Origin of the sequence: Halorhodospira sp. 9622 (genome assembly GCF_022228025.1) — a bacterium.
GTDB lineage: Bacteria > Pseudomonadota > Gammaproteobacteria > Nitrococcales > Halorhodospiraceae > Halorhodospira > Halorhodospira halophila_A.
Map to the genome: position 1 here is coordinate 1 of NZ_JAJNRE010000001.1, position 113,686 is coordinate 113,686.

General features: G+C 67.2%; 105 protein-coding genes and 2 tRNA genes (1 of these 107 cut by a window edge). 29 read left to right on the forward strand and 78 right to left on the reverse strand.

Going from position 1 to position 113,686, the window contains the following annotated elements; translation table 11 throughout:
• Window positions 1-377 precede the first annotated feature (377 nt).
• The 12 genes from pufC to LRG07_RS00060 all read right to left on the reverse strand — a co-directional run bounded on the left by pufC (window position 378) and on the right by LRG07_RS00060 (window position 11,241).
• The gene (gene pufC / locus LRG07_RS00005; RefSeq protein WP_201242205.1) at window positions 378-1,466 is read right to left on the reverse strand and encodes a photosynthetic reaction center cytochrome PufC; all 1,089 of its coding nucleotides are present in this window, start codon (window positions 1,464-1,466) and stop codon (window positions 378-380) included.
• Window positions 1,466-2,437: a photosynthetic reaction center subunit M gene (gene pufM / locus LRG07_RS00010; protein WP_201242204.1), complete on the reverse strand. Its 972-nt coding sequence runs from the start codon at window positions 2,435-2,437 to the stop codon at window positions 1,466-1,468. The genes pufC and pufM overlap by 1 nt, the downstream gene beginning before the upstream one ends.
• Window positions 2,438-2,443: 6 nt before the next feature.
• On the reverse strand, window positions 2,444-3,274 hold the full coding sequence (gene pufL / locus LRG07_RS00015; RefSeq protein WP_201242203.1) for a photosynthetic reaction center subunit L: 831 nt from the start codon (window positions 3,272-3,274) through the stop codon (window positions 2,444-2,446).
• 122 nt (window positions 3,275-3,396) lie between these two features.
• Complete coding sequence (pufA, locus tag LRG07_RS00020; protein ID WP_201170958.1) at window positions 3,397-3,600, reverse strand: light-harvesting antenna LH1, alpha subunit; 204 nt, start codon at window positions 3,598-3,600, stop codon at window positions 3,397-3,399.
• 12 nt (window positions 3,601-3,612) lie between these two features.
• Window positions 3,613-3,837, reverse strand: coding sequence for a light-harvesting antenna LH1, beta subunit (gene pufB / locus LRG07_RS00025; protein WP_201170961.1), 225 nt, complete (start codon window positions 3,835-3,837; stop codon window positions 3,613-3,615).
• A 168-nt stretch (window positions 3,838-4,005) separates the two neighbouring features.
• Entirely contained in the window at window positions 4,006-4,239 is a 234-nt protein-coding gene (locus LRG07_RS00030; protein WP_238632474.1) for a hypothetical protein, read from the reverse strand.
• A gap of 112 nt (window positions 4,240-4,351) precedes the next feature.
• Window positions 4,352-5,881: a chlorophyllide a reductase subunit Z gene (gene bchZ, locus LRG07_RS00035; protein WP_201242202.1), complete on the reverse strand. Its 1,530-nt coding sequence runs from the start codon at window positions 5,879-5,881 to the stop codon at window positions 4,352-4,354.
• Window positions 5,881-7,248 (reverse strand): chlorophyllide a reductase subunit Y, encoded by a 1,368-nt coding sequence (bchY, locus tag LRG07_RS00040; protein WP_201170984.1) that lies wholly within the window; start codon window positions 7,246-7,248, stop codon window positions 5,881-5,883. The genes bchZ and bchY overlap by 1 nt, the downstream gene beginning before the upstream one ends.
• Before the next feature lie 22 nt (window positions 7,249-7,270).
• The gene (locus tag LRG07_RS00045; RefSeq protein WP_238641540.1) at window positions 7,271-8,197 is read right to left on the reverse strand and encodes a chlorophyllide a reductase iron protein subunit X; all 927 of its coding nucleotides are present in this window, start codon (window positions 8,195-8,197) and stop codon (window positions 7,271-7,273) included.
• Entirely contained in the window at window positions 8,197-9,180 is a 984-nt protein-coding gene (gene bchC / locus LRG07_RS00050; protein WP_238641541.1) for a chlorophyll synthesis pathway protein BchC, read from the reverse strand. The genes LRG07_RS00045 and bchC overlap by 1 nt, the downstream gene beginning before the upstream one ends.
• 43 nt (window positions 9,181-9,223) lie before the next feature.
• Entirely contained in the window at window positions 9,224-10,369 is a 1,146-nt protein-coding gene (locus tag LRG07_RS00055; protein WP_238634398.1) for an acetylserotonin O-methyltransferase, read from the reverse strand.
• Window positions 10,366-11,241 carry a polyprenyl synthetase family protein gene (locus LRG07_RS00060; protein ID WP_238632477.1) on the reverse strand — a complete coding sequence of 292 codons (876 nt, stop codon included), beginning with the start codon at window positions 11,239-11,241 and terminating at the stop codon, window positions 10,366-10,368. Before LRG07_RS00060 ends, LRG07_RS00055 begins: the two co-directional genes overlap by 4 nt.
• Window positions 11,242-11,325: 84 nt before the next feature.
• Here LRG07_RS00060 and crtD point away from each other — a divergent pair, with 84 nt between their 5' ends.
• Both crtD and LRG07_RS00070 read left to right on the forward strand, forming a co-directional pair.
• Window positions 11,326-12,888: a 1-hydroxycarotenoid 3,4-desaturase CrtD gene (gene crtD / locus LRG07_RS00065; RefSeq protein ID WP_201242198.1), complete on the forward strand. Its 1,563-nt coding sequence runs from the start codon at window positions 11,326-11,328 to the stop codon at window positions 12,886-12,888.
• Between the two features lie 155 nt (window positions 12,889-13,043).
• Window positions 13,044-13,763 carry a carotenoid 1,2-hydratase gene (locus LRG07_RS00070; protein ID WP_238634401.1) on the forward strand — a complete coding sequence of 240 codons (720 nt, stop codon included), beginning with the start codon at window positions 13,044-13,046 and terminating at the stop codon, window positions 13,761-13,763.
• A gap of 55 nt (window positions 13,764-13,818) precedes the next feature.
• Here LRG07_RS00070 and LRG07_RS00075 read toward each other — a convergent pair whose 3' ends face one another.
• The 7 genes from LRG07_RS00075 to idi form a co-directional block, all read right to left on the reverse strand.
• Entirely contained in the window at window positions 13,819-13,965 is a 147-nt protein-coding gene (locus LRG07_RS00075) for a hypothetical protein (protein ID WP_201171005.1), read from the reverse strand.
• 33 nt (window positions 13,966-13,998) lie between these two features.
• Window positions 13,999-15,093 (reverse strand): phytoene/squalene synthase family protein, encoded by a 1,095-nt coding sequence (locus tag LRG07_RS00080; protein ID WP_238634402.1) that lies wholly within the window; start codon window positions 15,091-15,093, stop codon window positions 13,999-14,001.
• Window positions 15,074-16,600, reverse strand: a complete 1,527-nt coding sequence (locus LRG07_RS00085; RefSeq protein WP_201242196.1) for a phytoene desaturase — start codon at window positions 16,598-16,600, stop codon at window positions 15,074-15,076. Before LRG07_RS00085 ends, LRG07_RS00080 begins: the two co-directional genes overlap by 20 nt.
• 31 nt (window positions 16,601-16,631) lie before the next feature.
• The gene (gene bchO, locus LRG07_RS00090) at window positions 16,632-17,543 is read right to left on the reverse strand and encodes an alpha/beta fold hydrolase BchO (protein WP_238641542.1); all 912 of its coding nucleotides are present in this window, start codon (window positions 17,541-17,543) and stop codon (window positions 16,632-16,634) included.
• Window positions 17,544-17,559: 16 nt separating this feature from the next.
• Entirely contained in the window at window positions 17,560-19,443 is a 1,884-nt protein-coding gene (locus tag LRG07_RS00095) for a VWA domain-containing protein (protein ID WP_201171013.1), read from the reverse strand.
• Window positions 19,440-20,468, reverse strand: a complete 1,029-nt coding sequence (gene bchI, locus LRG07_RS00100) for a magnesium chelatase ATPase subunit I (protein WP_201242195.1) — start codon at window positions 20,466-20,468, stop codon at window positions 19,440-19,442. Before bchI ends, LRG07_RS00095 begins: the two co-directional genes overlap by 4 nt.
• A 96-nt stretch (window positions 20,469-20,564) precedes the next feature.
• Window positions 20,565-21,092, reverse strand: a complete 528-nt coding sequence (idi, locus tag LRG07_RS00105; RefSeq protein WP_238634404.1) for an isopentenyl-diphosphate Delta-isomerase — start codon at window positions 21,090-21,092, stop codon at window positions 20,565-20,567.
• A gap of 218 nt (window positions 21,093-21,310) precedes the next feature.
• Between idi and LRG07_RS00110 the strand changes: the two genes are divergently transcribed.
• The 3 genes from LRG07_RS00110 (at window position 21,311) to bchJ (ending at window position 24,277) form a co-directional block, all read left to right on the forward strand.
• Window positions 21,311-21,739, forward strand: a complete 429-nt coding sequence (locus LRG07_RS00110; protein ID WP_201171020.1) for a high-potential iron-sulfur protein — start codon at window positions 21,311-21,313, stop codon at window positions 21,737-21,739.
• A 242-nt stretch (window positions 21,740-21,981) separates the two neighbouring features.
• Window positions 21,982-23,658 (forward strand): magnesium-protoporphyrin IX monomethyl ester anaerobic oxidative cyclase, encoded by a 1,677-nt coding sequence (gene bchE / locus LRG07_RS00115; protein ID WP_201171021.1) that lies wholly within the window; start codon window positions 21,982-21,984, stop codon window positions 23,656-23,658.
• Window positions 23,659-23,668: 10 nt separating this feature from the next.
• Window positions 23,669-24,277: a bacteriochlorophyll 4-vinyl reductase gene (bchJ, locus tag LRG07_RS00120; protein ID WP_201171023.1), complete on the forward strand. Its 609-nt coding sequence runs from the start codon at window positions 23,669-23,671 to the stop codon at window positions 24,275-24,277.
• Window positions 24,278-24,299: 22 nt separating this feature from the next.
• Here the strand turns inward: bchJ and LRG07_RS00125 are convergent, their stop codons facing one another.
• The 12 genes from LRG07_RS00125 to bchF all read right to left on the reverse strand — a co-directional run bounded on the left by LRG07_RS00125 (window position 24,300) and on the right by bchF (window position 38,954).
• Window positions 24,300-25,880, reverse strand: coding sequence for an alpha/beta hydrolase (locus LRG07_RS00125; protein ID WP_238634406.1), 1,581 nt, complete (start codon window positions 25,878-25,880; stop codon window positions 24,300-24,302).
• Window positions 25,881-25,889: 9 nt separating this feature from the next.
• A complete protein-coding gene (gene puhE, locus LRG07_RS00130) occupies window positions 25,890-26,711 on the reverse strand; it encodes a putative photosynthetic complex assembly protein PuhE (RefSeq protein ID WP_201242191.1) in 822 nt (273 codons plus the stop codon).
• Complete coding sequence (puhC, locus tag LRG07_RS00135; protein ID WP_201242190.1) at window positions 26,711-27,196, reverse strand: photosynthetic complex assembly protein PuhC; 486 nt, start codon at window positions 27,194-27,196, stop codon at window positions 26,711-26,713. The genes puhE and puhC overlap by 1 nt, the downstream gene beginning before the upstream one ends.
• Window positions 27,197-27,236: 40 nt before the next feature.
• Window positions 27,237-27,875, reverse strand: coding sequence for a photosynthetic complex putative assembly protein PuhB (gene puhB, locus LRG07_RS00140; RefSeq protein WP_201242189.1), 639 nt, complete (start codon window positions 27,873-27,875; stop codon window positions 27,237-27,239).
• Entirely contained in the window at window positions 27,872-28,708 is an 837-nt protein-coding gene (gene puhA / locus LRG07_RS00145; RefSeq protein ID WP_238632486.1) for a photosynthetic reaction center subunit H, read from the reverse strand. The genes puhB and puhA overlap by 4 nt, the downstream gene beginning before the upstream one ends.
• A gap of 121 nt (window positions 28,709-28,829) precedes the next feature.
• Complete coding sequence (locus LRG07_RS00150) at window positions 28,830-30,257, reverse strand: BCD family MFS transporter (protein WP_201242187.1); 1,428 nt, start codon at window positions 30,255-30,257, stop codon at window positions 28,830-28,832.
• Window positions 30,254-30,958 carry a magnesium protoporphyrin IX methyltransferase gene (bchM, locus tag LRG07_RS00155; RefSeq protein WP_201171040.1) on the reverse strand — a complete coding sequence of 235 codons (705 nt, stop codon included), beginning with the start codon at window positions 30,956-30,958 and terminating at the stop codon, window positions 30,254-30,256. Before bchM ends, LRG07_RS00150 begins: the two co-directional genes overlap by 4 nt.
• Window positions 30,958-31,863 (reverse strand): ferredoxin:protochlorophyllide reductase (ATP-dependent) iron-sulfur ATP-binding protein, encoded by a 906-nt coding sequence (bchL, locus tag LRG07_RS00160; protein ID WP_201171042.1) that lies wholly within the window; start codon window positions 31,861-31,863, stop codon window positions 30,958-30,960. The genes bchM and bchL overlap by 1 nt, the downstream gene beginning before the upstream one ends.
• Complete coding sequence (locus LRG07_RS00165) at window positions 31,860-35,612, reverse strand: magnesium chelatase subunit H (protein ID WP_201171051.1); 3,753 nt, start codon at window positions 35,610-35,612, stop codon at window positions 31,860-31,862. Before LRG07_RS00165 ends, bchL begins: the two co-directional genes overlap by 4 nt.
• Entirely contained in the window at window positions 35,587-37,167 is a 1,581-nt protein-coding gene (gene bchB / locus LRG07_RS00170) for a ferredoxin:protochlorophyllide reductase (ATP-dependent) subunit B (protein WP_201171054.1), read from the reverse strand. The genes LRG07_RS00165 and bchB overlap by 26 nt, the downstream gene beginning before the upstream one ends.
• 3 nt (window positions 37,168-37,170) lie before the next feature.
• A complete protein-coding gene (locus LRG07_RS00175) occupies window positions 37,171-38,445 on the reverse strand; it encodes a ferredoxin:protochlorophyllide reductase (ATP-dependent) subunit N (RefSeq protein ID WP_201171057.1) in 1,275 nt (424 codons plus the stop codon).
• Window positions 38,442-38,954: a 2-vinyl bacteriochlorophyllide hydratase gene (gene bchF, locus LRG07_RS00180; protein ID WP_201171060.1), complete on the reverse strand. Its 513-nt coding sequence runs from the start codon at window positions 38,952-38,954 to the stop codon at window positions 38,442-38,444. Before bchF ends, LRG07_RS00175 begins: the two co-directional genes overlap by 4 nt.
• Window positions 38,955-39,254: 300 nt before the next feature.
• On the opposite strand from bchF, the gene LRG07_RS00185 reads away from it, so the two are divergent.
• The gene (locus tag LRG07_RS00185; protein WP_238632491.1) at window positions 39,255-39,866 is read left to right on the forward strand and encodes a helix-turn-helix domain-containing protein; all 612 of its coding nucleotides are present in this window, start codon (window positions 39,255-39,257) and stop codon (window positions 39,864-39,866) included.
• A gap of 85 nt (window positions 39,867-39,951) precedes the next feature.
• Window positions 39,952-41,214, forward strand: coding sequence for a coenzyme F420 hydrogenase/dehydrogenase beta subunit N-terminal domain-containing protein (locus LRG07_RS00190; protein WP_201171069.1), 1,263 nt, complete (start codon window positions 39,952-39,954; stop codon window positions 41,212-41,214).
• Here LRG07_RS00190 and LRG07_RS00195 read toward each other — a convergent pair.
• On the reverse strand, window positions 41,197-41,649 hold the full coding sequence (locus LRG07_RS00195) for a hypothetical protein (protein ID WP_201171072.1): 453 nt from the start codon (window positions 41,647-41,649) through the stop codon (window positions 41,197-41,199). The two genes, LRG07_RS00190 and LRG07_RS00195, sit on opposite strands and share 18 nt — an antisense overlap.
• Before the next feature lie 41 nt (window positions 41,650-41,690).
• Window positions 41,691-43,055, reverse strand: a complete 1,365-nt coding sequence (locus LRG07_RS00200; RefSeq protein WP_201171074.1) for a TrpB-like pyridoxal phosphate-dependent enzyme — start codon at window positions 43,053-43,055, stop codon at window positions 41,691-41,693.
• Between the two features lie 176 nt (window positions 43,056-43,231).
• Between LRG07_RS00200 and LRG07_RS00205 the strand changes: the two genes are divergently transcribed.
• Window positions 43,232-45,136: an ATP-binding protein gene (locus LRG07_RS00205; protein ID WP_238641543.1), complete on the forward strand. Its 1,905-nt coding sequence runs from the start codon at window positions 43,232-43,234 to the stop codon at window positions 45,134-45,136.
• Window positions 45,137-45,170: 34 nt separating this feature from the next.
• Here LRG07_RS00205 and LRG07_RS00210 read toward each other — a convergent pair whose 3' ends face one another.
• On the reverse strand, window positions 45,171-45,737 hold the full coding sequence (locus tag LRG07_RS00210) for a lipocalin family protein (RefSeq protein ID WP_238641544.1): 567 nt from the start codon (window positions 45,735-45,737) through the stop codon (window positions 45,171-45,173).
• Window positions 45,738-45,863: 126 nt separating this feature from the next.
• Here LRG07_RS00210 and LRG07_RS00215 point away from each other — a divergent pair, with 126 nt between their 5' ends.
• Entirely contained in the window at window positions 45,864-47,375 is a 1,512-nt protein-coding gene (locus LRG07_RS00215) for an SDR family oxidoreductase (RefSeq protein ID WP_238641545.1), read from the forward strand.
• Here LRG07_RS00215 and LRG07_RS00220 read toward each other — a convergent pair.
• Window positions 47,273-48,208: a DMT family transporter gene (locus LRG07_RS00220; RefSeq protein WP_238636856.1), complete on the reverse strand. Its 936-nt coding sequence runs from the start codon at window positions 48,206-48,208 to the stop codon at window positions 47,273-47,275. The genes LRG07_RS00215 and LRG07_RS00220 overlap by 103 nt on opposite strands.
• 145 nt (window positions 48,209-48,353) lie before the next feature.
• Between LRG07_RS00220 and LRG07_RS00225 the strand changes: the two genes are divergently transcribed.
• Window positions 48,354-49,223, forward strand: a complete 870-nt coding sequence (locus LRG07_RS00225) for a LysR substrate-binding domain-containing protein (RefSeq protein WP_201171089.1) — start codon at window positions 48,354-48,356, stop codon at window positions 49,221-49,223.
• 170 nt (window positions 49,224-49,393) lie between these two features.
• Window positions 49,394-49,954: a hypothetical protein gene (locus LRG07_RS00230; RefSeq protein ID WP_238632499.1), complete on the forward strand. Its 561-nt coding sequence runs from the start codon at window positions 49,394-49,396 to the stop codon at window positions 49,952-49,954.
• 65 nt (window positions 49,955-50,019) lie between these two features.
• Here LRG07_RS00230 and LRG07_RS00235 read toward each other — a convergent pair whose 3' ends face one another.
• Window positions 50,020-51,948, reverse strand: coding sequence for an ABC-F family ATP-binding cassette domain-containing protein (locus LRG07_RS00235; protein WP_238641592.1), 1,929 nt, complete (start codon window positions 51,946-51,948; stop codon window positions 50,020-50,022).
• Window positions 51,949-52,011: 63 nt separating this feature from the next.
• On the opposite strand from LRG07_RS00235, the gene LRG07_RS00240 reads away from it, so the two are divergent.
• Window positions 52,012-52,893 carry an ATP-binding protein gene (locus LRG07_RS00240; protein WP_201242179.1) on the forward strand — a complete coding sequence of 294 codons (882 nt, stop codon included), beginning with the start codon at window positions 52,012-52,014 and terminating at the stop codon, window positions 52,891-52,893.
• Window positions 52,894-52,931: 38 nt separating this feature from the next.
• Here LRG07_RS00240 and LRG07_RS00245 read toward each other — a convergent pair.
• The 8 genes from LRG07_RS00245 to LRG07_RS00280 form a co-directional block, all read right to left on the reverse strand.
• Window positions 52,932-53,008 (reverse strand) — tRNA-Arg (locus LRG07_RS00245).
• Between the two features lie 51 nt (window positions 53,009-53,059).
• Window positions 53,060-53,149: transfer RNA gene (locus tag LRG07_RS00250), tRNA-Ser, on the reverse strand.
• A 49-nt stretch (window positions 53,150-53,198) separates the two neighbouring features.
• A complete protein-coding gene (gene csrA / locus LRG07_RS00255; RefSeq protein WP_201171118.1) occupies window positions 53,199-53,414 on the reverse strand; it encodes a carbon storage regulator CsrA in 216 nt (71 codons plus the stop codon).
• Window positions 53,415-53,537: 123 nt separating this feature from the next.
• Window positions 53,538-54,788 carry an aspartate kinase gene (locus LRG07_RS00260; RefSeq protein ID WP_201171121.1) on the reverse strand — a complete coding sequence of 417 codons (1,251 nt, stop codon included), beginning with the start codon at window positions 54,786-54,788 and terminating at the stop codon, window positions 53,538-53,540.
• Window positions 54,789-54,859: 71 nt separating this feature from the next.
• Window positions 54,860-57,451 (reverse strand): alanine--tRNA ligase, encoded by a 2,592-nt coding sequence (gene alaS / locus LRG07_RS00265; protein WP_201242223.1) that lies wholly within the window; start codon window positions 57,449-57,451, stop codon window positions 54,860-54,862.
• A 4-nt stretch (window positions 57,452-57,455) separates the two neighbouring features.
• A complete protein-coding gene (gene recX / locus LRG07_RS00270; protein ID WP_201171124.1) occupies window positions 57,456-57,941 on the reverse strand; it encodes a recombination regulator RecX in 486 nt (161 codons plus the stop codon).
• Window positions 57,938-59,002 carry a recombinase RecA gene (recA, locus tag LRG07_RS00275; RefSeq protein WP_201171181.1) on the reverse strand — a complete coding sequence of 355 codons (1,065 nt, stop codon included), beginning with the start codon at window positions 59,000-59,002 and terminating at the stop codon, window positions 57,938-57,940. The genes recX and recA overlap by 4 nt, the downstream gene beginning before the upstream one ends.
• 264 nt (window positions 59,003-59,266) lie before the next feature.
• Entirely contained in the window at window positions 59,267-59,767 is a 501-nt protein-coding gene (locus tag LRG07_RS00280; RefSeq protein ID WP_201171127.1) for a CinA family protein, read from the reverse strand.
• Between the two features lie 37 nt (window positions 59,768-59,804).
• Between LRG07_RS00280 and mutS the strand changes: the two genes are divergently transcribed.
• Both mutS and fdxA read left to right on the forward strand, forming a co-directional pair.
• Window positions 59,805-62,414, forward strand: coding sequence for a DNA mismatch repair protein MutS (mutS, locus tag LRG07_RS00285; protein ID WP_238641546.1), 2,610 nt, complete (start codon window positions 59,805-59,807; stop codon window positions 62,412-62,414).
• Between the two features lie 105 nt (window positions 62,415-62,519).
• Entirely contained in the window at window positions 62,520-62,843 is a 324-nt protein-coding gene (fdxA, locus tag LRG07_RS00290; protein ID WP_011814444.1) for a ferredoxin FdxA, read from the forward strand.
• A gap of 14 nt (window positions 62,844-62,857) precedes the next feature.
• Here the strand turns inward: fdxA and xerD are convergent, their stop codons facing one another.
• Together xerD and LRG07_RS00300 are read right to left on the reverse strand one after the other, a co-directional pair.
• Window positions 62,858-63,733 carry a site-specific tyrosine recombinase XerD gene (xerD, locus tag LRG07_RS00295; protein ID WP_238641593.1) on the reverse strand — a complete coding sequence of 292 codons (876 nt, stop codon included), beginning with the start codon at window positions 63,731-63,733 and terminating at the stop codon, window positions 62,858-62,860.
• Between the two features lie 89 nt (window positions 63,734-63,822).
• Complete coding sequence (locus tag LRG07_RS00300; protein ID WP_201171132.1) at window positions 63,823-64,632, reverse strand: slipin family protein; 810 nt, start codon at window positions 64,630-64,632, stop codon at window positions 63,823-63,825.
• An 84-nt stretch (window positions 64,633-64,716) separates the two neighbouring features.
• On the opposite strand from LRG07_RS00300, the gene rlmM reads away from it, so the two are divergent.
• The 6 genes from rlmM (at window position 64,717) to LRG07_RS00330 (ending at window position 69,485) form a co-directional block, all read left to right on the forward strand.
• Window positions 64,717-65,739, forward strand: coding sequence for a 23S rRNA (cytidine(2498)-2'-O)-methyltransferase RlmM (rlmM, locus tag LRG07_RS00305; RefSeq protein WP_201242176.1), 1,023 nt, complete (start codon window positions 64,717-64,719; stop codon window positions 65,737-65,739).
• Between the two features lie 84 nt (window positions 65,740-65,823).
• Window positions 65,824-66,240, forward strand: a complete 417-nt coding sequence (locus LRG07_RS00310) for a SufE family protein (RefSeq protein ID WP_201171135.1) — start codon at window positions 65,824-65,826, stop codon at window positions 66,238-66,240.
• A 74-nt stretch (window positions 66,241-66,314) separates the two neighbouring features.
• Complete coding sequence (locus LRG07_RS00315; protein ID WP_238641547.1) at window positions 66,315-66,473, forward strand: hypothetical protein; 159 nt, start codon at window positions 66,315-66,317, stop codon at window positions 66,471-66,473.
• Between the two features lie 19 nt (window positions 66,474-66,492).
• Entirely contained in the window at window positions 66,493-67,518 is a 1,026-nt protein-coding gene (locus LRG07_RS00320) for an alpha/beta hydrolase (protein ID WP_201242175.1), read from the forward strand.
• Window positions 67,519-67,698: 180 nt separating this feature from the next.
• Entirely contained in the window at window positions 67,699-69,084 is a 1,386-nt protein-coding gene (locus LRG07_RS00325; RefSeq protein WP_201242174.1) for an NAD(P)/FAD-dependent oxidoreductase, read from the forward strand.
• A gap of 29 nt (window positions 69,085-69,113) precedes the next feature.
• Complete coding sequence (locus LRG07_RS00330; protein ID WP_238632504.1) at window positions 69,114-69,485, forward strand: hypothetical protein; 372 nt, start codon at window positions 69,114-69,116, stop codon at window positions 69,483-69,485.
• 103 nt (window positions 69,486-69,588) lie between these two features.
• Here LRG07_RS00330 and LRG07_RS00335 read toward each other — a convergent pair whose 3' ends face one another.
• The gene (locus LRG07_RS00335) at window positions 69,589-70,035 is read right to left on the reverse strand and encodes a host attachment protein (protein ID WP_201171150.1); all 447 of its coding nucleotides are present in this window, start codon (window positions 70,033-70,035) and stop codon (window positions 69,589-69,591) included.
• Between the two features lie 89 nt (window positions 70,036-70,124).
• On the opposite strand from LRG07_RS00335, the gene LRG07_RS00340 reads away from it, so the two are divergent.
• From LRG07_RS00340 to LRG07_RS00355, 4 genes are read left to right on the forward strand one after another with little or no spacing between them, the layout of a single operon-like run.
• On the forward strand, window positions 70,125-71,018 hold the full coding sequence (locus LRG07_RS00340; RefSeq protein WP_201171153.1) for a deoxyribonuclease IV: 894 nt from the start codon (window positions 70,125-70,127) through the stop codon (window positions 71,016-71,018).
• A gap of 19 nt (window positions 71,019-71,037) precedes the next feature.
• On the forward strand, window positions 71,038-72,099 hold the full coding sequence (locus LRG07_RS00345) for an FAD-binding oxidoreductase (RefSeq protein ID WP_201242172.1): 1,062 nt from the start codon (window positions 71,038-71,040) through the stop codon (window positions 72,097-72,099).
• A complete protein-coding gene (locus LRG07_RS00350; RefSeq protein ID WP_201242171.1) occupies window positions 72,096-72,677 on the forward strand; it encodes a class I SAM-dependent methyltransferase in 582 nt (193 codons plus the stop codon). The genes LRG07_RS00345 and LRG07_RS00350 overlap by 4 nt, the downstream gene beginning before the upstream one ends.
• An 11-nt stretch (window positions 72,678-72,688) precedes the next feature.
• Window positions 72,689-73,360: an SDR family oxidoreductase gene (locus tag LRG07_RS00355; protein WP_238641548.1), complete on the forward strand. Its 672-nt coding sequence runs from the start codon at window positions 72,689-72,691 to the stop codon at window positions 73,358-73,360.
• On the opposite strand, the gene LRG07_RS00360 is transcribed toward LRG07_RS00355, so the two are convergent.
• Window positions 73,335-73,661, reverse strand: a complete 327-nt coding sequence (locus LRG07_RS00360) for a HigA family addiction module antitoxin (protein WP_201171163.1) — start codon at window positions 73,659-73,661, stop codon at window positions 73,335-73,337. The genes LRG07_RS00355 and LRG07_RS00360 overlap by 26 nt on opposite strands.
• A gap of 141 nt (window positions 73,662-73,802) precedes the next feature.
• On the opposite strand from LRG07_RS00360, the gene LRG07_RS00365 reads away from it, so the two are divergent.
• A complete protein-coding gene (locus tag LRG07_RS00365) occupies window positions 73,803-75,581 on the forward strand; it encodes a phosphoenolpyruvate carboxykinase (GTP) (RefSeq protein WP_201171165.1) in 1,779 nt (592 codons plus the stop codon).
• A 96-nt stretch (window positions 75,582-75,677) separates the two neighbouring features.
• Here LRG07_RS00365 and metF read toward each other — a convergent pair whose 3' ends face one another.
• The 9 genes from metF to guaB all read right to left on the reverse strand — a co-directional run bounded on the left by metF (window position 75,678) and on the right by guaB (window position 86,754).
• Window positions 75,678-76,592 carry a methylenetetrahydrofolate reductase [NAD(P)H] gene (metF, locus tag LRG07_RS00370; protein WP_201171167.1) on the reverse strand — a complete coding sequence of 305 codons (915 nt, stop codon included), beginning with the start codon at window positions 76,590-76,592 and terminating at the stop codon, window positions 75,678-75,680.
• Window positions 76,593-76,815: 223 nt separating this feature from the next.
• Window positions 76,816-78,108 (reverse strand): adenosylhomocysteinase, encoded by a 1,293-nt coding sequence (gene ahcY, locus LRG07_RS00375; protein WP_201242169.1) that lies wholly within the window; start codon window positions 78,106-78,108, stop codon window positions 76,816-76,818.
• Window positions 78,109-78,136: 28 nt separating this feature from the next.
• On the reverse strand, window positions 78,137-79,303 hold the full coding sequence (gene metK / locus LRG07_RS00380; RefSeq protein ID WP_238641549.1) for a methionine adenosyltransferase: 1,167 nt from the start codon (window positions 79,301-79,303) through the stop codon (window positions 78,137-78,139).
• 96 nt (window positions 79,304-79,399) lie between these two features.
• Window positions 79,400-80,236, reverse strand: a complete 837-nt coding sequence (locus LRG07_RS00385) for a sarcosine/dimethylglycine N-methyltransferase (protein WP_201171173.1) — start codon at window positions 80,234-80,236, stop codon at window positions 79,400-79,402.
• Between the two features lie 4 nt (window positions 80,237-80,240).
• Window positions 80,241-81,047, reverse strand: a complete 807-nt coding sequence (locus LRG07_RS00390; RefSeq protein WP_201171175.1) for a glycine/sarcosine N-methyltransferase — start codon at window positions 81,045-81,047, stop codon at window positions 80,241-80,243.
• A 349-nt stretch (window positions 81,048-81,396) separates the two neighbouring features.
• Window positions 81,397-83,172 (reverse strand): hypothetical protein, encoded by a 1,776-nt coding sequence (locus LRG07_RS00395; RefSeq protein ID WP_238641550.1) that lies wholly within the window; start codon window positions 83,170-83,172, stop codon window positions 81,397-81,399.
• 51 nt (window positions 83,173-83,223) lie between these two features.
• Window positions 83,224-83,682, reverse strand: a complete 459-nt coding sequence (gene tadA, locus LRG07_RS00400) for a tRNA adenosine(34) deaminase TadA (protein WP_304118174.1) — start codon at window positions 83,680-83,682, stop codon at window positions 83,224-83,226.
• Window positions 83,679-85,268: a glutamine-hydrolyzing GMP synthase gene (guaA, locus tag LRG07_RS00405; protein WP_201171202.1), complete on the reverse strand. Its 1,590-nt coding sequence runs from the start codon at window positions 85,266-85,268 to the stop codon at window positions 83,679-83,681. The genes tadA and guaA overlap by 4 nt, the downstream gene beginning before the upstream one ends.
• 19 nt (window positions 85,269-85,287) lie before the next feature.
• Window positions 85,288-86,754, reverse strand: coding sequence for an IMP dehydrogenase (gene guaB / locus LRG07_RS00410; RefSeq protein WP_201171214.1), 1,467 nt, complete (start codon window positions 86,752-86,754; stop codon window positions 85,288-85,290).
• Window positions 86,755-86,904: 150 nt separating this feature from the next.
• On the opposite strand from guaB, the gene xseA reads away from it, so the two are divergent.
• From xseA to LRG07_RS00425, 3 genes are read left to right on the forward strand one after another with little or no spacing between them, the layout of a single operon-like run.
• The gene (gene xseA, locus LRG07_RS00415) at window positions 86,905-88,281 is read left to right on the forward strand and encodes an exodeoxyribonuclease VII large subunit (RefSeq protein ID WP_201242946.1); all 1,377 of its coding nucleotides are present in this window, start codon (window positions 86,905-86,907) and stop codon (window positions 88,279-88,281) included.
• A complete protein-coding gene (locus LRG07_RS00420) occupies window positions 88,271-89,104 on the forward strand; it encodes a peptidoglycan DD-metalloendopeptidase family protein (RefSeq protein WP_238641551.1) in 834 nt (277 codons plus the stop codon). The genes xseA and LRG07_RS00420 overlap by 11 nt, the downstream gene beginning before the upstream one ends.
• Before the next feature lie 28 nt (window positions 89,105-89,132).
• A complete protein-coding gene (locus tag LRG07_RS00425; protein WP_238634428.1) occupies window positions 89,133-90,317 on the forward strand; it encodes an acetyl-CoA C-acetyltransferase in 1,185 nt (394 codons plus the stop codon).
• Window positions 90,318-90,436: 119 nt separating this feature from the next.
• Here the strand turns inward: LRG07_RS00425 and LRG07_RS00430 are convergent, their stop codons facing one another.
• From LRG07_RS00430 to LRG07_RS00440, 3 genes are all read right to left on the reverse strand, one after another.
• Window positions 90,437-91,390: a glutathione S-transferase family protein gene (locus LRG07_RS00430; protein ID WP_238632510.1), complete on the reverse strand. Its 954-nt coding sequence runs from the start codon at window positions 91,388-91,390 to the stop codon at window positions 90,437-90,439.
• A gap of 101 nt (window positions 91,391-91,491) precedes the next feature.
• Window positions 91,492-92,073 (reverse strand): hypothetical protein, encoded by a 582-nt coding sequence (locus tag LRG07_RS00435; protein WP_238641552.1) that lies wholly within the window; start codon window positions 92,071-92,073, stop codon window positions 91,492-91,494.
• A 108-nt stretch (window positions 92,074-92,181) separates the two neighbouring features.
• A complete protein-coding gene (locus LRG07_RS00440; protein WP_238634435.1) occupies window positions 92,182-92,766 on the reverse strand; it encodes a DUF4175 domain-containing protein in 585 nt (194 codons plus the stop codon).
• A 269-nt stretch (window positions 92,767-93,035) separates the two neighbouring features.
• Between LRG07_RS00440 and LRG07_RS00445 the strand changes: the two genes are divergently transcribed.
• Window positions 93,036-93,782 carry a glutathione peroxidase gene (locus LRG07_RS00445; protein ID WP_201171231.1) on the forward strand — a complete coding sequence of 249 codons (747 nt, stop codon included), beginning with the start codon at window positions 93,036-93,038 and terminating at the stop codon, window positions 93,780-93,782.
• A gap of 75 nt (window positions 93,783-93,857) precedes the next feature.
• On the opposite strand, the gene LRG07_RS00450 is transcribed toward LRG07_RS00445, so the two are convergent.
• The 18 genes from LRG07_RS00450 to LRG07_RS00535 form a co-directional block, all read right to left on the reverse strand.
• Window positions 93,858-94,547, reverse strand: coding sequence for a TIGR04219 family outer membrane beta-barrel protein (locus LRG07_RS00450; RefSeq protein WP_238641553.1), 690 nt, complete (start codon window positions 94,545-94,547; stop codon window positions 93,858-93,860).
• Window positions 94,548-94,627: 80 nt separating this feature from the next.
• Window positions 94,628-96,187 carry a SpoVR family protein gene (locus tag LRG07_RS00455; protein ID WP_238636836.1) on the reverse strand — a complete coding sequence of 520 codons (1,560 nt, stop codon included), beginning with the start codon at window positions 96,185-96,187 and terminating at the stop codon, window positions 94,628-94,630.
• A 55-nt stretch (window positions 96,188-96,242) separates the two neighbouring features.
• The gene (locus tag LRG07_RS00460) at window positions 96,243-97,523 is read right to left on the reverse strand and encodes a YeaH/YhbH family protein (protein WP_201171240.1); all 1,281 of its coding nucleotides are present in this window, start codon (window positions 97,521-97,523) and stop codon (window positions 96,243-96,245) included.
• Window positions 97,524-97,547: 24 nt separating this feature from the next.
• Window positions 97,548-99,494, reverse strand: a complete 1,947-nt coding sequence (locus LRG07_RS00465) for a PrkA family serine protein kinase (protein ID WP_201242955.1) — start codon at window positions 99,492-99,494, stop codon at window positions 97,548-97,550.
• Between the two features lie 192 nt (window positions 99,495-99,686).
• Window positions 99,687-100,658, reverse strand: coding sequence for a cysteine synthase A (locus LRG07_RS00470; protein WP_238641554.1), 972 nt, complete (start codon window positions 100,656-100,658; stop codon window positions 99,687-99,689).
• 142 nt (window positions 100,659-100,800) lie between these two features.
• The gene (secF, locus tag LRG07_RS00475) at window positions 100,801-101,763 is read right to left on the reverse strand and encodes a protein translocase subunit SecF (RefSeq protein WP_201242956.1); all 963 of its coding nucleotides are present in this window, start codon (window positions 101,761-101,763) and stop codon (window positions 100,801-100,803) included.
• Between the two features lie 2 nt (window positions 101,764-101,765).
• Window positions 101,766-103,622, reverse strand: coding sequence for a protein translocase subunit SecD (secD, locus tag LRG07_RS00480; protein WP_201242957.1), 1,857 nt, complete (start codon window positions 103,620-103,622; stop codon window positions 101,766-101,768).
• A gap of 3 nt (window positions 103,623-103,625) precedes the next feature.
• On the reverse strand, window positions 103,626-103,967 hold the full coding sequence (gene yajC / locus LRG07_RS00485; RefSeq protein ID WP_201171261.1) for a preprotein translocase subunit YajC: 342 nt from the start codon (window positions 103,965-103,967) through the stop codon (window positions 103,626-103,628).
• Window positions 103,968-103,983: 16 nt separating this feature from the next.
• Complete coding sequence (gene yajC, locus LRG07_RS00490; protein ID WP_201242969.1) at window positions 103,984-104,349, reverse strand: preprotein translocase subunit YajC; 366 nt, start codon at window positions 104,347-104,349, stop codon at window positions 103,984-103,986.
• 83 nt (window positions 104,350-104,432) lie between these two features.
• Window positions 104,433-105,545: a tRNA guanosine(34) transglycosylase Tgt gene (gene tgt, locus LRG07_RS00495; RefSeq protein ID WP_238634654.1), complete on the reverse strand. Its 1,113-nt coding sequence runs from the start codon at window positions 105,543-105,545 to the stop codon at window positions 104,433-104,435.
• 116 nt (window positions 105,546-105,661) lie between these two features.
• Complete coding sequence (locus LRG07_RS00500) at window positions 105,662-106,309, reverse strand: carbonic anhydrase (protein WP_201171251.1); 648 nt, start codon at window positions 106,307-106,309, stop codon at window positions 105,662-105,664.
• An 86-nt stretch (window positions 106,310-106,395) separates the two neighbouring features.
• Window positions 106,396-107,058, reverse strand: coding sequence for an MOSC domain-containing protein (locus tag LRG07_RS00505; protein ID WP_201171253.1), 663 nt, complete (start codon window positions 107,056-107,058; stop codon window positions 106,396-106,398).
• Entirely contained in the window at window positions 107,055-107,933 is an 879-nt protein-coding gene (locus tag LRG07_RS00510; protein WP_238634439.1) for a ribonuclease H-like domain-containing protein, read from the reverse strand. Before LRG07_RS00510 ends, LRG07_RS00505 begins: the two co-directional genes overlap by 4 nt.
• A gap of 22 nt (window positions 107,934-107,955) precedes the next feature.
• Entirely contained in the window at window positions 107,956-108,777 is an 822-nt protein-coding gene (locus tag LRG07_RS00515; protein ID WP_238641555.1) for a TlpA disulfide reductase family protein, read from the reverse strand.
• The gene (locus LRG07_RS00520) at window positions 108,774-109,397 is read right to left on the reverse strand and encodes a gamma-glutamylcyclotransferase (protein WP_238632517.1); all 624 of its coding nucleotides are present in this window, start codon (window positions 109,395-109,397) and stop codon (window positions 108,774-108,776) included. The genes LRG07_RS00515 and LRG07_RS00520 overlap by 4 nt, the downstream gene beginning before the upstream one ends.
• A gap of 19 nt (window positions 109,398-109,416) precedes the next feature.
• The gene (locus tag LRG07_RS00525) at window positions 109,417-111,390 is read right to left on the reverse strand and encodes a bifunctional diguanylate cyclase/phosphodiesterase (RefSeq protein WP_238641556.1); all 1,974 of its coding nucleotides are present in this window, start codon (window positions 111,388-111,390) and stop codon (window positions 109,417-109,419) included.
• 176 nt (window positions 111,391-111,566) lie between these two features.
• Window positions 111,567-112,298, reverse strand: coding sequence for a sulfite exporter TauE/SafE family protein (locus tag LRG07_RS00530; protein ID WP_201242961.1), 732 nt, complete (start codon window positions 112,296-112,298; stop codon window positions 111,567-111,569).
• A gap of 75 nt (window positions 112,299-112,373) precedes the next feature.
• Window positions 112,374-113,686, reverse strand: the 3' portion of a protein-coding gene (locus LRG07_RS00535) for a coniferyl aldehyde dehydrogenase (RefSeq protein WP_238641557.1). Its footprint extends 121 nt past the window's final position; only the last 1,313 of its 1,434 coding nucleotides appear in the window; its start codon lies beyond the right edge, outside the window — the gene reads right to left on this strand; it ends in the stop codon at window positions 112,374-112,376.

A 113,686-nucleotide genomic window follows, 5' to 3' on the forward strand; every position in this document is an offset into this window, starting at 1 on the left:
CGCTCCGCTCCTACCTCCGCCCCCGGACCCGACCCTCTACCGTGGCTCGCCGCAGTTCTGACTCAGCCAATACGCCGTACGCGACGGACACTTCGCCCACTTATCCTTGCACCGACTTCTAGTTGTCGGGCCAATGCTTTGCCTTCGGCTTCCTTCAGGTTACACCTCACGATGGACACCCTTGCCGTTCGGCTAACCTTCCTCTTGCCGGGCCGGTAGAAGACTCGCACCTCCAAGTCATCCGGCAACCACCACAGTTCCCCGAATAGAGCCAGCCAAGGCGCTGGCGCACCACAAAAAGAAAAACGGCGCCTTAAGGCGCCGTTTTCTTCAGGACGGGCCCGGAGGCCGAGGCCCCCGGGATCGCTTCCTGCCTCTTACTCGGCGTTGCGGTCGCGCAGACCGTCGGTACCGAGATCGCCAAACTGCAGGAAGTCGAAGTCCGCGTCCTCCTCGCCCATCAGGCCCGGATAGTCATCGACCATCTTGGCCCCGTCCAGAGGCAGCTGCTCACCGTAGTGGCAAGTGGCGCACTGGACCTTGGCGATGTCACCGGTCGGCCCCAGGCGAACCTCGGGTTGACCAGCCTCCAGCGGCTCAATCCAGTTGGCGTTGATATCACGCGTCATCCGGATGCCGTGCCAGGAGATCTCCCGCTCCTCCGGGCTCTCGTCCCACTGCCCCAGCCGGCCGGTGTTGTGGCAGGTGGTGCAGTTGGAGCCGGTTGCAGCGGACATGTGCATCATGAGGCTGTAGGAAGCCTCGGTGTCCTGGAGCGAGACGTCCCACTCATCGAGGTGGGGCAGGATCGTGTCGCCCTCGACCCGCAGATCGTCGTGCCCGAGCAGGTACCGCTCGAACGCATTCCGCGGAAGCGAGGTGTACTCGGTCTTCTCGCTGGCCAGGTTCTGCATCATGGTGTTGCCGAGGCCGGCCATGTTCACATCCGGAGTCGGCTCGGCGAACCAGCTCTCCTCCGGCAGGTTCTCGCCACGGTGACACGTGTAGCAGGTCACACCCGTGTCATCCATGTGGCTGTCCCAGTTGGCGTTCACATACCGGTTCATCTCGATCATCTGACGAGAGACCTGGTACGTGTACAGCTCCTCGCTGGCGAAATCGTTGCCATCGTGGCAGTAGGTGCAACCCTCGTCCGGCGACACCCAGTCGGTCATGCTCTGCATGAGCCGGGTGAACTCCGCCACGCTCAGGTCGTCGAGCACCTCCACGTTCTGGTAGATCTCGCCGGCGCGGGGCCCTTCAGCCGAGACCGGATCCGCGGCCTCCGGCGCCAGATGGAGGTCATCGTCCCGCAGCCGCGGGTTGTTGACCTCCTCCATGCCGGTGCCACGGTAGCCCTTCTGCTCGGTATCTACCGGCGGACGCTCACACCCGACGACGACTGCGAGACCGGCGGACAGGGCACCAACTGCCAAGGATCGGTTCAGATACATTTTACTGCTCATCACTCCGTCCCCCCTGCTGCCGGATCCACTGCCGGTGTGAAGAACTCCGGATACTCGGGGGCGATGCCGTGGTGGACACCCCAGAGGTACCAGTTCTCGACCACGGTGCCGGTCAGCAGGATACCGATGCCACCCGTAATCACGCAGAGGATGGCGAACCAGTAACCCCACCGGTGGATGGACTCCATCGTAGCGTTGAAGCCCATGGTCCAGCGCCAGAACAGCGCCGAACGCTCCGCAGCGGTACCGCGGTCGGTGATCTGCTCGATCTCGCGCTCCGCGTTGTAGCGACCCGCCGCCAGGATGGTGGCGCCGTGCATCGCGAACAGCAGAGCCGAACCGAACAGGAACACGATCGACAGCATGTGGAACGGGTTGTAGTACAGGTTGCCGTACCGCAGCGAGAACGCCGTGGTCCAGTCCAGGTGCGGGAAGATGCCGAACGGCACACTCTTCGCCCAGCTGCCCATCAGCACCGGCCAGATGAAGCCGATCGCCAGGAACAGGAAGATCGCTGCAGCGAAGGCCCAGGCCACGTGGGTGCCGAGCCCGAGCGCCCGTGCCCGGTTGTAGGTCCGCGCGAACCAGAGCAGGACCGACAGGGTCAGCGTGAACCCGGCGATCAGCCACCACCCGCCATCATTGAGCGGCGGGAGGCTCAGGCCGTACTCCGGCGGCGGCGGCTCCAGGGCCACCCAGAAGAACTGACGGATGAACTCGAGCGGGCTCCAGTCCACCGACGCCAGCATGTTCATGCCGATGATGACGATGGACACGATGCCGAAGAGGATCGACATCACACCGGTCGTGCCGAGGTAGATCGGACCGACCTGGGCGTCGCCGATCTTCCCGAGCAGCCAAGAGTGCGTCGCTCCCTTGGTCCGGGGCCAATCCGCGGCTGGGAGCTCGACGCCCGGATCCGTCGGGCCCCGGACCTGAACGCGGGTAAAGATGTTCTGATACTCAGCCATTTCTGATTACCCCCCCCAGGACCAGATCGGGACGTTGAGCCACCAGTTCCACCACTCGGGCCAACCGCGGGTCCAGAACGGGCCGCTGATGATGATGCACACCGCGCTCCAGAAGCCCGCATTCAGGGCCAGGAACAGGCCGAGGCGGTGGATGCCCAGGCTGCCGATGGAGTAGCCGATGACGTCACGGAAGAAGGTGTTCTCATGCTCCGCGGTCTTAACCGGCTCACCCTTCTTGGGGTTGGTGACCGAGAGGATCAGGCCACCGTGCAGCGCCAGGGCCAGGGTGGTCGTGAAGAAGAACGTGACGGCCAGCATGTGGGCCGGGTTGTAGTGGAAGTGGAGGTATTGATACCCCACGTTCGACACCCAATCCAGGTGGCTCAGGATCCCGTACGGGAACCCGTGGCCCCAGGCGCCCATCAGCAGCGGCCGGAAGACCACCAGCGTCGCGTAGGCGAGGATCGCGACCGCGAACGCCACCGGCACGTGATACCCCATGCCGAGCTTCTTGGAGATCTCCGCCTGCCGCAGGGCCCAGGTGATGAACGCGCCCAGAGCGCAGACGGTGATGATCTGCCAGAGGCCGCCCTCCATCATGGGCGCAAGGGCCAGCCCGTAGCTAAGGTCGGGCGGGGCGATCGAGATCTGCCACAGATTGAAGGTGTCTTGGGAAGCACCGTAGATAATCAGGACGGTGCCAAGGACCGCGAAGATCGCCGTAAGCACCCCGAAGATGCCCACGTAGAACGGCCCAATCCAAAAGTCAAACAAGTCCCCTCCGAGGAGTGTACCTCCTCGGACACGATATTTTTTTTCAAAGTCGAGCATCGCCATGGCTGGGTCCTCACATCACGGGCAACACGGCGCCTCAGGGATCCCGAAGCCTTCGGCGAGCGACCGCCCCGGGTGTGAAGCACACCGGGGCGGTCCTCCCGAAGAGCCGGGGGCTCGGGTGCTTAGACCTCCCGCTGCTGCGGCATGACCGCAGCATCGGCGACCTCGGCAGCCGACTCGGCGTCGCCGTAGGGGTTACCCTGGAGCCAGTTGAAGTTCTCCGTGCTCAGGAGGATGAAGTGAATAAGCAGAGCCAGGACGGCCATGCCCACGTGGGCCAGAACCACCGTACGGCGATAGTCGAGGATCTTCCACATTCTCCACATGATTACGTCTCCTTAAGCAGCGATGGGCGCGATGGACTGAACAGCGGCGGTGACGGCGTTGGCACCCTCGATCAGAGCGGCACCGAAGCCCTCGTCACCCGGGATCCACGGACGCCAGGCCCAGGCCAGGATGTGCGCCACAACGGCAACACCGATGTAGACGGTGAAGGCCTGAGAGAACATCGCGTGAAACTCTTTGGCTTCCTCGTCGCTAACGTTCCGCATCTCGTCAGCCATAATTACTTCCTCCGTTCGACTTTTCGCCTGCGCCGCGCGCCCCCGCGCGGCTCGGGTTGGTCACCACGCTTTGGTGGTGCTTTTTTCCCGACCGAGGATGGATCCTCGATCAGAAAAATCGGTTATTCGTTCTCTCTTCCCCTGCGAGCTGCGGCCCAATGCCGCGCATCAGCTCATGAAGGCAAAGGGGACCGAGGTCTGCGCCGCCGCGCGTGCCTCGGCGATTACCGACTGCCGCTCGCCCTTTTGCTGCGCAGCACGCCAGCGTGCCGGGACGAGACGGGCCAGAAGAGCGCCGACCAGAAAGACCGCGAAGCTGACGGCCATCAGCAGGCGGTACTGCGCCTCTTCCTTGCGGCGGGCTCGCGCTGAGTTCGGCCGTGCTTTGACTGCGTGTGCCATCGGAGTGCCTCCTCTCGTCGAACTCTCCGCTGCGCCTCTACCCGTCTATAACAAAGCACAACGCGTAAGGCTTCAACGGGATAGCGCGCTTTCGCCGCGCCCTTTTCGTGCTTTAGTTGCCGCGCCCCGGACCCGACCCTGGCAGCACGTCGCTGCAGCTCTTGACCCGGGCTGCGGTGACTCGAGTCTCGCCGGCCTCCTTGGCCCGCTGTTCCGCTGCATCGCGCAACCGCTTGGTGGCCGAGATGCGGACCAGCATCGGTTGCTCCTGAACCCAGCGGTCAAGTATCGCTCGAGCCTCTTCGTCCCAGGTCAGGGTCTCGGAGGCCTCGGCCGGGGCGGCTTCGGATTCGGCTGCGACATTCTGCGCCGTTTTTTCCGGTTGCACGCCGCGGGCCAGAGTGGCCTCCACCTGATCCATTTCCGTGCCCAACGGCAGGATATGGAACAGGGCGTCGAAGAGCGCGTTACAAACCTCCTGCACGATGTAACAGGATCCACCGTACCCCATGAACGGGGTCCCCGTGTGGCGGCGTATGACCGCACCGGGGAAGGAGGCGGGGATATATCTGGCGTGTCCTCCTACTTCCGCAAGATACATCCGCTCGTTGTAGCTTCCGAAAAGCACGAGTGGCGGATTGCCGCGGATCGCGGCACGAATGGCGTCGTTATCGATCTTGACGCCGGGCGCCCGAGAGAAGGCGAAATTGCAGGGCATCCCCAGGTCATTTTCAAGAAATTTCCGAATGCCCAGCGAATGGGTTTGTGCTGCAACGATCCCGAAACTGGCCGTGGCGTAAAAATCCTGTGTGACAGAACGCCACAAATCCCAGAGCGGTTTTAGTGTGGTGTGTTTCTCTTTTTCGATAAACGGCTCCGGATCGAGCCCGAGCTGCTCGCCGAGGGCGTGCAGGAATCGCGTCGTACTGTGCAGGCCGACCGGCGCCTGCAGATAGGGCCGTCCGAGCGCCTCGCAGAGCCCGCGCCCATACTCCCGGTACATGCAGATGTTGACGTCAGCATCCACCAGCCGCGGGATCTGATCCACGTGGCAACCAAGAGGAAAGACCAGATTGACTTCCGCGCCGATGCCCTCGACCAGCCGGCGGATCTCGGCCAGGTCCGAGGGCATATTGAACATCCCGTAGGCCGGGCCGATGATGTTGACCCGCGGCGGCGCGCCGGCCTCCCGTTCGCGCGGACGCGGCGCGCGCCCGCGGCGCATGCCGAACTGCTCCCAGAGCCAGCGCAGCGCCCGATCCGAGGCCTGCCACTGATCCTCGTCGATGGTTCTCGGCAGGAAACGGCGTATCCCGGTGCCTTCAGGCGTCACGCCGCCGCCGATCATCTCGGCAATGGAACCGGTTACGACGACAGTCGGCTGCTGGGGATCGAGGGTGCCGTGGGCCCGCTTCATGGCGCCCTCGGTGCCCTCTCGGTTGAGCTCTTCCTCGGAGAGGCCGGTGACGACCACCGGGAGTTCTTCCGGCGGCAGGGCGTCGGTGTAGTGCAAAACGGCGGTCACCGGCAGGTTCTCGCACCCGACCGGGCCATCGATGATCACCTGCAGGCCCTTGACGGCCGTGAACGCGTACACCGCCCCCCAGTATCCGCCAGCACGATCAAGATCGGGGATGAGCATCAGCGTCCCTCCCCACAACGCCCGACGCCGCCCGCCTTGATCTCAACCCGCGGCGGGATCTGCGGCGATTCGCTCCACACGCCGCCGGTCTCGCCCGTACCCACGCCCGCGAAGAATGCGTTCATGGCGTCAAAGCGCTCCTTGTTCCCGATCGCGGCGTTGATAACCTGAGCCAGCGCCCCTGGCCCCGACGGCCCCATCAACGGTCGCGCAGAGATCAGATTGGTGAAGTACAGGCCGGGAATGGCCTGCTCCTTGGCGTGCTGGACCACGGGTGTGGTGCCGATGGCCAAATCGGGCTGGTGCTCGTCCACCGCCGCGGTATCGTCCTCCAGCGTCGCCCGGAAACGCACTGGGATCCCTCGCGCCTCGAGCCACTCGCGATCCGGATCCGACCACCGCGTCTGACCCACGGCCGTGCCCACGTAGCGCACGTCCGCGCCACATTCGACGAGCAGCCGGGCAACCAGCAGCTCGGAGCCCTCGTATCCGGAGACCGTAATCCGGCCGTGCACCGGCGCAGCCGCGATGGCCTCTTCGATGGCGGGAAGCGCAGCCGATTTCGCCGTGTCGATCTCGGCACGCCCGACGTCGCAGGCCGCTCCGACCGCCTCGAGCCAGGCTGCGGTGCCATCCCGTCCGACGGGGGCCGAGGGCACCAGCGCCCGCCCCGCTGCTTCGAACTCCGCCAGCGACGCCGTATAGAACGGGTGGATTGCGGCAGCCGCGCGGCAATCGAGGGCCGCGTAAAGCTCGCGCCACTCGCGCGTCGGCACCACCTGCCCCGCCGCCAGGCCCATGGGCTCGAGCAAACGGCTGATACTGACCGGATCGCCCGGGAACATCTCGCCGAGCAGCGCCACCGTGGGCAGATCGCCCCGGCCACTTCGCGGCGCCGCCACAGGGCCCTGTTCGGCCTCCTGCCGGGCGTAACGCAGCATGGCGGCCGCCAGCTTGTCCTTGGCCTCGGCATGAGTGGGCACGCCGAAACCGGGCACCTCCAGCGGCACCACGCGGACACCGTTGATCGCCTCGGGCAACAGCCGCAGGGGCACGCCGGAGGCCGTCGGCACGCAGAGGTTGATGACCACGATGGCGTCGTAGCGCGCCGGGTCGGCAAGGTCGTACACCGCCTGGTGGACGTCTTCGAACAGCCCCCCGGTCACCAGCGACTCGGAGTCGAAGGGCACGTAGCCAACGCTGCGCCGGGCACCATAGAAGTGCGAAGTGAAGGTCAGCCCGTAGACGCAGCAAGCCGAACCCGCCACCACGGTGGCGGTGCGGCGCATGCGCAGCCCCACGCGCAACGACCCGAAGGCCGGGCACATGGTCTGGGGTTGATCATGGGGTCCCGCTCGATCGTTCATGGCCCTTACTCCGGGGTCTGGCTCAGGTATCGTCGTAGACGATCTCCAGGGATGGCTTCCTGGTCGCCCCCTGCGGGCACATGTCCTCCGGAGTGGCCGGCACGAGTTCGACCTCGCCGCCGACCTCGTCACTCTTGAACAGCCCGAGCAGTTGGTCGTGACTCAGGGGTTGAGGCATGACCGGCGGGGCACCGGCGATGTTCTGCGCCAGCTGCCCGAACAGGTCTCCCCAGGGACCACCCGGGTAGCCGATGATCTCGTAGTTGGCGCTCTTGCGCCGGATCTCGTCGTCCGCGGGGATGCTCGAGAGCACCGGTATCCCAGCCTGCTCGGCGAGTGCCTGCGCCTCGCCGGTACCGTCATCCTTGTTCACCACCAGCCCGGCGACGCCGACACTCCCGCCCAGGCGGCTGAAATACTCCACCGCCGAGCAGACGTTGTTGACGACGTAGAGCGACTGTAGATCGTTCGCCCCCACCAGGATGACCTTCTGGCACAGGTCACGCGCGATGGGCAGGCCAAACCCGCCACAGACCACGTCGCCGAGGAAATCGAGCAGGACGTAATCGAAGTCCCAGTCGTGGAACCCCAGGTTCTCCAGGATCTCGAACCCGTGGATGATCCCGCGTCCACCACAGCCGCGGCCCACCTCCGGGCCGCCGAGCTCCATGGCGAAGACCCCATCGCGCTTGAAGCAGACGTCGCCGATGCTCAACGTCTCGCCGGCGGCCTTCTTGCGCGAGGAGGTCTCGATGATCGTGGGGCAGGCCCGCCCGCCAAAGAGCAGCGAGGTGGTATCGCTTTTGGGGTCGCAGCCGATGAGCAGGACCTTCTTGCCCTGTTGCGCCATCATGTAGGAGAGGTTGGAGAGCGTGAAGCTCTTGCCGATGCCGCCCTTGCCGTAGATGGCGATGATCTGGGTCTCTTTCGCCGGCTGCTCGCTGCTCATCAGCTGTTTCTCCAGTCGAGGACCATCTTGAGACAGTCGGGATCACCGAAGGCGATCCGGTAGGCTGATGCCGCCTCGGCGGCATCGAGGCAGTGCGTAATCAGACCGTCGAGGCTGAGCGCCCCTGACTCGATCTGCCGCGTTACGGCCTGCAGATCGTCCCGCTGCCACTCGGCCGCCACACGCAGCCGGGCCTCACGCATGAAGGCCGACGGGAACGCGAACGACAGGCGCTCGCTGTAGAAACCGGCCAGCACCACCTCACCTCTGTGCGCCAGCCGCCCGATCAGGGTATCGAGGAGCGCGGCATCGCCACTGACATCGCAGATGCGCGCGTAGTCGTGGCGCTCATCGCTGTCCGGTTCCAGAACCGTGTAGCCGTCGGCACCGGTTCGCCGGTCCTCGTTGGTCTCCCAGACCGTCGGAGGATGGCCGAGCGACACCCCGATGCGCGCTATCAGCCGGCCCAGCACACCGTGACCGATCACCAGATCCGGGGGTGCCTCGGCCACCGCGTGCCACGCCGTAGCGGCCAGGGCCAACAACACGCCACGCTCGCCGAGGCCATCCGGCAACGGGATGACCCGCTCGCCGGAGACCACCAGGCGCGAGGCGGCCCCGCCGAACACCCCGCTGACCTCCCGGTAGCAGCGGGCGCCGGGGACGAACACGGCCTCGCCCTCCTGCCGCCCCGACTCGGCCCCGGCCGCGATGACCCGGCCCACGGACTCGTAGCCGGGAACCAGCGGGTAGGCCAGCCCCGGAAACTGGGGCATGGTGCCCTTCCAGAGCAGGCGCTCGGTGCCGGTGCTGATCCCGCTGAAGTCGATATCGACCACGACGTCCCCCGGCCCGGGGTCCGTCAAGGCCACATCCTGAAGGGCGAGGCGCTCAGGGGCCTCGAAAAGGACCGCACGAGCCGAGTACGGGCCGCCGGACGGCCCACCCGGATCGGCATTCGATACAGGGCTTGGGTCAGACATGGTGTCAGCCTAACTTGACTTCCCCGTGTGTCAAGCTGGTCGATCACCGGGATAGGCTGCGGCTTTTAGCCGCAATTACACGGGCCTGCAGCGGATTGCAGCCTGGCAATAACCGGATCTGCTCAAACCCGGCCCCCTCGAGAAGCCCGCGGTTTTCGGCCACGGTTCGGGGCCGCCCACGCCCCATCGCGAAAAGGTAGATCCCGAAGTAGGCACCGCCCACCCGCTCGGCCCCCGGTGTCCCCGACATCGGCTCGGCCACCAGGACCGTGGTTCCGGGGCGCAGGCTGCGGTGCAGGTTCTTTAGCAGCCGGGCTGCCTCTTCATCGTCGTGATCGTGCAGGATGCGCACGAGCGAGACCACATCCGCATCGGCGGGCAGAGCGTCCCGGAAGAAGTCGGCCCCCGCGGCGGTCAGGCGTTCTTCAAGGCCTGCCTCGGCGATACGGGCACGGGCGCGTTCGGCTACGGCGGGGAGATCGATCACCTGCCCATGCACGTGGGGCCATCGACGGGCAGCGGCGATCAGGAAGGCCCCCTCGCCCCCGCCCACATCCATCAACCTCCGGTGCCGGCGCAGCGGATAGGCATCGAGCACCTCGGTGGCCACCATCGGCTGCGAGGCAGCCATCAGCCCGCTGTAGCCATCCACCTCGCTGCCCGTCAGCGCGTCCGGCGACTGGTTGCCGGCATAGGCCCAATAACGCCCGAGGGCGGTCTCGCCACGCTCGCCCTGCAGCAGCGCCAGCGGATCCTGAAGATCCTCGTAAAGCAGGGCGTGGTGATCGACCATGGCGCGGATGCCCGGCGCGGCCACCAGCACGGCCCCCAGGTCACCGAGACCGTACCGCCCTGCGCTGCGAGACTCTGCCAAGCGCAAGGCCTCGGCTGCCTCGAGCAACCGTTGCCCCGCCATCTCCGGCAGCCCGAGGCGGTTCAGCAGCCGCTCCCGGGGCTGCGCCCCCTCGTTGAGCAGATCCAGCAGGCCGCTGCGCACGCTGGCCAGAACGACCTGCGAGTAGATGAACCCGGCACACAGGTCGAACAGCTCGCTGGAGCGCCGTCGGGCGATTGGCCGGGTCAGCGGGAAGCGTGCCGCCAGCCGATGGAAACGGGGGCTGGCCAGCAGGCGGTCTCGCCAGTCATGCAGGCGATCCCGCCATCGGCTGTCTCGCCAGCTACGGATCACGCCGCGCTGCGGCCCAGCGTCTTGGGCAGGACCCGCTCCATCTCTTCGAGGATACCGGCGCGCAGCTGCTCGGCACCGGCGCAGTCCGGGACCGCGTCGACCGCCTCCTGCACCAGCCGATCCAGACGCTCCTTGGCCCCCTCAAGGCCGTGCTCCGAGACCGCGTTAGCCAGGCCGTGGGACGAGTCCTGGCCGGTGGGCTTGCCGAGTTCATCCTCGGCCCCGACAGCGTCACGCAGGTCATCGGCGACCTGATACGCCTCGCCCAACCGCTCGCCTACCGTCCGCCACCGATCGGCCTGCTCCTCGGCGCCGGCGGCGATGGCTCCGGCAACGGTGGCAGCCGCGAACAGCGAGCCGGTCTTGGCCTGGTGATACTCCGCCACCGGGATTTCCGGCTCGGACTCCCAGGCCTGCCCGGCCGTAATGCCGTAGGGCATACCGGTTGCCCGGGTCACCGTGGCCAGCAGGGCACCGGCCCGCTGCGGGGCCTGGGGCACCTGCAGCGCCAACGTCTCCAACGCGTGGACGATGAGCGCATCGCCGGCCAGTACAGCCAAGCGCTCGCCGTAGGCGGCGTGCACCGACGGCTGCCCGCGACGCGTCGCCGCATCGTCGAAGCACGGCAGATCGTCGTGGACCAGCGAGGCACAGTGCATCAACTCGATAGCGATGGCCGCCGCGTCGGCCAGCTCGGGGTGATCATCGCCACAGGCCGCAGCGACGGTCAGGCACAGGCGCGGCCGGACGCGGGCGCCGCCGGCAAATACGGCATGATGCACGGCATGCGCCAGCTGTGGCGGGGCCGGGGCAGCCGTTGCCCGGGCCACTGCGGCCTCCAGGGCGCTTTCGATTCTTTTGCTTGGTTCCATGTAGCCCCCTCCCGCCGGCGGCGTGTAGGCTTGCGTTCCAGGGAAGACGTGAGTCGTCGAGTACGCTAGTCAGGGACCCACCCCATGTCAACGTCGATGCGAAGCCCAGCCGCAGGAGAACAGAACGCCGTGGTGATCGGCGCCGGTGTCGGCGGGCTCGCCACCGCCATCGACCTGGCCTGCGCCGGACTGCAAGTCACCCTGGTTGAACAGGCACCGACACCGGGAGGGAAACTGCGCCCGGTGCGCATCGGTAACGCCTGGCTGGACGCCGGGCCGACGGTCTTCACCATGCGCGGTGCCTTCGAGGAACTCTTCGCCGACGCGGGGGAACGCCTTGAGGACCATTTGCGACTGCGCCCCGTTGAGCGCTTGGCCCGGCACGCCTGGGTCGAAGGCGGGCAGCTGGATCTGTTTGCCGATCCACGACAATCCGCCGAGGCGATCGGCGAGTTCGCAGGCCCCGCCGAGGCGCGGCGCTTCCGTGCCTTCTGCCGCCGCGCCGCGGAGATCCACGACACGCTGGACAACACGTTCATGCGCGCACAGCGCACTACCCCGCTGGGTCTTTTCCACCGCGTCGGGTACCGCAACCTCGGCGCCATGCTGCGCATCAGTCCGTTCACCACCCTCTGGCAAGCTCTTGGCCGCTACTTCCACGATTCGCGCCTGCGACAACTCTACGGCCGTTACGCAACCTACTGCGGCTCCTCCCCGTTCGAGGCACCAGCCACACTGATGTTGATCGCCCACGTGGAGTCGGAAGGAGTTTGGCAGGTCGAGGGCGGAATGCACCGTCTGGCCACCGCTCTGGCCGGGCTCGCTGAACGGTGCGGGGTCGAACTGCGCTGCGCCACCCGGGCACGGGCCATCCAAACCGCCCGAGGCCGGGTCAGCGGCGTCGAACTGGCCCACGGCGAGTTCCTGCCAGCCGGGACGGTCGTCAGCAACGGCGATGCCGCCGCCCTGGCCAGCGGGCTCTTCGGCGACCACCTGCGCTCGGCGGTGCGCAGACAGCCGCCCCGGACCCGCTCGCAGTCCGCGATCACTTGGAACTGGCGGGCCGAGACCGGGGGGTTCCCGCTTCACCATCACTCGGTCTTCTTCAGCAGCGACTACGCAGACGAGTTCCAGGCCGTCTTCCGCCGCGGCGAGCCGCCCCCGGAACCAACGGTCTATATCTGCGCCCAGGATCGCCACGACCAGCAGTCGGTTGCCGGCCCCGAGCGCCTCCTCTGTCTGATCAACGCGCCGGCCCAAGGCGACCGGAAAAGCTTCAGCGACACGGAGATCCAACAATGCCAGCACCAGACCCTCTCGCTCCTGGAGCGCTGCGGCCTCAGCATCCAGCCCACGGAAGAGACGCCGGTCATCCACACGCCCACGGACTTCGAGGCGCGTTACCCGGCGACGGGCGGGGCGTTGTACGGGATGGCCAGCCACGGGTGGCGGGCCTCGTTTCAGCGTCCAGCGGCGCGCACGCGGGTGCCGGGGCTCTATCTGGCGGGGGGCAGCACGCACCCGGGGGCGGGTCTGCCGATGGCGATGATGTCCGGGCGCCTGGCGGCGGCGCAAGTGCTGGCCGACCTGACTTCCGTCACACGGTCCCTTCGGGGGGCTACGTCTGGTGGTACCTCGACGCCCTGAGCGATGACGGCCGTCACGGGCTGACGGTCATCCTGTTCGTCGGCAGCGTCTTCTCACCCTATTATGCGTGGGCACGGCAGCGCGGGACGCCCATTCCGGAGGACCACTGCGCCTTCAACGTCGCCCTCTACGGCGAGAAGCGCGGACACTGGTGCATGACCGAACGGGACCGACACGCGCTGCGACGCGACCGTGACACCCTGGTCGTCGGCCCCAGCCAGGCGCGGTGGGTGGACGGGGAGCTCCTGCTGGACATCGACGAGCTAACCTTCCCGCGCCCGGCGTACCTGCGCGGCCGCATTCGCCTGACCCCCCGGGTCGCCAACGACCAGGCGCTGGTTCTCGACCCCGCTGGCCGCCACCGCTGGTGTGCCCTGGCCCCCTGCGCCCGGGTCCAGGTCGAGCTGGAGAAGCCGCGGGTCCGCTGGGAGGGCGAGGGCTACCTCGACACCAACGCCGGCGATGAACCGCTGGAGGACGGATTCAGCGGCTGGCACTGGTCGCGCGCCAGCGATGCCGACGGCACCACGGTGCTCTACGACGTCACCCCCCGGCAGGGGGAGGCGTACCGCAAGACGATCCGTTTCGACCGGCAGGGGGCGGTCAGCGAGGCCCCTGCTCCGGCATCGGCCCCCCTGCCAACGGCGCTGTGGGGCATCCGCAGGCGCATCCCGGCCGACGCCCCGGAGCAGGCCCGACTCATCGAGACCCTGGAGGACACGCCGTTCTACGCGCGCTCCCTGGTCGATACGGCGGTGGACGGCCGCCCGTTGCGAGCGGTCCACGAAAGCCTAGACCTCAACCGCTTCGCCAGCGCCTGGGTCAAACCCTTGCTGCCATTCCGGATGCCTCGCCGCGTGACGCGTACCGGCTGAGGTACTGGGCAAGCGGCGACCGTCGCCACGAGCAGCCCCGGCTGCCCGTGGCCTGTCAGCGTCCGGCGCCGTCCCGATCGCGTTCGCGCTCCTCGCGGATCTGCCGCAGGTCGCGGCGCATGATCACGATCTCGCGTACGGCGTAGGCCATGGCCAAAGCCACGAGTGCGAGCTTGAAGATGATGAAACCGGGCAGATCCATCGACCGCCCCTCCGCGCAGCGACGCCGCCCGGACTATCCGGAGACCTGACGCCCGGAACGGGCGGCGTCCATACGCTCCAGGCGCTCCGCGTCCATCCGCTCGAGGCGCTCGAACAGGCCCAGCACCCAGGCGACCTGCCCCTCTAAGCGCCCCGGCGGGCCGACGGCCTCGGGAACCTGCCTGACAGCATCGATCAGGTACTGCCCCTGTGGCAAGGCCGGCGCCGAATCGTCCCGCGGCGCGGCGGCCAGCGTCGAGGCAACCTGAGAGAGGACACGCACTTTGCGCTGCCCGCTGACCACGGCCCGCTGGTTCACCGAGTCACAGCCGCGGCGTTCCAGCTCGCGGCCGATCTCGGCGTAGAGCAGACGTGCTGCGCACAGGCCGGGGCGCACCCGGCGAGGCAGCGCGTGGAATCCCGGCATCGCCCGTTCGTAGTGGCGATCGGCGTCCCGCAGCAGTCGCTGGATGACGCCGCCGAGTTCCGACGAGAACCGCGGCCGGGCGAGGAAGGCGTCCGGGTCGACGCCGGCCTCGCGCATCCACTGCCGCGGCAGATAGAGCCGGCCACGCCGCGCGTCCTCACCCACATCGCGGGCGATGTTGGTCAGCTGCATGCCGATCCCAAGATCGCAGGCCCGAGCCAGGGCGGACGGGCTGCGCACATCCATAAGCAGCGACATCATTACGCCGACGGTCCCGGCAACGCGCACGGCGTACTCGTAGAGTTCCTCGATGGTCTCGTAGCCGCGTCCCTCGGCGTCCCAGCGAAACCCCTCGATCAGGGCCCCCGGCAAGGTTTGCGGGATGTTGTAGTAGTGGGCGACGCAGGCAAAGGCACGGTCCGCCGGGTGCGACTGGGGCCGGCCGGCGTAGGCCGCCTCCAGGCGCTCACGGAGCGCGGCCAGGGCCGCCGCATCACCCGGTCCTTCGTCCACGGCGTCATCCGCTTCGCGACAGAAGGCGTAAAGGGCCGTCGCGGCATCCCGCTGCTCCCGCGGGAGCAGCCAGGAAGCCGCCATGAAGGTCCGCGACCCGGTGCTGAGCAGGGCCCGACAAGCTCGGCGATCGGTATGGAGCAGGTACGGCTCCGGCGCCAGGCTTGGATCAGGCGAAGGTACGAGCATCTGGGACTACCTCGTCGAGGATTTTGGCGGATGAGACTACACCGGGCAGGCCGGCGCCGGGGTGCGTACCGGCACCGACCAGGAAAAGGTTCTGGACGTCTTCGCTGCGGTTGTGCGGGCGGAACCAGGCGCTCTGCTGGAGCACCGGCTCCAGGCTGAAGCCGGTGCCGAGCCACGACTTCAGCCGGTGGCGGAAATCAAGCGGCGTGGCCACCAGGGAGGTCACAAGCTCTTCCTCCAGCCCGGGCAGGACCGTCTCGCTGAGGTACTGCGAGATCGCCTGCCGGTAGGGCTCGGCCTGCGCCTCCCAGTCCACGTCCCCACCGAGGTGGGGCACCGGCGAGAGCACATAGAACGCGTCACACCCCTCCGGCGCCAGGGACGGATCGGTGGCCGTCGGCCGATGCAGGTACAGGCTGAAGTCTTCCGCCAGCACCTTGCGCTCGAAGATGTCTCGGATCAGCTCCTTGTACCGTGGCCCCATGAGGATGGTGTGATGCGGCACGTCGTGGTATTGGCGGCGGGTACCGAAGTACCAGACGTAGAGACCCATGGAGTAGCGCGCCCGGTCCAGGCGGCGATCGCTCCAGCGGCGGCGGGCACTGGCCGGCACCAGCTTGCGGTAGGTCCAGGCGGCATCGGCATTGGATACAACGACATCGGCCGCGATGCGCTCGCCGCTGCTCAGCTCCACGCCGGTCGCCCGCCCCTGATCCACGGTGATCGCCTCGACGTCGGCGTTGTAACGGACCTCGCCCCCCTGCCCGGCGATCAGATCGGCCATGCCGCTGGCCAGCCTGCCCGTACCACCCATGACGTAGTGGACCCCCCAGTGCTGCTCAAGGTACTCGATCAGGCAGTAGACCGAGGTCACCGAAAACGGGTTGCCGCCGATGAGCAGCGGGTGGAAGCTGAGCACCTGACGCAGCCGCTCGTCCTTGACGTAGCGCGAAACCAGCCCGTGAACGCTGTAGTAGCTCTGCAGCCGGATCAGGTCCGGGACCACGCGGAGCATGTCGGTAAACCGGTTGAACGGCTTGTAGCTGAGCTCCTCGAAGCCGATCCGGAAGATCTCCTCGCTGGCCGCCATGTAGCGGTGGTAGCCATCGACATCGCCGGGTGCGAAGCGCTCCACCTCGGCCCGCATCCGCTCCGGATCGCCGGTGTAGTCGAAGTGACTGCCGTCATCGAAACGGACCCGGTAGAAGGGGTCCATCAGGCGCAGGTCGATGTCGTCCTCAAAGCGCCGACCCGCCAGCTCCCAGAGTTCCCGGAAGAGAAATGGCGCGGTCACGATGGTCGGCCCGGCATCGAAGGTGAATCCGTCCTGATGATGCACGTAGGCCCGCCCCCCTGGTCCGTCCAGACGGTCCACCACGGTGACCCGGTAGCCACGCGCGCCGAGACGGATGGCCGCCGCCAGCCCGCCGAAGCCGGCCCCGATGACCACGGCGTGGGGAGACTGACCGCCGACAGCGGGTGCAGGAGCATCAGGATTCATTCGCATAGGTTTCACCTTAAGTACGGTCGGGACTATGTCAACGAACATCCGCTTCACCGCGACCTTTTGGCGCGGTCGTGCGGATGGCGGCCAGGACCTGCTCGGCCACCCGATCCGGTGCTTCCTCGTGCGCCAGATGGCCAAGGTCGGAGAGGGTTTCCAGTCGCGCCGACGGCACCCGCAGCCGAACCCGCTCGGCCTGCGCCGGGGGCACGGTGCGATCCCCACTGGCTGCGAACAGGACCAGCGGCACGGTCAGCCGCGGCAGATCCTCCATCAGCGCGTAGAGACCGTCATGGGTGCGGGCCATCATCCCCAGCGCAGCGGCCACATGCCCTGGGTGGGTGGCCAGCCGCTGATAGAGGTCGATACCCGCCTCGTCGATCCGGGATCCGGTGCGCGCCAGCACATCCGCGAGGAAATCCCGGTTGCGGGCACGAAAAGCGAACCAGAAGGGGACCAGCGGGTTGTAAGTCAGGAGACGGGCGGTGGTGGGAAACAGGTGGCCGGCGATGCCGCTGAAGGGCAGAAAGGCGCCGTTGATGCTGATCAGCACATCCGGGCGGATCCGCGCGTCGAGGGCCATGCGCGCCAGCAGCGCTGCGCCCACCGAGTGGCCGATAGCCACCCGTGGACACAGCTCAAGCGCATGGAGGAGTTCGGCGATCCCCTGCCCGGCCCCGCCCAGAGTCTGCAGGCGGCGCGGCGGCGGGGCGCTGAATCCGTGACCCGGCAGGTCCGGCGCGACCACGGTATAGTGCCGAGCCAGCCGCGGGCCGAAATCGCGCCAGGAGTGAACGGAAGCGGCACTGCCATGCAGCAGCAGGGCGGGCGGCCCCTCTCCGTAGACCTGGACGTGCCAGCGCAACCCGCCCGCGTCGACGAAACGGCTCGCCTTGTGGTTCGGCCACCCGGCAGCCTCCCGCTCCCAGGCCAAACCCGCTCCCATGGCCTCCCTCCTAGGTCTAGCGCCCGGTACCGGTCACCGCCTGCACCGCTGAGCTGATCGAAGAGGCATCGGCACGCGGCAGGGGCAGGTATTCGGCGCCCATGGCCTCGGCCAGCTCACGACCCATCGGCCGCGGCCGCGGCGAGGTGTCCACCACCAGAGCCCGGATCCCCATCACCCGGATGGCGCGAGCCGACTCGGTGGCCTCCTGCTGCGCCTTCTCACGACCGCCCACCCCTTCACGGGTGACATTGGCGCGGCCGTCGGTGAGCAGGATCAACACCGGGGTGGCGCCCTTGCGGCGGACCTCGTCGGTGAGCTGTCGGGCGGTATCGATGCCTGCAGCCAACGGCGTGCCGCCTCCCCCGGGCAGCCCGGCAAGCCCCTTCTTGGCGCGGGTCAGCGAGCGCGTCGGCGGCAGCAGCACCTCGGCCCCTCGGCCCCGGAAGGCAACCAGCGCCACCTCGTCCCGACGCACGTAGCATTCGGCCAGCAGCAGCTCCACGGCGCCCTTGGCCTCGGAGAGGCGGTGCATGGCTGATGACCCCGAGGCGTCCACCGCGAAGATGGTCGTCGTCTGACTGCGCTGCTTGAACCGGGTAATACGAAAGTCCTCGGGGCGGACGATCACCCGGCGGCCGGTCTGGTCGTGCTGGCGCCGCAGGGGCTGCCAGGGGGCCGCCGTGCGCAGGGTCTCCACAACATTCAACCGAGCCCCGCCACCGGGACTGCCCGGGCGCACCCCGGCCGGCCGGCCGCGCCCACCGCCCTGCTGAAGGGCACCGGCCCGCCCCGGCGTCTGCGAGCGGTTGCGCTGGGCCAGTTCCCGGATCTTCATCTGCTGCAGCAGGTTGTCAGGCAGTACGGCACGCGCTGCATCGAGCACCACCTCGGCGGGGATCTCCGCCGGCGCCTGCTCTTCGTCGTCCTCCTCGTCCGGCCCTTCCTCGGGCTGGTCCTGCTCGCCGCCGTCATCCTCCGGCCGCTCCTCATCCGTCTCCTGTTCTGGCGGCGGGGGCGGCTCCTCCTGTTCCTGCTGCTCGGCCTCCTGCTGTTCAGGCTCCTGCTGCTCTTCGGGCTGCTCCTGTTCCGGCTGTTGCATCTCCGGAATGCGGGTGGCCCGCGGCACCAGGATCAGGCGGGTGGCCAGGGCAACATCCTCCTGGCTGACCTCGGTCCGCCCATCCAGCGCAGCGGCCGCCCGCGCGGCGCGCAGGGCCTGCAGCGGTGCGCGCAGCGAGCCGATGCCGAGCGCCAGCCCGCCGGCACACAGGGCCTCGGCGAGGTCGTCAGAGCAAGTGACCTGGTCCAGACGCTCGCGGGCCGCAGCGACATCCTCCGCTGTGTACTCGCAGCCGCCAGCGACGTGGACCGGAATCCCGTTAAGCTCGAGATGGCAACCCAGGCGGTCCCGGAGCGGTCCCACCGGCCGCTCGTCCTCCTCTGCCCCCTCGTCCAGGGCGATCACCCCGAAACGACTCGTCATCCGATCGGCCAGGCCGTCCCGCTCCAGTCGGACCTCGCCGTTATCGAGCACGGCCCCCAGCTTGCCGGCCGTGGCCGGCGCAATGCGCTCAGCCATCGCCAGCACGGCCACGCCGCCATCGACCTCGGCCAACACCCCGCGCTCGACCACTGGCCGGCCGGAACGCAGCGTAGCGGTCAGGTCGAGCCCGCCTAGCAGGCGGCTGTCCGAGATATTGATCGGGATGCGGCGCCAGGGCGTACCCGCGGGCAGCAGCTCACGGGCGATCTGCACCCAGCGCTCGCGCACCGGCCCGGGCAGCGAGCGCAGGCATACCCCCCCCACGCCGGGGGGGTCGATCGCCAGCAGCGCCGCGGCGCACGTCGCATCCTCCCAGGCGGACTCGGCGTTGGTGTAATCGAGCGCGGCGCTCATGCAGGCAGGTGCTCCTCCACGGCTCGCTGGACCCGGGTGGTGGACCCGGACTCGTCGAGGGGATCGCGGCGCAGCCGATGGCGCAGCGCCACACTCGCCACTTGGCGCAGGTGCTTGACCTCGACCTGACCCGCCTGCTCGAGGGCAGCGGCAGCGCGGGCGGCACGGATCAGGGTCAGTTCACCGCGGAGCCCGTCGGTGCCCAGGGCGATGCACAGCGTCGACGTGCGCTCAAGGATCTCATCGGTGACCTCGACGTGCGGCAGCTGCTCGCGTCCGCGCTCGATGCGCTCCCGCACCTCGGCGTCATGATCCGCCCACTTGCGCACGAACGCCTTCGGGTCGGACTCGTACTCATCGCGCCGGCGGACCACCTGCATGCGCGTATGCAGGTCTTCCGGCGTGGAGACTTCCACCGACAGCCCGAAACGGTCGAGCAGCTGCGGGCGAAGCTCTCCCTCCTCAGGGTTGCCGCTGCCAATCAGGACGAACTTGGCCGGGTGGCGCACGCTGAGCCCCTCGCGCTCGACCACGTTCTCGCCGCTGGCGGCCACGTCAAGCAGGAGGTCAACAATGTGATCCTCGAGGAGGTTCACCTCGTCGATATAAAGAAAACCGCGGTTGGCGCGTGCCAGAAGCCCCGGCTCGAAGGCCTTTTCCCCCCGCGTCAGCGCCTGCTCAAGGTCGAGGGCACCGACGACACGGTCCTCGGTCACCCCCAGCGGCAGGTCCACCACCGGCACGTTGATCTCTTGCACGTTAAGTTGCTTGCCCGCCTGGGTCTGCTCCCGGCAGTGATCGCAGAGGGTATCGTCGTGATCCGGGTTGCAGTGGTACGGGCAGTCAGACACTGCGCGAATCGTCGGCAGCAGCCCGGCCAGGGCACGGACTACCGTCGACTTGCCGGTGCCGCGGTCGCCAAAGACCAATACACCGCCGATGGAGCCGTCCACCGCGGCAATGGTCATCGCGAGCTTCATCTCGTCTTGCCCGGCGATCGCCGAGAAGGGAAACGCTGGTGCCATGGATTGTGCCGTCCCAGTTTTTGGAGTCAGTGACCTTGCGGAAACGGGCCGCCCGGCCCGCGCGCAGATTAACAGAGGGACACGCCCGGTACAGCCCTACCGGGCCGCCCACTCCGCGACCGGCTGCTCACGAATCAGACGCCGGAACCACGGCGTGTAACGCCGGGGATGCTGCTCGGTATCCGCCTGAATCCGCAACGGGGCCGCCCAGGCCCATGCGCCGATTTCAGCCGAATCCGGGGCGGGCTGATCGTCCAGGGCGCGGCCAATCAGCACATGGGCGTATTCATGTTCGGCGAGCCCGGTATGAGGATCTTCGGCGTGGTAGGTAAACTGCGCAACCGGCTGCAAGCGGGTCGTGAAACCGAACTCTTCGCCCAGGCGGCGCTCGGCCGCCTCGGTGACGCCCTCGCCGGGCCGCGGATGGCCACAGCAGGAGTTCGACCAGAGCCCCGAGAAGTGGTACTTGCTATCGGCGCGACGCTGCAGGAGCAAATGACCGCGCGGACTGAACACGAGCACGCAGAACGCCAGGTGCAGGGTCCCGCCGTCGGCGTGGGCGCGGATCTTCTCTTCGGTGCCGACGCGCTGCCCTTCCGGGTCGACGATCACCACGTGCTCCATCGTGTCCTCCCCGCTAGAGACCTCGGCGCGCATTGGGCAACATCGTCGCGCCCCCCTTGCGCCTGGCGCGATAGTACGACCATTCTCTAAACGCTGGCAAATGCGCCGTTACGTCGCACAGAACCGTATACTGGAAAGATCCATCACCGGCCCCCTGAGTCGGCCGGGGTGGTGCATTGGAAGGTCACCTCGACCCTGACGTGAGAGGAGCCAGAATGATGAGCAAGAAACCGTGTGACCGCTCCCGCCGCAAGTTCCTGCGCCTGGGCCTAATGAGCACGGCGGCGATCCCGGCCGCGAGCCTGTTCGGCTCCAAGGCCATGGCGGATGACAACAACAACGGCAACGACCGGACCTGGGAGATCATCAGCGAGGATGCGCCGGAGGCCAAGGGCATCGGCTACGTGCATAATCAGGCCGACGCCGACATGGACCATCCCCGCTTCGAAAGCCACCAGTTCTGCGCCAACTGCCTGCTCTACGTCCCCCACGAGGAGGACGGAGACCACGGCTACTGCGCCGCCTTCGGCATGGACGAGAAGCGCCTGGTCAATGCCAACGGCTGGTGCTGGGCCTGGGAAGACGCCGGTGATGCCGCCGAGGTGGGTCCCCGCGACGTCCCCGCGGACCAGCTGCGGCGGGGCTGACCCCACCGCTTCAGGTACGGGGTGAACCAGCCGGGCGGGAGCGCCCCGGTTGCTGCGCCAGAGACCGCCGGGCTGCCTGATCCAGGCGCCCGGCGACGTCTTATTGGCGCGGCCGATCACGATATCGGTCAACCATCGAAGATCCAGCGTCAAGGACCCTAGACAGCAGGCGGTCTAGCCGTGCAAGTTACGCGGATAGACCGAATCACGCAGTTACCAAGGCAGTCGCGGAGGCTCGACCCATGCGTATCGTCTTTATCCATCCCAACTACTCTTCGGGCGGTGCGGAAATCGCGGGCAACTGGCCCCCGGCATGGGTCGCCTACCTGGCCGGCCATCTCAAGCGCGCCGGCTACGACAACATTCGGTTCATCGACGCGATGACCAACAACTTCTCCGACGAGTACATCCGCGAGGAACTGGAGAAGGAAAAACCGGACATCGTGGCGACGACAGCGATCACGCCTTCGATCTACGTCGCCGAGCGAAGCCTGGAGATCGCCAAGGAGGTTGACCCCGAGGTCGTCACCCTCATCGGTGGTATCCACCCGACCTTCATGTACAAGCAGGTCCTCAGCGAGGCGCCCTGGATTGACGCCGTGGTCCGTGGCGAGGGTGAGGAGATCATGGTCAACCTCGCTCGCGCGGTTGACGAGGGGCGCTGGCCCGATGAGCGCGAGTCCATCCTCGGGATCGCTTACCGCGACGGCGAGCAGATCGTCGCCACGCCGGCGGCGCCGACCATCAAGGACCTCGACAGCATCGAGCCGGACTGGGGCATCCTGGAGTGGGAGAAGTACACCTACATCCCGCTCAACACCCGAGTCGCCATCCCCAACATGGCGCGGGGCTGCCCGTTCACCTGCTCGTTCTGCTCGCAGTGGAAGTTCTGGCGCGACTACCGGATCCGCGATCCGAAGAAGGTCGTGGACGAGATCGAGAAGCTTGCCGACGAGCACGACGTCGGATTCTTCATCCTTGCCGACGAAGAGCCGACCATCAACCGCAAGAAGTTCATCGAGTTCTGTCAGGAGCTGATCGACCGCGGACTCCCGGAACGCGGCATCCTCTGGGGCATTAACACCCGTGTCACCGACGTGCTGCGCGACGAGGAACTCCTGCCCTTCTACCGCAAGGCCGGCCTGATCCACGTCTCGCTGGGCACAGAGGCAGCCGCGCAGCTCAAGCTGGACCGGTTCAACAAGGAGACCACCGTCGCCCAGAACAAGAAGGCGATCGAACTCCTGCGCAACGCCGGGATCGTGGTCGAGGCTCAGTTCATCGTTGGTCTCGAGAACGAAACCGCCGAGACGCTCGAAGAGACCTACCAGATGGCCCAGGACTGGAAGCCGGACCTGGCCAACTGGGCCATGTACACCCCCTGGCCGTTCTCGGACCTGTTCCGCGAGCTCAAGGACACCGTGGAGGTGTACGACTTCGAGAAGTACAACTTCGTGACGCCGATCATCAAGCCGCAGGCCATGGACCGCGGCGAGCTGCTCGATCGCACGATGAGCAACTACCGGCGCTTCTACATGCGCAAGGCGCTGTTCTCCTACCCGTGGGCGGGGACCGGTGACCGGCGCAAGTATCTCTTCGGCTGCCTCAAGGCCTTCCTCAAGGCTGGCTTCCAGCGCAAGTTCTACGACCTGGGCAAGCATGGCTACTGGGGTCCGCAAACCCGGAAGAAGGTCAGCGAGAACATCGAGAAGAACTTCGACAAATCGCGGACCCTTTCCGAGGCACAGCGGGCGGAGTACGAGGAGCACGCATCCAAGGAAGAAATCAAGGCTGCCCGGTCTCACAAGGCGGGCACGGAGACGGAACGCACCCCGGCGGAAGCCACCGTGCAGGTCCACCGGGACGGAGTCCCCGGCAAGGACAAGCAGCAGAAGGCTGCTGAGACCGACGAAGTCTGAGGGTTCCGGAGTGGACGCAGCGACCGGGCAACATGAAGAGGCCCGCATCGGGCCCAACGCGATCCTTCAGGTTGCGGCGGCGTTGTCCGCCCTCGAAGACGAGGATACCGCCCGGCGGTGCTTTGACGCCGCTGGGCTATCCGACTGGCTCGAGCATCCCCCAGAGGCGATGGTTCCGGAGTCAACGGTCGCCGCACTCCACCAGTGCGTACGACGCGAACTCGGCGCCGACCGGGGCGCGCGGGTGATGCGCGAGGCAGGCGAGCGGACCGGGGAGTACGTCCTGAACAACCGCATCCCCGCCCCTATCCGGGCCCTGCTGCGGTTTCTGCCGCCGGTCCTGGCCGGACCAATGCTGCTCAAGGCCATCTCCCAGCACGCCTGGACGTTTGTCGGCTCCGGACAGCTGACCATTCGCAAGGGTCGACCCTGCTTGCTGGAGCTGGCCCACAACCCGGTCATCGCCGGCGAGCGGGCCGAAGGGCCGGTTTGCCACTGGCATGCCGCCGCCTTTGAGCACCTGTTCCGGTCGCTCGTCCACGGCGACTCCACCATCCGCGAGACCCGTTGCGCGGCCGCTGGTGACGAACGCTGCGTCTTCGAGCTGCGCTACCGCTGACTTCTCTCCGCCCGCCGCGATATCAGCCGGCCGGACCGCCCAACATGGGGAAGGTCACTCCGAGCGCCCAGGCGAACGCCACCGCGTTGGCCAAGCCGGCCACCAGCGGATGCCCCGTGTGCCGGTAGACCCACCGACTGAACAGCCCGTAGACCGCGAAGAAGACCACCACCACCGGGACGATGAGCAGCAGGAAGAACAGCCCTTGCGGATCGAGTGCCACCGCCAGTCCCAGCGAGACCAGGAAGAGCACCTTGGTGGCGGCGTAGGCGCCGCGGCGCATCCCCTGCCCCCGGCTCAGCCACTCATCGGCGAGGAAGTACGGCAGCGTGCCGGCCACCATCGCTAGCATCAGCGGCAGCCGCTCGATGGAGGGATAGAAAACGGTCACGAACTGATCGAGCACCGCACCAAGGATGACCAGGCAGTAGGCGGTGACCGCAGCAGCGCCGAGCAGCCAGCGCCCCCCGGTGCGTCCGGACACGCCGACGGCGGCGGCGATATCCCGCACGCCGGGCCGCCCCGCGGTCCACCACAGCAGGACCGTACTCAGCAGCCCGTAAACCCCGAAATGGATGGCAACGTAGTCGCCGATCACCACCGGCAGGAAGTCGGTAGGCACCGGCGCAAGCACCAGTGGCGTCGCCAGCGCCGGGACACCGGCAACAACGGCCAAACGCCGCCATCCGGCACCCGCTCCCTGCCCGACCACGGCCACCCGCGGCAGCAGGCGCGCAGCCGGCCGCGCCAGGGTGATCACCGCCGCCAGCAGGAGGGCCACCCACGGCCCGCGGGCCGCCACCCAACCGTCGCTGTCGCGCTCGAACGCCTGATCCAGCCAGGCCACCGCCTCCTTCAGGCTGACCTGACTGTACAGCACACCCACGTGCTCGACCCCCGGCGCCACTGCAATGCGCCGCGCAGTGCCGTCGCCGAAGTCGCCGTAGGTCCGCCCGAACTCCACGTCCTCGGGCTCGAGCTCGGCAAAGGCCATCGCCACCACGCGTTGACCCTCCTCCTGCAGACGACGCTCGAACCCCCCAACCACACTCATTACGTTGGCCGGGGTCTCGGCATCCACGGTCGGCGCAAACATGGACACCCCCACCGTGGCCACCACATCGTCCCGCTGCTGCGCGAACCGTACGATGATGTTCGACGCCATGGAGTGGCCAAGGACGGCCATGGGCTCAGCCTCGCCCATCAATTCCGCCCGAGCGTAGTCGGCCACCCGCTCCGTCTGCTCCACCAGCGCCTGAGCTGCGCCATCCTGTGCGGTGATGTCACCGTGCAACGGGCGTGGATTCCGACCGTGGCCGAGGTAGTCAAAACTGACCACGGTATAGCCGTTACCGGCCAGCGTCAGGGCGAAGGGATCCATGAGGGGGCGCGAGCCGGCAAACCCGTGGGAGACAAGCACGACCGGCCCCGGTTGACCGGCTTCCGGCCGATAGATCGTAGCTGGTGTATCAGCGATGGTCAGCACCTCGCGCTCAATGCCGACCTCGTCGCCGAAAAGTTGATGGAGCGCCACGCCGATAGCGATCAGCGCAGCCAGTGCCAGCCCCAGATCCCACCGCGCAGAGCGTCCACTGCCAGCCATCTTCGGCGGTCACCCCGAGGAGGAGGAGGCGTCCGCGTCGGCCGGCTTGGCAGCCACTTCCCGCGTGCCCCGGTTGCGCGCCTTGAGGCCCCAATGCCAAAGGAAGGCGGTGGGCATGGGGATGACCAGGAACCAGTGTTCCAGGATGGCTAGCGCCATCAGAGTCGCCACCAGCGTCAGCCCCACGGCGGTGAACGCATCAACCCCCGGGGCCATAGCGGCCTGAACCAGAAGCACCAGCGCAACGGTAGAGACACTCACCGAAAACGGGAAAAACAGGTTCATCGGGCGCCGCCGCATGAAACCGCGCAGGAACTGCATGTGCTCCGGCACGAACTCCTCGTTGAGATTGCGCACCCCGAGGAATACGTTCACCCGCGCGCTCTCGTGCATCCAGGCCAGCACCAGGAAGGTCCACAGCGCCACCAGATTGCCGTCCCCCCAGGTCAGGATCGCCAGCACGACGCCGAGCACTAGGATGGCCAATTCGTGGTAGACGTTGCTCTGCAGCGCATGACCGAAGTGACGCCAGCCCGAGCAGTCCGGCGGGCAACGGATCTGCCGTGGCCCGGTAAGGTAATTGGTATAGTAACTCAGCTCCACCCACGCCCAGATCAGCAAAGCGCTGGTAAAGGCGATGTAGGCACCGCCAACCGAGGTGTCGGTGCTGCTAATCGCCACCCCGTAGAGCCCCATCCCGAGCCCGACGGTCCCACCGAGCATGCTCCAGCGGAAGGTATGCACCGGGAGGTTGTCCAGATAGATCACCACGCCGGTGCTGAACCACCAGAGAAACAGCGCGAAGAGCGCTGGCAGCAGGTATTCGACCATTACGGCCCCTCGACGCCGTTCTCTTCGTCCTCAGTGTCCAGGAAACGGACGAAGGCGCCGGCGTTGTCCTCACCGAACGCGGCCAGGTCGACCCCCTGCCCGGTGACCGGATCCTCGAGGATGAGCCGTCCGTCCGCGCGCCCCTTGAGGATGAATGGGACCTCGTCACTGCCGCCCGTCCGGACCCGCGACTGGGCGAGCTGCCGAACCGTCTGGCGCATAAAAGACTCCTCGCCCTCGCCAGCCCTCGCCAGCTCCTCGCCGGTGCGGCCATCACGGACGACGATCTCGCCATCCACATCGTGGAACGACAGCGCACGCTCAGCCACCGGGGGCTGAAAATCCGTCCCGGTCGTGCCGAGGACCAACTCGGTGTAAAGCACGTAGACGGTCAGCATCAGGATGAGCCCCAAGGCGGTCACCGGCATAATGACCTTGGAGATCGGTCCTGCCTTAAGATGCTCGTCGTTGTCGGAAGAAGCCATGGTCAGATCGTCTCTCCGGCGAAGGTCAATGCCGCCGCACTCAGGAGTGCGCGGCGGCTTCCTGATCGACCCCGGAGGCGGTCTGCGTACCCTCTTCCCGTGCCCGGTGGGCCTCCAGCGCCTCGGCCAGAATCCGCGCCGCCTCGTCGCCATCCGGGATGACCCGGAGGGTCGGCTCGGGGGGGCTCAGCCGCCAGGGCCGAACGTGGGGCCAAAATAGCAGAAAACGGACCTTCTCGCCCTCATCCAGCCGCAGGGAAACGTCACTCGTGCCGTCCCTGTGCTGGGCCAGGTTCGCTGCCTCGATGCGGTCAAACGGCAGATTGACCGTCGTGGGTAACGACGCCCCGATACGCATCACCACACGCCGGTTGGTGATGGTGTAGAGCGTGGTAGTGCCCATCCACCAAGCCAGTGCCATGAGCAGGCCCACTGCAACCGCACCGATGAGCAGCTGGTTCAGGGCGTAACCGCCCGCGGCCACCGCCCCTTCGCCCTGGAGCAGCGCGTCCGTGGCGAACCACGTGCCGACGATGACGAAGTAGGCGGCAACCTTGCGGACATGAAGCGCCCGCTTGGCGAGCGACCACCAAGCGGGCTTTCCCTGCCACAGGATCTCTTCCCCATCCGGGAGCTCCTCGGGGAGCCCCGGGATGGGTTCGAACTCGTGCGTCCTCAAAGGAACGGCTCCGTGCGGCCAGGCACCGCGTACAGGACACCACCGCCGAAGTACCCGGTGATGAAGTCCTCTTCCTGCGGCGAGATGCGATCCGCTTCACGCAGCCGCGGGACATCGGTGAACTGCTGCCCCGTGATGGCGTTGACGCGCACCTTGCTGTCGTAGCCGACGCGGGCGAAGTTGATCGGCAGCAGGACTCGGTCGCCGCTGGAACCCACGCCGGAGAGGTCCATCTCCAGGTACATCGGGCGCAGCTCGCCACGATCGACCCAGATATCCACGATCTTACCGGCGACCTTGCCGTCGCAACCAAGCACCTGGTAGCCACGCGGGTCAGGATCAATCTCCGGCCAGAAGCGGGCGACATCACGACTCATGCCCACCTCGAACTCGGTGGCAACCCGCAGCGGGCAGATCTTCTGCTTGCCGCCGTGGGTGACCTCCGGCTCGTCCTCACGCTTGGCCCACGCGGCGGGACCAAGGCCATCAACCATCGGGTTGCCGGTCGGCTCCAGGGGCGCACCGTCCCAAGGCGCGGTCGGCTCCGCACGCAGCTGGGTGTTGAGTTCATAGTCGGTCTTCTCGGCGCGCGGCACCTGGATGCTGCGGCCGTCCGCGAGCTTGAAGACCTTGGGACTCGGCGGAGCCGGGAAGCCGAGCTTCTTCTCCGGGGTCCGGTTGCAGTTTTCGTTGGCTTCCGCCTGCAGCGGATACCCCTCGCGCTTGTCCTCCATCCGCAGATAGACGATCAAGCCGGCCAGAAAGAGCCAGAACGCGTAGAGCGTCATCTGAGCTACGTTCATGTAGTCAGTAAGAGCGCCAGTTCCTTCCATAACGAACCTCCACTCGAAAGGGCCTTACCGATTGAACGGCGTGGCCTGTACGAGACGACGATGACGTTTGCCTAACCCTGCCACGCTGGGCGCGCCAAGGGCCCGTGTGCGACCGCAGTCGCTAGTAACCCGACTCGTTGGACGTTGCTGTCGACGGCGATACGCTCCTCCCCCCCTCTCTTGCAAACCGCGCCAGCGGCCACGCCGCGACGACCATGGCGAGCAGCAGCACGATCTCCACCGAGTAGACCACGCTGTACCCTGCCGCCGGGTGCAGATACAACTCCGGCATCCGGCCGGCTTCCGCCAACGCCGGGACCAGATCCGAGATCCCGGCACCAGCAGCCAGTGCGGCACCGAGCACGGTTGCCTGCACTGCACCCCATGCACCGATGGCGATCCCGCTCTGCTCGCGCGTCGCCATCGACATCGTTGCGGCGAGCGTCCCGACGTAGAACAGGGCCCCTCCGACCCCGATCACGACCTGCCCGATCCTGAAGACCGTCGGCGAGTCGAGGGGTGCCGAGACGATCACCAGCGAAAACGCCAGCACGCCAACCAGGGCACCGATGGTCGCCACACCGTAGGCGTTGATCCCGCGCTCAAGGGCCATCTTGGCGAACCAGAAGCCGATGAGCATGCCAATCGCCCACAAGCCGGTCAGCAGCGTGGTACCGGCGACCTCCAGGCCCAGGACTGAGGCCCCGTAGGGCTCGATGATGATGTCCTGCATCCCGAAACCGGCGGCACCGATACCGATGACCACCAGGAGGCGAACCACCGGCCCCCTCTCTACGAAACTTTGCCACGACTCGCTTAACGGTGGACGCGGTCGATCGACGCGGCTGCGCTCGGGATCCCGTGGCTCCTGGCGCCAGAGCGCGAACACATTGAGCGCCCAGACCACCAGAGCGGCCCCCTGGAGCACCTGCACCAGGCGCTCGTGGCTAAAATCAGAGAGCAGCAGATAGAACACACCGGTGGAGATGACCATGCCGAGCAGCAGCATGACGTACATCACGCCGACCACCTGCGGCAGTTTTCCCTCCGGCGCAAGGTCGTTGGTCAGGGCCAGGCCGGTCGTCTGGGTGACGTGGACACCGAGGCCGGCCAGGAAGAACGCCAGCGCCGCACCCAGGGATGCCAAGAAGGGCGCATCGGCGCCGTACTCGGCCTGGACCAGAAGCCCGAACGGCATCACCGCCAGGCCGCCAAACATCAGCAGCGTACCGATCCAGAGGTACGGCACCCGGCGCCACCCCAGCGCCGACCGCCGGTGGTCCGAGCGGTGCCCGATCAGCAGGCGCAAGGGTGCGAACAGGATCGGCAGGGCGATGACCGCGCCGAGCAGGGAGGCTGCAATGCCCAGCTCGTAGATCATCACGCGATTGAGCGTCCCCGTGAACATGACGTAGAGCATGCCCACAGTGACCTGGAATAGGGACAGACGCAGGATCTGCGTCATGGGCAGTTCCCGGGTCCCGACATCGGCGAAGGGGACGGCCAGGCGGCGCAGGCGCGCCTTGAGAAGAGACGCGGTATCCGTCATGGTCGCTGCAGCTCCAACGCCTGAGAAATGTAGAACCCCCGTGCGATCTTGCGTGTCCGACCGACTTGCCAGGCGCTACCCAGGGTCGGCTCGTTGCCAATGGCCTGGCGCAGCCGGCGCTCGGCAACCGGCTCAATCGCCGGAGAGCGATCGCCCCGCGGGAAGAGCTTGCCGACGGCGTGCATGGTCGCCAGAAGCGGCGTGCGGGGCGCGAAGGTGAACACCATCTGCTGTCGTGTACGCCTGGCCAGGCCCGCCAGCGCCGCCACGGCGTCCGCGCAGGGGTAGTGGATGAGCACATCCATCGACACGACCCGATCAAACTCTCCCCAGTCCGGATCGAGCATGTCGCCGACGTGGTACGCCAACCGTCCGGCACCCACGTCATCCGGCATCCGTTGATGGGCGATATCGATCAGGTTTTGCGAGACGTCGACACCAACCACATGGGCGCCCCGGCGCGCGGCCTCGACACTCAGTTCACCGGGGCCGCACCCGGCATCCAGGATGCGTTCACCGGTGAGATCGGCCGGAAGCCAGTCGAGCAGCGTCTGCCGCATCTCGGCCCGACCGGCGCGCACCGTGGCCCGGACACCGCTGACCGGGGCATCCGAGGTCAGCCGCTCCCAGGCCTTGGTGGCCGTTCGGTCGAAGTAGGTGGTGACCCGGCTGCGCCGTTGTTGATACGACTCCGTAGGCATCAGTCGAACCCCAGCAGATCGAAGACCTCGCGATCCTTCAACGGCGCGGGGTTCAACGGATCGACGCCATTCCACAGCGCCGCCGCCAGGCTGAGGTATTCGTCGCGCACCCGGTCGAGTTCATCGGACTGCTCGTCGAGTTCGAACAGCGTGGCCTTGTGAAGACGGCTGCGCCGCACCACGTCGTAGTTCGGCACGTGCGCCAGGGTACGCAGCCCGATGCGCTCGTTGATCCGGTCAATCTGATCGGTCCGCTCGCTGCGATTGGCGATCACCCCGCCGAGGCGCACCTTGTAATTCTTTGCCTTGGCCTGGATGGCACCGGCGATCCGGTTCATGGCGAAGATCGAGTCGAAGTCGTTGGCGGTGACAATCAGCGCCTGGTCCGCGTGCTGTAAAGGCGCCGCGAACCCGCCACAGACCACGTCGCCGAGCACGTCGAAGATGACCACATCGGTCTCTTCCAGCAGGTGGTGCTGCTTGAGCAGCTTGACCGTCTGCCCCACGACGTAACCGCCGCACCCGGTTCCGGCCGGCGGGCCACCGGCCTCCACACAGAGCACGCCGTTGTAGCCTTCGTAGACATAGTCCTCGGGGCGGAGCTCCTCCATGTGGAAGTCCACCTCTTCGAGGCTGTCGATCACCGTTGGCACCAGACGCTTGGTGAGCGTGAAGGTCGAGTCGTGCTTGGGGTCGCAGCCAATCTGCAGCACGCGCTTGCCCAGCTGGCTGAAGGCGACGGCAAGGTTGGAAGAGGTCGTACTCTTGCCGATCCCGCCCTTGCCATAGACAGCGAAGACCTTGGCCCGGTCCATGCCGCCGGTGGATTCCATGTGGACCTGCGAGCTCCCCTCGCCATCGCCTCGGCCTCCGATCCCGGACACCGGCACCGAGCCATTGCTCATGCGGCCTGCTCCTCCTCGTTGACGCCCTCGTAGTAGTCCTCGAGCTCGTCCCCGGCCCGGCGCAGGGCCTCGAGCGTCTCCTCATCGGGGTTCCAGTAGTTGCGCTCGTGGGCCTCCAGCAGCCGGTTCGCCAGCTTGGCCGACGCCGCCGGATTGAGCTGCGCCATGCGCTCGCGCATCTCGTCGTCGAGCATGAAGGTCTGGGTAAACTGCTGATACACCCAGGGCTGTACCTGGCCGGTGGTCGCCGACCAGCCCATGGTGTTGGTCAGGTGGACCTCGATCTGGTGCACCCCCTCATAACCGTGCTCCAGCAGCCCCTCGTACCACTTCGGGTTGAGCATCCGGGTGCGGGTCTCCAACGCCACCTGGTCGGAGAGGGTCCGCACCTTGCCCTCCCCCCGGGTCTGGTCGCCGATGTAGACCGGCACGTGCTCACCTCCGCGGGAGCGCGCGACCGCGCGACTGATGCCCCCGAGGGTGTCGAAGTAGTGATCGACCGTGGTCACGCCGAGTTCCACCGACTCCAGGTTCTGGTAGGTCAGCTCAACCCCGGAGAGCATGCTGCCGAGCAGCTCCTCCTGGCGCTTCGGTTCACCGCTGCGCCCGTACGCGTAGCACTTGCGCCGGGTATAGGTATCCGCCAGTTCGTCCTCGTTTTCCCAGGCGCCCTGGTCGATCATCGAGCCGACATTGGAGCCGTAGGCCCCGTCCGCGTTGGAGAACACCCGCAGCGCGGCGGTTTCGAAATCGCACCCGTGCTGCTCCTGATACGCCAGGGCGTTGCGGCGGATCGGGTTCATCTCCGGCGGCTCGTCCTCGGCGGACGCAGCCAGGTACGCTGCCTCGGCCAGCACCCGGGTCTGCAGGGGCAGCAGGTCGCGGAAGATCCCAGAGAGGGTGATCACCACGTCGATGCGCTTGCGACCTAGCTCCTCGAGCGGGATGAGCTGCGCCCCGGCGAGCTTACCGTAACTGTCGAAACGCGGCCGGGCACCGATCAGGTGGAGGGCCTGACCGATGGGGGCTCCCTCGCTCTTCAGGTTGTCCGTCCCCCAGAGGACCATAGCGATGGAATCGGGCAGCTCCTGGCCCTCCTCGCGGTGCTTCTCGAGCAGCCGCTCGGCCTGCCGTGCGCCGTCCTGGACGGCGAAGGCGCTGGGCAGGCGGTAGGGGTCGAAGCCGTGCATGTTCCGCCCGGTAGGCAGGATCTGCGGGCTACGCAGCAGGTCACCACCCGAGACCGGCGGCACGAACCGGGCATCCAGGGCGTGGACGATGCCCTGCAGCTCCTGGTTATCCCCCAACTTCCGTGCCGTGTCGGCCAGTCCTTCCAGAACCTCTTCGGTGACCTCCGGGTCATCGTTCTCGGCCCGGGCCAGCGCCTCCCGTGGCGAACAGCCGTCAACCAGTGCCTCGACACAGGCCCGCTCCACGGTCACACCGTGGGTGGTCTCCGCCATGGTCACCAGCTGGTCGACCCGGCCCTCGCGGGACGGGGGCTGACCCACCACATGGAGCCCCTCGGGGATGAGGGTGTACTCCATCTCGAGGATGTCCTCGCTGAGCTGCGCAATGCGCCGCTCCGCTTCCTCCTCGGCCCACTCGGGCTCAAGTTCGGCCAGATCCACCTCGGCGGCCTGGGCCTGGATCAGGCGGGCCAGCTCGGTGCGCTCTTCCACGTTGTCCGGCGGCGCAGAGCGGTAGCGCTCCACGGAAGCCTTGAGCTCAAGCAGCCCCTTGTACAGGCCCGCCTTGCCCACCGGCGGGGTCAGATAGCTGATCAGCGTGGCGGCAGAGCGCCGCTTGGCGATGGACCCCTCGGAGGGGTTGTTCGCCGCGTAGAGGTAGTAATTGGGGAGATCGCCGATCAGCCGATCGGGCCAGCAACCTGCGCTCATGCCGCACTGCTTGCCCGGCATGAACTCCAGGGCACCGTGGGTGCCGAAGTGCAGCACCGCGTCCGCCCCAAAATCCTCTCGGATGTACCGGTAGAACGCCGACATGGCGTGGGTCGGTGTCAGCCCCTTCTCGAAGAGCAGCCGCATCGGGTCGCCCTCGTAACCAAAGCCCGGCTGCACGCCCACGAAGACGTTGCCGAACTGCGCGCCGAGGACGTGGATGGATTGTCCGTCACTCTGCGCCTTGCCCGGAGCTGGTCCCCACTGCTCCTCGATCTCCTTGAGATAGGGCTCGCGGGCAACATAGTCGTCCACCGTCACCCGGTGGTGGACGTTGGCGTGGGCCCCATAGCTGCCGGCGTTGCCCTTGATGATGCGATCGCGCAGATCGTCCACGGACTCGGGCAGATCGACCCGATAGCCGGCATCATCGAGTTCCACCAGGGTGTTGTAGAGGGATGCGAATACCGACAGGTATGCCGCCGAGCCCAGGGCGCCGGCCTCCGGCGGGAAGCTGAAGATGACGATGCTCAGCTTGCGGTCGCTGCGTGGGCTACGCCGCAGGCGGATCAGCCGATCGACCCGGGAGGCCAGCATCGCGGCCCGCTCGGGGTGGGCCTCCATGCGGCAGACACCGTCGGCCCCAGGGATCGCCGCACGGCCACCGAAGACCACCGGTCCAGTGGCACCATCAAGCTCGGGGATGGCCACCATCATGGTGGTCTCTACCGGGGTAAGGCCGCGATCGGAACCTTCCCATTGCTCCAGGGACTGGAACTCCAGCGCCTGGGCGTTGAGATACGGCACGTCGAGCTTGCGCAGCAGCCGCTCGGCGGCGCCGGAGTTGTTGTAGGCCGGCCCCCCCACCAACGAGAAACTCGTCAGCGAGATCACCGCATCGACACAGGCGCGGCCGTCCGCCATGAAGAACCGCTCGACAGCCGGACGGTTGTCGAGGCCGCTCGCGAAGGCCGGGATGACCCGATAACCGCGGCTCTCCAGGGCCTCGATGACGCCGTCGTAATGCGCCGAATCACCGGCCAGTACGTACGAGCGCATCAGCAGCAGTCCGACCGTCCCGCGCGAGGCGCCACCCTCCGGCTCCGGAAGATGGGCCGGGCTGTCGCCAATGCGCCGCTCCATGCGCGGGTGGTAGACGCCGACATCGGGATACTCGATGGGATCCTGCACCTCCAGCTTTCCGCGCAGGCCGCTGCGCGGGCCCGCCGCGTACCGATTGACGAGGAAACGGACCATGTTCTCGACGTTCTCGTCGGAACTGGCCAGAAAATACTGCCAGGTCAGGAAGTAGGCCCGGACATCCTGCGCCGTGCCCGGGATGAAGCGCAGGATCCGAGGGATGCGGCGCAGCATCGCAGCCTGCTTCTCCCCCGAGCTGCTGTCGTCGTCGTCATCCTGCTGCTCTGCCTTGCCCTTCTTCCCGCGCAACTTCTTGAGCAGGGACATGGGCCCACGGGAGCTGCCGTCCATGGTGAACTTGCCCATCCGCGTGAGCTTCATCACCTCGCCGGCGGACATGATGCCAACCAGCGCGTCGCAGTCGTCCCGGCGCGCCTCGAGGTCCTCGCGCACGGGCTCGATGTGCTCCTCCATGAACAGCATGGTGGCGACGATGATGTCCGCCGAGGCGATCCGCTCCCGCGCGCGCTCCAGCGCCGCGGGGTTGTTGTTCCAGTCCGAGGCGGCGTGGTAGCTGAGCTCGAGACCCGGGATATCGCGTTGCAGGGCCGGTCGCGCGCGCTCCACGGCGCCCGCCATGTGGCTGTCCAGCGTGATGATGGCGACGCGCACCGGCGTCGGGTCAGCGACTGAAGTGGGCTTTGGCATCGTAAATTGTCTCCACTGTTATTGTCGCAATGCCTCGGTCGGCGGCGAAGCGCTCGGTGTTGCGCCGGGCCTTGCCCCGCACGAAGAACGGGATCTTTTTGAGTTCGGCTTCGGCCTCCGGCGTCCAGCGTATCTCAGCGCCTTGCTCCGACTCGGCGACGGCAGCCGTCGTCTCGGTCTGTCCCTCTTCCCGAGCCGCCCCGCCCGAAGCCGGCGCTGCGCCGGCTTCCAAGTGGGACGGTGCGTCAGCCGTGAACTCGAAGTCTTCCTTGAACATCCCGAGCAGATGCTCTTCCAGGCCCATCATCAGCGGGTGGACCCAGGTGTCAAAGATGACGTTGGCCCCTTCCAGGCCCATGTTCGGCGCATAGCGCGCCGGGAAATCCTGTACGTGCACCGGTGCCGAGATCACCGCGCACGGCAGTCCCAGGCGCTTGGCGATGTGCCGCTCCATCTGCGTGCCGAGCACCAGCTCCGGGCTGGCCTCGGCCGCGGCACGCTCCACCTCCAGGTAGTCGTCGGTGATCAGCGGCTCGACCCCGTAGGCCTTGGCGGCCCGACGCACCTCCCGCGCCTCTTCGCGGGCGTAGGTCCCCAGTCCGACGACCTGAAAGCCGAGCTCCTCGCTGGCGATACGCGCCGCGGCGACGGCGTGCGTACCGTCACCAAAGATAAACACCCGCTTTCCGGTCAGGTAGTTGGAATCGACCGAGCGGCTGTACCAGGCCATGCGCGCATCGGTTTCGGCCAGCACCTCGCTGACGTCCAGGCCGGTCACCCGCCCGACCTCGGCCAGAAAATCGCGGGTAGCGCCCAGGCCAAGGGGCACCGTAGTGACGGTCGGCTGCCCGAAACGGCGCTGCAGCCAGTCGCAGGTCGTGCGCGCCACCTCGGGATAGAGGCAGACGTTGAAATCGGCCTCGGGGATGCGGCGCAGGTCATCTGGGCTAGCCCCGAGCGGAGCAACCACGTTGACCTCGACACCGACCGATTCGAGCAGCCGGGCAACCTCCTGCACGTCATCCCGGCAGCGGAAACCAAGCGACGTGGGACCGAGCAGATTGGCGCGCGGGGCACGCGCCGTATCCGGTTGTGCAGCGGCGCCTCCACTGTCGCCCTCGAGCAGTCCGCGAACCAGCTGGTAGAAGGCCTCGCTGGCGCCGTACCCCTCCTTGCGTGAGTATGCCGACAGCTCCAGCCCGATCACCGGGACCGGCAGGTCCATGCCGCGTGCCAGATCCCCGGGCTGATCCTGCAGCAGCTCCGCCGTGCAGGAATCGCCGACCAACAGCGCTTCCGGCCGATAGCGCCGGTAGGCAGCGGTCACCGTCTCGCGCACCAACTCGGCGGTATCCCGGCCCAGGTGCCGCGCATTGAAGGTGGTATAGCTCACCGGCGGACGCCCGGGGCGGCGCTCGATCATGGTGAATAGCAGATCGGCGTAGGTGTCACCCTGAGGAGCGTGGAGGACGCAGTGGACCCCCTTCATCGACGCCGCGATCCGCATCGCGCCGACGTGGGGAGGGCCTTCATAACTCCAGAGCGTCAGCTGCATCCTCTACACCTTCAGCGTCTCGTGGCGGACCAGCGGGCGGGCGAAGAGCTCGGCGAGATCGCCAGCCTGCTCGAAGCCCTGGATGGGCGAGAAGACCAGCTCGATGGACCATTTCGTGCGCAGGCCTTCCGCCTCCAGCGGGTTCGCCAGCCCCAACCCGCAGACCGTCAGATCGGGACGGTCCTCGCGCAACCGGTCCAGCTGGGCGTCGACATCCTGCCCCTCGACCAAGCGAACCCCCTCTGCGAGAGCATCCCGCTCCCGGCCGTGGAACTCGCGGTCGAAGTACGGCGTGGCTACCTCAACTGGCTGCATGCCGCACTCCACGCTGAGGAATCGCGCCAGCGGCAGTTCCAGCTGCGAGTCCGGCAGGAAGGTGATGCGCTTGTCGCGCAGCACTTCCCGCTGCCGCTCCAGCGCTGCCTGTGCCCGCGCGATGGGCGCTTCGATGACCGTCTCAAGCCGCTCATCGGAGACCCCGAAGGATCGGGCGGCCGCCTGGAGCCAGCTGCGCGTTCCTTCAATCCCCAGAGGGTACGGGGCATCGATCCGCTCTGCGCCGCGGCGAATGAGCGCACGAGTCGCCTCGCCAGTGAACGGCTGAGCCTGCAGGACGCGGGTCCCGGGGCCGACCGGCGGCAGCTCGGCCCCGGTGCGCGGCGGCAGGAAATGAACGGGACCGATTCCCAGCTGATCGAACAGGCGCCGGAACTGGTCCTCGACCACGTCCGCGAGGGTGCCGAGAACGATAAGCGAGGGCGTGTCCTCCTGACTCGGCGGAAGCTCATGCGCCAGCGTGCCCAGGAACTGATCCTCGCCCTGGGTGAACGTTGTCTCGAGCCCGCTGCCCGAATACGGGAGCACGCGGACCCGCCCCTCGTGGGCCGCCGTCAGCCGCTCCGCGGCCTTGTCCAGGTCGAGCTTGATGACTTCCGAGGGGCAAGAGCCGACCAGAAACAGCGTGCGGATCTCCGGACGGCGGGCGAGGAGCTCGTGGACGACCCGATCTAGTTCCTCGTTGCAGTCGGCCATCCCGGCGAGATCGCGCTCGCCGAGCACCGCGGTTGCGAAGCGGGGCTCGGCGAAGATCATCACGCCTGCCGCCGACTGCAGCAGGTGGGCGCAGGTCCGCGACCCGACCACCAGGAAGAAGGCGTCGCGCATCTTCCGGTGCAGCCATACGATGCTCGTCAGGCCACAAAAGACCTGGCGCTGCCCCTCTTCCTGGGCCAGCCCCCCGCAGACCCCGCCGGCATTGCAGCGATCCGCTTGCGTCATTCCGCCCCTCCCTGCCCGGCGGCGCGCATCTGCTCTTCCTGCAGGCGCGCGGCGCGGAGCTTGAGGAGAAACTGCATGGCGTTGACGACGTAGGCCGCGTAGGCGGCCAGCGCGATCCACATTTGCTGGACCGGGGTCAGGAAGTCACCGAACCAGACCACGAGGTACGCGGTGTGCAGGACGATCACCCCCATGCTGACCACGTCCTCCCAGAAGAACGCGGGAGCGAAAAGGTAGTGCCCGAAGACCTCCTTCTCCCAGATCGCCCCGGTGACCATGATCGTGTAGAGGATCAGGGTCTTGATGATGATCGACCAGGCTGCCCACTCGAGCAGTTCGCCGGTGGCGAGATACCACAGAACCAGCCCCAGGCTGGCCAGAAACACGATGAACTGCGTGGGAGCCAGAATCCCCTGGACGAGGGTCCAGGGCGACTCGTCTCGACGGCGGCGCTCTTCGTCGGTGTATAGACCGGCGGGAGGTGATTTCATGGAACCCTGATGCTGCATTGCGCTGCATCCCCACTTTACGGGAGTGACTTCTCGGCGAATCTAAAGCGCCCCCCGGGGTGTGTCAAGCTGGCTGGACGTGCCTCACGATTGACACAACCTTTCAATACAGGGCCTTAGCATTCGGTCGCGCAGGACGACAGATCGTCGCATTCCCGCGTTACGCCCTTGAACTATCCGCGCCGGATGGCGTCAATATTGAGTGCGCAAGTATTCTCGATGAAATCGGTCCGAATTCAACGCCCCGAATCCCCCGAAAAACCCGATCAAAGCCCCAGAGGACGGCCGAAGTTGAAATCGATGAACGCGCCGCAACAGACGCTGGGCGATCTGCCCGCGGAGACGGTCGCCCGGCTGCTCAAGGCCGCCGCGGATATCGCCCTGATCGTGGATGCTGAAGGAACCATCCACGACGTGGCGGTGGGCAGCGATGACCCGGGTGTCCGCGCCGCCGCTGGCTGGCGGGGCCGGCAATGGCGCGAGGTGGTCGGTGCGACGGAGCAGCAGACCGTCGACCGTTTGCTCGTCGACCAGCAGAGCGCAACCCTGCAGCACATCGACGAGCGCGGAAACCCGATCCCGGTGCGCTACCGATTGATCCCGCTCGGCGACGGACGAATCGCCGCGGTGGGCCGGGACCTGCGCCCCTGCGCCGCACTGCGCCAGCAGCCGCGTGAACACAACCGCCTGCGCTCCATCGAGCAGACTACGGCCCTGGTCGGCCAGGTGCCCCTGCGCGATCTGGTCCGCGAAGCGACCGACCTGATCGAGCGCATGTGCATCGAGACGGCCTTGAACATCACCCACGACAACCGGGCCTCGGCAGCGGAACTACTCGGACTCAGCCGCCAGAGCCTCTACTCCAAGCTGCGACGCCACGGCCTGATGACCTCCCACAACGACGCCGACTGACCGGTGCCGCACCTCCCTTGACCCACCCCGCACACCCCTCTAGCTTGAGCTCCTTGTCGTTGGGCGACTGAGCGAGGGCCCTGTCATGGATCCAGCCACTGCGCAGACCCCCCCCCTGGCCGCTGCGGCCCCGCGGGATCTCTGCACCGACTGCGGACTCTCGCGCAGCTCCGAGCCCAAGCGCTGCGGCCGAGCCTGTCAGTTCATCCGTCCGGACTACCCTGGACTGGAGCGCCGGACGCACGGCCGCAGCCGGGATCCTGAGCGCCCGGACGAGCTGCACTTCGGCCCCTTCCGGAGCATGCACCAGGCCGCCCTGCGACGCCCGCGGGCCGGCGCTCAGTGGACCGGCGTCACCACCCGACTGGCGGAACGGCTGCTGGAGAGCGGGCGCGTGGACGCGGTCCTGACCGTCACGGGCAACGCCGACGACCCCTGGCGACCCCGCCCCGTTCTGGTCACCGATCCGGCGCAGCTGACTCAGTGCCGCGGCATGCGCATGGGCTATGCCCCCCTGCTCGCCCTGCTTGAGCCTGCGCTGGCGCAGGGCTACCGACGGCTAGGGGTGATCGCACTGCCCTGCCAGACCTACCCGCTGAGAGCCCTCGAGCGCGAACTCGGCCTGGAACGCCTGGAGATCATCGGCACGCCGTGCTCGGACAACACGTCGACAGAGCACTTCCACCGCTTCCTCGAACTCTTGACCCCTGCACCAGAGGACGTGACCTACCTGGAGTTCCGGGCCGACTACTACGTCGAACTGCGCTTCCGCGACGGCAGCAAACGCGAGATCCCCTTCCTGCAGCTGCCGATCTCCAGGCTGCCCGCCGACTTCTGGCCGCTAACCTGCCGCACCTGCGTCGACTACACCAACGCCCTGGCGGACATCACCGTCGGCTACATGGCCGGGCGGGGCGAGCAGTGGATCATCGTGCGCAATGAACGCGGCGAGGCCATGCTGGAGCTGCTGGGCGACGAAGTGCGCCTGCGCCAGCCAAGCTCCGGGGGCAAGCGCGCTGGCCCGGTGCAGGGTTTCATCGACAATACTGAGCGCGCAGCGGGGGGCATGCCGGCGCGAGGCATGCCGAACTGGCTGCGGCCGATCGTCGGCCGGCTCATGCCGTATGTCGGCCCACGCGGGCTGGAGCTGGCGCGGGCGCGGCTGGAGATGAAGGCCGCCGAGACCCTCATCCACCTCCGACATAAGGCGCCCCGGCGCGCCCGGACCATGGTGCCCGCACACGTCAACCGGCTGGTCGAAGGCTATCGGATCACCACCCCGCAGCAGCACCCCGGGCCCCGGCACACCGAGGCCCGGAGCGGGGCGGATTCAGACCGGATCGATTAGTAGCACATAGCGCAGCGCCTCGGCGTACTCCCGGGCAGTGGCCTTCTCGCCGTTCTTCTCGCGCTCAAGGGCCCGATCCACCTGCGCCTTGGCAATGACGGACAGGCTGCGCAGCCCCATCGGCCCGAGCGCCTCGACGTAGCGGGTGAGGAACTGCCGGGACTGCAGCCGCTCCGTTTCAGCGCTGATGGCCCGGATCCAGAACATCTTGCGCAGACCGACAAGCACGAAGATCGCGGCCGGCAGTGCGATGGCGATGATCATGACCGCCAGCGTCTGCTCCGCACCGGGGAGCAGATCCCGCTGGATACCGATGAGGTAGGCGATCACGCCACCGATCGCCGCCAGCGAGAAGCTGATCCCGGCGGAGAGCCAGGTCGACTTGGTGAGTTCCTGGAGTAACCGTTTCCGCTCCTCGAGGATCTCGTTGGTCATGCTGCGCTCCTTACTCTGAAAGTGGGATGGGCAGGCCGCCGTCAGCGCTCCACCGACGGCAGTCCGGACAGCGCCATGGCCGTCTCGACCTGGCTCCCGCCGAGGTCGCTGAGGTTGCCCGCCAGGTAATCCGTGTAGGCCTGCATGTCGAAATTGCCGTGGCCGCAGAGATTGAACAGGATCGCCTTCGACTCGCCACGCTCGCGGCACCCCTGTGCCTCATCGATCACGGCCTTGACCGCGTGGTTGGCCTCCGGCGCGGGGATGATTCCTTCGGCCCGGGCAAACTGCAGCCCGGCGGCGAAGCAGTCGAGCTGATCGTAGGCCCGCGCGTCGAGGTAGCCGAGGTCCATCAGGTGGCTGATCTGCGGGGCCATACCGTGGTAGCGCAGCCCCCCGGCGTGGAACCCCGGCGGCATGAAACCGGAGCCAAGGGTGTGCATCTTGGTTAGCGGCGTCAACTGCGCCGAATCGCCGTAATCGTAGGCAAACCGGCCCCGCGTCAGGGTCGGACAGGCCAACGGCTCGACGGCAATGGCCTCGATGCTCGGCCCGCCGCGCATGGCCGCCCCCAGGAAGGGGAAGACGATGCCCGCGAAGTTGCTGCCTCCCCCGGTGCAGGCAATGACGGTGTCGGGGTAATCATCGGCCATGGCCAGCTGCTCCATGGCCTCGAGCCCCGTAACGGTCTGGTGCAGCAGCACGTGGTTGAGCACGCTGCCCAGCGCGTACTTCGTGTCGTCGCGCTGCGCGGCCAGCTCGACCGCCTCACCGATGGCGATGCCCAGGCTCCCGGTGCTGTCCGGGTTGTCCGCCAGCACCGAGCGCCCGAAGGCCGTCTCTTGGCTCGGGCTAGCGATGCACCGCGCCCCGAAGCTCTCCATGAAAGCGCGCCGGTACGGCTTCTGCCTGTAACTCACCCCGACCATAAAGACCTCGATATCGAGGCCGAACATGGCACCAGCGAGGGCCAGTGAAGAACCCCACTGACCAGCCCCGGTCTCGGTGGTAATGCGGCGCACACCCTCGGCGTGGTTGTAGAAGGCCTGCGGGAGAGCCGTGTTTGGTTTGTGGCTCCCGGCGGGACTGACGCCCTCGTACTTGTAATAGATCCGTGCCGGCGTATCGAGGGCCCTTTCCAGGCGGCGCGCCCGGTAAAGCGGCGCCGGCCGCCACTGCCGGTACGCGTCACGGACCGGCTCGGGGATCTCGATCTCCCGCTCGGTGCTCAGTTCCTGCTCGATCACGCCACGGGGGAACAGCGGCGCCAGATCCCCCTCAGAGACGGGCTCCCGCGTCGCCGGATGGAGCACCGGTGCCAGCGGGGCAGGTAGGTCGGCACTGATGTTGTACCAGGCGCGCGGTATCCGCGCCTCATCGAGCACATACTTGACGGTCTCACTCATGGTTGGCTCTCGCGCTGGCCCTGATCAGAACGCCGGCTATGGTAGCCGCGCCCGCGCGTCAGGGAAAGCTGACAGGGCGCGACACGCCGCCGCCGGAACAATGAGGGTTGCCACCGGACACCCTTACACGGTATGGATGAGCGACAAGCTGCCGCAGCTAGGGAAGGCTCAACGCCATGGTGACCGATCAGCAAACCCTCCTCGAGGTCGCGCAGGCGACCACCGCGATCGGTGGCTGGATGCTCGACCGCTCCACACAGGTCATCCACCTGTCCATGGAGACCCGACGACTCCTCGAACTGCCCCCGGACCGCCCCCTGAACCTGCGCACCGGACTCGGCCTCTACCCGCCCGAGCATCGGGCCACGGTCACCCGAGCCACCCACGCCGCCCTCCACCATGCCCGCCCCTTCCAGGTCGATGTCGATATCCACACCACCAGCGGCCGCCGGCTCCATGTCCGCAAGCTGGGCAAACCGCTGATGGACGACTACGGCAACATCCTGGGCCTGCGCGGCGCGCTGCAGGATCTGACCGACATCAAGGCCGCCGAACGTCAGGCCCGGCGCCTGTCACAGCGCCTGGAGACCACGCTGGAGAGCATCACCGACGCCTTCTTCCTGGTCGATCCAGCCTGGCGTTTCACCTATCTCAACCGCGAGGCGGAACGCCAACTCAACTGCCGGCGCGAGCAGATCCTCGGCCGCGTGGCCTGGGAGGTCTTCCCCGAAGCGCTGGGCACCGCGTTCGAGGCAAATTACCGCCATGCCATGGCCAAGCGGGATCCAGTGGTCTTCGAGGCCTACTTCGCGCCGGTCGAGACCTGGTTTGAGGCGCGGGCCTACCCCTCCGAAGAGGGGCTGGCGGTCTACTTCCGCGACATCACCCAGCGCAAGCAGGGCGAAGCGGAGATGGCTCAACTGAACGAGGATCTGCGCCAGGCCCGCGAGCGCGCCGAACGAGCCAGCCGGGCCAAATCGGAATTCCTCGCCGCCATGAGCCACGAGCTGCGCACCCCGCTGAACGCCATTACTGGCTTCGCTCAGCTGCTCCACCACACCCCGCCTGAAGCGTCCGCAGACCGGGATCACCACCTTGACCAGATCCTGTCGGCGGGCTGGCACCTGCGCGATCTGATCGGCGACGTCATCGACTTCGCGCAGATCGAGGCGGGTCAACTGGCTGTTCACGCCGAGCCGCTGGCCGTCGATGCTCTCGTGCGCAACAGCTTGGCGATGATCGGCGAGCAGGCGCGGCGCCGCGGGCTCTTCGTGGACTGCCAGGACACTGCCGAACCGGCCCCCTGGGCCCGAGCGGACCCGGTCCGCAGCCGCCAGATCCTGCTCAACCTGCTCTCCAACGCCATCAAGTACAACCGCCCCGGGGGCACGATCAGCGTCTCCTGGTCCGCCGCCGAGCACGGCGTACATATCGATGTCGCGGACACGGGCAGCGGCATCCCCCATGCCCGACGCGAACGCCTGTTCGAGCCGTTCGAGCGGCTCGGACGCGAGGCCGGTTCCATCGAAGGCAGTGGCATTGGTCTATCGCTGTCGCGGCGCCTGGCCCGGATGATGAGCGGCGACCTGAACCTGCTCACCACCGCTCCGGAACGCGGGACCACCATGCGACTAACCCTGCCCCACCACCTCAACGAGCCCTCCCCGTCAAGCGCGGAGATCCCCCTGCGCCTCGATGAGACGAGGCCCGCAGCGCCCATGCGCATCTGCTACATCGAGGATAACGAGCTGAACATGATGGTCGTCCGCGGTCTGATCCGCCGCAAAACGGGGGTCGAATTGGATGAGGCCTGGACCGGCGCCGAGGGCTTGGCGCGCGTCCGGCAGTGTCAGCCCGATCTGGTGCTTCTGGACATGCACCTGCCCGACATGCATGGCCGCGAGGTGCTGCGCGCCCTTCGCGCGGATCCCGAGCTGTGCCGACTCCCTGTGGTGGCGCTGAGTGCCGATGCGGCCAACGAGACGCTGGAAACCGCCGATGGCACCCTGGACGGCTACCTGCTCAAGCCGTTTCGACTGGCCGACCTGGATGCGCTGATCGCCCGATTCGCCCCGCGATGAGCCGGCCAGTGGCCGGATCCGCAGCCGCCGCCGCTCACCCCGATGGCGCCGTGCCGTGCTCCACCCGCTGGAACTCCTCGACATCGAACCCCAGCGCCTCGGCCCGGCCGACCAACTCTTCCAGAATCTGCTCATCGAGTTCCGGCTCCCGGGAGAGGATCCACAGGTACCCACGGGTCGGACCGGAGACCATCGCCCACTCATACGCGTCCTTATCCAGCGCGATGACGTGGTAGCCGCCGCGGATGGGCCATGTGAAGGTCACCGTCAGGCTGGCCACGTCCGGTTCGCCCTGGAACCGCGCGGTACCCTCAATCTCCTGCCACTGCTCATCGCTGGGATCGTACCCGCGGTTGCGTAAGCCGAGGCGCCCGTCCTCGCGGATCCAGTATTCCGCGCTGACGTCGGTCAGGCCCCGCTCGAAGCGATGATCGAGCCGTTTGATGGAATACCACTGCCCCGTAAACCGCTCCGCCTCGAACCCATCGACGGGATCCACCCCCGCGGGCAGTCCGGTACACCCTCCGGCTATCGAAAGCGCCCCTGCAAGCAGCAGCAACACCCCGGCTCCACGCAGACAACGCCCCAGGACCCTTGCCATCAACGCCCCCTCCTTCGACCGCATCACCGGGTCATGGTGTCACAGCCCGGAATCAACCGATGAACTTATCGCCCTGATCCGTCATCCTACTGGATAGGAGACCAGACGCAGGGGAAGAGCAGGATCATGGACACGGACCATCCGCAGCACGACTCCGCGGCGAACAACTCCTCGCGTTACGTGGTTTTCGGCGCCAGCGGCTATATCGGCTCCCACCTGGTCGCCGAACTGCTCGAAGCCGGCTGCCGGGTGCGGGCGGTTGCCCGCAACCGCGAGGTGCTCGAAGCCCGCGAGTGGGAAGGGGCCGAACTGGTCGCTGCCGACGCCCTCAAGCCCGAGACCCTAGTACCGGCCCTGCAGGGTGCGGACGTGGCCTACTACCTGGTCCACTCCATGGGCGCCGGCAAGGCCTTCGGGACCCTGGATGTCGAGGCGGCCCGCAACTTCGCGGCTGCCGCCGCGGAGGCCGGGGTGCGTCGAATCGTCTACCTCGGTGGACTGGTGCCCGAGTCGGCGAGTTCCGCGCACATCCTTTCGCGGCGACAGACCGGCGATACCCTGCGCGAAGGATCCGTGCCGGTGACCGAGCTGCGGGCCGGCATCATCGTTGGACCTGGGTCGGCGGCGTTCGAGATCATGCGCGACCTAGTGCTCCACCTCCCGATCATGGTCACGCCGCGCTGGGTCTTTGCGCAGTCGCCGCCCATTGCGCTGCAGGATCTTCTTGAGTACCTGCGTCGGGCACCGCAGTGCGAGGAAACCGCCGGAGCCATTCTGGACGTCGCCGGCCCGGAACACCTGACCTACGCCCAGATGATGCGCATCCTCGCCGAGGAGGCGGGACGGCACCCCCCGAAAGTGATCCCGGTCCCCTTGCTGACTCCGAAGCTCTCCTCCTATTGGCTGCGCCTCGTCACCGCCGTCCCCACACCGATCGCCAGAGCCCTGATCGAGGGGCTGCGTGAGGACTACCGGGCCGATGACAGCGAGATCCGCCGCCTGGTACCCCAGCAGCTGCGGGACTTCCGCGGCGCCGTGCGCGACGTCTTCCGCGCCGAGCGCGAGCGGTCCGTGGCGGCCCGCTGGACCGAGGGCGCCTTCATGTTCCGCAACTACCGGATCGACTACAGCTACTACGCCAAAAAGGCCCACGGCTCCGCCGTCACCACCGCGGAGCCCGATGCCGTCTGGCCCGTGGTCACCGCCATCGGGGGTGAGAACCGCTACTACTACGCCAACGCGCTGTGGAAAATCCGCGAGACCCTGGACTGGCTGGTAGGCGGACCGGGCAGGAACTATGGCCGACGCCACCCGACGGAGCTACGCGTGGGCGACATGATCGACTCTTGGCGGGTTATCGAACTGGAACCGGAGCGGCGGATGACCCTGTGGTTCGGCATGCGCGCCCCCGGCTCCGGCGTACTAGAGATCGAGCTCACGCCGCGAACCGGGGGCGGCACCGAAATCACGGTGGCCAACCACTGGCACCCGGCCGGGGTCTGGGGCCTACTCTACTGGTACGCCCTAGCCCCAGCTCACTCCCTCATATTCTCGGGGCTGGCCCGATCCATCGCCCGGCGGGCTGAGGCTTCTTCCACTGCGTCCGGGTCCCGCTCGGCGGCACCCGACTCGGACTGACCCTCGGCGCTCTGCGCCAGCAGCGCACCGCCGACCACGGCCAGGCCCGCGATCAGCAGAGCCGGCTCCGGCTCGGTAAAGCCGGTGAGAACCAGCAGGACCGCCGAGATGACCGGGACCATGTAGGTCAGCACACCGAGCAGCCCGGTGGGACCCTTGCGCAGGGCGAGCCCCCAGGTCATGAACGCAATCCCGTACGGACCCACGCCGATCAGGGCGGCCGCCAGCCAGTCCGTACCCTGAGGTGCACTGACGCTCTCACCAAGCAGGAGCTGGAGCACCACGGCGATGAGCGCCGCCTGGGCGAACATTCGCGCATAGCCGCGGAACGGGATCGAGCCCGCCTGCGTGAGGTAGACCGAGAACGCCGCCCAAGCACAACCACTGATCACCCCGAAGACATAAGCGACCAACGGAGTCTCCGCCCCGGCAGGCGCGTCTCCCAGGATCAGCGGCGCCACGCCGACAAACGCCACGACCATCCCGACGAGCACCCGGGGCTGAACCCCGCGCCCGGCCAACCAATTGGCGACAAGCACGAACACCACTGGCCACAGGTACGTGACCAACGTCACGCGTGCTGGCTCCCCCCAGGCCAGCGCGGCGAAGTAGAGGTAGAGCGCTGCCACAAGCGAGAGCACGCCGCCGAGCCAGTAGCTCAGATCCGGGTCCGGCATTCGGCCGTGCGGCTCACGCACCAAAATTGCCGAACACCAAGCGACCGCAGCGGCCGCCATCAGGGCCACTACCGTCGTCATCATGGCCGGCAACTCGGTAAGTTGGCGCAACAACGGCAGACTGCCCCACAGGCTTACCGAAAAAACACCAGCCACAAGACCCGAAAGCAGCGCACGGTTCAGCAACGCATGACCTCCTCTAACCTTTTGATGGACCTGAACGGGCCGCGTAATATAGGGCTCATCATTCGATCTTCCAAACGAATCTTCGTAATCAACCGATCACGTTGCTCGATCGCTCATGAAGACACGCATCCTCGATCTAACGCTGCTCCAGACCTTCGTCGCGGTCGTTGAACAAGGCGGCTTCACGGCCGCCGGCGAACAGCTGCACCTTGCCCAATCCACTGTCAGCGCTCACATTACCCGCCTGGAGGAGTTGGCCGGCCACCGCCTTCTGCGCCGCGACCAGCGCAAGCTGGCGACAACCACCAAGGGCGAACGACTGCTCGCCCACGCGCGTCGGCTATTGCAGCAAAATGCCCTCGCCTGGCAGGAGCTTCAGGAGGAGCGCATGGAGGGACGGGTTCGGCTGGGAATCCCCGACGACTACATCATGTTCCTGCCGGAGAGCCTGAGCGATTTCGAGGCCCGCTACCCCGGCATCGAGCTCGAAGTCAGTGGCGGCCTGAGCGTTGACCTGATCGAGCAGGTCCAGGCGGGCCAGCTGGACCTGGCCGTCGTTACCAGGCAACCGAAAAGCCCGGGCGGCGAGGTCCTGCGCCGCGAGCCCCTCGTCTGGGCGGCAGCGGCGGCGTACGCCGCCGAGGAGCGCGAACCACTCCCGCTCGCCCTCTCCCGCCAGGGCGTGTGCACCTTCCGCGAGCAAGCCGTCGAAGCCCTGGAGGCCGCCGACTTCCCCTGGCGCATTGCCTATACCAGTACCAGCCTGGCCGGGCTGCGCGCGGCAGTCCGCTCCGGGCTGGCCGTGACGGTTCTCACCCCTTCGATGCTCGATCCGGATCTGCGCACACTGGGACAGGAGACGGGGCTACCGGAACTGCCCAGCATCGAGCTGGCCCTCCACCGTGGCGCCGGGCGGCCCAGCGAGCCGGCACGCCAGTTGTTCAACACGCTCCAGGAACGACTCGGCAACGTCAGCCACGGCTGACCGACACTGTTAGAAAAACCGATACCTCGGATGCAGAAAAACGCCTCGACTGCTTGCAGCCGCAGACACCGGCGAGTAGGTTAATGCCGCGCTGCTAGCGGATTGCTCCGCGCGAAGCCCCGGGCGCCCTCGCCCCACGCACCGGAGCGGACAACGGAAAGGATTGGCTTATGAAACGCAACGAAGAGATTATCGAAGCGCTACGGATCTACACCAATCGCCGGATCCCGCTGCTTTGGGGCAGCGTTCTGGCGATCCTCTTGGTGGCGCACTTCGTCACCGCCTACCTGGTGGAGCAGTTCTGGAGCGAGCACCTGGCGGTGAGCCCGTGGGTGGCCATCGCCGCAGTGCTGATCGGCATTGCCTTCTTCCTTTACGAGAAGATCGGCAACAAGCTGCGCGCCGCAGAGTTCGAGTTCCAGCGCACGGCGCTGGGCTACTGGGACTATGAACGTGGCTACCAGCAGTCCGAACGAATCCGGCAGGCGGCGCTAGTAGGCTTTCTGGGCACCGTGGTCGTCTACGTCGGGTTCGCCTTCGCGCAGTTCTGTGCCACCGCCGACGACGCCAGCCGCAAGGTGCTGACGGACCTCGCCCCGGGCAAACAGATGGAGCTGCTCAGCAATCCGGAGCAGGCCGCCGTGCTGGGCCTCGGCGCAGCGCTGATCATCGCGGCGCTGGTCTGGATCCACCGGGTCCGCGAGCAGATCCGTAGCGACCTGAGCGCCTGACCCCCTGGCCGGCCGGGTAGCCAGCGCCCGGCCGGCACCCCCGCCTGACATCCGCTTCACGACAGCTACTGACCCGCGGCCTGAGCGGCCTCGACCGCCTCCTCCGCCTCGATCCACTGCGCTTCCAGCGCATCCCGCTCACGCTGCAGTCGACCCTGCTCCTGCAGAAGCCCGGTCACGGCCTCGTTGTCGCCGCTGTAGAGTTCCGGATCGGCAAGCTGCGCCTCCAAACGAGCCAGCGCCTGATCGCACGCCTCGATGCGCTCGAGCAGTTGCTCGGCGCGCTCGCGCAACGGCTTCAGTGCCGCGCGCTGCTGAGCCTGCCGGCGCCGCTGCGCCTTGCGCTGCTCGGCAGTATGGGCGGCTTCCGGGGTGGCTTCCCGGGCACCACGCCCGTCACCTCGTCGTGGTCCGTCTCCCCCACGGCGCCGCTCGAGCAGCCAGCGGTGGTAGTCGTCCAGATCGCCATCGAAGCCCCGAACACCGCCATCGGCGACCAGCCAGTAGCGCTCAACCGTTGCCCCCAGCAGGCTGCGATCGTGGGAAACCACCACCACCGCCCCGGTGAACCCTTGCAGGGCCCGGGTGAGTGCGTGGCGCATCTCCAGATCGAGGTGGTTGGTCGGCTCGTCGAGCAGCAGCAGGTTCGGCTGTTGCCAGACCAGCAGCGCCAGCACCAGCCGGGCCTTCTCGCCACCGGAGAGCGGCGCCACCGCGGCGGTAGCCTGATCCCCGACAAAGGCGAAACCACCCAGGAAATCCCGCAGCCGCTGGGGCGAGGCCTCCGGCGAAAGGCGCTGAAGATGCGCCAGTGGACTGGCCTCGGGATCCAGCTGCTCCAGTTGATGTTGGGCGAAGTAGCCGACCCGCAAGCCCGACGCCTGCACCATCTCGCCAGCCAGCGGGGCCAGCTCGCCGGCAAGGGCACGCACCAGCGTCGACTTGCCGGCGCCATTGGGTCCCAGCAGGCCAACGCGCTCCTCTTTCGCCAGACTTAGGGCCACCCCGCGCAGGACGGGGTCGGCGGCATATCCCAGATCTACCCCATCCAGCATGATCAAGGGGTTGGCCACGGCAGGCGTGTCGCTAAACCCGAACTCGAAGGGCGAATCTGCGTATGCCGGTGCAACCCGCTCCATACGTTCCAGCGCCTTGATCCGGCTCTGGGCGGCCCGAGCCTTGCTCGCCTTAGCCCGGAAGCGATCGATAAACCGCTGCATGTGCGCGATTTCACGCTGCTGCTTCTCGTAAAGCGCCTGCTGCCGGGCGAGGCGCTCGGCCCGCTGGCGCTCGAAATCGCTGTAGCCGCCGCTGTAGAGGGTGAGTCGGCGCTGCTCGATGTGCAGCACCCCGTCGACGACCCGATCGAGCAACGCCCGGTCGTGGGAGATCAGCAACAGCGTCCCGGTGTACTCGCGAAGCCATTGCTCGAGCCAAAGAACCGCCTCCAGATCGAGGTGGTTGGTCGGCTCGTCGAGCAACAGCAGATCCGACGGCGTCATCAGTGCCTGGGCCAGGCTCAGCCGCACCCGCCAGCCGCCGGAGAACGCCGATACCGGCCGCTGCGAATCTGCGGGGGCGAACCCGAGGCCGTGCAGCAACTCTTCGGCCCGCGCCCGCGCGCTGTAGCCATCCGCCGCCTCGAACCGGGCATGCGCGGACGCGATCCGGTGCCCGTCCCCCGCGCGCCCGGCGGCGGCCACCTCCTGCTCCGCCGCGCGCAGAACCGCATCCCCATCGAGGACAAAGTCCACCGCCGCGCGCTCGAGCGCCGGAATCTCCTGTGCCATCGAGGCGATCCGCCACCCCCCGGGGTATTCGACTTCGCCGCGATCTGTGGCCAGCTCACCGCGAAGCAGAGCCAGCAGGGTGCTCTTGCCCGAGCCGTTGGCACCGATCAACCCGATCTTGTGCCCCGGGTCGATGGCGGCACTCGCCCCTTCCAGGAGGGGCTCTGGACCGCGGCGCAGGGTGATATCGTGAAAGCGGATCATGATCGCCATGGTAACAACTGAACCAGGACTCAAGCGTGCAACGCCAACGAGAAAGGGAGGGTCATGGACCGCCTCGAACAATTCCTCGACCGCGCCGAGCAACTCCTCGAACGCATCGAACCCCTTCTCCCGCCCGCCGAGGCGGCGCCAGACTGGGACGCAGCCACCGCCTTTCGTTGGCGCCGGCGCGCCGGCCAGGGCTGGCTGGAACCCATCCCCGCCGCGACGCGGGTCGAACTCCGTCACCTGCGGGGCATCGAGCGCCAGAAAGAGACCCTGGTCCGCAATACCCGGCAGCACCTGGCCGGGCTGCCAGCGAACAACGCGCTACTCTGGGGGGCACGCGGCACCGGCAAATCGTCACTGATTCAGGCCCTGCACACCGCCTACGCCGAGCAGGGCCTGCGCCTGATCGCGATCGAGCCCGAGCACCTGACCGATCTACCCGGCTTGCTGCCGCTGCTCGGCCAACGCCCCGAACGGTTCATCATCTTCTGCGATGATCTCTCTTTCGACGCGAGCGACCAGCACTACCGCGCCCTCAAGGCGGTGCTGGACGGCTCCCTGACCTCCAGCGCCGAAAACGCCCTGCTCTACGCCACATCCAATCGACGGCATTTGGTCCCCGAGCACATGGCGGACAATCGCCAGGCGCACCTCAGCGGGGGCGAGCTCCATCACGGCGACGGGGTCGAGGAACGCATCTCATTGTCCGAGCGCTTCGGCGTACGCCTCTCCTTCCACCCTTTTGCCCAAGAACGCTACCTGGAGATCGTCCGTGGCTGGATCGAGTATCTGGGCGGGAGGATCGATGGCGACACCGAGACGACCCGCCAGGCGGCACTGGCCTACGCCCTGGATCGCGGCTCGCGCAGCGGACGGGTGGCCTGGCAGTTCGCCCGCGACTGGGTCGGCCGTCAGGGCCTGGGCGAGCACCACCCGTAAAAAAAGCCCGGCCCTTACGGGCCGGGCTTTTCGGATGTTGGCGCGCCGGGGAGGATTCGAACCCCCAACCTTCTGATCCGTAGTCAGATGCTCTATCCAGTTGAGCTACCGGCGCTATAAAGCGCTTTATTCTGCCGTTGACTGCTTGCCGAGTCAACCGTTGTTTTGGCGGAGAGAGAGGGATTCGAACCCTCGAAGGGCTTTCGCCCTTACTCCCTTAGCAGGGGAGCGCCTTCAGCCACTCGGCCATCTCTCCGTAGGGTGCGTACCTTAAGGGATAGACCCCCTCCCCGTAAACCCTCGAGCTACTGCGAATCGGCACCCTGCCCAGGGGCCGCCTCCGGGACATCGCCATCCTTCTCGTGACGGATCCGCTCATAGATCTCTTCACGGTGCACGGAGACATCCCGCGGCGCATTTACACCGATTCGCACTTGGTTACCCTTGACCCCGAGCACCGTCACACTGACATCGTCGCCGATCATCAGCGTCTCGCCCACTCTCCTGGTGAGTATAAGCATCGAACTTGACTCCTTGATTATGCCACCGCCACCGGCGCCTTTTGAGCGGGCGGCCGCTTCGCCCTCCAGGGCGGTCCGGGACCTAGCCGTCACCCCTTTCCGCCCCGAAGGACCGAAACTGCGCTACTCGTCGGAGAGACCCTCAAGCTCGGCCACGGGCTGGACATCCAACTCAAAGGCCTTGTGCAGGGCGCGCACGCCAAGCTCCAAGTATTTCTCCTCGACAACCACCGAGATCTTGATCTCCGAGGTTGAGATCATTTGGATATTGATTCCCTCGTTGGACAACGCACGGAACATGGTGTTCGCCACGCCGGCGTGGGAACGCATCCCGACGCCGACCAGGGAGAGCTTGACGATCTTGTCATCGCCATAAACCTCCCGGGCCCCCAGCTGTTCGGCGTTGTCCCGGACCAGATCCAGGGTGGCCTGATAATCGCGCTTGTGGACCGTAAACGTGAAATCCGTCAGCCCCTGCTGGCTGATGTTCTGGATGATCATGTCCACTTCGATGTTCGCGTCCGCCACCGCCCCGAGGATCTTCGCCGCGATCCCCGGCGTGTCCGGCACCCCGATGACAGAGATCTTCGCTTCGTCGCGATTGAACGCAATACCGGAAATCAGCGGCTCTTCCATTCCCTCTTCCTCGTAGGTGATGAGCGTTCCAGGCCCTTCTTCGAAGCTGGACAGCACCCGCAGGGGGACGCGGTACTTGCCGGCGAACTCCACGGCCCGGATCTGCAGGACCTTGGAGCCTAAGCTGGATAGCTCCAGCATCTCGTCGACCGTAATACGGTCCAACCGCCTCGCCTCGGGCACGACGCGCGGGTCGGTGGTGTAGACCCCATCCACGTCGGTATAGATCTGGCACTCGCTCGCTTCCAGTGCAGCTGCCAGCGCCACGGCCGTGGTATCGGAACCGCCACGGCCCAGCGTGGTGAGCGCGCCTTCCTCGTCGACACCCTGGAAGCCCGCGACCACCACGACACGTCCCCGCTGCAGATCCTCTTGCAACGGCTCAGCATCGATATCGAGGATCCGCGCCCTGCTGAATGAGCTGTCGGTCAGGATCCGCACCTGCGCACCGGTGTAACAGCGCGCCGGACAGCCGATCTGCTCCAGCGCCATGGTCAGCAGGGCGATGGTGACCTGCTCACCGGTGGACAGAAGCACGTCCACTTCACGTGCCGGAGGATCGGAGTGGATCGACTCGGCAAGCTCGACCAGGCGATTGGTCTCACCGCTCATCGCGGAGACGACGACGACCACGTCCTCTCCGGCCTCGCGGCTGGCCTTGACCTTCTCGGCCACTGCCTGGATGCGCTCGGTCGTCCCGACCGAAGTTCCACCGAATTTTTTGACTACCAGCCCCATGGGCATTCCTCAGCTAGCAGGGGCGCCTCACCCTCCTATTGAAAGCATTATAGGATGGTTATAAGACGCCATTAAGTCAAGTTATCCTTAATCCAGGCTTCTACAGAAGCCAACGCATCATTGACGCGGCTTGGGTCTTTCCCGCCCGCTTGGGCGAAGTCCGCCCGTCCTCCGCCACGCCCCCCGACCTGGGCGGCGACATGATTAACCAGATCACCGGCGGAGAGGCGATCGGTCAGATCCTTGGTCACGCCCGCGACCAACTGAACCTTCTCGCCCTGGACCGCCGCCAGCACGATCACCCCGCTACCGAGCTGGTTCTTGAGCTGATCCAGTGTATCCCTCAACCCCTTGCCACCCCCCTCAACGCAGGTGGCCAGGAAGCGGACACCGGCAACCTCGCCAGCATCGTCCAGCAGTGACCGACCGGCCTGGGTCGCGAGCTTCTGCTTGAGGCGCTCAATCTCTTTCTCCTGCTCGCGGGCGCGCTCGCTGAGCTGCTCGACTTTCATCACCAGGTTGTCGGGACCCACCCGCAACAGATCCGAGAGGCGATTGAGTCGCTCCTCGGCCTCTTGGACCCAGCCAAGGGCACGCTCACCGGTCAACGCTTCGATACGGCGCACCCCGCCGGCAACGCCGGTCTCGTCAACAATCTTGAACAGACCGATGTCACCGGTCCGCGCGGCGTGGGTGCCGCCACAGAGCTCCCGGGAATAATCACCCACCGAGATCACCCGCACCGTATCCCCGTACTTCTCACCGAACAGGGCCATGGCCCCAGCCTGCACCGCTTCCTCGTAGGCCATGTTCGCGGCCTCGACGGGGTGGTTGGTGAGGATCTCCTCGTTGACGCGCGCCTCGATCCCTGCCAGCTCTTCGCGCGACGGCGCCTCGTAGTGGGAGAAATCGAAACGCAGCCGGTCCGGTGCCACCAGAGACCCCTTCTGCTGGACATGGTCGCCGAGGACTTCGCGCAGGGCTGCGTGCAGCAGATGGGTGGCAGAGTGGTTGCGCACGGTCGCTTCGCGAGTCCCGCGATCCACCCGAGCGGTCACTTGGTCCCCCACGCCCAGCTGGCCCGCCTCAAGCCGCCCCAGGTGGCCGTGGGCGTCTCCCTGCTTGACGGTGTCCTCTACCCGGAAGCGTAGCCCGTTGGCCAGGATCTCGCCGCGATCGCCCACCTGGCCACCCGATTCAGCGTAGAACGGGGTCCGGTCAAGAACCACCATGCCCTGCTCACCAGCCTGCAGCTGCTGCACCGAGCGGCCATCCTGATACAGGCCGGTCACCGAGCCGACATCCTCCAGCGTCTCGTAGCCAGTAAAGCGACTCTCCCCGGCATCGACCACTTCTTCGCGGGCACCGCCGAACCGGCTCGCCGCCCGCGCGCGCTCGCGCTGCTCGGCCATGCGCGCCTCGAAGCCTTGATCATCCACCTCCAGGCCGCGCTCGCGGGCGATATCGGCGGTCAGGTCCACCGGGAACCCGTGGGTGTCGTAGAGCTTGAACACGACCTCACCGTCGATCACCCCGCTGTCGCTGCCCGAAAGGTAGTCGTCGAGCAGCGCGAGACCGTCCTCGAGGGTCTCGCGAAAGCGCTTCTCCTCCTGGAAAAGGATCTTCTCGACAAACTCCCGGCGCTCGCGAAGCTCAGGGAACGCCTCCCCCATGACCGTGTCGAGCGACTCGACCAGGCGATAGAAGAACGGCTCATCGATGCCCAGCTGGTAGCCGTGACGCACGGCCCGGCGAATAATGCGTCGCAGCACATAGCCGCGCCCCTCCGTGGAGGGCAGCACCCCGTCGACGATCAGGAAGGAGCAGGCCCGGATATGGTCGGCGACCACCTTGAGCGACGGCTTGCGCCGGTCGGCCACCCCGGCGATCTCGCCGGCAGCATCCAGCAACGGCGTGAACAGGTCCGTCTCGTAATTATCGTGAACGCCCTGCATGACCGCAGCCAGACGCTCCAGCCCCATGCCGGTGTCGATGGATGGGCTCGGTAGCGGGTGCAGGTTGCCCTCGGCGTCGCGGTCATACTGCATGAAGACGAGGTTCCAGACCTCTATATAGCGGTCGCCGTCTTCGTCCTCGGACCCCGGCGGACCGCCCGCAACCTCGGGGCCGTGGTCGTAGAAGACCTCGGAGCACGGACCACAGGGGCCGGTATCGCCCATGGACCAGAAGTTATCGTGGGCACCGATGCGCCGGAAGCGCGCCGGATCCACGCCGATCTCTTCCAGCCAGATCCGCGCCGCCTCGTCGTCGTCCTCGTAAACCGTAACCCAGAGCCGTTCGGCCGGAAGGCCGACCACCTCGGTGAGGAATGTCCAGGCGTAGCGGATGGCATCCCGCTTGAAGTAATCGCCGAACGAGAAGTTGCCAAGCATCTCGAAGAAGGTGTGGTGCCGGGCGGTGTAGCCGACGTTCTCAAGATCGTTGTGCTTACCGCCGGCGCGCACGCAGCGCTGGCTGCTCGCGGCCCGCTGGTAGCCGCGCTGCTCCCGCCCGAGAAACACCTCCTTGAAGGGGACCATCCCGGCGTTGGTAAAGAGCAGCGTCGGGTCGTTGGCCGGCACCAACGGCGAACTCGGCACGACCTCGTGCCCCCGCTCCCTGAAGAACTCCAGGAAGGCGGCGCGCAACTGCGCCGATGTCATGTTCTCACCCATACGGGCCCCTTTCGTCGTCTTCGTCCGCGGCGGCCACAGCCGCACGCACCTGTTCTGCCGTAAACCCGCGCCTTTGCAGGAATTGCGCCTGCCGCAGCGCCTCTCGACGATCCGCAGGAACGACCGCGCCGAAGCGACGCTGACGGACCGCGCGGGCCTGCTCCCACCAATCGACACCGGCGTCCGCCAGCGCCTCGTCGATCACACCGCCGATCACTCCGCGCTGGCGAAGCTCCTGCGCGATACGCACCGGACCCTGGCCCCGCTCGACGCGGCTGCGCACAAAGACTTCCGCAAAGCGCGTCTCGTCCAGCAACCCCTCATCGACCAGGGCCTCGAGCACCGGCTCCACCTCGCCCGGATCGAAACCGCGGCGGGCCAGCTTCTGCGCCAGCTCACGCCGCGTGTGCTCGCGCCGGCCCAGCAGGCGCAGGGCTACATCCCGCACAGCCCCGGGCTCCACCCCGGCTTCGCTCATGCCCCCTTGCCGGAGTCCGAATCCGAGCCGGAACCGTCGCCCTCGGTCGCTTCGGCCTCGGGAATAGCCGTACCGAGGACCTTCTCGCGGATGCGGGCCTCGATGTCGGCGGCGATCTGCGGATTGTTGCGCAGGAATTGCCGGGCGTTGTCCTTGCCCTGCCCGATGCGATCCCCGTTGTAGCTGTACCAGGCACCGGACTTGTCCACGAACCCTTGGGCGACGCCCATGTCGATGATCTCACCCTCGCGGGAGATCCCCTCGCCGTAGAGGATCTCGAACTCCGCCTGCTTGAACGGCGGTGCCATCTTGTTCTTGACCACCTTGACCCGGGTCTCGTTACCAAGGACCTCGTCACCTTTCTTGATGGCCCCGAGGCGGCGGATGTCCATGCGCACCGACGAGTAGAACTTGAGCGCGTTGCCACCGGTAGTGGTCTCGGGGCTGCCGAACATCACACCGATCTTCATGCGGATCTGGTTGATGAAAACCACCAAAGTGTTGGAGCGCTGGATACTGCCGGTGAGCTTGCGCAGCGCCTGGGACATCAGCCGCGCCTGCAGACCCACGTGGGAATCGCCCATCTCGCCTTCGATCTCGGCCTTCGGCGTAAGGGCGGCCACCGAGTCGACCACCACCACGTCGAGCCCTCCCGAGCGGACCAGCATATCGGCGATCTCCAGCGCTTGCTCGCCAGTATCCGGCTGCGAGACCAACAGGTCGTTGATATCCACCCCGACCGCCTCCGCGTAGTCCGGGTCTAGGGCGTGCTCAGCATCAACGAATGCCGCCGCGCCACCGGCCTTCTGCGCCTCGGCGATGATGTGCAGGGTCAGTGTCGTCTTCCCGGACGACTCCGGCCCGTAGATCTCGACCACCCGCCCGCGCGGCAGACCACCAATACCCAGCGCCACATCCAGGGCCAGTGACCCGGTGGAGATGCTCTTGACATCCCCGCGCACGGCGCGGGCGTCACCCATGCGCATGACGGCGCCCTTGCCGAACTGCTTCTCGATCTGCCCCAATGCGGCGCCGAGCGCCTTCTTGCGATCGTCATCCATTTCCGAATCCACCTCGTCGCGTGATTGCCCCATGATGACGGGCTCCGGCGCCCCCTCGACCCGGTCTGCGTCCCTGCCACCGGCCCGCCGCCAGGGTCGCGGATTATTCCACAACCCGGCCGAGTCTTTCACCCGGCACTATCGAACGATTCTAACAGCCCCGCCGGCATCCTTGGCGCCGTCACGCCCCCTGACTCGAGGTATCGGCCGCTAGCGCCCAGCGCTGGAGTATCTGATATAGACGCGGCCTGTCCGCACCACCGCTCAAGCCGCCCCCCGGCAACGCTCCAGCAGCCCTTCAAGGGCCATAGCCACGCTGGCCCGGCGCACGGCGTCCCGATCCCCTGGGAACCGGTACATCCGGGCCTGGACCCCGGCCGGCGACCCCCAGGCGATCCACACCGTGCCCACGGGCTTGGCCGCCGTCCCGCCCTCGGGGCCGGCGACACCAGTCACCGCCACGCTGTGGGTCACCGGCGCGCGGCCCAGCACCCCAAGGGCCAACGCCTCGGCCACTTCCTGGCTGACCGCGCCGTGCTGCTCGATCAGTCGCTGCGGGACGCCTGCCAACTCCCGCTTGGCCGTATTGCTGTAAACCACCAACCCACGCTCGAACCAGCTGGACGCACCACCACCATCGGTCAGGATCTTGGCCAGCAACCCGCCCGTGCACGACTCCGCCACCGCCAGACTGAGGTCGTATCGCTGCAACGCCTCACCAACCTGTCGCGCGTGCTCTTGCAGTGTGCGGTCGTCGTGTACCATATCTCCCCCTCATCCAACGCGGCACCGGAATCACCCCATGGCAGCAGCTACCCAAGAGGCCGAAACCGCCGAGGCAGGCGCCGGACACACCCCGATGATGCGACAGTTCCTGCGCATCAAGTCGGAGTATCCGGAGACTCTGCTGTTCTACCGGATGGGTGATTTCTACGAACTATTTTATGAGGATGCCGAGCGCGCCGCGAAACTCCTCGACATCACCCTGACCACCCGGGGCGAATCAGCGGGCGCGCCGATCCCGATGGCCGGCGTGCCAGTCCAGTCCGTCGAGAGCTACCTCGCCCGCCTGGTCCGGCTCGGCGAGTCGGTGGCCATCTGCGAGCAGATCGGCGATCCCAACGCCGCGAAGGGGCCGGTGGAGCGCCAGGTGGTGCGGGTGGTCACCCCCGGCACCCTGACCGAGGACGCCCTGCTCGAGGAGCGCAGTGCCAACCTGCTCACCGCCGTGGCCCCAGGGCCCAAGGGCCGATTCGGCGTGGCTTCCCTAGAGCTCTCCTCCGGGCGCTTCTCGGTGCTCGAAGCACCCGACCAGGAGTCCCTCGCTGCCGAGCTCGAGCGCCTAAGGCCCGCGGAACTCATCCTCCCCGATGATGACCAGACTCCGGCGCCGGAGGGGGGATGCGTGGCACAGCGCCGCCCGCCGTGGCACTTCGAGCACGATACAGCCCGGCGCCTGCTCCTGCGCCAGCTGGGCACTCACGACCTCTCCGGTTTCGGCGCCGAGGAGCTGCACGCCCCGGTGACCGCCGCCGGTGCGCTCCTGCAGTACATTAATGAGACTCAGCGGGCTGCCCTGCCCCACGTGGGCGCCCTGACCGTCGAGTCGAGGGACGAGGCCATCACCATCGACGCCGCCAGCCGGCGCAATCTGGAGATCGAGCGCAACCTCTCCGGGGGGACCGAGCACACCCTGGCTTCGGTGATGGACACCAGCGTCACCGCGATGGGCGGCCGGCTGCTGCGCCGTTGGCTCCAACGCCCCCTGCGTCAGCGCGGGACCATCGCTGCCCGCCATGCCGCCGTGGCTGCCCTGGCCGACGGTGCCTTCGCCGACGTGCGCAACGCCCTAGAAGGCTGCGCCGACGTCGAGCGCATCCTCGCCCGGGTCGCCCTCGGCACGGCGCGCCCCCGGGATCTGACCGGCCTGCGCGATGCGCTGGAGCGTCTGCCCCAGCTGCAGATCCTTCTCGGGCAGCTCAACAGCCACCGCCTGCAGGAGCTTGGGGTCGAGCTCGATGAACACCCGAAGACCGTCGACCTGCTGCAGCGGGCGATCATCGATGCACCGCCGGCAACCGTGCGTGACGGCGGCGTCATTGCTGACGGCTTCGACGGCGAACTCGATGAGCTGCGCTCGATGTCGCGCAATGCCGATGACTACCTGGCTGCGCTGGAGGCCGAGGAGCGGGCGGCCACCGGGATCCCGACCCTCAAGGTGGGCTTCAACCGAGTCCACGGCTACTACATCGAGGTCAGCCGCAGCCAGAGCAGCCAAATGCCGGAGCGCTACACCCGCCGCCAAACCCTCAAGGCGGCCGAGCGGTTCATCACCCCGGAGCTCAAGCGCTTCGAAGAGCAGGTCCTCTCCGCCCGCGAGCGCGCCCTGGCCCGCGAGAAGGCGCTCTACGAAGAGCTGGTTGCCGGCCTCGCCACCGAGCTAACCCCCCTCCAGCACAGCGCCGCCGCACTGGCCGAGCTAGACGCCCTGGCCGCCTTTGCCGAGCGGGCCCGGACCCTCGACTATGTCCAGCCGGAGCTGGCCGACACCCCCGGGGTACGCATCGAGGGCGGCCGGCACCCGGTCGTCGAACAGGCCCTGGATGCCCCCTTTGTGCCCAATGACGTCCGCCTGGACAACCGCCGGCGCATGCTGCTGATCACCGGTCCGAACATGGGCGGCAAATCGACGTACATGCGGCAGACCGCCCTGATCACGCTGTTAGCCTACGCCGGCGCCTTCGTCCCGGCGCAACGCGCGGCCCTGGGCCCCATCGACCGCATCTTCACGCGCATCGGTGCCGCCGACGACCTTGCCTCGGGCCGCTCCACCTTCATGGTGGAAATGACCGAAACGGCCAACATCCTCCACAACGCCACCGCCGAGAGCCTGGTGCTGATGGACGAGATCGGCCGCGGTACCAGCACCTTCGATGGCCTGGCCTTGGCCTGGGCGACGGCCGAGCGCCTCGCCACGCGCATCCGGGCCTTCACGCTGTTCGCCACCCACTACTTTGAGATGACCGCCCTGGAGCAAATCCACCCCGGGGTCATCAATGTCCACCTGGAGGCCGCCGAACACGGCGAACGCATCGTCTTCCTGCACGCCGTGCGCGACGGCCCCGCCAACCAGAGCTACGGACTGCAGGTGGCCGCCCTCGCCGGGGTCCCGCAGGAGGTCCTCCAGGCAGCGCGGGAGAAGCTGCGCAGCCTCGAGTCGGGCGATGGCGACGACAGCGGCTCCGCCCAGCTGCCGCTGTTCGGCCCCGAACCGGTCCTGCAGCCGCCGGCGCAGCCGGAGCCCGAACCGGACCCGGTCCGCACGGCGGTCGAAAACCTTGACCCGGATGGGCTGACCCCGCGGGAAGCCCTCGAGACCATCTATTGGCTGAAGGGACAGTGCGAGGAGTAGGACCGCGGTGCATGAGTCGTTAGAATGCTCGCCGCGGGTAGGGTGCCCGGTTGGGCACCATCACCTCCCAGGTGAAGGACCTGAAACGGCAACGGAGCCAGTTACATGACCTACGTCGTCACCGAGAACTGCATCAAGTGCAAGTACACCGACTGCGTGGAGGTCTGCCCCGTGGACTGCTTCCACGAGGGGCCGAACTTCCTGGTCATCGACCCGGATGAGTGCATCGACTGCACCCTCTGCGAGCCGGAGTGCCCGGCCGAGGCTATCTACTCCGAGGACGACCTGCCGCCGTCCATGGAGCACTTCCTAGAGCTCAACGCCGAGCTCGCCCAGAAGTGGCCGCTGATCACCGAGAAGAAGGATCCGCCGCCGGACGCCGAGGAGTGGGACGGCAAGCCGGACAAGCTCCAGCACCTGGAGCGCTGAGCCTCCGGCCGGGTTCAGCCGCGCGGGTGGTGCGCGGCATGGAGCTGTTGCAGACGCTGCCGGGCCACGTGGGTGTAGATCTGGGTGGTGGACAGATCGGCGTGGCCCAGCAGCATCTGTACAGCACGCAGATCCGCACCGTGGTTGAGTAGATGCGTGGCGAAGGAATGGCGCAGCGTGTGGGGCGAGATGGCCGGATCGATCCCCGCTTCGACGGCGTAGCGCTTGACCCGGTACCAGAAGGCCTGACGCGTCAGCCCTTCTCCGCGCCGCGTCACGAATAGGGCTTCGGCCACCCGACCACCAAGCAGCAGCGGACGCACCTCATCCAGGTATCGGCGCAGCCAGTCCAGGGCCTCCTCGCCTAGCGGGACCAGACGCTCCCGCCCCCCCTTGCCGACGACCCGCACCAGACCCTGGCGCAGGCTTACCCCGTCCACCCGCAATGCCACCAGCTCCGAGACCCGAAGCCCGGTGGCGTAGAGCACCTCAAGCAGACAGCGGTCCCGCAGTCCCAGCGGCTCGTCGGTATCCGGCGCAGCAAGCAGGGCCTCGACCTGGCGCTCGGTCAGCGTGCCCGGCAGGGGGTGGCCGAGACGGGGCGCCTCGACCTCGGCGGTGGGATCCTCGCCACGGACCCCGGTCGATACCAGCCGGCGATAGAAGCGGCGCAGGCTGCTGAGCAGACGTGCCGTGGTCCGCGGCCGCGCCCCGGCGGCCACCCGCTCGGCCAGATAGGCCAAGACATCGCTGCGCTGCGCCTTGGCAAGCCCGCCCCCGTGGCGCCGATCAAGGAACGCGGCAAACCCCTCCAGGTCCGAGCGATAGGCCGACAGGGTCGCATCGGAAAGCCCCTGCTCGGCCCACAGGGCGTCGAGAAAGCCCTCGATCTGCGCGGCATCCTCGGCGCCGGGGGCGGGCCGCTGCCGCGGCCGTCCCCGGCGCTCCCCACCTTCGACCCCCTGGCTCCGCCGTCGGCTCAGCGCGCACCTCCATCACCGGTGGTCGTCCCCTGCCCGTGGGCACCGCTACCAGGCCCGTGCCCCTCGCTGTATCCAAAGGCACGCAACAGCTCCAGCGGAAGCGGGAAGACGATCGAAGAACTCTCATTCTCGTTGGCCACGGTGACCAGCGTCTGCAGGTAGCGCAGCTGCAGCGAGGCCGGGCTCTGGCCGAGCACCTCGGCGGCATCCCGCAGCTTCTCGGCCGCCTGCATCTCGCCTTCGGCGTGGATGACCTTGGCCCGCCGGGCACGCTCGGCCTCGGCCTGCTGAGCGATGGCCCGGATCATCGACTCGTCGATATCGACGTGCTTGATCTCCACGTTGGCCACCTTCACGCCCCAGTAGTCCGTCTGCTGATCGAGGATCTCCTGGATATGAGCGTTGAGCTTGTCCCGCTCGGCCAGCATCTCGTCGAGCTCGTGCTGGCCAAGCACCGAGCGCAGCGTGGTCTGCGCCAGCTGACTGACCGCCGAGAGGTAGTCCTCAACATTGATAATGGCCCGCTGCGGGTCGATGACGCGGAAGTAGAGCACCGCGTTGACGCCGACCGAGACGTTATCCCGCGAGATCACATCCTGGCTCGGTACGTCCATGACCACCGTGCGCAGGTCGACGCGGACCATCTGCTGGATGAAGGGGATGACCAGGATCAGGCCCGGGCCCTTAACGCTCCAGAAACGCCCGAGCTGGAAAATTACACCTCGCTCGTACTCGCGCAGGACCCGGATCGCCGAGACGACGATCGAAAGCAGCACGGCGAGGACGACAATAAGAACGGTTTCCATGGGTATACCCCTCAGGCACGGTACGAATGCGCCTTCTCAGCATAGTCGCCCCCGGGGCGGGCTCGCTACCCGTACAATGGGGCCATGGAATGGCAAGGCTGGATCCTCCACTGCCGCGCCGGCTACGAGCAGAGCCTCGCCTCCGAGGCTACCGCAGCGGCGCGCGAAATCGGCGTACACGGCTATTGCCGGGCACGGGAGCAGAGCGCCTATGTGGTCTTCCACGCCCCGGCCGGGGACGCCCCGCAACAGCCACCGCCATTGGTCTTTGCACGCGCTGCAGCCGGCCTAGTCGACGAGCTGCAGGGGCTCCCGGAAGGCGGCCGCGCGGAAGCCATTGCGGCGGCGCTGCCCCCGGCGACCGGCGGTGCCTCCCCATGGCTCGAGTACCCGGACAGCGACGAAGGCCGTCCCCTGGCCCGCTTCTGCCGACGCTTCGCTGGCCCCCTGCGCCACGCGCTGACTCAGGCCGGGGTGACTGCCGGCGATCCGCAGCAGCGTCTGCGCCTGCTGTTCCCCGACTCCCGCCACTGCTTAGCCGCTGTCGGCCCTGCCAGCGGTTGGCCGGGCGGCATCCCCCGGCTGCGGATGCCGCGAAGCGCGCCAAGCCGCTCGGTGCTCAAGCTCGAGGAGGCGCTCCACCGCCTGGTTCCGGAGCACGAGCAGCCCTACCCCGGCGAACACGCCGTGGACCTCGGGGCGGCCCCGGGCGGCTGGACCTGGCTGCTGCGCGAGCGCGGGCTCACCGTGACCGCCATCGATAACGGCCCGCTCGCCCCGGACCTTGCCCAAGATCCCGGTGTCGAACACCGGCGTACCGACGCCTTCCGCTTCCGGACACGAGCGGAGGTGGACTGGCTGGTCTGCGACGTCGTGGACCGGCCGCAGGGGATCACACGCCTGATGGCACAGTGGCTGCGCGAGGCGCGGGCCAGGGCGGCAGTATTCAATCTGAAGCTGCCCATGCGCCGTCCACTGGAGACCGTACGCCACGCCCTGGAGGCGATCCGAGCCACCGGCGCGCGGGTGCACGCCGCGCAGCTCTATCACGACCGTGAGGAGATCACCGTCTACGCACGGCGGACGGCCTCGCGGAATCGGTCGTAACGTATTATCCTATAGATCCCTATCTGTACTCCGCCCGGTGCCGGACCCACCGCACCGGCCAGACTCCGATCACGACAAAAGCCTATGGATCTCAACGAGTTAAAGGAGACCTTCGAGTTCATTGAGGACTGGGAGGAACGCTACCGCATCCTGATCGACCTGGGCCGGCAACTGCCGGAATTCCCGGAGGCGGAACGGACCGAGGCCAACCGGGTGGAGGGCTGCACCAGCAACGTCTGGCTGGTGTGCCGGCGCGATGAAAACGACCCGCAGCGGCTGGTCTTCCTCGCCGACAGCGACGCTTTCATCGTCAAGGGATTGATTGCGCTGGTGCTCATGGCCTACTCCGGCGCCACGCCGGACGAGATCCAGCGGACCGATATCCGTGAGGTGTTCCGCCAGCTGGGACTGGAGCGCAACCTCAGCCCCAACCGGCGGGACGGCTTCTTCGCCATGGTCGATCGCATCCATGAGCTGGCCGCCGAGGCTCAGGCCGCCTGAGCCACCGGAACAGGTCGCAGACGCAAGCCACCCACCAGGCGCCAACCAACTCAGGACGGATGAACCGAGACCCCTTGCAGAAACAACCCAATATCAAGCAGCGGCTGCAGGAACTCTCCCTCGACCAGCTGCGGGAACTCCACCGAGCCATCGACCGGGAGATCGAGGCGCGTTCCTTTGCCGACAGCCTCGAGGCGCAGATGCGTCTGTTCATGCGCCGTCGCGACCAGTAGGCAGCCAACCGGGGCCCCCTTGCGCAGACTGACCCTCGCCATCACCCCGCTGCTGCTCGCCACGCTGGCGGTCGGCTGCAGCCGCGCCGCTGTGGACGGCCCGGCAGACCCGCCCGGCGAGACACCCGCCTGGGGTGAGGGGTACATCCTCGCCGACGACGGTTACCGGCTACCTTACCGACGCTGGGGCCCCGAGCACGACGACAGCGCCGACGCCGTGGTTCTGGCGCTGCACGGGCTCAATGACTATAGCCGCGGCATGCGCTTCGCTGCCGAACACCTCGCCGAGGGTGGGGTCGCCACCTACGCCTACGACCACCGAGGTTTCGGTGAAACCGGGGACGCGGGCACCTGGCCTGGGGGGCAGGCACTGATCGACGATGCCGCCACGGCCGTCGAGCTGCTGGCCGAACGCTACCCCGATACCCCGCTCTACCTCATGGGCCATAGCATGGGCGGGGCCATCGCCATGATCCTGGTCGCCGAACAATCGCCGGAGGCGATCACCGGCACCGCGCTCCTGGCCCCGGCGGTCTGGGGGCGCGAGGCGATGCCCTGGTATCAGCGCACCGGCCTGTGGCTCTCTTCACGCCTGACCCCCGGTCTGCGCCTGAGCGGCGAGGATCTGGGGGTCGATCCGACGGACAACCCCGAGGTCCTCGAGGAGTGGCGAGAGGATCCGCTCATCCAGCGCGAAGTCAGTGCCCGCGCCTTGGCCGGGGTCACCGACCTCATGGACCGCGCCCTAGAGGCCAGCGAGCAGCTGGACTCGCGGGCACTGATCCTTTACGGCGAGCAGGATGAGGTCATCCCGCCAGAACCCACCTGTCTGATGCTCCACCGGCTCCCGCAGCGCCCGCCGGGACAGTGGCGCCTGGCCCTCTACCCGGAGGGCCATCACCTGCTGACCCGCGACCTGCAGCGCGACCGCGTACACGCGGACCTGCTTGCCTGGCTCCAGGACCCGGAGGGGGCGCGTCTCCCGTCAAGCCACGAGGTCGGGCATCGGGAGGGGCTGTCGCGACTGTGCGGTCACCGCGACTGAGCCGCCCCCTCACCCCGGGGCGACGAACCATCATTGACATGATTAATATCAAATCGACGCTTTGACAGCGCCCGCCACTCGTATACATTGAGCAAACATCGCGAGAGATCGATATAACCGATCCGCGGCGCTTCACAAGCGGACAAAAAACAACTGCAGCATGCAGTCAGGAGGAGCGAGATGAACGACCACTCCCCATCCGGGTCCGAGGGGCTCGACCTCAAGCGCCTGGTGGAGGCCTGCAGCCGGCGCGACTTCCTCAAGCTCTCCGGGATGAGCACCGGGGCGATCGCGGCCGGCGCCCTCGGGGCGGGCACCCTGCTCCACAGCGAGCCGGCCCGGGCGGTTCAGACCAACGCCCGCATCGTGATCGTCGGTGCCGGCGCCGGCGGGCTCAACGCCGCCAACCGCTTGCGCCGGGCCCTGGACGGCGCCGAGATCACCCTCGTCGACCGCCGCGAGGACCACTACTACCAGCCCGGACTGACGCTGGTGGCCACCGGCGAGTGGCCTCGGAGCAAGACCGAGGACCGTAACGAGCGTTACGTCCCCAGCGGGGTCAACTGGGTCAAAGCGATGGTCGCCGAGTACGACCCGGAGAACAACCGCCTCGTCACCGACGAGGGCGAGACCTTGGAGTACGACTACCTGGTCGTGACCACTGGTCTGGAGCTGCGCTTCGACCGCATCGAGGGCATGAGCGCCGACCTGATCGGCTCCCACGGCATCGGCTGCGTCTACGACAACCCCGGCAACGCGTCCGCCACCTGGAACGCGGTGGAGAACTACCTGCAGGAAGGCGGCAAGGGCCTGTTCATCCGCCCGCCGGGGGCGATCAAATGCGCCGGCGCCCCGCTGAAGATGAGCATGATCACCGAGCACCGCCTGCGCCAGCGAGGCATGCGCGGCAATGCCGACCTCCATTACTACGCCCCGGGCGACGGCCTGTTCTCACAACCGGATATCGACGAGTTCCTCAAGCGCCACTTCCCCGAGGAGCGGGACATCGACGTGCACTGGCACCACCGGGTCAAGGGCATCGAGCCGGAGCAGAAGCGGGTCACCTTCGAATCGGACGGGGACGGGGAGTACACCGAGTCCTACGACTTCATCCACCTGCCGCCGTCGATGAGCGCCCCCGAGCCGCTGCGCGAGAGCGATCTCGCGGCCCGGGAAGCCCCCTACGCTGATGGCGGCTGGTTGGAGGTGGATCAGTACACGCTCCGGCACAAGCGCTACCCGAACGTCTTCGGAGCCGGCGACTGCTGCGGCGTGCCGATCGGCAAGACCTCGGCCACGGTCAAGAACATGACCCCGGTCATGGTCGAGAACCTGATCCGCGTCATCCAGGACCGGGAGCCCACCGCCGAGTTCGACGGCTACACCTCCTGCCCGCTGATTACCGAAATCGGCCAGGCGATCCTGGTGGAGTTCAACTACGATCTGGAAATGACGCCCTCGTTCGGCTTCATCAGCCCCTACCGCGAGCACTGGATGGCCTGGGTGATGAAGGAGCACCTGCTGCTCCCGGCCTACAACGCCATGCTCCACGGCCGCATGTCCTGAACCAGCGAAGGGGGTAGAGAAGCATGATTATGGAAACCATTACCGTGGCCATCCAGTTCCTCGGGGGCACCCTGCCCGCGATCATCATCCTGGCCATCGTCGACCTTATCCTGCTGGCCCTGCTCATCGCACGCGTAGGCAGCAGCTTCCGCAACTTCGGTCGGGCCCTGGGCAGCGCCCTGGGCGTGGGCGGTGTCGTGGCCCTCATCTCGGTATTCCTGCTGCCGGCCCACACCGGCGCGAGCTGGGCCAACCTGTACGGAGCCACCGACTATCTGGGCCTGCTCGGCATCTCCGTGGGGCTCGGCCTGGCCGCGGCCGCCGCGACCTTCCCGCCGATCCAGTACCTGCTGGGCATGGCCCCGTCGGGGCATGGGCAGCGCCAGAGGGCCCGCGCCTGATCGGCACCATACCTGGGCGCCGGGTCTTCCCCACGGACCGGTGGAATACAGCAAGGCCGCCCCGAAGGGCGGCCTTGCTGTCTGCGGGTGTGGCATCGGCTGCTCAGAAGAGGAAATCCGGCAGATGTTTGCGGATTTGCTCGGGCCGCTCCAAGTGGCAGATGTCCTTGTCCACCTCATGGCTGATCGCCGCTTTCAGCCCACCATCCAAGTGATGCCGGATCTGTCCGAGAAAATGCGGCGCAGCCGCCACCACCAGATGCTCGAAACGCTTTTGCTGATGGGCCTGCTCAAGCCATCGCACCAGCTCACGGGCAAAACGATCTGACTCCACCTCCTTGATGTCGGTGGGCGGATCCATCGCATGGCGCCCACCTCCGGCGGACTCCGAGATCCGACCCGGGCGGTCCGTCACCAACTCATGGGCCGGTACACGCAGCTCCGGGTTCACCCAAGTCTCGACCTCCTGCAGGGACTGGCCCGAGCGCTGGTCGCTGGCAAAGACCCGTGCCTGGGCTGCGTCGGCTGCCACTACCCACACTTTCGACATGTTGCGACCTCCTTCGCGCTGATGTCATAACCCATGCGTGCCTACCCCAATATTAGTAGACTGCGCCCCTTTCCCGAGGAGGACAAGCCATGCCCGAACTCGGCGCTCACGTCTCGGCGGCCGGCGGGCCGCAGCGCGCCCCGGAACGCGGCCGGGAGATCGGCTGCGATAGCATCCAGGTCTTCACCCGAAACCAGCGCAGCTGGCAGGTCAAGCCGATCACTGCCGAGGAGGCCGAAGCCTTCCGACGCGTTCGGGCGGAGCAGGGCATCGGTTCGGTGATGAGCCACGCCTCCTACCTGATCAACCTCGCTGCCACCGATCCGGAAAAGCACGCCAAGTCGCAGGCAGCGCTGGAAGCCGAACTCGAGCGCTGCCACCGGCTCGGCATTGAACTGCTCAATTTCCATCCCGGTGCCCACCTCCAGGCCGGAACCGAGGCCGGGATCGAGGCCATTGCGGCCACGCTCAATGCCATCTGCCGCAACCACCCGGACAAAACGGATGTCTGTCTCGTCCTGGAGAACGTCGCCGGCCAGGGCACCACCGTGGGCGCCGACTTCGCCGAGCTGGCCGCCATCCTGGAACGGCTGGAGACCCCGGAACGCTTCGGGGTCTGCATCGACACCGCACACGCCTTTGCCGCCGGCTACGAGCTGCATACCGCTACGGGCTGGGAGGCCATGTGGGCAGCCTTCGACACCCATATCGGCCTGCGCCGGCTGGTCGCGCTGCACCTGAACGACTCGCGCCCACCCTGCGGCAGTCGCAAGGATCGGCACGCGCTTATCGGCCGTGGCGAGATCGGCCCCGACGCCTTTGAGCGCGCGGTCACCGACGCCCGCACCCGCGCCCTGCCACAACTGCTCGAGACGCCCGCCGGCCCCGAGGGCTGGGCGCGCGAGATCGAATGGCTGCGTGGCTGCGCCCGTGGCGAGCGCCCTGCTCTGCCGGAGATCGAAGACCGCAACATCAACCTGTGACCGCTGTGAGGAGTCCCCAATGAGCCAACCCCCCTTCCTGATCGTCGGCCAGGGCCTCGCCGGCAGCCTGGTCGCCCTGAGTCTGCTCGAACGCGGAGCGGCGGTGACTGTGGTGGATGACGGCAAGACCGACGCCCCCTCGCGGGTCACCCCGGGACTGGCCACACCGATCGCCGGTCCGCGCCTGACCTTCCCCCCTAGCGGCGCGGAGACCGCCGCCGGCTCGTGGCGGCGCTATCGCAGCCTGGAGCGGTGCTTCGGGCAGCGTCTGCTGCAGTCCCACGACATCCTGCACATGGCCGGCGGCCGCGAAGAACTGCGGCAATTCCAGAAGCGCAGCCTCGACCCGGCATTTGCCCGCTGGCTCGGGCGGCAGTTCTCACCCGGCGATCACGATGGCGTTCTGGCCGACCCCTGGGGCGGGTTCGAGATCCGCGGTGGGCAGGTCAACGTCCCGGCGCTGCTCGGTCACGTCGCCGACTATCTGCGCGATCGGGACTCGCTGCGCGACGGGATGGTAACGACCGAGGAGCTCCGAACCGATGCCGATGGAGTCACCTGGCAGGGCCAGCGCTACCGTGAGGTGGTCTTCTGCGACGGCCCCAGCGGCTCGGACAACCCTTGGCTGGCCGGCGTCGGTCTGCAGTGCGTCCCCGGCGAGGTGCTCACCGTGCGCCCCACGCACCCGATCCCCAACCACATCTACCATGGCCGAGCTGGCTACCTGGCACCGCAGCCCGGACAGCGCGGCGTCTTCCGGCTCGGCGCCACCTACGGCAAGCCCGACACCCCTGCCGCAGCCACCGAGTCCGGTCGCGAAACCCTGCTCGGCCAGCTCCCCCGTTTGCTTTCTCGGCCGCCACGGATGGAGGTCGTCGAGCATCGGGCCGGCACCCGACCGGCCACCCCGCAGCGCTGCCCGGTGCTCGGCCGAATCCCCGGCCGACCGGCCGCCGTACTCAACGGCCTCGGCGCCCGCGCCATGCTCCAGGCCCCCTACCTAGCCGAGCGGCTGGCCGAGCACCTGCTCGAGGACGCACCACTGCCCGAGGGTTGCCTGGCACCCGCTCGCCCGGAATGAGCGAACCCCTGACGCAGACCGCTCACCGCCACGTGGCCCAGGTGCTGGGCCGTGGCGGCCGCGCGGTCGACGCCACGGCCGGCAACGGCCACGATGCCTGCTTCCTGGCCGCCCAGACCAACCCCGGAGGCAGTATCCTGGTCATCGATCTGCAGTGGGACGCCCTGCAGAATACGCGGGCTCGCCTAGCAGCACGCGGACACCTGCCCGCCTGCCACCTGGTCCAGGCCGATCATCGGCACCTGGCCGGCTTGACGCCGCCGGACTGGCACGGCAGCGTCGATTCCGTCATGTTCAACCTCGGCTACCTGCCCGGAGGCGACCGAAGCGTCACGACGCACCCGGAGCGGACCAGGCCGGCACTGGACGCCGCCCGGCAACTGCTCAGGCCCGGCGGCCTGATCAGCGTCATCGCCTACCGGGGGCATCCCGGCGGTCCGGACGAGGCCCGCTGTGTGGCGAGCTGGATGGCCACCGCCGCGGCCGCCGGCGACCTCTGGCAGGAGCGGGGGAGTGGCGGCGATACCGCCCCGATCCTCCACCTGCTCTGGCGCCGCGCCGAGGGCGATCACCACTAGGAGGCAGCATAATGGCGAAATTGATCCTAGGCGCCAACCGAGGCATCGGCCTGGAGACCACGCGGCAGCTTTGTGCGCGCGGCGACCACGTAATCGCTACCGCGCGCAGCGCCTCGGAGGAGTTGCGCAACATCGGCGCCCAGGTCCACGAAGGAGTGGACATCACCCGGCACGACACGCTCGATGCCCTGGCCGACGAACTGTCCGGGCAACCCCTGGAATGGGTCCTGGTGGTCTCCGGGCTGATGCGGGTCCAGCGCCTGGGCGCCCTCGACGAGGCCGCGGTGGCGGGTATCCGCGCCCAGTTCGAGACCAACGCCCTCGGCCCGCTGATGGCCGCGGAAGCACTCCATCCCCTGCTCAGCGACGGCGGTAAACTGGGGATCGTCACCAGTCGCATGGGCTCGATCGGCGACAACACCTCTGGCAATAGCTACGGATACAGGATGTCGAAAGCCGCGGTGAACATGGCGGCCGTTTCGCTGGCCCACGACCTACGCCCGCGCGGGATCGCCGTGGCCCTGCTACACCCCGGCTGGGTGCGCACGGACATGACCAGCCAAAACGGCCTAATCGACCCGCCGGAGTCCGCTGCCGGGCTGATCGACCGGATGGACCAAGTCAGCCTGGAAGACTCGGGGCGCTTCTGGCACGCCCCTAACCGGGAGATCCTTCCCTGGTAGCCAGCGGCTGGATCGTCTCCAACTTGCCCTGCAAAACGATCTGCGCACGATCCAGGTCGTACTGATTCTGCAGCTGCAGCCACAGCTCCGGCGCAGTGCCGAAAAAACGGGCCAGACGCAGCGCGGTATCCGCTGAGATGCCGCGCTTGCCCAATACCAGTTCATTGATGCGCCGGGGCGGCACGCCGATGGCGCGAGCCAGCTTGTACTGGGACAACCCGGCCGGCTCAAGGAACTGCTCGAGCAGCACCTCGCCCGGGTGGATAGGCATCCCGGCGGTGGTGTTCCGTCTTTGGCTCATGCCGTAACCATAACGCACCCCGTTCAGGCCGCAAACGCGGACACCGTGGTAGGCTGCGACTTAACAATCGCGAAACCATGACCCATCATGTTCATTGATAGGTCGTTGCTAAAACCGACGCCGCGCCCCACGGGAGGAACCATGACGGAACACCAACAGCTGCTTCGTTGGGTCGAGGAGATCCGCCAGCTGTGCCGACCGAGCAACGTCCACTGGTGTGACGGTTCAAGGGACGAGTACCAGGCCATGTGCCAGCTCATGGTCGCCGACGGAACCGCCCAGTGGCTCAACCCCGAGCTACGCCCCAACAGCCTGCTCATTCGCTCGGACCCGGCCGATGTGGCTCGGGTTGAAGACAGCACGTTCATCTGCTCGACCGATCCCGACGACGTCGGCCCCACCAACAACTGGGCCGACCCGGAGGAGATGCGCAGCCACCTCCGCGGCCTGTTCGACGGCTGCATGGAGGGCCGCACCCTCTTCGTGATTCCCTTCTCGATGGGGCCGGTGGGCTCGCCGATCGCGCACATCGGCGTCCAGCTCACCGACTCGCCCTACGTCGTGGCCAACATGCACATCATGACCCGTGTAGGTCAGCCGGTGCTCGACGTCCTCGGCCGTGACGGACGCTTCGTCCCCTGCCTCCACTCCGTGGGCTATCCGCTGCGTGACGGCGACCCCGGCGTGCCCTGGCCCTGCGATCCGGACAACCGTTACATCGTCCACTTCCCCGAGTCCCGGGAGATCTGGTCCTACGGCTCGGGCTACGGCGGCAACGCGCTACTCGGCAAGAAGTGCTTCGCCCTGCGCATCGCCTCGGCCATGGCCCGGGACGAGGGCTGGCTGGCCGAGCACATGCTGATCCTCAAGCTCACCAGCCCCGATGGCGACGTCCAGTACATGGCCGGGGCATTCCCGTCGGCCTGCGGCAAGACCAACCTGGCCATGCTGCGGCCGCCCATGCCGGGCTGGAAGGTCGAGACCATCGGCGACGACATCGCCTGGATGAAGTTCGGCTCTGACGGGCGCCTCTACGCCATCAACCCCGAAGCCGGCTTCTTCGGGGTGGCGCCGGGCACCTCGTACAAGTCCAACGCCAACGCCATGGAGGCCCTCCACGGCAACGTCATCTTTACCAACGTCGCCGGAACGCCCGAGGGCGACGTCTGGTGGGAAGAGATGACCGACGAGCCGCCGGCCGAACTCACCGACTGGAAAGGACGCCCGTGGACGCCGAACAGCGGCGAGCCGGCAGCCCATCCCAACGCCCGCTTCACGGCCCCGGCCCACCAGTGCCCGGCGATCGCCCCCGAGTGGAACGACCCGGCGGGTGTGCCCATCGACGCCATCATCTTCGGTGGCCGCCGGGGCGAGACCATCCCCCTGGTCCAGGAGGCGCGAGACTGGCAGCACGGGGTCTTCCTCGGCTCGGTCATGGGCAGCGAGAAGACCGCCGCTGCCACCGGCAACCTGGGGGCCCTGCGCCGCGATCCCATGGCCATGCTGCCGTTCTGCGGCTACAACATGGCTGACTACTTCGCCCACTGGCTCCGGCTGGGCGAGCAGTCGGGACGCCAGCTACCGACGATCTATCACGTCAACTGGTTCCGCAAGGACGACAACGGCCGCTTCATCTGGCCGGGCTTCTCCGATAACGCCCGGGTCCTGAAGTGGATCTTCCAGCGCAACCGAGGCGAGATCGACGCCCTCGAGAGCCCGATCGGGCGGCTGCCTCGCCCCGGCGACGTCGACCTCAGCGACCTGGAGATCGGCCCGGAGACCCTCACCGACCTGCTGGAGGTGGACGCCCCGGGCTGGCGGCGGGAGATCGAGCTTATCCGCGATCACTACGCGCAGTTCGGCGACCGGCTCCCGGCGCAGCTCTGGCAGGAGCTGGAATGGCTGGAGGAGAACCTCTAAAACCGACCCATCGGCCCCAGCCCATTGCAAAAGACCCCCGCCAGGCACCTGCCCGGCGGGGGTCTCGTTCCGGCCGATTCTGGTGCAGCGCCGGTCTCAGGGCTGCGCCGGCACCTCGACCTCGTCCGGCTTGCGCACCTCGCCGCCGGTCTGCTCCGACAGCCCGAGGTTGTGCCAGATGCGCTCGACCACCGGCGCCTTGTTCAGGGCGTAGAAGTGGATACCGGGCGCACCGTTGTCCAGCAGGTCCTCGCACAGCCGCGTCACGACGTCGATGCCGTACTCCATCCGCGACTGCGGGTCATCCTTCCAGGCCTCCATCCGCTGTGCCAGCCAGCGCGGCATATCGGCCTTGCAGGCCGCGGCGAAACGCGCCTGCTGCTCGAAGTTCATCAGCGGCATGATGCCGGGGACGATCGGGATGTCCACCCCGCGCTTCTCGCAATCTTCGACAAAGCGGTAGTAGCAATCCGCGTTGTAGAAGAACTGCGTGATTGCCGAGTCCGCGCCGGCCTTGGCCTTGCGGACGAAGTTCTCAATATCGGTCAGGGCGTCCGGGGCCTCCGGGTGGAACTCCGGATAGGCACCCACCTCGATGTAGAAGTGGTCACCGGTGACCTCGCGGATGAGCTCGACGAGCTCGTTGGCGTAACTCAGCTCGCCCTGGCCCATGGATCCGGAGCCGGACGGCCGATCGCCGCGCAGGGCAACGATGTACTTCACACCCTGCTCCTTGTAGTCGAGGATCATCTGCTTGAGCCGATCCCGACTGGCGTCGATGCACGACAGGTGGGGCGCCGCGTCGGCGGTGCTGCTGCGCTGGATGTCGATGACCGTCTCGAAGGTGCGATCCTGGGTCGACCCCCCGGCGCCGAACGTCACCGAAAAGTAGGCCGGGTTCAGCCGCTCCAAGCGCTCCCGCGTGGCCTTCAGGTTCTCGGCCCCCTCGTCCGTCTTGGGCGGGAAGAACTCGAAACTGAAGACGCGGGGGTGTTTCTTTTGACTTTCCATTGAACCCCTCCGATTGACTCGAAGCGTTCAGTGCTCAGTGTTCAGCGTTCGGACCGCTTGGCCCGAACGCTGAACGCTGAACGCTCTGGGCGCTCAACCGAGACCCCGGGGGGGGGGGGGGCGCCCCCGGGGGGGGGGGGGCCGGGGGGGGGCCCCCCCCCCCCCCGGGGGGGGGGGGGCCCCCCCCCCGGGTCTGTCGGTCAAGCCGTAGTGGCTTACCGGCTTAGTAGCGGTACCACTCCGGCTTGAACGGCCCATCCACGGAGACGCCGATGTACTCGGCCTGCTCCTCTCTGAGACGGGTCAGGTTGGCGCCGACGCGGCCCAGGTGCAGCGCCGCAACCTTCTCGTCCAGGTGCTTGGGCAGCACGTAGACGTCCTTCTCGTACTTGCCAGGGTTGTTGTAGAGCTCCATCTGAGCCATGACCTGGTTGGTGAACGAGTTGGACATCACGAAGGACGGGTGGCCGGTGGCGCAGCCCAGGTTCACCAGACGGCCCTCGGCGAGCAGGGTGATCTTCTTGCCGTCCGGGAACTCGATGTGGTCGACCTGCGGCTTGATCTCGTCCCACTTGTACTGCTTCAGGCTCGCCACGTCGATCTCGTTGTCGAAGTGGCCGATATTGCAGACGATGGCCTCGTCCTTCATCGCCTTCATGTGATCGTGGGTGATCACATTGTAGTTGCCCGTGGCGGTGACGAAGATGTCGGCCACCGGGGCGGCCTCTTCCATGGTGACGACCTTGTAGCCGTCCATGGAGGCCTGCAGGGCACAGATCGGGTCGACCTCGGTGACCCACACCTGGGCGCCCAGGCCACGCAGCGACTGCGCCGAGCCCTTGCCGACGTCGCCGAAGCCGGCCACGACAGCCACCTTGCCGGCGATCATGACGTCGGTGGCGCGCTTGATGCTGTCGACCAGCGACTCACGGCAGCCGTAGAGGTTGTCGAACTTCGACTTGGTGACCGAGTCGTTGACGTTGAACGCCGGCATGCCGAGCTCGCCCTTGCGGCTCATCTCGTAGAGACGGTGCACGCCGGTGGTGGTCTCCTCGGAGACACCGTAGATGTCCTTCATCATGTCCGGGTACTGCTCGTGGATCACGGCGGTCAGGTCACCACCGTCGTCCAGCAGCATGTTCGGCTTCCAGCCGTCCGGACCGTTGATGGTCTGCTCGATGCACCACCAGTACTCCTCCTCGGTCTCGCCCTTCCAGGCGAAGACCGGGGTGCCGTTGGCCGCAACGGCAGCGGCCGCCTGGTCCTGAGTGGAGAAGATGTTGCAGGAGGACCAGCGAACCTCGGCCCCCAGCTCCTGCAGGGTCTCGATCAGGACCGCGGTCTGGATGGTCATGTGCAGGCAGCCGGCGATGCGCGCACCCTTGAGGGGCTTCTGCGCGGCGAACTCGCGCCGGGTCTCCATCAGACCCGGCATCTCGCTCTCGGCGATCTTGATCTCCTTGCGGCCCCAGTCGGCCAGGGAGATATCGGCAACCTTGTAGTCTTGATTACTCATGCTATCGAGTTACTCCTTGCGTATTCAGTTACTTGAGGCCAGCGGCGTCCTTGAGGGCAGCAGCACGGTCGGTGCGCTCCCACGGCACGTCGATGTCCTCGCGGCCGAAGTGGCCATAAGCGGCGGTCGGGCGGTAGATCGGCTGCTCCAGACCCAGCATCTTGAGGATGCCGTACGGACGCAGGTCGAAGTTCTCGCGGACCAGCTTGTTGATCACTTCCTCGTCGACCTTGCCGGTACCGAAGGTCTCGACGTTGACGGAGGTCGGCTCGGCGACGCCGATGGCGTAGGAGAGCTGCACCTCGCAACGATCGGCCAGGCCGGCGGCGACGACGTTCTTCGCCACATAGCGGCCGACGTAGGCGGCCGAACGGTCGACCTTGGACGGGTCCTTGCCCGAGAAGGCGCCACCACCGTGGCGACCCATGCCGCCGTAGGTGTCGACGATGATCTTCCGGCCGGTCAGGCCGCAGTCACCCAGCGGGCCGCCCGTAACAAAGCGCCCGGTCGGGTTGATGTGGTATTTGGTATCGTTGGTCAGCCAGCCGGTGCTGCCGAGCACGGGCTTGATGATCTCCTCCATCACGCCCTCGTGGACGGTCTTCTGGTCCACGGTCTCGTCGTGCTGGGTGGAGAGCACCACCGCATCGCAGCCAACGATCTTGTCGCCTTCGTACTGGAAGGTGACCTGACTCTTGGCGTCCGGGCGCAGCCACGGCAGCTTGCCGTTCTTGCGCACCTCGGCCTGGCGCTTGACCAGCAGATGGGAGTAGTGAATGGCCGCCGGCATGAGCACGTCGGTCTCATTGGTGGCGTAGCCAAACATCAGGCCCTGGTCGCCAGCGCCCTGCTCCTCTTCCTTCTCGCGATCGACGCCCTGGTTGATGTCGGGCGACTGCTCGCCCAGCGCGTTCAGGACCGCGCAGGTGTCGGCGTCGAAGCCCATGTCCGAGCTGGTGTAGCCGATCTCCCGGACCACGTCGCGGACCAGCGGCTCGACGTTGATCTTGGCCGTGGTCTTGATCTCGCCGGCAACGACGACCATGCCGGTCTGGATCATGGTCTCGGCGGCGACGCGGGACTTCGGGTCCTGGCGCATGAACTCGTCCAGCAGGGCATCGGAGATGGCATCGGCCATCTTGTCCGGATGGCCCTCGGACACCGACTCAGACGTAAAGAGGTAGCGCTTGCTCATGGTTACTCCTTCTCGCTAAGGATTCTCAGGTTATACAAACCCGGCGGCGCGGCCGCAGCCGCGCGCGGCCCGGGAGAAATGGATAAGTGCGCGGGATCAGTCCTTCCGGAAGTGGAAGATGCCCCAGGTCAGGTAGCCGTTGTTGCCACCCTCGACCCAGTGCTGCAGACCCTTCTTCATGCGGGCGACGTAATCGTCGGAGACGATGCCGTCGAGCTCGTGCCCGCGCCGCTCCAGTTCCTTGTGGACACGGCCGTAGTGGCGCGGAAGCTGGGGCGTGTTGTCCTCGAACTCCAGCTCCGTCATGCCGTTCTTCTTCAGCTCGTCGCGGTAGAAGCTCGGCGTGCCCATGGTGGAGAGGTGGATCCGGTCCAGGATCGGCTGAATGACGCCCTCGGGGCAGTCGTCGGCCTGCATCGGGTCGGTGAAGATGAACTCGCCGCCCTTCTTGAGCACACGGGTCACCTCGCTCATCACCCGGGGGCGATCACCACTGTGCAGGAACGAGTCCTGGCACCAGACGATGTCGAAGGTCTCGGCGTCGAACGGGATGTCCTCAAAGGCACCATCGACCACCTCGATCAGGTGATCGACGCCCTGCTCCTTGTTCATCTGCCGGTCGCGCTCGTTCTCGCGCTCGGAGAGGTTCAGGGCGACCACACGGCAGCCGTAGGTATGCGCCAGGTAGCGCGCCACGCCGCCATAACCGGCGCCCACGTCCAGCACGTAGCTGTCGGCGCTCAGGTTGCTCAGCTTCGAGGCCATGCGCTCGACGGTCCGACGACTGGCGTCGAAGATCGGCTCGTCCTCGTCATGATAGATGCCGACGTGCAGATCCTCACCACCCCAGATGTGGAAGTAGAAGTTGTCCGCATCGCGACTGTTGTAATATTGGCGGGCCACCTCGATGGCCTCGTCATCATACTGACTCATCAGGTTATTCCTCCTCCCGATAGGCCTTCTCGGCGACATGGATGAAGAAGTCCGGATCGGCGTCCCGATAGGTCTCCTTGAAGTCGCCGTAGGTCTCGATTTTCTGGAAGCCGACCTCCCGCATCAGCCGCCGCGTGTACTCCTTGCGCAGCGGGAACATGTTCAGGAAATAGGTCGACCCATCGGAGAACGCGTACTTGAACCGCGCCAGCCCGTCGTCCACGTGCTCGGGATAGACCGAGACGTCGTCTCCGCAGTAGTAGTAGGTGTGGCTGGAGTCGTAGCCGTGATCCAGGATGCCGTCGTAGTTGCGCTGGTCCAGGATCAGGACACCGTCGTGGTTGAGGGCGGAGTAGAACTCGGCGAGGGTCTTGCGGCGGTCGCGTTCGTTGAATAGGTGGGTAAAGGAGTTGCCGAGGCAGATGATGGCGTCGTAGCGACCGTGGATGTCTTGGTTCAGCCACCGCCAGTCGACCTGGACGGTGCGCAGAATATGGCCACGTTTTCGCCCATTCTCGAAGGCCTTGGCCAGCATCTCCGCGCTACCATCGGCACTCACGACCTCGAAACCGGCCTCGCGCAGACGAACCGAGTGAAAACCCGTGCCGGTTGCGACGTCGAGTACCCGCTTGGCACCCCGTTTCTTGAGCTCTTGGATGAAGAAGTCACCCTCGCTCTGGGCCCGACTGTCCCAGTCGATCAGGTCGTCCCACTTGTCCACGAACCCGTCGACGTACTCCTCCGTGTAGTGGTCGGTGTCCCGCACCTGGGTCGGGTCCGCCCCGAAGTCCTGCTCAGTCTGAACACTCATAGGTCACCTCTGTCTGGCGATCTTCCCTATCGGCGCACGCGCGCCATGGATACAGTGCCCCGCTTCGGATCGGAGACTTCCACGTCACCGCCAACGCTTGGGCAGGTTGCGAATTGTTCGCCTCTCTACTGCTTCCGATGGTTCTTGTGCGGCATGCGCCCGCGCACCGTGCGGGGCGTGTCTCGGACAGGGGCCTAGGCCCATTTGACGATGCCGAGCCAGCCGCGGGCCGTCGAGCGACTCCGGGTCTCGGCACCTTCCTTTACATGCCTATACGACCGCGTCGGCCGTTAGCGTGGGCATACTGTGCGCGAGATCGGCGGCGAATTCAAGCCCCGGCCCCGCAGGGTCACCGGACCGGACGCAGGCGCTGCTCGGCCGACGCGGATTCCGGAAAGTACTGACGTGACGGGACACAGGCGAGCACGTCGAGTTCGCGCTGGAAGGCCCACCCCTCCCCGGGGTCGACACCCCCCCAAGCATCCAAACCGCCCGGCACAGAGGAGCTTGCCCACCCATCCGCGGCGTATTGCCACCCCCGGCCGACCCGCGCCTCGTCCAGTTCCCTGCGCAACCGCCAGCGATCCCGGCCGAACGGATCCAATGCACCGGAGAAGATCAGCGGCTCAATCTGCTGCGCCGGCGCCGTACCCCCGAAACCGCGGATGATGAGGTCCATCACGCTGCGGTACTCGCCGCCCCGGCGGCGAAGCACCAGACGCTCGGCGGTCTGCCGATCGATCTGCGCAACGGCCCCAAGGCCGAAGAGGACCGTATCCCGGTCCAGGGGGCGAAACCCCCAGTCGCTGCGGTTAATATCCGGCGGTAGTACGATCACCCCGTCACTAAGCGCCTCCCGGCACAGATCGACGAGTGCCTCGCGATGGGGGCAAGCCACCCCTTCCGGCCCTCCACCGGCGCCGTAGCGGACGCCGTTGCGGGGGGTAATCCGCTGCAGCGCCCGGTTCAGACGCGCCGCCTGGAACACCGCAGGATAGCGCGCCCGGTAGTAGGCCTGGCGGTAGGCCTCGGTGATCTCGATCAGCGCCGCCGCACGATCGACCACCTGGGCCAGTGCCTGACGGAGCGTGCGCAGCAGGTAGAGCCCCCGGGCGTGAGGCAGCTGACATTGGGTGGCTATGCGCTCGCCCAGCTGGCGCGACAACTCACCCTCATGAGCGTCGGCCCCCTCCTCGCTCAGCCGCTGTGCAAGCGTCACGGCCTCGGCCAGCTCGCAACCGAGCAACCGCGCCAGCGCCACGATGACTTGCTCGCGATAGAGCCAGACGTTGGCCGTCGGGTTGAGGATGTCCTCCAGCTCCGGGTGGGGCAGCGGCGGGCGGGTGGCGCCGGTGCGCGCCGCCCGGTAACGCTCCGTCAGGCCCTGCGGCGCCCCGTCCCGAGCGACTACCACGACCTGCGTCACCTCCTCCAGACTGCGCGGCGCCGCCTCGCGCAGGCGCGCCTGCAGCTCCGCCCCCTCCAGCAAGGGGATGCCGGCGGTCTCGCCCCGAGCGATCAGACGCAGCGTGTCCGGGTCATCCCACGGGTAGGCCCAGCGCAAAGGATCGCAGTCACGCCCGCCGTTGAGCGTCCGAGCTAGGCGGGCCATCTCGCGCGTCAGCGCCACTGTCGGCTCATGACCGACCACGACCTCGATCCCCTGCTCGGGCGCGTCGGCCGGCGCCGGGCCACCGCGGCGCAGTGCCGAGGTCAGCTCGGCCTGCTCGGCACGGCTGGCCACGCGCAAGTGCAGGCGCCGCGCCTCCAGCTCGCGCCCGAAACCGAGGAACGGCAGCCCGTGATCGATGGGGTCGATCCCGTTGAGACCGAGCAGGTTGAGCAGCAGGGAGCCGCTCTGCGGGCCGTAGCCCGCGCCGAAGGTGACGCCGCGGGCCGCCAGGTCTTGAACCACCCAGGAAAGCTCCAGGAGTACGCCAGGCTCCAATCCGAGGCGCGCGAAAGCCGCCATCTCCTGCTCAACCCGGCGGTGATAGCGAACCCGCCGCTCGCCCAGCGCCCGGCGCACGCAGCCGCTATCGGCAGCGTCCCACAGCCGGTCCCAGGCAGCGCGCTCCAGCGCGCCGCCCCGGAACGGGACAATGGTGGTGGCGTCGTCGTGCATACCCTGACTATAGCCGCGCCGGTGCCAGAGCGTCGACGCGGCCCGGGACAGCTAGCGCCGGGCGCGGAAGAACTCGCGCAGCAGCTCGGCGGCCACAGTGCCGGAGACCCCGGCCGTCACTTCAACGCGATGGTTGTGCCCCGGCAGGCCGAGCAGATCGAACTGACCGCCGCAGGCGCCGGTCTTCGGATCGGAGGCGCCGTAGACCAGCCGACCGATCCGGGCATGGATCATGGCCCCGGCGCACATGAAACAAGGCTCAAGGGTGACGTAGAGGGTGGCCCCAGGCAGACGGTAGGCCCCGGCGGCCTGGCCGGCGGCACGCAGGGCGTTGAGCTCGGCGTGGGCGGTCGGGTCCCGGCTGGCGATGGGGTGGTTCCAGCCCTCGCCGAGGAGCGCCCCGTCGCGGACCACCACCGCCCCCACCGGCACCTCGCCCTGCCCGGCGGCGCGCCGGGCCAACTCCAGCGCCCGCGCCATCCACTGCGCGTCGTCCGATGCCCCGTTCACTCCCACTCGATGGTGGCCGGGGGTTTGCCGGATATGTCGTAGACCACGCGCGAGATCCCGTCAATCTCGTTGATGATCCGCCGCGAGACGTGGTCGAGGAACTCGTAGGGGAGCTGCGCCCAGCGGGCGGTCATGAAATCCACCGTCTCAACGGCGCGCAGGGCGACGACGTACTCGTAGCGGCGGCCGTCCCCGGTCACGCCCACCGATCGCACCGGCAGGAAGACGGCGAAGGCCTGGCTGGTGCGCTCGTACCAGTCCCATCGGCGCAGCTCCTCGATGAAGATCGCATCCGCCCGCCGCAGCAAATCGGCATAGCGCTTGTGGACTTCGCCCAGGATCCGTACCCCCAATCCCGGCCCCGGGAAGGGGTGACGGTAGAGCATATCCGCCGGCAGCCCCAGTTCCAGCCCGACGCGCCGCACCTCGTCCTTGAACAGCTCGCGCAGCGGTTCGACGAGCCTGAGCTTCATCGTCTCGGGCAGCCCACCCACATTGTGGTGCGACTTGATGACGTGGGACTTGCCGCCGGCGTTGCCCGCCGACTCCACCACATCGGGGTAGATCGTGCCCTGGGCCAGGAACTCCACGTCCTCGAGCTTGCCGGCCTCCTCGTCGAAGATCTCGACAAACAGGTTGCCGATGATCCGACGCTTCTCCTCGGGGTCCTCGACCCCGGCCAGCGCGGCCAGGAAGCGATCCTCGGCATCGACATGGATGACCCGCACCCCCATGTGGCGGGCGAAGGTGGCCATAACCTGCTCGGCCTCGCCCAGGCGCAGCAGGCCATTGTCGACGAACACGCAGGTCAGCTGCTCACCGATGGCCCGGTGCAGCAGCGCGGCCGTCACCGAGGAATCGACACCGCCGGAGAGCCCGAGGACCACGTGGCGATCACCAACCTGCTCGCGCACCCGCGCGATGCTATCCTCGACGATGTTCCCCGGTGTCCAGTCGCCGGGGCAGCCACAGATCTCGCGCACGAACCGCTCGAGGATGCGGCCGCCCTGGGCGGTGTGGGTGACCTCGGGATGGAACTGCAGGCCGTACCAGCCGCGGGCGTCGTCGCCGATGCCGGCCACCGGCGCCGCCTCGGTCTCGGCAATCACTTGGAAGCCTTCCGGCGGCACCTCGACCCGATCGCCGTGACTCATCCAGACGTCGAGCAGACCGAAGCCGTCCGCGCTGGCGTGGTCCTCGATATCGCGCAGCAGCCGCGAATGCCCCCGCGCCCGGACCTGGGCGTACCCAAACTCCTTGTGATCCGACGGCGCCACGCGCCCGCCGAGCTGGGCGGTCATCGCCTGCATGCCGTAGCAGATCCCGAGCAGCGGCACTCCGAGTTCGAACACGGCCGCGGGGATGCGCGGGGTCTCAGCGTCGGTGACCGTCTCCGGGCCGCCGGAGAGGATCACCCCGGACGGTGCAAAGTCGCGCACGGCCCGGTCATCGGCATCGCAGGCGCGGATCTCGCAGTACACTCCGCACTCCCGTACGCGACGAGCGATGAGCTGGGTGTACTGCGAACCGAAATCGACAATAAGGATGCGGTGGGCGTGGATATCCGCCCCGGACTGCTCGCTCACAGGCAACGGCTCCGATTGATTACTCGACGCGGTAGTTTGGCGCTTCCTTGGTGATGGTCACGTCGTGGACGTGGCTCTCACGCATGCCGGCGCCGGTGATGCGGGCGAACTGCGGCCGTGTACGCATCTCCTCCATGGTGGCGCAGCCGACGTAACCCATGCTGGCCCGGATCCCGCCGATGAGCTGGTTGACGATGGTGACCATGCTCCCCTTGTAGGGCACCCGGCCCTCGATCCCCTCGGGGACAAGCTTGTCCACCGACTGCGACCCCTCCTGGAAGTAGCGATCAGCACTCCCCTGGCTACCGGACATGGCCCCGAGAGACCCCATCCCGCGGTAGGCCTTGTAGGAACGCCCCTGGTAGAGCTCCACTTCGCCCGGCGCCTCTTCGGTACCGGCCAGCAGGCTGCCGATCATGACCGTGTGCGCCCCGCTGGCCAGCGCCTTGGCGGCATCCCCGGAGAAGCGGACGCCGCCATCGGCGATCAGCGGTACGTCGGTCCCGGCCAGCGCCTGGGAGACGTTGGAAATCGCCGTCACCTGGGGCACCCCGACCCCGGCCACAACGCGGGTGGTGCAGATCGAACCCGGGCCGATGCCCACCTTAACGGCGTCGGCACCGGCCTCGGCCAGCGCCCTCGCCGCATCGCCGGTGGCGATGTTCCCGGCCACCACCTCGACATCGGGGTAGTGCCGTTTGACCCAGCGGACCCGGTCCATGACCCCGCGGGAGTGACCGTGGGCGGTATCCACCACGAGGACATCCACCCCCGCAGCGGCCAACGCCTCGGCGCGCTCTTCGGTGCCCTCACCGACCCCGACAGCGGCGCCGGCCCGCAGACGGCCGTGCTCGTCCTTGCAGGCATTGGGGAAGTCCTGGCTTTTCTGGATGTCCTTGACGGTGATCATGCCGCGCAGGCGGAAGGCGTCATCGACCACCAGGATCTTCTCGATGCGGTGCTGATGCAGCTTGCTCAGCACCTCGTCGCGCTCAGCCCCCTCGCGCACCGTGACCAACCGCTCCTTCGGCGTCATGGCCACGGAGACCGGCTCGCTGACCCGGCTCTCGAAGCGCAGGTCACGCCCGGTCACGATGCCGACGAGCTCCTCACCGTCGACCACCGGGACCCCCGAAATGCCGTGCTGGCGCGTGAGCTTGAGCACCTCGCCAATGGTCATGAAGGGCGAGACGGTGATCGGCTCCTTGATGATCCCGCTCTCGAACTTCTTGACCCGGCGCACCTCGGCGGCCTGTTGCTCGACGGTCATGTTCTTGTGGATGATGCCCAGCCCGCCTTGCTCGGCCAGGGCAATGGCCAGTCGCGCCTCGGTGACGGTATCCATGGCTGCGGACACCAGCGGGACGTTAACCTGAATTCGGCGCGTCAGCGGAGTGCTCAGATCCACATCCCGAGGGAGCACGTGCGATTCAGCGGGAAGGAGAAGAACGTCATCGAAAGTCAGGGCTTCCTGGGCGATTCGCATGGTGTCGGGACCTCGGGCGGAGACGCTGTCTGAAGATGGAAAAGAGCAGTGTATTTTACGGTGCAGCAGCACCCCCACTCAACAAACTTCCCATGGGCGATAGCGGCGTGTAGGTTGTAATCAGCCAACGGGAGCGAGCCGCCGCCGAGTATGGAGCGCCGCAGCGACGATATCGCCGTCTACAGCCCCTCGCAGCTCAACCAGGAGGTGCGGGGCATGCTCGAGACGGTCCTGCCGTCCATCTGGGTCGAGGGCGAAATCTCGAACCTGGCCCGGCCCTCATCCGGGCACCTGTATTTCACGCTTAAGGATGCCAGTGCCCAGGTCCGCTGTGCGCTGTTCCGCGGCCGCGCCTCGGCGCTTCGGCACCGGCCCGCCGACGGCGACCAGATCCGCGTCCGCGCCAAGGCCAGCCTCTATCCCGCCCGCGGCGAGTTTCAGCTGGTCATCGAGCACCTCGAGCCGGCCGGCGAGGGGGCCCTGCAGCGCGCCTTCGAAGCGCTCAAGCAGCGCCTGGGCGCCGAGGGATTGTTCGACGCGGCAAGCAAGCGCCCCCTGCCCCGCCTGCCGCGCCGGCTCGGGGTCATCACCTCGCCGACCGGCGCCGCCATCCGCGATGTGCTGCAGGTGCTGCAGCGGCGCTTCCCGGCGCTGCCGGTGCTGGTCTACCCGGTACCGGTCCAGGGCGATGCTGCCGCACCGGCCATCGTCCGGGCCCTGGAGCTCGCCGGCCGCCGGTGCGAGGTCGATACCCTGCTGCTGACCCGGGGCGGCGGCTCGCTGGAAGATCTCTGGCCCTTCAATGAAGAGTCGGTGGCCCGGGCGATCCGCGCCTGTCCGATCCCGGTCGTCAGTGCGGTGGGCCACGAGGTGGATGTCACCATCGCCGACCTGGCGGCGGACCTGCGCGCGCCGACCCCCTCGGCCGCCGCCGAGACCCTGTCACCGGACCGGCACGCCTGGCAGGAGCGACTCGAGCGCATCGGCCACCGCCTGGAGACCGCCGCGCGAAGGCGGCTCGGCCGCGACGCCGAACAGCTGGCGGCGCTCCAGCGCCGGCTGGCAGCACAGCACCCGGGACGGCGGCTGCGCGACCGGGCGCAACGCCTCGACGAGCTGGAGAGTCGGCTACACCGCCTGGGCCGACAGGCCCTCGAGATGCGGGGTGCACGGCTTGAAACCGCCAGGCAGCGGCTTCAGGTCCAGGATCCACGCCGGCGCACGGCCCACGAGCGCCGGCGGATCGAAGAGCTGGCGCAGCGGCTGCGTCAGTCCGTGCGTGGCCGGCTGGAGGCCTCGCAGCAGCGCCTCGGCACCGCCTCCCGTGCCCTGCACGCGGTCAGCCCTCTTGCCACGCTGGAGCGCGGCTACGCGGTGGTGCAGCGGGTGCAGGACGGCGCCATCCTGCGCCAGGCCGAAGCCGTGGAGGTGGGCGAGCGTATCCGTGCCCGCCTGGCGCACGGGGCGCTAGACTGTCGGGTCGAAGCCAGACGCACCACGGAGGACCCGTTGCCCGATGCCGACTGAATCCTTGCTCCCCCGCGTCGGAAAAGCAGTCACGGCACTCGCCGCCGCGGTCGGGCTGCTGCTGGCCTCTGCGCTGCAGGCCGCCCCATTGCCCGACTGGCCCGTCCCCGGCGGCGTGGCACGGGTTGATCTGGAGACCGATAGGCGGCCGGGCGAGGTACGCTATGACGACGAGCCGGTGATGGTGCGCTCCACGCCGGAAGGCTGGCAGGCGGTGGTGGGGATCGGCCTGGACGCCGACCCCGGAACCCACACCCTCAAGGTGGATGGGACCCCGCACACCTTCGAAGTCGAGCCCATCGACTACGAGGAGCAGCACCTGACCATCGACGACGAAGACATGGTCACACCCCCCGAGGAGACGCTGGAGCGCATCTGGGCCGAACAGCGCGAGATCCGAGCCGCCTTTCGCAGCCGCGAGGTCGACACCCAGCCGCGGCTGCACCTGCACACCCCGGTCGCAGAGCACCGGGTTTCGGCCACGTTCGGGCTGCGGCGTTTTCTCAACGGCCAACCCCGCAATCCGCACAATGGCCTCGACATGGCCGCCCCCACCGGCACGCCCATCGAGGCGGCCGAGGCCGGCCGCGTGGTGCAGACCGGAGACTACTACTTCAACGGCAAGACCGTGTTCATCGACCACGGCGCCGGCCTGGTCACCATGTACTGCCACCTGGACGAGATGGACGTCGAAAAGGGCCAGTGGGTAGAGCGTGGCGAGGCAATCGGAACCGTCGGGGAGACCGGACGGGTGACCGGGCCTCATCTGCACCTGAGCGTCATCCTCAACGGCAACACCGTTGACCCCAACCTATTCCTTTAGGACCAACGCGATCGAGAAAGGAGGCATCATGTCCCAGCGTCGAGTCGTCATCTGCTCGCCCACTCGCACACCCATCGGGACGTTCGGCGGGGCCCTCAAGACCGTCCCCGCACCGGATCTCGGTGCCACTGCCATCCGCGGGACACTGGAACGCTCCGGCCTCGACCCGGCGGCCGTGGATACCGTGGTCATGGGCAACGTGATCCAGGCCGGCTGCAAGATGAACCCGGCCCGCCAGGCCTCGATCAATGGCGGTGTCCCCGCCGAGACGCCGGCGCTGACGGTCAACCGCGTCTGCGGCTCCGGCGCCCAGGCCATCGCCAACGCCTTCCAGGAGGTGGCACTTGGCTTCGCCGAAACCGCTGTCGCTGGCGGCATGGAGAACATGGACCGCGCCCCCTACCTGCTGATGCAGGGCCGCTACGGCTACCGCCTCGGCCACCAGCAGATCCTCGACGCCGTGCTCAGCGACGGCCTGAACGACGCCTTCTCCGACCAGCACTCGGGCTGGCATACCGAGGATCTGGCCGAGCAGTATCAGATCACCCGGCAGGAACAGGACGAATGGGCCCTGCGCTCGCAGCAACGCTTCAGCACCGCCCAGTCCGCCGGCCACTTCGAGGCGGAGATCACCCCGGTGGACGTGCCCGGCCGCAAGGGGCCCACGCGCTTCGAGACCGATGAGCACAACCGCGGCGACACCACCCTCGAGGGCCTGCAGAAGCTGCGCCCGGCCTTCCGCAAGGAGGGCACCATCACCGCCGGCAACGCCCCTGGCGTCAACACCGGGGCCGCAGCCATGGTGGTCGCCGAGGAGGATGCCGCCCGTCAGCACGGACTCACGCCGGCAGCGCGGCTGGTGGCCTACGGCGTCGGCGGGGTCGAGCCGGGGATGTTCGGGATCGGCCCGGTACCGGCGGTCAGGCAGTGCCTGCAGCGCGCCGGCTGGTCCACCGATGAGGTGGGGCGCTGGGAGATCAACGAGGCCTTCGCGGCCATCGCCATCGCCGTCACCCGGGACCTAGGTCTCGATCCGGAGCGGGTTAACGTCGAGGGCGGCGCGGTGGCACACGGCCACCCGATCGGTGCCACCGGCGCGGTGCTCACCACCCGACTGATCCACGCCATGCAGCGCGACGGTGTGGACAAGGGCGTGGTCACCATGTGTATCGGCGGCGGCCAAGGGGTGGCCCTGGCCATCGAGCGGATGTAAGGCCCCCCCGGACGCCGATCCCCGTCGGCCGATGGCCGTCGGGGACGGAAACGCAGCAAGCCCCGCGGTGCGCGAGCACCCGGGGCTTTTTTGCATCCTCCGGCCGGACTACGGCTCGGCTACACCGCCTCTCGGCCGTGGGGGGCGTCCAGATCCAACCGCGGCATGCGCGCCACCAGGCCGGTGGGATTGAGAAAGGCGTGGCTCCGGTAGTAATGGTGGCGGATGTGGTCGAAATCCGTGGTCTCGCCGAACGCCGGCATCTGGTAGAGCTCACGCAGGTAGCCCATCAGGTTCGGGTATTCACGGATCTGGCGCTGCGAGCACTTGAAGTGCACGGCATAGACGGCGTCGAAACGGATCAGCGTCGTGTACAGACAGATATCCGCCTCGGTGAGCCGGTCCCCGCAAAGATAGCGCTGCCGGCCCAGCACCTCCTCCCAGTGGTCCAGGGCCGCGTAAAGGGCATCGGCGGCTTCTTCGTAGGCCTGCTGGCTACCGGCGAAGCCGCAGCGGTAGACGCCATTGTTGATGGGCTGGTAGATGGCGTCGATGGCCGCATCCACGGCCTCGATGCGATCCGCCGGGGCCAGATCCACGTCGTTACCGGCCAACGCCTCGAAGCGGTGATCGAACATGCGAAGCAGGTCCCGGGACTCGTTGTTGACCAGCGTGCCCTCCCGGCAGTCCCACAGTGCCGGCACGGTCACCCGGCCATTGGCGCGAGGCTCGGCGGCGGTGTAGACCTGATGGAGGTAGTCCGCCCGGTGGATCGGGTCGCCGGTGGCACCAGGGAAGTCGTCGCGCAGCTCCCAGCCATTCTCCAGCATCAGCGGGTGCACCACCGAGACCGAGATCACCGGCTCGAGACCCTTCAGCCGACGGGCGACAAGCACCCGATGCGCCCAGGGGCAAGCCAGGGAGACATACAGATGGTAGCGGCCCGCCTCCGGCGCGAAACGCCCGCCTGGCTCGATCCACTCCCGAAACCGACTCACGTCGCGCTGAAAGCGGCCGGTCTCGTCCCGCTTGTACGACTCCTGCGTCCATTGCCCATCCACCAGCAACCCCATCTTCCCTCCGGGGCGGCCTCGGCACCGCCTTGGCTGCTAAAAAAAAGGCGGGATGACCACGCTGGTCACCCCGCCCACTCATCCCGGGAGCGTTGCTCCCCTTACTCCAGGCCTTCCGGGACCTGCTGCTGCATACCTTCCTGAACGCGCCGCTGGAGCTCCTCGAGTTCTGACATGAGTTCGGCCGTCTCGGGGTAGTCTTCCTCCATGGCCGCGAGCAGATCCTCTTGGAACTCGCGCATGTCGCGCTCCATGCTTTCGCGGAAATCGTCGTCGCGCATGGCTTCCTGCTGCTCCTGCTGGAGCTGCATCTGCGCTTCGTGGAACTCCTCGGCCAGCTCCTGCTGCTCCTCCTGGGAGACGTCCCCGGCCTCGAAGCGCTCGTAGATCTCCTGCATGCGCGCATAGTGGCGCTCGGGATCGTAGCCAAGATCCTCCATTTTGGCCGTGGCGCGCTCCTCCAGGTGACGCTGCTTCTCCTGGAGTTCGTCGCTGGCCTCGAAGGTCTCCTGCTGGATCTGCCCCAGCTGCCGCTGCAGCTCCTGGAGCCGCTGCTGCGCCTCCATCAATTCCGCGTCCTGGGCCCCGGGGGCCTGTTGCTCGCCCCCCTGAGCCAGCGAGGCCTGCAGCGGGGCTGCGGCAAAGAGCAACGCCAGGAGCGCCGCCGTCGTCGTGCGAATCATTGGTGAACTCCCTTAGCTATTCCCACCACGGAAGCGGCCCGGTCGCCCCCGCGCTTCTCCATGGTAGCACTCGACGACGACGGCGCACCTGTTTCCCCGAGATGCCGTTTACTGAGGCATCTCGCCCTCAGGCATCGGCTGCTCACCGCCCATGCCCTGCTGCATCTCGGCCTGCAGCTCCTCCATCTCCTGCATCAGGGCCTCGGCCTCGGGGTTCTCGTCATACATGGTGTCGATCAGGTCCTGCTCCAGCTGCTGGCGATCCTCCTGCCACGGCTGGACGAAGTCCTCATCCTGCATGGCCTCCTGCTGGGCCTGCTGCAGCTCCATGTGGATCTCCTGATCCTCCTGCATGCGCTGCTGGACCTCTTCCTGGGACATCTCGCCGGAGTGCATGGCCTCCATGGTCTCCTCCAAGCGCTCGATGTCCTGGCGGACGTTGTCGTAGCCCATGTCCTCCATCTGATCCAGCAGCCGGTCGTCCAGCTCCTCGGCGCGCTCTTCCAGCTCCGGGTTGGACTCGAGGGTGTCCTGCTGCATCTGACCCAGCTGCTGCTGGATCTCCTGCATGCGCTGCTGGCCCTCGGACATCTGCGGCTGCATGCCCTGGCCGCCCTCCGGAGCCATCTGAGCGTAGGCCCCCGAGGTGGCGAGCATCAGCACGAGCGCGGAAGCGGCAGTCTTGCGGAACATATACAACTCCTCATCAAACGGGTTCGGTGCGTTGAAACCGTCGCAACGGCCTTACCCCGGCTGACAGCATCCCGGGGTGGATGGTTCCGGGATAGCGGCACCGAATCCCTCTCCGGCGGACACCGTCGCAAACCGTGCAGCCCCCCATACGGCGCGTATCAGGACTTGAGGCATCTTGTATCAGTTTTTCTTATTGCAACGCCCGGACCGCTGCCGACAGAATATGGATAGTTTTGATCTGTTCTTATTCCAGAACCAAGGAGGCAACGATGTCGCACCCGATGGAAGGACAGCCTGTCCCGCGTGTCACCTTCCGGACCCGCGTAAACGGCGAGTGGCAGGACGTCAAGACCGACGAGCTGTTCAAGGGCAAAACGGTGGTGGTGTTCGCCCTGCCGGGGGCTTTCACTCCGACCTGCTCCTCCACCCACCTGCCGCGCTACAACGAGCTGGCGCCGGTGCTCTGGGACAACGGCGTAGATGACATCGTCTGCCTTTCGGTCAACGACGCGTTCGTGATGGAGGAGTGGCGGCGGGATCAGCACGCCGAGAACGTCACCTTCATCCCCGACGGCAACGGGGAGTTCACCGAAGGCATGGGCATGCTGGTGGACAAGAACGACCTGGGCTTCGGCAAGCGCTCCTGGCGCTACGCGATGCTGGTCCGCGACGGCGTCATCGAGAAGATGTTCGTCGAGCCGGAGAAGCCCGGCGACCCGTTCGAAGTCTCCGACGCCGACACCATGCTGCGCCACATCAACCCGGATGCACCACACCCGTCTTTTGTGACCCTGTTCAGCAAGCCGGGGTGTCCGCACTGTTCCCGCGCCAAGGCGCTGCTCGAGGAGCACGGCTACGACTACGAGGAGATCTGCCTCGGCGAGGGCATCACCACCCGCTCGGTACGGGCAGCCACCGGCTCGGGCACGGTGCCGCAGGTCTTGATCGACGGGCGTCTGGTCGGCGGTGCCGACGACCTGGAGGCGCGACTGGGCCGGGCCCGCTCGGCGGCCTGATCCGGCTGCGGCCGTGTCAAAAGACCCGGGGCGGCCCCGCGCTGCCCCGGGTCTTTTATTGTGTCGGCATCCGGCCTAGAAACGCAGGAAGGCGCCGGCGTACGGTCCGCTGAAGTCCACGTCCAGGGTCACGTCACTGAAGTCGTCCATGTCCACCGAGAACTCCCGATAGCCAAGCATCGCCCCCGTGTACCAGCGCCGGTAGACCAGGTGGGCGCGGAAGTCGGTGATCGAATGATCCCCCACCGGCAGCGTCTGCAAAGAGCCCTCGAACCCAATCCGCGAGCCGGGGATATCCACACCCACCCGGCCGAAGAACATCGGTAGGGTTCCGGAGAGTGAGGTGTCGGGATCTAGCTGAGCCTGCGGGGTACGCACCTCGCCATCGAAGTGGCGCGCGGTGACGCCCACATCGATGTCCACCATCGGCAGCGGCAGCGGCGACCAGAACAGGGTCAGGTCCGTGTGGTCGAGGTTGACCACGGTGCTACCGGTCCCCTCCTGCTCCAGGTTGGTCTGCTCAAGCCGGACACTGGGCACGCCGGGGAGGATGTGATCCCACTCGAACCAGAGGTTCCAGTCCCGATCGCTGTCGAGGTCGATGCCATCCCCCTCGACGTCTTCGCCAAGAATCTCCCCTTCCGGGTCGTGGAACCAGAGATTCGCACCGCCGGAGATGCCCATGATCCCGCCGGTGGCGTGCGCGGCCCCGGCTCCGAGAACCAGCGCCGCCGCCGTGAATCCACTGAGTAGGGTTCGCCGCATGCGTTACTCCTGCACTGTCAAAAGCGTTGCCCTGAGCATACCACCCCGCCGCAGCCGCCCCAATCGGCGTCCGCCGCCCTTCAGGCCACCGGATCCGCGGGGGACATCTGGGGAAACTCGTTGATCACCCGTTCCGTCTCCGGGTCCACCTCGTAGAGCTTCACATCGTAGCCCCAGAGGTTGGCCAGGTGCCGCAGCACCGCCGTGGCCTCGCCCTTGTCCAGGATGACCCCGTCGCTGACCCGGTGCTCGAGCACCAGGGTCCGGTCCCCGGCCAGATCCACGTCCACCACCTGGATATCCGGTTCCAGCCGGGCCACGTCGTGGCGCTGCGCCAGTGAGCGCCGCACCGCCCGGTAGCCGGCATCGTCGTGGATCGCGTCGACCACCAGCTCGGGCTCGTCGGCGTCATCGTGGACCCGGAAGAGACGGAAATCGCGGATGACCCGGGGGCTGAGGAACTGCAGGATGAAGCTCTCGTCGCGGTACTCCTGCCAGGCGTGGTGCCAGACACCGAGCCAGTCCCCGCTGCCGGCCACCTCCGGGAACCAGCGCCGGTCCTCGTCAGTGGGATCGGTGGCCATGCGCCGGAGATCCTCCAGAATGGCGAACCCGAGGGCGTAGGGATTGATGCCCGAGTAGCGCGGATCGTCGAACTCCGGCTGGAAGACCACGCTGGTGTGGCTGTGCAGGAACTCCAGAAAGGCGCCGTCGGTCAACTGCCCGTTCTCGTGGAGCCGGTTCATGATGTAGTAGTGCACCGCCGTGGCGCAGCCCTCGTTCATCACCTTGGTCTGCTTCTGCGGATAGAAGTACTGCGCCACATTGCGCACGATGCGCAGCACCTCCCGCTGCCAGTGCTCCAGGCGCGGCGCGCGCTTTTCGAGGAAGTACAGGAGGTTCTCCTCCGGCAGCCCCAGCCGCTGCATACGCAGCTCCACCGGGTCCGCGCCGCCGGGCAGCTCGCCGTCCGGATCCGTGGGCACGGTGCGCCAGAGATCGTTGTAGGTCTGCTCCTCGTAGCGAATCCGCTCGATCTCGCGGTCGCGCTCCTCGCGCAGGCTACGCGTCTGCGGCTTGGGGTAGCGGTGCACCCCCTGGCTCATCAGGGCGTGGGCGGCGTCGAGCACCCGCTCGACCGCCTGCACCCCGTAGCGCTCCTCGCACTCGGCGATGTAGCCCTTGGCGAAATCCAGGTAGTCGAGAATGCCCTCGGCGTCGGTCCACTCCCGAAAGAGGCGGTTGTTCTTGAAGAAGTGATTGTGGCCGAAGGCGGCGTGGGCCACCACCAACGTCTGCATGGTGAGCGTGTTCTCCTCCATGATGTAGGAGATGCACGGCTTCGAGTTGATGACGATCTCGTAGGCGAGCCCGGTGTAGCCCTTGCGATAGAGCATTTCGTCCCGGGCGAAGTGCTTGCCGAAGGACCAATGCCGATAAAACAGCGGCATCCCCATCGAGGCGTAGGCATCGAGCATCTGCTCGGAGCTGATGACCTCGATCTGGTTGGGATAGATGTCGAGCTTGAGCTCCTCGCCGGCAATCCGCTCGATGGCGTCGTAGACGCGCATCACATCGCGGTAATCCCAGTCGAGGCCGGTGAACAGGGGTTTTTGCTGAACCGCCGCATTCGATGCCATCGGGATCCTCTCCAGTCTCTGAGGGTTCAGGGGGTCAAGGTTCAGCGCTCAGGGTTCAAGCCTTCAGTTCAGCCGGCGTGAAGAGGTCCCGGAACACCGGGAAGATGTCTCCGCGGGTCTGCACCCGGCGCATGGCCAGGGGCGACTCCCCGCGGGCCAGCCGGTCGTAGGCCCGCCACAGGTCCGACGGGACATGGAAGGCCTGCCCGCCACCCACCTCGATGTAGGCGAAGTACTGGCACAGGGGAAGGATCCCGTCGGCCATCAGCCGGGTGGTGGCCGGGTTGTCCGCGGGGGTGTTATCCCCGTCCGAGGCCTGCGCCCCGTAGATGTTCCAGTCGTTGACGGGATAACGGTCCTCGATGATGTCACGCATCATCGTCAGCGCCGGCGAGACCAACGTCCCCCCAGTCTCGCGGGAGTAGAAGAAGGTGTCCTCGTCGACCTCCTGCGCGATGTGGGTATGGCGGATGAAGACGATATCCACATGGCGGTAACGGCGCTCGAGGAAGAGGTAGAGGAGCATGAAGAACCGCTTGGCAAGATCCTTCATGTCCTCGGTCATTGAGCCGGAGACGTCCATCAGGCAGAACATCACCGCCTGGGAGATCGGCTGCGGAACGTGGTCAAAGCGGTTATAGCGGATGTCGACCGGATCGATGTAGGGGATCGCCCGGGACCGCTCCTGTTTGCTTCGGCGGAGCTCGATGAGTTCGCGCAGCCGCTCCGGCTCGGCACCGGAGCGCTCCAGACGATCAATCTCCTCGTCTAGGGCCTGCAGATCCTCCCCCTTGGGGCGGCGCAGGGCAATGCGCCGTGACAGGGAGTTGCGCATGGTCCGCTCGACATTGAGGTTCGAGGGGGAGCCGCTGACCGAATAGCCCGCGCGCTGCTGGGTGTACTGCTCGGTCTTCTTGACCTGGCGCTTGACCAGATCCGGCAACTCCAGGCCCTCGAAGAAGAGGTCGAGGAACTCGTCGCGGCTGACAGCAAAGGTGAACTCGTCTTCCCCCTCGCCATCGGGGCTACCCTCGCGCCCGCCACCACTGCCCTGCCCTTCGGGGCGCGGAATGGTATCGCCGACCACGTACTCCTTGTTGCCGGGAACCACGTGCTCGCGCACCCCGCGGTCGGCGGCCTTGCGAAAGCTCGGCTCGTGGAGGCCGTCGGCGGGGATGGTGATCTGCTCCCCACCGGCCACGTCGGTCACCTTGCGCCGGCCGGAAGCCTCGTTGACGGCATCCAGCACCTGGCGCTTGGCCCGTCTGAGGAAACGCTGGCGGTTGGCCAGGCTCTTGCCCTTCGGATTGCGGCGCCGGTCGATGATATTGACCAAGGACGCACCCCCCTTCTTGCCGGATCAGCCGGCCTGCTTGACGCGCATGTACCACTCCACCAGGCGTCTCACCTGGCGCTCGGTGTAGCCCCGCTCGACCATCCGCCGGACGAACTCGCTGTGCTTGCGCTCCGTCTCCGAGTCGCCCTTGGTGGTAAAGCTGATCACCGGCAGCAGATCCTCCACCTGACTGAACATCCGCTTCTCGATGACCTCGCGGATCTTCTCGTAGGAGGTCCAGCTCGGCATCTGCCCGCCCTGCTGCGCCTTGGCACGCAGCGCGAACTTGACCACCTCATTGCGGAAGTCCTTCGGATTGGCGATGCCCGCCGGCTTCTCGATCTTAGTCAGCTCCTGGTTCAGCGCCTGGCGGTCCATCAGCTGCCCGGTGTCGGGATCTTTGAAGTCCTGGTCCTCGATCCAGGCATCGGCATACCCCACGTAGCGCTCGAAGAGGTTCTGACCGAAATCATCGTAGGACTCCAAATACGCCTTCTGGATCTCGTTGCCGATGAACTCCGCATACCGCGGGGCCAGCTCGGCCTTGATGATCTCCAGGTACTTGCGCTCGGTCTCCTCCGGGAACTGCTCGCGCTTGATGTTCTGCTCGAGCAGGTACAGCAGGTGGACCGGGTCAGCGGCCACTTCCTCGGTCTCGTAGTTGAAGGTCTGCGAGAGGACCTTGAAGGCGAAGCGCGTCGAGATCCCGTCCATCCCTTCGTTGACCCCGGCCTGGTCCCGGTACTCCTGCATCGACTTCGCCTTGGGATCCGTCTCCTTGAGGCTCTCGCCGTCGTAGATCCGCATCTTCGAGTAGAGGCTGGAGTTCTCGTGCTCCTTGAGCCGGGTGAGCACCGAGAACCGCGCCATGATCTCCAGGGTCCACGGCGCGCAGGGCGCGTCGGCGAGCTCGCTCTCCCGGATCAGCTTGTCGTAGATCTGCCGCTCCTCGGAGACGCGCAGGCAGTACGGCACCTTGATTACCGAGATCCGGTCGAGGAACGCTTCGTTGTTCTTGTTGTTGCGGAAGCTCTGCCACTCCGACTCGTTGGAGTGGGCCATGACCAGGCCGTGGAACGGGATTGCACCGATGTTCTCGGAGCCGACGTAGTTGCCCTCCTGGGTGGCCGTGAGCAGCGGATGGAGCATCTTGATCGGCGCCTTGAACATCTCCACGAACTCGAGGATGCCCTGGTTGGCGCGGTTGAGGCCGCCGGAGTAGCTGTAGGCATCCGTATCGTTCTGGCTGTAGAGCTCCAGCTTGCGGATGTCCACCTTGCCCACCAGCGAGGAGATGTCCTGGTTGTTCTCGTCGCCGGGCTCTGTCTTGGCCACCGCGATCTGCCGCAGCTTGGACGGATAGAGGCGAACCACCCGGAAGCGGTTGAGATCGCCGCCGAACTCGTCGAGGCGCTTGACCGCCCAGGGCGAGAGCAGCCCGCTGAGCTTGCGCCGCGGGATGCCGAAGCGCTCCTCCAGCTCCGGGCCGTGCTGGTCCGGATCGAAGAGCCCCAGCGGGCTCTCAAAGATCGGGCTGATCTCCTCGCCGGCCTTGAGGACGTAGACCGGGTAGCGCTCCATCAGCTGCTTGAGCCGCTCGGCCAGCGAGGACTTGCCACCGCCGACCGGACCGAGGAGATAGAGGATCTGCTTGCGCTCCTCGAGCCCCTGGGCCGCGTAGTTGAGGAAACCGACCAGCCGCTCGATGGTCTCCTCCATGCCGTAGAAGTCCTCGAAGGCCGGATAGATCTTCAGGGTGCGGTTGAGGAAGATGCGCCCCAGTCGCTCATCCTTCGAGGTGTCGTAGACCTGCGGCTCACCGATCGCCGCTACCAGCCGCTCGGCCGGGGAGGCGTAGGCCATCGGGTCGTCCCGGCAGAGTTCCAGATACTCGGCCAGGGTCAGCTGCTGCTCCTGGCGGCGTTCGTAGCTGCGAGCGTAGCGGGCAATCAGGTCTTCGGCGGTATCCATATGCAGCACCCCCCTCACGGAGTCTTGAGGTGAAGTCGCGAAAGAACGAAGGCGGCTCCGTTTGATTGGACGCAAAAATGCGCACGAATGTTCCGGAAGAAAGGCGGCGCCCGGCGCAAACCGCCGGCGGGGTCGACTGGCCATGCCCCCGGACGAGACCGGGCGGCGACCGAACCACGGCAGCGGAGGGGTTCAGGCGAGTCCCCGCTCCGCCAGCCAGGCCTCGTTGAAGAGTCTCGAGTAATAGCGGCCCCCTCCATCACAGAGGATCGTCACCACCGTGTGCCCGGGACCGAGCTCCTCGGCGGCGCGGATCGCCCCGCAGACATTGACCCCCGACGAGCTGCCCAGGAACAGCCCCTCTTCCCTCAGGAGCCGGTAGACCATCGGCACCGATTCGGTATCCGGTATGCAGAACGCGTCATCGATGTCCGTATCCTGAAGATTAGCTGTTACACGGCTACTGCCAATCCCCTCGGTGATGGAATTGCCTGCCGACGGGGATGGCTCACCCTCGCACACGAAACTATAGAGGGCGCTGCCCGCCGGGTCGGCCAAGTAGATGCGCGTATCCGGCGCGCGTTCCTTGAGCGCCCGAGAGACCCCGGCCAGGGTCCCGCCGGTTCCGGTAGCCGCCACGAAGGCGTCCACCCGGCCACCGGCCTGCGCCCAAATTTCCGGCCCGGTGGTGCGGTAATGGCCCTGGCGGTTGGCGGTGTTGTCAAACTGGTTCGCCCAGACCGCGTTGTCCATCTCTGCAGCCATGCGGCCGGCAACCTTCTGGTAGTTGCCCGGATCACGGTAGGGGGCGGCGGGTACGGTATGCACCTCGGCACCGAGGGTGCGCAGCAGGTCGATCTTCTCCTGGCTCTGCGTCTCGGGGATGACAATGACGCAGCGATAGCCGCGTGCGTTACAGATATGGGCAAGCCCGATCCCGGTATTCCCGGCGGTGCCCTCCACTACGGTCCCGCCGGGGCGCAACTCGCCGCTGCGCTCGGCGGCCTGGATGATCGCCAGCGCCGCCCGATCCTTGACGGACCCGCCCGGATTCATGAATTCAGCCTTGCCGAGGATCTCGCAGCCGGTCTCCTCGCTCAGCCTCGGCAGGCGAATCAGCGGCGTATTCCCGACCGCGCCGACGAACCCATCGCAGATCGACATGCTTGACTCCCGCTTGCTTGACTTTCCCCAATCCTCAGGGGGTGTGGGGACAGCATAGCGCGGAGCCGTCGCAGAAATCAGCGGGAAAGTTGCAGGGCTGACACACGCCGGCTCCCGGGGGGCGCCCCCGGGAGCGCAGCGGTCACGGGCGCTCGGCGGGGGGAATCGCCGATTCGTGATCCTCCTGGTCCTGTCCCTCCTTCTCAGGCGGCAGGAGGTCCTGCTTGCTCACGCCCATGGCCAGCGAGGAGGCGCTGGCGATGAAGATCGACGAGTAGGTACCAACCAGGACACCGACGAGCAACGCCATGGCGAAGCCGTGGATGATTTCGCCGCCGAGCAGCAGCAGCGAGCCGACCACCAGCAGCGTCGTGAACGAGGTTACCAGGGTCCGGGACAGTGTCTGGTTGATCGCCAGGTTCATGACGTACTCGGTGGTGCCCTTGCGCACCTTGAGGAAGTTCTCGCGGATCCGGTCGGAGACCACGATGGTGTCGTTGAGCGAGTAGCCGATGGTCGCCAGCAGCGCCGCCAGCACGGTCAGGTCGAAGGTCAGGCGGGTGAGCGAGAAGAACCCGAGGATGAGCACGATATCGTGGACCAGCGCCGCCACCGCGCCGAGGGCGAAGCGGTACTCGAAACGGAAGGCCACGTAGACCAGCACACCGCCGAGGGCGTAGAGCAGCGCCAGCAGGCCCTGCTCGGTGAGTTCACGGCCAATCTGGGGGCCGACGAACTCGACCCGCCGGAGTTCGACGCCGTCGTGGGCCTCGCGCAGCTTGGCCAGGATCTCCTCGGAGACCGCCGCCTGCTCCACGTCCTCCATCGGCGGGATGCGCACCATGATCTCGCGCGGCGAGCCGAAGTGCAGAACCTGGGCATCCGCATAATCGGTCCCCTGCAGCGCCGCCTCGACCTCGGCGACCTCCACGGACTCCTCGTAGCCGACCTCGACCAGGGTCCCGCCGGTGAAGTCGATGCCCAGATTCAGCCCCTGCCAGAGCAGCGAGCCGATGGAGAGCACCAGGAGCACCGCCGAGAGCCCGAAGCCGATACGGCGCCGGCCGAGGAAGTCGAAGTTGGGATCGTTCTTGAAGATCTCCATGGCTAGATCTTGAGCTCCGAGACCTTACGCCCGCCGTAGATCAGATTGATCACGGCCCGCGTGCCGACAATGGCGGTGAACATCGACGTGGCCAGACCGATGGCCAGCGTCACGGCGAAGCCCTGGACCGGCCCCGTGCCGAAGAGGAACAGCACCAGGGCGGCGATCAGCGTGGTGACATTGGCGTCGGCGATGGTCGACAGCGCCTTGCCGTAGCCCGCATCGATGGCGGTCTGGATCGGCGCGCCGGCCTTCAGCTCCTCACGGATGCGCTGGAAAATGAGCACATTGGCGTCCACCGCCATACCCACGGTCAGCACGATCCCGGCAATGCCCGGCAACGTCAGGGTCGCCTGGAGCATAGAGAGCACGGCGACGATAATCACCAGGTTGCTTAAAAGGGCCAGGTTGGCCACCAGGCCGAAGGTCCGGTAGTAGAGAGCCATGAAGGCGATCACCAGCAGGAAGCCGATCACCACCGCCATGAAGCCGCGCTCGACGTTTTCCGCACCCAGGCTTGGCCCGATAGTGCGCTCCTCGACGATGTCGATCGGAGCCGCCAAGGCACCGGCACGCAGCAGCAGCGCCAGGTTGCTGGCCTCTTGGCTGGAGTCCAGGCCAGTGATCCGGAAGCGGCTGCCGAGCCCCTCACGGATCCGCGCCACCGAGATCACCTCCTCGATCTCGCGGATCACCCGCTCCGGCTCGCCATCGATCATCTCGGTCTCGGAGACCCGCTCCTGGAAGAGCACGGCCATGTGATCGCCGACCCGATCCCGGGTGGCGCGATTCATGATCCGCCCGCCGGTGCCCGAGAGGCGGATGTTCACCTCCGGCGAACCACTCTCCTGATCAAAACCCGACGAGGCGTCGATGATGCGATCCCCCGAGAGGATGCGCTGGCGCTCCAGGGCCACGTAGCCGCCATCCCGCTGCGGGAAGACCTCTGCGCCCTCAGGCGGATCATCCGGGTCGCCGGTGAAAGGGAAGTTGGCGTGATCGACAAAGCGGAACTCCAGGGTCGCCGTGGCGCCGAGGATCTCCTTGGCCTGCCCCGGGTCCTGGATGCCGGGCAGCTGGACCACGATCCGATCCGCCCCCTGGCGCTGGACCACCGGCTCGGCGACGCCCAGCTCGTCAACCCGGTTGCGCAGCGTGGTGATATTCTGCTGGACCGCCAGGTCCTTCATCTCCTGAAGCTCCTCCTCGTCCATGGAGGCGATCAGGAGGTAGGCGTCTTCGTTCGTCTCCTCGCTGTAGGCGAGCCCGTCGATGTGCTCCTCAAGCGCGCTGCGGGCCCGCTCGCGCAGCTCCGAGTCCACGAAGGCCATGCGGATCTGCTGCTCGTCGGTCACCTCCAGCGCGGAGAAGCGGATCCGCTCCTCCCGGAACAGGGTCCGGATATCCTGCTGGTGCCCCTCCATGGTCTCGCCGACCATGGCGTCGATGTCCACTTGGAGCAGGAAGTGCACCCCACCGCGCAGGTCGAGCCCGAGGAACATCGGCTCGGCTCCCAAGGCCCGGAGCCATTGCGGCGTCGACGGCACGAGCGTCATCGCAACGGAGTAGTCCCGGTCGAGCTTGGCGGAGATCAGATCCGAGGCCCGCATCTGCTCGTCCGTGGAGCCGTAACGCAGCACCCACTGCCCTTCCAGCACCTCCGCCGAGAGTGGCTTGTAGCCTTCCTCCTCGAGGAAGGAGAGGACATCGGACTGGACTTCCTCGCTTGGCACCTCGTCGTCGCCGGTGGTGATCACCACCGACGGGTCCTCGCCGAAGAGGTTGGGCAGCGCGAAGAGGCCGCCGACCACCAGGACGGCGACCACCAGCAGGTATTTCCAGAGCGGATAGCGGTTCAAGAGCTACTTGCCCTTCTTGTCCTGTTCCTTGAGGGTGCCCTTGGGCATGACATTGGCCACGGCGTTCTTCTGGATCTGCAGCTGCACGCCATTGGCCACCTCGATGGTGGCAAAGGTGTCGCCCACCTCGGTGATGCGCCCCAGCGTGCCACCGTTGGTGACCACCTCATCGCCCTTGGAGAGCTCCTCGACCATCTGCCGATGCTCCTTGGCCCGCTTGGTCTGGGGGCGGATCAGCAGGAAGTAGAACAGGGCGATCATGCCCACCAGCAGGATGATGCTGAACCAGACGTTGGGCTCCTCCGGCTGCTGTTGAGCGTGCGCGGCAGAAATCAGAAAATCCATAAGGCTCTCCATGGTGTTACTCAGTGGATTCGGTCGGGGCGTGGCTCTTGCCGCTGCGGGCCTCGTCCAGCGTCCCCTTGGGCAGGACGTGGCCGATCATGTCGCGCTTGACGTTCCACTCGACGCCCTTGGCCACCTCAACACGCACGAAATCCTCGCCCAGGCGCGTGATGCGACCCAGCTCGCCCCCGCTGGTCACGACCTCATCGCCCTCGGCCAGCCCCTCGACCATCTGCTGATGCTGTTTCATGCGCTGGCGCTGCGGGCGGATCAGCAGGAAGTAGAAGACCGCCACCAGCAGGACGGTGAAGATCAGGAAAAACAGCATATCGCCCCCGCCGCCTGCCTGCTGGGCGTGGGCCGGCGAGATGAAGAAGTCCATCAACATGCGCGCATTCCCCCTTCAGAATCTGTCGGTTAGCGCATTGACACCGCCCTCCGGCGGCCCGGATGCGGCGTATTATGTCATAGGGTCGGCGGCGTTTGCCCACGCCGCGCGTAGAAATCGTCCACGAAGCCCGCCAGTGCGCCGTCGCGGATCGCCGCACGCAGGCCGGCCATCAGCTGCTGGTAGTAGTGGAGGTTGTGCAGTGTCGCCAGGCGAGCCCCGAGCATCTCGTTGCACCGCTCCAGGTGCTTGAGATAGGCCCGCGAGTAGTTGCGGCAGGTATAACAGTCGCAGACCGGGTCCACCGGCGTGGTATCCGCGCGGTAGCGGCTGTTGCGCAGCCTTACCAGTCCCTCGGAGGTGAACAAGAAACCGTTGCGTGCGTTGCGTGTAGGGATCACGCAGTCGAACATGTCCACACCGCGCCGGACGCACTCGACCAGATCCTCCGGCTTGCCCACGCCCATCAGGTAGCGCGGCCGGTCGGCCGGCAGGCACGGCTCCAGGTCCTCGAGCACGGCGTCGCGCTCCTCGCGGGGCTCACCCACCGACAGGCCGCCGATGGCGTAGCCGTCGAATCCGATGTCCATCAGCCCCGCCAGCGAGGCCCGGCGCAGCTCGGGGTAGATGCCGCCCTGGACGATCCCGAACAGCGCCGCCGGATTGTCGCCATGGGCGCGGCGGCTGCGCGCCGCCCAGCGCAGCGACAGCTCCATGGAACGCTGCACCGCCTGACGCTCGGCCGGGTACGGGGGACACTCATCAAAGATCATGACGATGTCCGAGCCCAACTCGCGCTGGACGGCCATCGACTCCTCCGGCCCCATGAACACCCGGGCGCCGTCCACCGGTGAGCGAAAGTGCACCCCCTCCTCGGTGACCTTGCGCAGTTCGCCGAGGCTGTAGACCTGAAACCCGCCGGAGTCGGTGAGGATCGGCCGGTGCCAGTTCATGAAGTCGTGCAGATCGCCGTGGAGGTGGACCACTTCGGTACCGGGGCGCAGCCACAGATGGAAGGTGTTGCCGAGGATGATCTCCGCGCCCAGCTCGCGTAGCTCCTCCGGCGTCATGCCCTTGACCGTGCCGTAGGTGCCCACCGGCATGAAGGCCGGGGTCTCGATGGTCCCGCGCGGCAGATGCAGTCGTCCGCGGCGCGCCGCCCCATCCGTCGCCATACGCTCAAAGCGCAGCGCCCCGGTATCCGTCAATGCCGCATCCGCCTGCACCAGCCCCTCCAAGGTCGCCCAAAACGAAAACGGCCCAGGATAGCGATGCAGCGGCCGCAGTGCACCCGCCAGCGCCCGCGTTAGCGCTGCTCAGGTGGCGGCAGCGCCCCCGTCTCGGCCACCCCGTCAAAGAAGTGCACCGCCCCGGAGGCCAGGTCGTATTCGGCACCGACCACAGCCAACCCCTGCTCGGCGCGCAGCCGGGCGAGGATCGGCGACTCCTCGCGCAGCATCTGTGCCGCCATGCGCACGTTGGCCCGCACCGCCTCGCGGGCCAATTCCTGCGGATCGAGGGACTCGGCAAACAGCGGCTCCACCGCCGGGCGCACCCGGTCGAGGATCTTGCGCAGCCCCTCGGTGGGGGCCTCGACCTGTTCGCGCAGCGCCTCTACGGTGGCGTCGATGGCCCCGCAGCAGGAGTGGCCGAGGACCACCACCAGGCGCACGCCCAGTTTCTCGGCAGCGAACTCCAGGCTACCCATCTGCGAGGGCGCAGCGATGTTGCCGGCCACCCGGACCACGAACAGATCCCCGAGCCCTTGATCGAAGACCACCTCGGCGGGCACCCGCGAGTCGGCGCAGGAGAGGATCGCCGCAAACGGGGTCTGGCCGCGGACGAGTTGCCCGCGGCGCTCGGCATTGAACCGGTCGGGGTCACCGGGGGCATCGGCCATGAACCGCTGATTGCCTTCGATCAGCCATCCCAGGGCCTGAGCGGGATCCACCATCGGGAAGCTCCTTATGTTCTAACGTTTGCCCGTGTACCGCATCGCGCGGCACCCGATACTACGGCACGGCGAAGGCTTCGGGCGCATCAGAGGCGACCCTGGCGCTGCAGCCACACCACACGCTGCTGGAAGCGATCGCGCCACGCCGCCGCCAGCTCCGGCATCTCGGCGGCCAGGGCCATACGCTCCGGATCCGCCTGCGGCTCGCGATGCAGCGCCCAGAGTTCATCCATCGTCAGCCGCTGCGGGTGGCTCGTGCACCGCTCCAGGGCCGCCCCCGGCTCGACCGTACCCGGCTCGATGACCCGGTAGAGCCAACCGGTCCGCCCGGTCTCGACCATGGTCCGCGCCATGCGCTCGACGTCGAACCGGCGATCCACCTTCCAGCAGGGCAGCCGCGGCTGCGATACCTCGATCAATGCCGCACCGAGACGGAAACGATCCCCCACGGCGACATCGCCCTCCAGCCACCCTTCGGTGGACAGGTTCTCGCCGAACGCCCCGGGAACAAAGCGGTGCGCCGCCGTCGGGAACCGTTGCGACCACCACGGCAGATGCTCGGCAGGATAGTGATTGACGGCCCGCTCGGGGCCACCGTGGACGCGCCGGTCGGCGTGGTGATCCCCTTCCAGGCCCTCCGGCCCCAACCAGCAGGCGGCGGCAATCTCCTGCTTGTAGAAGCCCGTGGGATGGCGATCCGGCGGCAGCGCCCCCGGCCCACCGGCGAAGACCCGCGCGTTCGTCGTCACGGGGCTCTACCCTCCTCGCAGTAGGCCCGATCCAGTGCCGCCCAGAGGGCCGCAAGGGCCAGGATATCGTCGCTGTTATGACGCACCACGGCCGGCAGCTGTCGCGGATCGCCCCGTTGTAGGAAATCGAGCCAGGCCGCCGGCGCCTCGGCACCGGGCAGATCGTCGAGCCGCTCGTGACCGAGGAGCCGGCGCTCAGCGGTCGCCAGGCGGCAATTGGGCCAGCGGCTGCGGAAGATCCGCCGTGTCGGATGCAGCAGATCCAGGTGCTCCCGGTTGTCCAGGCCCAAGTCGACCCCGTGGAGCCGCGCACGGCTCTTGAGCAACGGGGCATCGAAGGACTTCCCGTTATAGGTCACCAGTGCCTGCGTCTCATCCAGCACCTGGCCCAGCCTCGCCAGCAGCGCCGGCTCGCCGCTGAACCCGGTCAGCAGCCAGTGGCGCACTGTCAGGCCGCCGCCCCCCAGACTGCCGACGCCGATCAGGAACACCACGGTGCCGGCCCCGCCCGCCAACCCGGTGGTTTCCGTATCCAGCAGCAGCGCCCGCTGCGGGTCCAGCCCGCCCCCCTCCGGCACCCCATCCAGGCGCCCCGCGAGCGGTGCCAAGGGCTGCTGCCCGTAGGCCGTCTCCAGCCCAACCACGCGCTCGACTTCGACCAGCCCGGGCGCGCACACTGCACCACCAAGCTGCTCGGCCACCGCCTGATCACCGGGGCGCTGACCACCGGCTCGCGACGCCGAGCGCCGCTGTCGCGTTTGGACACGCGCCAGGCGCTCGCGCACCCCCGGTGTCGCCGGCTGCTCCGGCGACACCGCCGCCGGACGCCCACCGGCCTGGGCCCGCAGCCGGTCGATCCGCTTGGACAGGCTCACTGCTTCGCTTCCCTCCCTCGAGTCAACGCAGGCGCTCCAGCCCCCGTTCCAGCGAGGCGCTCGATACCTGGCCGGTGTGGGAGTCGACCAACTGGCCGTGTTCATCGTAGAAGAAGGTGGCGGGCAGACCGCGGGTGCCGGTGGCATCACTCCAGCGCTGGTGCGGATCCATCAGGATGTTCTCCAGCGATGGCGCATGCTCTTCCAGGTAGCCCTGCACCCGACCGGCATCCTCGCCCTGGTTGACGAAGACGAACTTGACGCCATCCTCGCGTTCCTGCGCCTGCTCGAAGACTGGCTTCTCCTGCTGGCAGGCCGGGCACCACGTCGCCCATAGATTGACCACCACGGGCTGGCCGGTCTCATCGATCAGGCTGAGCAGATCCGTGCGCTCGCCCTCCAGGGTGCTCACCGCTACCTCCGGCGCCGATCGGGATTGCTGATCGATCACCAGCAGCGGGCCCGCGGTCACTCCCCAGACGATGCCGCCGGCGACCACCGCCGTCGTCAGGGCCCGGCGCTGCTGGGGAACCCGCCAGAAACGCCAGACCAGGTAGGCCAGACCGGCGACAACACCACCGAGGGGATCGAAGCCGCCGTCGCGGATATCCACCACCCCCCAGAGGCTGTCGAAGCTCTCCCAGTAGTGGACGACGAACAGCAGCCGCGCCCCCACCAGCCCAACCAGGACCAGGCTGAACAGGCTGTCGCTGACCCGCACACCGCTGCGCCGAGCGGCCAGGCCACCGGCGACCAGGGCGACGGCCAAGGCCAGAACAAGCAGGATCTGTCCGATGGAGAGCACAAGGGGGCCCAGCGCCACCGTCTGATTCAGGACACTCATGGGCGGACGACTCCGGTTGAATGGGGAAAAAACTCCTCGATGGCCTCCTCCAGGGCGAACACGTGCCGATCCTCCTCGCCCAGGGCGCGCAGGGCCCGCGCCAGCTCGATCAGGTAGTCGCGGTTGGGACCGCTCGGACCGCTGCAGCTGGCAATCTGCCGGGCCATCTCCGGAATCGGCGCAGGCCCGAGGAACGCCGGGTTATCCGCGGTAGCGATGTAGACCAGCCCCCGACCCTCGCCGCCATCCAGAAACCGCAGCGGCGTGGTCAAGCGGAGGTAGCCGTTCTTCTCACGCAGATCCAGCGGTCCCAGGGCCTCGGGCGGGATCCGGTAGGCCATGCCGACACAGCGCACCCCCGGGGCTTCGATCAGGGTGGCCACCCGCCCGGGCGCCTCCGGCGTACCCCGGTGATCGTGGGAGCCCTGCCAGAAACGGCGCTTCCAGCCGTGGATAGCAGCCGGACGGCACTCGAAGTACGGGAAATCGGCCTTGTAGATCAGGGAACCGTATCCGAACAGCCAATGATGGCCCTGATCGGGGAGTGGCTGGTGCTGCCGGTTGATCGCCCTAGTATCCGCAACCATGCCGTCGAGGATACCAGACCTTCGCCGCCGCACTCTGCCCGCCTCGGGCGATCTACCCCGCGCCGAAGAGCCGGGGAGTGACCTGTGCGGCCGGCTCCGGGCGCGCGAAGAAGAACCCCTGGCCCAGCGGGCAACCTTCATGCAGCAGGATATCGCGCTGCTCACGGGTCTCGATGCCCTCGGCGAGCACCGAGAACCCCAGGCTAACGCCGAGATCGATGATTGCCCGGTTGATCTTGATCTGGGTCGCATCCGACGGCAGGCCCCGCACGAAGGAGCGATCGATCTTGAGCTGGTCGATGGGCAGACCGCGCAGGTAGCTCAACGACGAGTACCCCGTACCAAAATCATCCAGGGCGATCAGCACGCCCCGGGCGCGCAGGGCCTCGAGCTGGGCCACCACCGTGCGATCCTGCTCCATCAGGACGCTCTCGGTGATCTCCAGCGCCAGCACCTCGGGCGGGACACCGGCGTGCGCCAGGGCATGCTCCACATCGTCGACCAGGCCGCCGCCGACGAGCTGCGGTGCCGAGACGTTCACGCCGACGCGGCCGAACGCCAACCCGGCATCCCGCCAGGCCCGCGCCTGCTCGCAAGCCTGGCGCAGCACCCAGCGGCCCAGCTCGCCAATAAGCCCCACCCGCTCGGCAACCGGCACAAACTGCGCCGGAGAGACCCAACCACGCTCCGGATGCTCCCAGCGCAGCAGCGCCTCGGCCCCGACCCAGCGGCCACTGCTCAGCTCCGTCTGCAGCTGGAAGTGCAGCGCCAGCGCATTCGACTCCATGGCCTGCCGCAACTGCGAGCCGAGCTCCAGGCGCTCGCGGGCCTCGGTCGTCAGCTCCTCGCTGAAGAAGCGCAGACTGACGCCCTCCTGACGGGCCTGGTACATGGCGGCATCGGCCTGCTGCACGAGCTGCGCCGCGGAAGCGGCCGGCTCCGGATAGCTGCTGACCCCCACGCGCAGGTGGATGGGCACCTCCTGGCCCTGCACCTCGAACGGCGCCCCGGTCACCTCGAGGAAGCGACGGGCCAGCTCGGTGGCGTCACCGGCGGTCCGCAACCGGGGGAGAACGACGGCAAACTCGTCCCCGCCGAGCCGCGCGACCTGCACCGGGCCGCACAGTTGCGAGGGCACATGAACCTCGCTAAGCCGCTGACCCAACCGTTTGAGCACGTCATCACCGGCCTGGTGGCCATAGCTGTCGTTGATCGTCCGGAAGTCGTTGACATCGATGACCACCAGCCCCAGGGGCGCCCAGGGCGGAAGCGCCTCGAGAGTGCGGGCCAGGCGATCCTGGAAGAGCATACGGAGCGATTCGCGGTTGGTGACGTCGTGGAGGTTGATCACCCACGCGCTCCTGCCTTCCCAACCGATGGGCTGGGCGCCCATCTCCACCGTCCGTAAGCCACCCCCGGGGGCAAACAGCTCGACCTGCTGCGGCGCCCCCTGGGGAATCGCCTGGCCGAACCAAGCCCCGACCAGCGCCTGCGGATCCTGCCCGAGAAACCGCCCGGCAGCCGCGTTGGCATAGAGGATGCGACCCTCCGTATCGACGATCACGATCCCCTCTGCGGTGCTGGCCAACAACTGGTGGTACTGCCAGTCGCGCTCGTGCAGGGCCTCGCGAACCGCTTCGCGCTCCGTCACATCCTCCAGGATGTGCAGCGAGTAGGCGTAGCGACCCGCCTCGTCCACCACCGGGTAGGCCCGCGACTGCAGGATCTCGCCCGCGTCCAGGACAAGGTCACAGCACGGCTCCTGCGGGGCGACATCAGCGGAACGCGCAGCTGCGAAGGCCCGCATCCCCGCGGCACAGCGGGGTAGCGGCCCCTCGCGCACGGGGAACACCTCCCAGTAGCAGCGTCCCAGCGCCTCATCGGCCCGGCAGCCGGCCCGCTCCAGATAGGCGGCATTGGCGCCGAGGATGCGGTACTCCCGGTCGTGGACAAAGGCCGCATGGGCAATCGCCTCAATCGGGACCGGCCAGCCCGCCACTCCCTGCTGTCGCTTATCGCGCCCCATCACCTCCACCAGAGGGTCGCCGTCGCCCGACCGGCCGGCACCGGGAGGACGGCCCGCCGCCATCGAACCGGTTCAAGGATAGCCGCGCGGTGTGCAGCAGCACGCCCTTCAGGGCGAACACCCCCGCAGCCGCAAGCACCACACCCCACGCCATCGCGTCCATTCCGCCCTCGCACTCAACCCAGCGCGCGTACACCGTCGACAATCACCGCGACAGCCGACAGCGTACACAGAATCAGGAGAATCGGTCGAATCCGGCCGGCATCCACCCAGTGGAGGATCGACCCAGAGATCCACAGCCCCAGCAACGCCGCCGGCGTAACAGCCAGGGAGAGCATGAGTTCGTCGTGGCCGAAATACCCCAGCAGGACCATCCCCAGCAACGAGACCACCGAGCCGACCAGGAAATACCCCCCCAAATTGGCCCGGATATGCGGTCCCCGGGCGTGCTGATAGAGCAGTGCCATCGGCGGACCGCCCACCGAGGTCGCCGTACCCATGAAACCGGAGAGGAACCCGGCCCCCAGAAGCCGGTTGCGGGTCGGGCGGATATCCCCGGGCAGCAGGCTGACCACCACACCCAACAACACCGCCACCCCGAGAACCAGCGACAGCATCCACTGCGATGCCACCGCAAGCAGCCCAAAGGCCGCCACCATCCCCGGCATGCGTCCGATCACCGCGGCCCCGAGTTCGCCGATGGCCAGCCCCGCCCGATTGCGCCAAAGGATGATCGCCGAGATGACCATGGCCACGAAGAGCACTGGTCCCGGGACAAAGGCCGGGTCGATGAGAAACAGCAGCGGGGCAGCGAAGATCGCCAGCCCGAAGCCCAAGCCCCCCTGGAGCAGACTGCCAATGGCCACCAGCAGGGAAGCGAGCGCGAGTTCGAGGGGAGGCAGGGGCAAGAACGGACTCCGGCGGCTTCGTGAAGGCGGAAGTCTATCACCCCGCCACGCGGGGACGCCGGACGCCGCCGGGGGTCAGCGCACCATCAGCCGCCGGACCCAGCGGTGAATCCTGCGCCCGTAGGGCGGCTCGACCAGGCGCGCGCTGTTCCACCGCCCCTTGCGCAGGACCGCTTTCTCGTTCGAGAACGTCCGGAAGCCTTCGAAGCCGTGATAACGCCCCATCCCCGACGCCCCCACACCGCCGAAGGGCAGGTTGTCCTGGGCTACATGGAGCACGGTGTCGTTGATACACACCCCACCGGAGTGGCTACGATCGAGCACCTGTTGCTGACGGCGGCGATCGTGCCCGAAGTAGTAGAGCGCCAGCGGGCGCGGTCGCGCGCGGATGTAGGCCAGCGCCTGTTCCAGGTCCGCCACGGTGACCACGGGCAGCACCGGACCGAAGATCTCCTCCTCCAGCACCCGCGCGGAAGCCGGGGCATCCAGCACCAGCCAGGGAGGCATACGACCCGACTCTGGGGCGTTTTCGACCGCCTCGGCCATGGACACCAGCTCCGCACCCTGCTCCCGGGCATCGGTGAGCAGCGCCTCCAGACGCTCGCGGTGCTGACGGGTGATCACAGCGGCGTAGTCGGGATTGTGCAACGGATCGGGATAGAGGCGCGTAGCCGCCCGGCGCAACGCGTCCACCAGGGCGTCACGCCGATCCGGCGTGCACAGCACATAGTCCGGCGCAATGCAGGTCTGGCCCGCATTGAGCAGCTTGCCGTAGGCGATCCGCCCGGCCGCCGTATCGAGATCGGCGTCCCCATCGACGACCGCCGGCGACTTGCCCCCCAACTCCAGGGTCACCGGGGTGAGGTGGGCCGCCGCGGCGGCCATCACCTGGCGTCCCACGGCGGTGGAGCCAGTAAAGAGCAGATGATCGAAAGGCAGCGCCGCGAACGCCCGGCTCACCGACTCACCACCCTCAACCACGGCCACCTCCTCGGCGGAGAAGGCCTGACGAATCACGCTGCCGAGCACCGCGTTGGTCGCCGGCGTCAGCTCGGAGAGCTTGAGCAGCACCCGATTACCCGCCGCCAGCGCCCCGGTCAGCGGGCTCAGGGCCAGGTAGACCGGGTAGTTCCACGGCACCATGATGCCCACCACACCCAAGGGCTGATGGACGACCTGCGCGGAGGCCGGCTGCATCAACGGATGGGGCCAGCGCCGGCGGGGACGCATCCAGCGGCGCAGGTGGCGCTGCGCGTGGCGGATCCCGGTCAGCGCCGGCAGCAGGTCCACGGTGGTCGACTCCTCCACCGAGCGCCCCCCGAAGTCCTCGTCCAGCGCCGCCGTCAACGCCTCCCGATGGTCGAGCACCGCCCGCCGCAGCCGATCCA

Excerpts from the sequence above, each read along its gene's own strand:
- bchM (WP_201171040.1), bottom strand. The coding sequence starts at position 30,958 with ATGCCTACGGAGTCGTATCAACAACGGCGCAGCCGGGTCACCACCTAC.
- LRG07_RS00165 (WP_201171051.1), bottom strand. The coding sequence starts at position 35,612 with ATGCCAAAGCCCACTTCAGTCGCTGACCCGACGCCGGTGCGCGTCGCC.
- ahcY (WP_201242169.1), bottom strand. The coding sequence starts at position 78,108 with ATGAGTAATCAAGACTACAAGGTTGCCGATATCTCCCTGGCCGACTGG.
- LRG07_RS00300 (WP_201171132.1), bottom strand. The coding sequence starts at position 64,632 with ATGGAAACCGTTCTTATTGTCGTCCTCGCCGTGCTGCTTTCGATCGTC.
- secF (WP_201242956.1), bottom strand. The coding sequence starts at position 101,763 with ATGGAGATCTTCAAGAACGATCCCAACTTCGACTTCCTCGGCCGGCGC.
- bchF (WP_201171060.1), bottom strand. The coding sequence starts at position 38,954 with ATGCAGCATCAGGGTTCCATGAAATCACCTCCCGCCGGTCTATACACC.
- LRG07_RS00325 (WP_201242174.1), top strand. The coding sequence starts at position 67,699 with ATGAACGACCACTCCCCATCCGGGTCCGAGGGGCTCGACCTCAAGCGC.
- yajC (WP_201242969.1), bottom strand. The coding sequence starts at position 104,349 with ATGGACTTCTTCATCTCGCCGGCCCACGCCCAGCAGGCAGGCGGCGGG.
- LRG07_RS00450 (WP_238641553.1), bottom strand. The coding sequence starts at position 94,547 with ATGCGGCGAACCCTACTCAGTGGATTCACGGCGGCGGCGCTGGTTCTC.
- LRG07_RS00200 (WP_201171074.1), bottom strand. The coding sequence starts at position 43,055 with ATGAGTGAGACCGTCAAGTATGTGCTCGATGAGGCGCGGATACCGCGC.
- LRG07_RS00070 (WP_238634401.1), top strand. The coding sequence starts at position 13,044 with ATGACCGAACGGGACCGACACGCGCTGCGACGCGACCGTGACACCCTG.
- pufM (WP_201242204.1), bottom strand. The coding sequence starts at position 2,437 with ATGGCTGAGTATCAGAACATCTTTACCCGCGTTCAGGTCCGGGGCCCG.
- LRG07_RS00525 (WP_238641556.1), bottom strand. The coding sequence starts at position 111,390 with ATGGGGCGCGATAAGCGACAGCAGGGAGTGGCGGGCTGGCCGGTCCCG.
- bchB (WP_201171054.1), bottom strand. The coding sequence starts at position 37,167 with ATGCAGCTGACGCTCTGGAGTTATGAAGGCCCTCCCCACGTCGGCGCG.
- LRG07_RS00280 (WP_201171127.1), bottom strand. The coding sequence starts at position 59,767 with ATGGTACACGACGACCGCACACTGCAAGAGCACGCGCGACAGGTTGGT.
- LRG07_RS00215 (WP_238641545.1), top strand. The coding sequence starts at position 45,864 with ATGGACACGGACCATCCGCAGCACGACTCCGCGGCGAACAACTCCTCG.
- metF (WP_201171167.1), bottom strand. The coding sequence starts at position 76,592 with ATGGAAAGTCAAAAGAAACACCCCCGCGTCTTCAGTTTCGAGTTCTTC.
- LRG07_RS00190 (WP_201171069.1), top strand. The coding sequence starts at position 39,952 with ATGGATCCAGCCACTGCGCAGACCCCCCCCCTGGCCGCTGCGGCCCCG.
- bchO (WP_238641542.1), bottom strand. The coding sequence starts at position 17,543 with ATGGGAGCGGGTTTGGCCTGGGAGCGGGAGGCTGCCGGGTGGCCGAAC.
- puhA (WP_238632486.1), bottom strand. The coding sequence starts at position 28,708 with ATGGAAGGAACTGGCGCTCTTACTGACTACATGAACGTAGCTCAGATG.
- LRG07_RS00385 (WP_201171173.1), bottom strand. The coding sequence starts at position 80,236 with ATGAGTCAGTATGATGACGAGGCCATCGAGGTGGCCCGCCAATATTAC.
- pufA (WP_201170958.1), bottom strand. The coding sequence starts at position 3,600 with ATGTGGAGAATGTGGAAGATCCTCGACTATCGCCGTACGGTGGTTCTG.
- LRG07_RS00240 (WP_201242179.1), top strand. The coding sequence starts at position 52,012 with ATGGACCGCCTCGAACAATTCCTCGACCGCGCCGAGCAACTCCTCGAA.
- LRG07_RS00310 (WP_201171135.1), top strand. The coding sequence starts at position 65,824 with ATGGATCTCAACGAGTTAAAGGAGACCTTCGAGTTCATTGAGGACTGG.
- LRG07_RS00175 (WP_201171057.1), bottom strand. The coding sequence starts at position 38,445 with ATGACGCAAGCGGATCGCTGCAATGCCGGCGGGGTCTGCGGGGGGCTG.
- LRG07_RS00150 (WP_201242187.1), bottom strand. The coding sequence starts at position 30,257 with ATGACGGATACCGCGTCTCTTCTCAAGGCGCGCCTGCGCCGCCTGGCC.
- LRG07_RS00260 (WP_201171121.1), bottom strand. The coding sequence starts at position 54,788 with ATGGGGCTGGTAGTCAAAAAATTCGGTGGAACTTCGGTCGGGACGACC.
- bchI (WP_201242195.1), bottom strand. The coding sequence starts at position 20,468 with ATGGCACCAGCGTTTCCCTTCTCGGCGATCGCCGGGCAAGACGAGATG.
- LRG07_RS00340 (WP_201171153.1), top strand. The coding sequence starts at position 70,125 with ATGCCCGAACTCGGCGCTCACGTCTCGGCGGCCGGCGGGCCGCAGCGC.
- LRG07_RS00185 (WP_238632491.1), top strand. The coding sequence starts at position 39,255 with ATGAACGCGCCGCAACAGACGCTGGGCGATCTGCCCGCGGAGACGGTC.
- pufB (WP_201170961.1), bottom strand. The coding sequence starts at position 3,837 with ATGGCTGACGAGATGCGGAACGTTAGCGACGAGGAAGCCAAAGAGTTT.
- LRG07_RS00445 (WP_201171231.1), top strand. The coding sequence starts at position 93,036 with ATGTCGCACCCGATGGAAGGACAGCCTGTCCCGCGTGTCACCTTCCGG.
- yajC (WP_201171261.1), bottom strand. The coding sequence starts at position 103,967 with ATGGATTTTCTGATTTCTGCCGCGCACGCTCAACAGCAGCCGGAGGAG.
- LRG07_RS00425 (WP_238634428.1), top strand. The coding sequence starts at position 89,133 with ATGTCCCAGCGTCGAGTCGTCATCTGCTCGCCCACTCGCACACCCATC.
- LRG07_RS00455 (WP_238636836.1), bottom strand. The coding sequence starts at position 96,187 with ATGGCATCGAATGCGGCGGTTCAGCAAAAACCCCTGTTCACCGGCCTC.
- puhC (WP_201242190.1), bottom strand. The coding sequence starts at position 27,196 with ATGGCTTCTTCCGACAACGACGAGCATCTTAAGGCAGGACCGATCTCC.
- bchY (WP_201170984.1), bottom strand. The coding sequence starts at position 7,248 with ATGAACGATCGAGCGGGACCCCATGATCAACCCCAGACCATGTGCCCG.
- bchZ (WP_201242202.1), bottom strand. The coding sequence starts at position 5,881 with ATGCTCATCCCCGATCTTGATCGTGCTGGCGGATACTGGGGGGCGGTG.
- bchE (WP_201171021.1), top strand. The coding sequence starts at position 21,982 with ATGCGTATCGTCTTTATCCATCCCAACTACTCTTCGGGCGGTGCGGAA.
- crtD (WP_201242198.1), top strand. The coding sequence starts at position 11,326 with ATGTCAACGTCGATGCGAAGCCCAGCCGCAGGAGAACAGAACGCCGTG.
- bchC (WP_238641541.1), bottom strand. The coding sequence starts at position 9,180 with ATGTCTGACCCAAGCCCTGTATCGAATGCCGATCCGGGTGGGCCGTCC.
- LRG07_RS00030 (WP_238632474.1), bottom strand. The coding sequence starts at position 4,239 with ATGGCACACGCAGTCAAAGCACGGCCGAACTCAGCGCGAGCCCGCCGC.
- LRG07_RS00350 (WP_201242171.1), top strand. The coding sequence starts at position 72,096 with ATGAGCGAACCCCTGACGCAGACCGCTCACCGCCACGTGGCCCAGGTG.
- LRG07_RS00110 (WP_201171020.1), top strand. The coding sequence starts at position 21,311 with ATGAGCAAGAAACCGTGTGACCGCTCCCGCCGCAAGTTCCTGCGCCTG.
- LRG07_RS00360 (WP_201171163.1), bottom strand. The coding sequence starts at position 73,661 with ATGAGCCAAAGACGGAACACCACCGCCGGGATGCCTATCCACCCGGGC.
- puhE (WP_201242191.1), bottom strand. The coding sequence starts at position 26,711 with ATGGTCGAATACCTGCTGCCAGCGCTCTTCGCGCTGTTTCTCTGGTGG.
- pufC (WP_201242205.1), bottom strand. The coding sequence starts at position 1,466 with ATGAGCAGTAAAATGTATCTGAACCGATCCTTGGCAGTTGGTGCCCTG.
- recA (WP_201171181.1), bottom strand. The coding sequence starts at position 59,002 with ATGGATGACGATCGCAAGAAGGCGCTCGGCGCCGCATTGGGGCAGATC.
- metK (WP_238641549.1), bottom strand. The coding sequence starts at position 79,303 with ATGAGCAAGCGCTACCTCTTTACGTCTGAGTCGGTGTCCGAGGGCCAT.
- fdxA (WP_011814444.1), top strand. The coding sequence starts at position 62,520 with ATGACCTACGTCGTCACCGAGAACTGCATCAAGTGCAAGTACACCGAC.
- LRG07_RS00465 (WP_201242955.1), bottom strand. The coding sequence starts at position 99,494 with ATGGATACCGCCGAAGACCTGATTGCCCGCTACGCTCGCAGCTACGAA.
- LRG07_RS00365 (WP_201171165.1), top strand. The coding sequence starts at position 73,803 with ATGACGGAACACCAACAGCTGCTTCGTTGGGTCGAGGAGATCCGCCAG.
- LRG07_RS00195 (WP_201171072.1), bottom strand. The coding sequence starts at position 41,649 with ATGACCAACGAGATCCTCGAGGAGCGGAAACGGTTACTCCAGGAACTC.
- guaB (WP_201171214.1), bottom strand. The coding sequence starts at position 86,754 with ATGCGAATCGCCCAGGAAGCCCTGACTTTCGATGACGTTCTTCTCCTT.
- xseA (WP_201242946.1), top strand. The coding sequence starts at position 86,905 with ATGGAGCGCCGCAGCGACGATATCGCCGTCTACAGCCCCTCGCAGCTC.
- LRG07_RS00345 (WP_201242172.1), top strand. The coding sequence starts at position 71,038 with ATGAGCCAACCCCCCTTCCTGATCGTCGGCCAGGGCCTCGCCGGCAGC.
- LRG07_RS00125 (WP_238634406.1), bottom strand. The coding sequence starts at position 25,880 with ATGGCTGGCAGTGGACGCTCTGCGCGGTGGGATCTGGGGCTGGCACTG.
- LRG07_RS00230 (WP_238632499.1), top strand. The coding sequence starts at position 49,394 with ATGAAACGCAACGAAGAGATTATCGAAGCGCTACGGATCTACACCAAT.
- LRG07_RS00355 (WP_238641548.1), top strand. The coding sequence starts at position 72,689 with ATGGCGAAATTGATCCTAGGCGCCAACCGAGGCATCGGCCTGGAGACC.
- LRG07_RS00515 (WP_238641555.1), bottom strand. The coding sequence starts at position 108,777 with ATGAGTGTCCTGAATCAGACGGTGGCGCTGGGCCCCCTTGTGCTCTCC.
- csrA (WP_201171118.1), bottom strand. The coding sequence starts at position 53,414 with ATGCTTATACTCACCAGGAGAGTGGGCGAGACGCTGATGATCGGCGAC.
- LRG07_RS00225 (WP_201171089.1), top strand. The coding sequence starts at position 48,354 with ATGAAGACACGCATCCTCGATCTAACGCTGCTCCAGACCTTCGTCGCG.
- LRG07_RS00335 (WP_201171150.1), bottom strand. The coding sequence starts at position 70,035 with ATGTCGAAAGTGTGGGTAGTGGCAGCCGACGCAGCCCAGGCACGGGTC.
- LRG07_RS00205 (WP_238641543.1), top strand. The coding sequence starts at position 43,232 with ATGGTGACCGATCAGCAAACCCTCCTCGAGGTCGCGCAGGCGACCACC.
- recX (WP_201171124.1), bottom strand. The coding sequence starts at position 57,941 with ATGAGCGAAGCCGGGGTGGAGCCCGGGGCTGTGCGGGATGTAGCCCTG.
- LRG07_RS00210 (WP_238641544.1), bottom strand. The coding sequence starts at position 45,737 with ATGGCAAGGGTCCTGGGGCGTTGTCTGCGTGGAGCCGGGGTGTTGCTG.
- LRG07_RS00390 (WP_201171175.1), bottom strand. The coding sequence starts at position 81,047 with ATGAGTGTTCAGACTGAGCAGGACTTCGGGGCGGACCCGACCCAGGTG.
- LRG07_RS00080 (WP_238634402.1), bottom strand. The coding sequence starts at position 15,093 with ATGCTCGTACCTTCGCCTGATCCAAGCCTGGCGCCGGAGCCGTACCTG.
- LRG07_RS00075 (WP_201171005.1), bottom strand. The coding sequence starts at position 13,965 with ATGGATCTGCCCGGTTTCATCATCTTCAAGCTCGCACTCGTGGCTTTG.
- LRG07_RS00440 (WP_238634435.1), bottom strand. The coding sequence starts at position 92,766 with ATGTTCCGCAAGACTGCCGCTTCCGCGCTCGTGCTGATGCTCGCCACC.
- pufL (WP_201242203.1), bottom strand. The coding sequence starts at position 3,274 with ATGGCGATGCTCGACTTTGAAAAAAAATATCGTGTCCGAGGAGGTACA.
- LRG07_RS00085 (WP_201242196.1), bottom strand. The coding sequence starts at position 16,600 with ATGCGAATGAATCCTGATGCTCCTGCACCCGCTGTCGGCGGTCAGTCT.
- LRG07_RS00435 (WP_238641552.1), bottom strand. The coding sequence starts at position 92,073 with ATGATTCGCACGACGACGGCGGCGCTCCTGGCGTTGCTCTTTGCCGCA.
- LRG07_RS00470 (WP_238641554.1), bottom strand. The coding sequence starts at position 100,658 with ATGTCGATCTGCGATGGGTTCGTCGGCGCGGTCGGGAATACGCCGCTG.
- alaS (WP_201242223.1), bottom strand. The coding sequence starts at position 57,451 with ATGACATCGGCGCAGTTGCGCGCCGCCTTCCTGGAGTTCTTCAGGGAG.
- LRG07_RS00395 (WP_238641550.1), bottom strand. The coding sequence starts at position 83,172 with ATGCACGACGACGCCACCACCATTGTCCCGTTCCGGGGCGGCGCGCTG.
- LRG07_RS00500 (WP_201171251.1), bottom strand. The coding sequence starts at position 106,309 with ATGGTGGATCCCGCTCAGGCCCTGGGATGGCTGATCGAAGGCAATCAG.
- mutS (WP_238641546.1), top strand. The coding sequence starts at position 59,805 with ATGGCAGCAGCTACCCAAGAGGCCGAAACCGCCGAGGCAGGCGCCGGA.
- idi (WP_238634404.1), bottom strand. The coding sequence starts at position 21,092 with ATGGAGCACGTGGTGATCGTCGACCCGGAAGGGCAGCGCGTCGGCACC.
- LRG07_RS00045 (WP_238641540.1), bottom strand. The coding sequence starts at position 8,197 with ATGAGCAGCGAGCAGCCGGCGAAAGAGACCCAGATCATCGCCATCTAC.
- LRG07_RS00060 (WP_238632477.1), bottom strand. The coding sequence starts at position 11,241 with ATGGAACCAAGCAAAAGAATCGAAAGCGCCCTGGAGGCCGCAGTGGCC.
- LRG07_RS00430 (WP_238632510.1), bottom strand. The coding sequence starts at position 91,390 with ATGGGGTTGCTGGTGGATGGGCAATGGACGCAGGAGTCGTACAAGCGG.
- LRG07_RS00235 (WP_238641592.1), bottom strand. The coding sequence starts at position 51,948 with ATGATCCGCTTTCACGATATCACCCTGCGCCGCGGTCCAGAGCCCCTC.
- LRG07_RS00330 (WP_238632504.1), top strand. The coding sequence starts at position 69,114 with ATGGAAACCATTACCGTGGCCATCCAGTTCCTCGGGGGCACCCTGCCC.
- rlmM (WP_201242176.1), top strand. The coding sequence starts at position 64,717 with ATGGAATGGCAAGGCTGGATCCTCCACTGCCGCGCCGGCTACGAGCAG.
- LRG07_RS00420 (WP_238641551.1), top strand. The coding sequence starts at position 88,271 with ATGCCGACTGAATCCTTGCTCCCCCGCGTCGGAAAAGCAGTCACGGCA.
- LRG07_RS00095 (WP_201171013.1), bottom strand. The coding sequence starts at position 19,443 with ATGAGCGCCGCGCTCGATTACACCAACGCCGAGTCCGCCTGGGAGGAT.
- bchL (WP_201171042.1), bottom strand. The coding sequence starts at position 31,863 with ATGAGCAATGGCTCGGTGCCGGTGTCCGGGATCGGAGGCCGAGGCGAT.